We start from the raw sequence: 82644 nt of genomic DNA on the forward strand, positions 1-82644 counted from the left end.
GTCGGGGCGGTGATCGGTGGCGGCGACGAACCGCCGCCGGCGCGCATCGTGCTGTTCTCCGACGGCAAGGAGACCGTCCCGTCGAATCCGGACAACCCCAAGGGCGCCTTCACCGCGGCGCGGGCCGCCAAGGACCAGGGTGTGCCGATTTCCACGATCTCCTTCGGCACTCCCAACGGGTCGGTCGAGGTCAACAACGAGCGGGTTCCGGTGCCGGTCGACGACGAGGGCATGAAGAAGATCGCCGAGCTTTCCGGAGGCGACGCCTACACCGCCTCCAACCTCGACGAGCTGAACAAGGTGTACGAAACCCTCCAGGACCAGATCGGCTACGAGACCGTGCGCGGCGAGGCCACCAGCGGTTGGCTGCGGCTCGGCGCGCTGGTCGCTGCGGTCGCGGCGGTGGCGAGCCTGCTGATCAACCGTCGGTTGCCGCTCTGAAGACCGTCGAACTAAGGCGATTTCTTAGAAATGACGTCCAGACGATAGGTTGGCGGGCATGACAGTGACCGATGATTCGGCCGACACCGCCGGCCAAACGGCTGGTGGCCGTCCGCCTTTCGTCTCCCGCTCGGTGCTGGTGACCGGTGGCAACCGCGGTATCGGTCTGGCCATTGCTCAGCGGCTCGCCGCCGACGGCCACAAGGTCGCCGTCACCCACCGCGGTTCCGGAGCCCCGGAGGGGCTGTTCGGAGTGGTGTGCGACGTCACCGACAACGACGCCGTCGACCGCGCTTTCAAAGAGGTCGAGGAGCATCAGGGTCCGGTCGAGGTGCTGGTGTCCAATGCCGGGATCTCCAAGGATGCGTTCCTCATGCGGATGACCGAGGAGCGGTTCACCGAGGTCATCAACGCCAACCTCACCGGGGCGTTCCGGGTGGCCCAGCGGGCCTCGCGCAGCATGCAGCGCAAGCGCTTCGGCCGGATCATCTTCATCGGTTCGGTGTCGGGTATGTGGGGCATCGGCAACCAGGCCAACTATGCGGCCGCCAAGGCCGGCCTGATCGGCATGGCCCGCTCGATCTCCCGGGAGCTGTCGAAGGCAGGCGTCACCGCGAACGTCGTCGCCCCCGGCTACATCGACACCGAGATGACCCGCGCGCTCGATGAGCGGATCCAGGCGGGAGCCCTGGAGTTCATCCCGGCCAAGCGGGTCGGCACCGCCGAGGAGGTGGCCGGGGCGGTCAGCTTCCTGGCGTCCGAGGACGCGAGCTACATCGCCGGTGCGGTCATCCCGGTCGACGGCGGCATGGGCATGGGCCACTAGAAGGCCCACTAGGAGGATAAGGACAGACATGGCAGGGTTTCTGGAAGGCAAGCGCATCCTCGTCACGGGGATCATCACCGACTCCTCGATCGCGTTCCACATCGCGCGGGTGGCGCAGGAGGAGGGCGCCGAGCTGGTGCTGACGGGGTTCGATCGGCTGAAGCTGATCCAGCGGATCGCCGACCGGCTCCCGAAACCGGCTCCGCTGCTGGAGCTCGACGTGCAGAACTCCGAGCATCTCGACACGCTGGCCGACCGGGTGACCGAGGTGATCGGCGAGGGCAACAAGCTCGACGGCGTGGTGCACTCGATCGGTTACATGCCGCAGTCGGGGATGGGCATCAACCCGTTCTTCGACGCGCCCTACGAGGACGTGTCGAAGGGCATTCACATCTCGGCCTACTCATACGCTTCGTTGGCCAAGGCGCTGCTGCCGATCATGAATCGCGGCGGCGGGATCGTCGGCATGGACTTCGACCCCACCAGGGCGATGCCGGCCTACAACTGGATGACCGTGGCCAAGAGCGCGCTCGAGTCGGTCAACCGGTTCGTTGCCAGGGAGGCCGGTCCTTACGGGGTTCGCTCGAATCTCGTTGCCGCAGGCCCTATTCGGACGCTGGCGATGAGCGCGATCGTGGGCGGGGCGCTCGGCGACGACGCCGGCGATCAGATCAAGCTGCTCGAGGAGGGCTGGGACCAGCGCGCACCGCTGGGCTGGAACATGAAGGATCCGACGCCGGTGGCCAAGACCGTGCTCGCGCTGATCTCCGAATGGCTGCCGGCCACCACCGGCACCGTCGTCTACGCCGACGGCGGCGCCAGCACGCAGCTGTTGTAGGGAATGGAACGTTCCGCCGACCCGGACTGCTCGGCTTTCGATGCCGTGCTGCTGCTCTCGTTCGGCGGTCCGGAGCGCCCCGAGGACGTGATCCCGTTCCTGGAGAACGTCACCCGAGGCAGGGGGATCCCGCGGGAGCGGTTGGCCGCTGTGGCCGAGCACTATCTGCACTTCGGTGGGGTGTCGCCGATCAACGGCATCAACCGGGCGGTGATCGAGCGGTTGCGCTCCTACACCGACCTGCCCGTGTACTTCGGTAACCGCAACTGGACGCCCTACGTCGAGGACGCCGTCATCGCCATGCGCGACGACGGGGTGCGCCGCGCGGCGGTGTTCGCCACGTCGGCGTGGGGCGGCTACTCGAGTTGCACCCAGTACGTCGAGGACATCGCGAGGGGACGCCGGGCGGCGGGCGACTCGGCGCCCCAGCTGATCAAATTGCGTCAGTACTTCGACCATCCGCTGTTCGTGCGGATGTTCGCCGATGCGGTCACCGCGGCCGCGCAGACGGTGCCCGACGGCGCCCGCCTGGTGTTCACCGCCCACTCGATCCCGCTCGCAGCCCGGTCCCGTTGCGGCACAGACCTTTACGAGCGGCAAGTGGCCTATGCATCGAAGCTCGTCGCAGCCGCGGCCGGCTACCGGGAATATGACCAGGTGTGGCAGTCGCGTTCGGGGCCCCCGCAGGTCCCATGGCTGGAACCCGATGTGGCCGATCATCTGTCGGCGCTCGCGGCGGGCGGCACCACGGCCGTCGTCATCTGCCCGATCGGTTTCGTCGCCGACCACATCGAGGTGGTCTGGGACCTCGATCATGAACTGCGCCTGCAGGCCCAGCAAGCCGGCGTCGCGTTCGCCCGGGCCGCGACACCCAACGCCGACCTCGCGATGGTGGCCGCCGAGCTGCTCGCCGAATTACGGGACGGCCGCGCCCCGACAAGAGTGCCGGGCGCCGATCCGCCACCGCTGCAGGGTTACTCGGTGGACGGTGTGGTGTGCACGCCGGCCTGCACCGGCTAGCTGCGCCAGGGCGAGAGCAGGATCGCGTCGACGGCGGCGATCCGCGCGGAGCGCACCACCGTCGACAGCGGCCGCAGCGCGTCGCTGGCGATCTGCACCTCGGCGGAGCTGTGCAGCCCGATCGGGATCAGCCCGGAGCTGACCGAGATGATCGCGTCGACGTGCGCGGCGTTCTCGAGCACCCGCAGGGCCCGGCTCGGTGCATGGTCGGGAAACCGGTGCACGCGCGTGGATTCCAGCACCTGCTCGACGAGCCCGCGTGGATCCTCGACGTCGATGTCCGCCGCGCCGGCTCGCAAGGTGCCCAGCGCCTCGGCCGCCGACCGAACCGCCGAACGCAGGGCGTATTCCGCCTCGCCGAGGTCCAAATACTCCGGGGCCGTGGACGCGTCGGCCGGTACCGAGTACACGGTCCACGACAGCCCACACGGCTCGCGGTCGAATTCGTCGTCGACGTCGAGTTCGTCGTACTCGAAATCCGGTACCAGCCCGATCGACCCCGCGCCGGAAACGAGGATGGCCTCACCCGCCGTCACCGCATCGCGCTGAAACTGCGTCCCCGCGGGCAGCCCGCGCACGTCGCCGGGAACCGGCAGCGCCAACCTGACCGCCGGCGCCGTCGCGCCGGGACCCGCCGCGGTGCGCAAGGTCTGCAGGAGCGACATCGCGCCCGCGTCGAGCAGATCGGGCCACGGCAGCCCGGTCGCGCCCGCAGCGACGGAGTCGTACGCCGTGACCGAATGTTTTGGCGCCCACAGCGATAGCGCATCGAGGACATCGTCAGGAGCGGCCGCGCCCGCAAGCCAGGCATTGGCCCACACCGACAACGAAACACTGGGACACCACATGATGTTCGCAGTGTAGTTGTTAGGCCCGCATCAGGCCGGTCACGCGATAGGGTGACGTCATGCCTGCTGCGCTGATCTGGTTGATCGCCGCACTGGCGCTCGCCGGGGCCGAAGCCCTGACCGGCGACCTGTTTCTGCTCATGCTGGGCGGCGGGGCGCTGGCAGCGGCCGGATCGAGCCTGATCTTCGACGACCTGTGGGTCCACGGCGCCGTCTTCGCGGTGGTGTCCGTCCTGCTGCTGGTGCTGGTACGCCCGGCGCTGCGCAGGCACTTCCAGGCCGGCACCGGCCTGCCCGATCCGGCGAAGGCGCTGGAGGGCAAGAGTGCGCTGGTGCTCGATCGGGTCGCCCGCCACGAAGGACAGGTCAAGCTCGACGGCGAGATCTGGACCGCACGGCCCTACAACGAGAACGATGTCTACGAACCGGGCGACCACGTGACCGTCGTCCACATCGACGGCGCCACCGCTGTCGTGCAGAAGGTCGTATAGAGGATTCGCTGGGCAACCCGGACGAAGGGAAGGAACCCGTCATGGAAGGTGCCGTCGCAGGTTTGATCCTCGTCGGCGTGCTGGTGGTGTTCGCCGCCATCATCGTCGCGAAGTCGATCGCGCTGATACCTCAGGCAGAGGCCGCGGTCATCGAGCGGCTCGGCCGCTACAGCAAGACCGTGTCGGGTCAGCTGACGTTGCTGCTGCCGTTCATCGACAGGATCCGTGCGCGCGTCGACCTGCGGGAGCGGGTGGTGTCGTTCCCGCCGCAGCCGGTGATCACCGAGGACAACCTGACCGTCAACATCGACACCGTCGTCTATTTCCAGGTCACCAATCCGCAAGCGGCGGTGTACCAGATCAGCAACTACATCGTCGGCGTCGAACAGCTGACCACGACCACGCTGCGCAACGTCGTCGGCGGTATGACGTTGGAGCAGACGCTGACGTCACGGGATCAGATCAACGGCCAGCTGCGCGGCGTGCTCGACGAGGCTACCGGCCGGTGGGGTCTGCGCGTGGCCCGCGTGGAACTGCGCAGCATCGACCCGCCGCCGTCGATCCAGGATTCGATGGAAAAGCAGATGCGCGCCGACCGCGAGAAGCGCGCGATGATTCTCACCGCCGAGGGCTCGCGCGAAGCCGCGATCAAGCAGGCCGAGGGGCAGAAGCAGGCGCAGATCCTGGCGGCCGAGGGCGCCAAGCAGGCGGCGATCCTGGCCGCCGAGGCCGACCGGCAGTCGCGCATGCTGCGCGCGCAGGGTGAACGCGCCGCCGCCTACCTGCAGGCGCAGGGCCAGGCCAAGGCGATCGAGAAGACGTTCGCGGCGATCAAGGCCGGGAGGCCGACCCCGGAGATGCTGGCCTACCAGTACTTGCAGACCCTGCCGCAGATGGCCAAGGGCGAGGCGAACAAGGTGTGGCTGGTACCGAGCGACTTCGGTTCTGCCCTACAGGGTTTCACCAAGCTGCTCGGCGCACCCGGCGAGGACGGCGTGTTCCGCTACACCCCGTCTCCGGTCGACGACACCCCGCCGAAGACCGACGACGACGAGGTCGCCGACTGGTTCAACACCGAGACCGATCCGGAGATCGCGCGGGCGGTGGCCAAGGCCGAGGCCGATGCACGGACACCGGTGACCGGGCCGGGCCTGAACGCGGCGCCGCCACCACAGTCATTGGGATCCGCCAGGACCGAAGGTGGCGCACATTCGCTGTAGGGCGATCAGCTCGACAGGATAGTGTCGGCGCCGAACTGCCGGCGCAAGAGACCGGCGAAGGCGTCGCGCATCACACAGCGCATGACGACCCGCTGTGCCGCCAGGCCCGGCTTCGTCGCCGGCACCAGCCCGCGAGCGAACCATCGGGCGGTGCGCTGTCGGTGACGGACCTCGGGCCGCAGTCGTCTCTGGTACTCGGCGAAGGCGGTCTCGTGGTCGTTCGGATGCGACGACAGCGTCTCGGCAAGCAGATACCCGCCTGCCATGGCCATGGACGCGCCCTGTGCGGAGGCCGGCGTGGTTGCGCCGCAGGCGTCGCCGACCAGGACCACGCGGCGGTCGTACCAGCGGGGCATGGTGATCTGAGTGAGCGTGTCCATGAAAATGAAGTCGGGGAGCTGATCGAGCACTGACGCGGTGTGCCAACGCATTCCGCCGTAGACGTCACGCAGCAGTTGCGCACGGCATCGGGGATCGACGCGCGTGGTGATCTCCGAGCGGAACAGGTACAGCGCGATCAGTTCGCCGGGCTCGCCCGTGGGGTAGAGCACCAGTTGTCGTCCCGGTTCGGTGTAGTGCGTGCGAACATCGCCCAGCCCGAAGCGATCAGCGACCGGGTGGATGGCAACCAGGTAGCCCAGGTGGCGCTGGAACGCCGGATCACATCCGAAGATGAGTTCCCGGGTGAGGGAATGGACACCGTCTGCGCCCACGACGAGATTGAATGTGTCGCAATGCCCGTCGGCAAACGTGACCTCCACGCCAGCGGGCCGCTGATCTATCCCGACAATCCAGTGGCCATAACGGATCTCGACTCTTGGTGCGACGACCCCGGCGAGGACCTCCTCCAATGTCCCGTGCATCACACCAAGGTGTGGACCCCTCGAAATCCTGTCCACCAGCGCCCGGCTCAGCGAGGCGAACACATGGCCGTCCGCGTCGGTGAACTCGGCCGCGCTGACCGGTAGCTGGCGTGATGCCAGGCTCTCTGCGATTCCCATCCGGGCCGCGACGTCATATCCCGTGCCGCCGAAGTCGATGCCGTATCCGCCGGAGCGGGCCGACGAGCCACGCTCGACCACTATCGGACAGTGGCCGTTCTGGTGCAGCCAGTACGCCAACGTCATACCGGCGATGCCACCACCGCTGATGAGGATTCTCATGGCGTCGACTGTCTCTGCGCGGTGGGCAGGGCAAGAAGGTGAGCCAACAACAACTGGACTATCAGGACGGGGGCAAACCAGGACACGGCGGTCGGGATCTCTAGCACGCTCGCGGCCGCCAGACACAGCGCGGCGCACAGGAAGGCCACGGGTGGGCGTTGTGTCGGTGGGGAGAGGGTGATGGCCACGGCGGCGGTCAGCACGGCCGCGTAGATGACGACCGCCGCTGTCCAGCTGAAGCCGGGCACGACCAACGCCAGCACGAAGGGATGCACGTGCGCGGCGACGTAGGAGATCCGGAGTGCTCGGGTGCGTTTCGGTCTGTGGAACCAGCGTGTGTTGGAGGCGGTCGCGTTGACGACGACGCCACCGAAGCCGTCGGCGGCGACGACCGTGACCACCACCACGGCGAACGGCGACCATCCGGCATGCCACGCCAACGCCGCGGCCAGGACCGCGCCGGCTGCGGCGCCGGCCACACTGAGCGCGATCTCGTTTCGGGTCGCGCCCGGGGCGACGACACGGTCGAACACGCTCATGTGCGCGCCGTGTCCAACCGAAGTTCAACCAATGGCAGCGGGGTGTTCGTGTCTGTGATCGGTTCGCCGAGCGTCTGTTCCAGAACCGGCTTGAACTGTGCCCATGCCTTCGGCCGCTCGCTGCGGTAGGCGGCCATCACCCGGTCGCGTTCGTGTTGGTCGAGGATTCGGGCGGTGGCCGGCGCGGGCGGACGGCTGCCTACGTACACGCGCACCGCAGGGTTGGCCTCGATGTTGCGGAACCACTGGGCCCGGGTGCCGAACCCCGAAGCGACGACGAATGTTTCGGGCGTGGGATGGTCGACGACCTCGAGCACGACGTAGCGGCGCTGTCCGGATTTGCGGCCGATGTGTTCGAGCATCAGCACCCGCTGACCGAACATCGCCCCGAGGCGGGCCTTGTAGAGCCAGATCGGGGCGCGCATGAGGCGACGGTTGCGCAGAATGCTGGCGCCGGCATTGGCGAACACATTGGATGCTGACATCGTTTCCTCTCTTGATTCCTCGCCCGAGGCGCTCGGCTCATCCGGCCAGCCCGCCCCGGTAGATCCTGAAAACTTCGGCGGCCCAACGCTTCATGCCGGTGTCAGAGAGCGGGTCCACGCCGAGCACCTCGGTGAGCCGGTTGCGAAGCGTGAGCACCGCCAAGTCATTGGCCAGCAAGAAGGCAGCCCGCACAGCGGCATCCTCGCCAGGGCTCGCGGTACCCGCGGCCACCATCGAGTCGAGCACGCTGATGCTGATCTGGTGCAGTCGTTCGAAGAGCGCGGCGCCAACCGGTCCGCCGTCGAGGAGCAGGCGGCTCAGATACCCGGGGATCGGCGAGTCGGGCGGCAGATGGGTGGCGAGTCCGTCGAGCATGCTCGGCACCGCGGCCGGGCCCATGCCCACTTCGGCGGTTCGGGCCGTTACCGAGGTGAGCAGCGCCTCGAGGGTGCCGACGACGTGGTTGTCGACGGCATCGATCAGGCCGTCCTTGGAGCCGTAATGGCGCACCAACAGCGCCGGGGACACATCCGCCGCCGTGGCGATGTCACGCATCGTGACCCCGTCTGGACCGCGCTGGCTGAACAACCGCAGCGCCTCGTCACGGATTCGCGCCCGCGCCGTCCGATCGTCGGAAGGAGGTGAATGCATGTTTACTATTGTAAACAAATGTTTAGTCGGCGCAAGAGGGCAACGCCGCGCACGGAACACAGGCGCTGTAGCGGCACGCGAATTGCGCAGTCGCGACGCCGGGCTACCTCGTCACCCGCACGGGCTGATCGGCCTCCGCGATCCGGTCGCGGTGATGACGCCGGTGCACGCGGATCTCGTAGATCAGGCCCGCGACGCCCAAACTGGCGGTGCACAGCGAGATCAGCACCAGCAGCGGGCTGACGTTGCCGGTGAGCGCGTCGCCGAGGATCACCACCGCCGCGGTGCCGGGCAGCAGGCCCGCGAGCGTGGCCAGCGAGTACGGCAGCACACGCACCGATGATGCGCCCGCGGCGTAGTTGAGCACGGAGAACGGCACGGCGGGGATCAGCCGCATCGAAAGCACAGTCGGCCAGCCACGTTCACGCAGCCGCGCGTCCAGCGACTGGACCCGCGGGTGGCGCACCAACCGGTTCAGGTGCAGGCCGACGGCGCGCACCAGCAGCAGCGCCAGCACCGCGCTGACCGTCGCGGACGTCACGGCCAGCGGGATGCCGAGCAGGGGTCCGAACAACAGGCCCGCGGCAAGCGTGAAGGCGGTGCGCGGGAACGGGAACACCGTCACCACGATGTGGGCGGCCAGGAACGCCAACGGGAACCACGGCCCGACCGACGTCGCCCAGTCGCGCAACTCGACGGCGGTCGGCAGCGGCACCAGCAACGCGACTGCGACGAGAATCACAATGCCCACCAGAGACCCTGCCAGGCGCACGCGCGAGACGCCCGAAAGCGTCGCGACCACCGCGCCGCGGACCGCGCGCACGGTGCTGACGACGGTGTTCACGCCTACTAAGACTACGGAACGACGGCTGCGGTCACCTGTCGGCGAGCGCCTGAGTCGGCTGCCCGGCCAACGCCGGTGTGATGGCGATCATTTAGCCTGATGATCGTGCAGAAACCCACTGCGGTCGAGGCCGATCGAGAGCGTTGGCGCTCAGCGGTTGCCGGGGTGCTGGCAAAAAGCACCCGACGGGATCCCGCCGATCTGCCCGCCGAACCCGAGCGCCTACTGGATTCGCCGACCTACGACGGCTTCGCGATCCGTCCCCTCTACACCAGCCTGGACGCGCTGCCCGAACCGCCGCTGCCCGGCCAGTGGCCGTTCGTGCGTGGTGGTGACGCGCTGCGCGACGTCAAGACGGGGTGGAAGGTGGCAGAGGCGTTCCCGGCGAACGGTTCCGGCAGCCTGACCGAACACAACGGCGCCATATTGCTCGGTCTGACCGAAGGCGTCAGCGCGCTCGTCATCCGCGTCGGCGCTCCGGCGGGTGTGTCGGCGACCGAACTGGACCGGCTGTTCGACGGGGTCTACCTCGATCTCGTTCCGGTGCTCTTCGAGATCGCCGGGCCGGATTACATTTCCGCGGCCGATGCGGTGCTCGGCTTGCTGGGCGATCTCGACGCCGACCAGCGGTCCCGCCTGTCGGTCGACTTCGGCGCCGACCCGCTGACCGCCCCGTTGAGCGGGCAGCAGGCGGCCGACGTCGGCGACGTGGTGGCGACCGCGGCAAAGCTGGACGCCTTCGGCGGGCACGTTCGCGCCATCACCGTCGACGGTCCCGCATTCCACAATCTCGGCGCCAACGCGTCCTGGGAGCTGGCGGGCATGGTCGCCGCCGGGGTCAGCTACCTGCGGCTGCTGGGCCGAAGCGGCATGGCGGTCCCGGAAGCCCTGCGCCAGCTCAGCTTCCGTGTCGCCGCCGATGACGATCAGTTCATGACGATCGCGAAGCTACGGGCGGCGCGCCGGCTGTGGGCCCGGGTGGCCGAGGTGGTCGGGGCGCCGGAGCACGGGGCCGCGACTTTGCACGCCGTGACCTCGCTGCCGATGATGGCCAAACGCGATCCCTGGGTGAACATGCTGCGCACCACGCTGGCCGCCTTCTCGGCGGGCATCGGCGGCGCGGACACCGTCCAGGTGCACCCGTTCGACGTCGCGATCGCCGGTGGCTTCCCGGGCACCGCCCCGAGCTTCGCGCGCCGGATCGCCCGCAACACCCAGCTGCTGCTGCTCGAGGAGTCACATCTGGGCCGCGTGCTCGACCCCGCGGCGGGTTCCTGGCATGTCGAGGACCTCACCGAGCAGCTCGCCGTGCAGGCCTGGAAGCACTTCCAGGACATCGAGTCCCGCGGCGGTTTCGGTGACGCCGCCGACTACATCGCCGGCCAGATCGCCGACGTCGCGGCCAGGAGAGCCGACGACATAGCCCACCGGCGCACCTCGCTCACCGGCGTGAACGAGTTCCCCGATATCGCCGAACCTGCTCTTCCGCAAGGAGATCCGCTGGCGGGGGTGCAGCGCTACGCGGCCGGCTTCGAGGCGCTGCGGGACCGGTCGGACGCCTTCCTCGAAAAGACCGGCGCGAGGCCGAAGGTGCTGCTGCTGCCGCTCGGTCCGCTCGCCGAACACAACATCCGCACCACGTTCGCGACGAACCTGCTCGCGTCGGGAGGCATCGAGGCGGTGACCGAGACGGCCGACGGCACACCCGCGATCGCGGTGATCTGCGGCACCGACGCGCGCTACGCGACGGAAGCCTCCGCGGCCGTCGACGCCGCCCGTGCGGCCGGCGCCTCGCATGTTCTGCTTGCCGGACCGGAGAAGGCTGTGGCACAAGCGGATTCGAAACCAGACGGCTATCTGACCGCGAAAATCGATGCGGTCGGCACACTGTCGGACCTGCTCACCAGATTGGGGGCCTGAGGTGACCGCCACCGCGGGGATCGGAAAGGACATCGGCAGCTTCGCCGACGTCCCGTTGAATGGAGAGCGCACCGTCGAGGCGCCGACCGAGGCCGCCGTCGCCGCCCATGTCGAATCGGCAGCCGCCGCACACGGATACAGCGTAGGCCAGGTGGATTGGGTGACACCGGAGGGCATCGACGTCAAGCCGGTCTACATCGCCGCCGACCGGGACGCGGCGGTCGCGGCCGGCTATCCGCTCGACACCTTCCCGGGCGAACCGCCGTTCGTGCGGGGGCCGTACCCGACGATGTACGTCAACCAGCCGTGGACCATCCGACAGTACGCGGGCTTCTCCACCGCCGCGGAGTCCAACGCCTTTTACCGGCGCAACCTCGCCGCCGGCCAGAAGGGCCTCTCGGTGGCGTTCGACCTGGCCACCCATCGCGGCTACGACTCCGACCACCCGCGGGTCCAGGGTGACGTCGGAATGGCCGGGGTGGCAATCGATTCCATCCTCGACATGCGCCAGCTGTTCGACGGCATAGACCTGTCGACGGTGTCGGTTTCGATGACGATGAACGGTGCGGTGCTGCCGATCCTGGCGCTGTATGTGGTCGCCGCCGAGGAGCAGGGGGTGCCGCCGGAGAAGCTGGCCGGAACCATCCAGAACGACATCCTCAAAGAGTTCATGGTCCGCAACACCTACATCTACCCGCCGCAGGCGTCGATGCGGATCATCTCCGACATCTTCGGCTACACCAGCGCAAAGATGCCGAAGTTCAACTCCATTTCGATCTCCGGCTACCACATCCAGGAAGCCGGTGCCACAGCCGATCTCGAGCTGGCCTACACGCTCGCCGACGGTGTCGAGTACATCAAGGCGGGTCTGGACGCCGGGCTCGACGTCGACAAGTTCGCGCCGCGGCTGTCGTTCTTCTGGGGCATCGGCATGAATTTCTTCATGGAGGTCGCCAAGCTGCGGGCCGGCCGGCTGCTGTGGAGCGAGTTGGTCGCCGAGTTCAATCCGAAGAGCTCCAAATCCCTGTCGTTACGCACCCATTCGCAGACGTCGGGTTGGTCGCTGACTGCGCAGGACCCCTTCAACAACGTCGCGCGCACCTGCATCGAGGCGATGGCCGCGACGCAGGGGCACACGCAGTCACTGCACACCAACGCGCTCGACGAGGCGCTGGCGCTGCCGACCGACTTCTCGGCGCGGATCGCGCGCAACACCCAGTTGGTGCTGCAGCAGGAGTCGGGCACCACCCGGCCGATCGACCCGTGGGGTGGCTCGTACTACGTCGAATGGCTGACCCACCAACTGGCGACCGCGGCGCGGATGCACATCGGCGAGGTCGTCGAGCACGGCGGTATGGCCCAGGCGATTTCCGACGGCATCCCGAAGCTGCGCATCGAGGAGGCGGCGGCGCGCACGCAGGCCCGTATCGACTCAGGGCAACAGACCGTGATCGGCGTCAACAAGTACCAGGTGGACGAGGACCACGAGATCGAGGTGCTCAAGGTCGAGAACAGCCGGGTGCGCGCCGAGCAGCTCGCCAAACTCGAACAGCTGCGCGCCGACCGCGATCAGGCCGCTGTCGACGCGGCGCTCGCCGACCTGAGCCGGGCCGCGGGCACCCGCGAGCCCGCCGGTGTGGACGGGCTCGGCAACAACCTGCTGGCGCTGGCCATCAATGCCGCGCGGGCCAAAGCCACCGTCGGCGAGATCTCCGATGCGCTGGAGCGGGTTTACGGGCGCCACGTCGCGGAGATCCGTACGATCGCCGGCGTCTACCGCGACGAGATGGGGGGCAGAGGGGTCAGCAACATCACTCAAGCGACCGACCTCGTGCAGAAGTTCGCCGAGGCCGACGGCCGCCAGCCCCGCATCCTCATTGCGAAGATGGGCCAGGACGGTCACGACCGCGGGCAGAAGGTGATCGCGACCGCGTTCGCCGATATCGGCTTCGACGTCGATGTCGGCTCGCTGTTCTCCACGCCGGATGAGGTCGCGCGGCAGGCGGCCGACAACGACGTCCATGTCGTCGGTGTCTCATCGCTTGCGGCCGGGCATCTGACCCTGGTGCCCGCGCTGCGCGACGCGCTCGCGGAGGTCGGCAGGCCCGACATCATGATCGTGGTCGGCGGCGTCATCCCGCCGGGTGACTTCGACGAGCTCCACGCCGCGGGCGCGACCGCGATCTTCCCGCCCGGCACGGTGATCGCCGAAGCCGCAATCGGCCTGCTGCACAAGCTGGCCGAGCGACTCGGTTACCGCCTCGAATAGATGGCCGAGCCGATCGCCGACCTCGCGACCGCCGTGGCGGACGGTGACCGCGCCGCCCTGGCGAGGGCCATCACCCTGGTCGAGTCGACCCGCGTCGACCACCGCGAGCAGGCACAGGAACTGCTGCTGAAACTGACCGCCCATGCGGGCAAGGCGATGCGCGTCGGGATCACCGGGGTGCCGGGCGTGGGAAAGTCGACGACGATCGAAGCGCTCGGCATGTACCTGATCGACCAGGGGCACCGGGTCGCGGTCCTGGCGGTCGACCCGTCCTCGACCCGCACCCGCGGCTCGATCCTCGGTGACAAGACCCGGATGGCCCGACTGGCGGTGCATCCCGACGCCTACATCCGCCCGTCACCGACCTCGGGCACGCTGGGCGGCGTCGCCAAGGCCACCCGGGAGACGATCGTGCTGCTCGAAGCCGCGGGTTTCGACGTGGTCCTGGTCGAAACCGTCGGCGTCGGACAATCCGAGGTGACGGTGGCCAACATGGTCGACACCTTCGTGTTCCTCACGCTGGCGCGCACCGGTGACCAATTGCAGGGAATCAAGAAGGGCGTGCTCGAACTCGCTGACATCGTGGTGGTCAACAAAGCCGACGGTGAGCACGCGATCGAGGCCAAGAGGGCCGCCCGTGAGCTCGCCGGCGCCATCCGCCTCATCTATCCCCGTGAAACGCTTTGGCGCCCACCGGTTCTCACGATGAGCGCGCTGGAAGGGGCAGGCCTGGAGGAGTTGTGGGCGACCGTGCTCAGACATCGCGAGGTGCTGACCGAGGCAGGGGAGTTCGAAAGTCGCCGCCGCACTCAACAGGTCGAGTGGACATGGTCGATGGTGCGCGACGCGGTCCTTGACCGGGTGCTGTCCAACCCGAAGGTCAAGGAGGTCCGCGGCGAGATCGAACGGCAGGTCCGCGACGGCGAATTGACTCCCGCGCTTGCTGCCCAACGGCTGCTCGACGCCTCTGACATGGGCGAACCTAACGAATAGGTAACACGAGGTTTATTAGCCGGGGTTACGAGTAAATTCAATACATTGTGACGGGTGTCAAGAGCCGGGAGCTCAGCGCAGCGCTTCCGCACGGTGTCCAGGGCGCAGCTGATTCGAACTTCGGGTGCACCGTGCGCGGCTTCGCCCGGCTGTTTCCCGGCCGCCGCTACGGCGGCGGCGCGCTGTCGATATACCTGCACGGGGAACCCGTCGTCGACGTGTGGACCGGCTACTCGGATCGCCGCGGCACCCAGCACTGGAACGCCGACACCGGCGCGATGGTTTTCTCGGTCACCAAGGGTTTGGCGTCGACGGTCATCCACCGCCTGGCCGACCGCGGCCTGATCGACTACGACAGCCCGGTCGCCGAGTACTGGCCCGAGTTCGGCGTCAAGGGCAAGAGCCGGATCACGGTGCGCGACATGATGCAGCACCGGGCCGGGTTGTCTCATCTCAACGGCTGCACCAAGGCCGAGTTGCTCGACCACCGCGTGATGGAGCAACGAGTCGCGTCCGCTCCGGTCAACAAACTGCTGTTCGGCCATCAGGCCTACCATGCGCTCACCTACGGCTGGCTGATGTCCGGCCTCGGCCGCGCGGTCACCGGCAAAGGCATGCGCGACCTGATCCGCGAAGAACTCGCCGAACCGCTCGACACCGACGGACTGCACCTGGGCCGCCCGCCCGTCGACGCGCCGACCCGCGCGGCGCAGATCCTCGCGCCACAGGGCACGTTCGCCAATCCCGTTTTCAACTTCATCGCCCCGCGGGTGGCGGCGCTCGGCGTTTCCGGGATGTTCGGCTCGATGTACTTTCCCGGGATGAAGGCCGTCGTCCAGGGCGACACCCCGTTCCTGGACGCCGAGATCCCGGCGGCCAACGGGGTCGCGACCGCGCGCAGCCTGGCCAAGATGTACGGCGCAATCGCCAACGGCGGCCGTATTGCGGGCAAACAGTTCCTGTCCGAAGAGCGCGTCGCGGCGCTCACCGGCAGGCCGAGCTACTGGCCGGACCGAAACATCTTCGTGCCGATGAGTTTCAATCTCGGGTACCACTCGCTGCCGGTCCCGCCGGGATTCATGCCCGGCTTCGGCCATGCCGGCTTGGCCGGGTCGGTCGGCTGGGCCGATCCGACGAGCGGGTTGTCGTTCGGTTTCGTCCACAACCGGCTGTTGACGCGAATGGTGCTCGACCAGGCGGCGTTCGCGGGCTTGCAGGCGTTGATCCGGCGCGATGCGGCACGGGCGCGCAGGCGTGGCTACCAACCGGTGCCCGACCTGGGGGCGCCGTTCTGCGGGGTGTCGCGCTCGGTCGCCGGTTAGCTTTCGCATGGTTGGTCAAGTGTGATTTTGGGCGTGGTTGATCGTCCGGGCGGGATGCTCGGCTTTCGCGCGATGGTCAGTGCGTCACGTGGGGGCTGGGCCGTCGTGTTCCGGCAGGCTGATTAGTCGCCGTGTGCGGCAGGCGTTCGTGTGCGCCGTGATGGCGGCCCAGAGCGAGCGGGCGGCAAGCTAAGTTGCGCCGTCAATGCGGCGCAGTCACGGTCGTCGGTCTTGACCTGCCCGAACCCAGTTGCATCCGTGCCGATTTCGTCTCTGATGGAGCGAACAGTCGCACCAGGACGGCGGCGTTCCAGTTCGGCGACCCACGGTCGATGTAAGCTCCCCGTGGCCTCGATCGCAATCACAGGCGCGGCCGGGCGGTGCTTGTTCAGTGCCAGCTCAAGCTGGGCGATACCTTCACGAGAGACCGGCAACGACACCGGCTCAGCGAGCAGACCAGTTCCATTACTGATCCACACGCGATTGAAGGCCTTGCCTGGATCGACAGCGACGATCACCATCGACGGATCAAGGGCAACATCCAACACCGACATGAGCAGCCTCCTCCGAACCGGACCTTCATCGAGGATCCGTCCAGTGACTACTCATTGCCTATCAGCGGTCGGTCAGCGGGGCGCTGCTGAACCACCTGGTCTTCTGCCGCCAGGACTCCGCCGAGGTCAGCGCGAAGCCGGCGCCACACATGCACGCGAACACCCACACCAGGGTCGTTCCTCCGTCGAGCTGCTGCAGTGCGGGAATGTAGGCGGTGAGCAACCGGACGACGCATGCGGCGATGCCCGCGGCCGACGAGATCAGGTAGACGTTGGCGATCTTGCGTGACCGCGGATCCCTGCGCAGCACCAACAGGGCCCGGCTGCCGTAACCCAGGAGATAGATGAGGATGCCGCAGAGGACCAGCCAGTACATGTTGAGCCAGAAGTCGGTGGGCACCTGGAAGAAGTCCGGCTTGTAGATCCGCGCGCCGTTACCGAGGGAGAAGGTGACCAGCAGCAGCGGGATGCAGAGCGTGGCAGGCAACTCCACGTACTGCCGGAACGACCGCTGCAGCAAATGGTCGTCCTGCAGCCGACCCAGCGCGTTGTAGACGACAGCGGACGCGGCGACGATGTAGCAGTCGTGGCCGATGAAGTCCTCGACGTTCCATTTACCGGTCAGCGCGTGCAGCGCGACACCGAGCGTCTCCGACGCCCAGGGCGACATGAGCAGCACCGCCGTGCCTTGCAGTGCGATGTTGAGGGTAGCCGCGACCTCCCAGCGAGATGACCAGGTGACACGGCGAATCCACAGACTCCACGCGATACAGCAAAGCGTTATCGCGATGAGTGTCGCCAAAGCCATGGACGTTGCCTTCGGGCCGCTGTGGTACTCGGCAAATTGTACGGCTATAGGGGTGGAGCGTCACTGCGCGGCCTCAGCTCCGAGAGCTTCGGTGCGCGGGTGCGCGTCCGGATCGCCTCCCGCAGCGCGGTCGGCGAACTGCCCGACGCCGAAAGCGATTCGACGTAGCGCATGACTTCCTGCCTGGTCATCAGCCCGAACCGGACCTGGAGGTCGGGGTAGCTGAGGCCGAACCGATCGGCCACCCGGCGCAATTCCTCTGCATCGGGGTAGTCGGCTTCTTTGATGCGACGGTAGTAGGTGCTGCTCGATGTGCCGAGAGCGTCGTAGATGTCCTTCGCCTCGACATCTCCGTCGAGGAGATAGTCCAGCAGAGCTTTTAGCTGTCTGCCGTTCTCGTCGGTCCGTGGCATCCACTTACTCTAACGTAAGTTCCCGCGATGAGCGATGGCACCCGCAAATCGGCCAGTCGTGCCTTTATTGACACTGGCGTCACGGTTTTGGGATGCGTCTCCCAAATTTGGGACAGCTGAGCTATCTTTGTTTTCATGGTTGCCCCTTATCCGGCTGCGCCGACATCTGAGGTTCTCCACCCGTTCGGCGTATTTGCTCATGCAACGGTTCGCGTGACGGACCACCTCGCCGATACAACCCGATCGGCGACCATGGCGAAGCTGTCGACTCCGCCCAGTGCTGAGTTGACGGCAGAGCTCGATGGCGCAGGCGAATGGCTCGGCCTGCCGGCCGACGAGATCCTGTTGGCGGCCCTGACCAGGACGGTGGCGCGCACACTCGGCGACGGCGTGGTGCCGGTCGACATCGCCAGCGAGCGCGGCGCCCTGCTCGACGCGGTGCCCATGGTGTGCGCGACCCTGCAGCAGGCCAGCGCCACCGAGGTGCTGGCAACCGTGCACCACACGCTGGCCGCCGCCTCGGAGCACGTCGCCGCCGAGCCGTCCGACGTGTACTTCAACTACATCGGCCAGGCATCCGAGCAGACCCCGGTCCAAGAAACCCCGCCCGGTCTCGGCCATGCGCTCGAGGTGCGGGTGTACCGGGCCGACGGTGACGTGCACATCGACTGGTGGTTCGACACGAGCCGCTTCGAGACCTACACGGTCGAGGAGCTCAGCGAGCAGTTCCGCCTCGCGCTCATCGAGATGACCTCGGACGCGCTCCCGCTGCAGTAATCAATCGCGCCGTCGGCGCCGTCGTTTGCGGCCCTCGGTAGGATCGATCTCAACGGCACCGATCCGGCAATCACCGGGGAGCCTTCGGAAGAACCGCTCGACGTGATCCGTCGATGCTCAGTAGACCCGAACGGGTGGGCCCGTCATCGCCCGAACTAGAGCGGCGCACGTCTTCCCCGTGATGGCGTGCGCAAGCGGGGTGGTACCGCGGCGCCCGCGCAGCAGCGCGACGTCGTCCCCGTGCCGTGAGGATTGGCTTCCGAGGCCGGAGGCCTCAATTTGGCACAGGGAGACCATCAGTGACCGCTTATCCCAGGCCGGCGGCCGGCGCACCCAAGTTCCCCGCACTCGAGCTCGAGGTCTTGCGGTACTGGGACGCCGATGACACCTTCCACGCCAGCATCGCGCGCCGCGACGATGCCCCCGAGTACGTGTTCTACGACGGTCCGCCGTTCGCCAACGGCCTGCCGCACTACGGGCATCTGCTCACCGGTTACGTCAAGGACATCGTGCCGCGGTATCGCACCATGCGCGGTTACAAGGTGGAGCGCCGGTTCGGCTGGGACACCCATGGCCTGCCCGCCGAACTCGAGGTGCAGCGCCAGCTCGGCATCACCGACAAGGCGCAGATCGAGGAGATGGGCATCGAGAAGTTCAACGATGCCTGCCGCGCCTCGGTGCTCAGGTACACCAACGAGTGGCAGGCTTACGTGACTCGCCAAGCCCGCTGGGTCGACTTCGAAAACGACTACAAGACATTGGATCTCGGCTACATGGAGTCGGTGATCTGGGCGTTCAAGCAGCTCTGGGACAAGGGGCTGGCCTACGAGGGCAACCGGGTGTTGCCGTACTGCTGGAACGACGAGACGCCGCTGTCCAGCCATGAGCTGCGGATGGACGACGACGTCTACCAGAGCCGGCAGGACCCCGCGATCACCGTGGGCTTCACGGTCGCCGGCGGCCCCTTGGCGGGGGCTCACCTGCTGATCTGGACCACGACGCCGTGGACGTTGCCGTCGAACCAGGCCGTCGCGGTCAATCCCGACGTCACCTATGTCCAGGTGCGGGCGCCTGACGGGCGGCGCTATGTGCTTGCCGAGGCGCGGGTTCCTGCTTACGCGCGCGAGCTCGGTGAGGAGCCGGAGGTGCTCGGCACGTACTCCGGACGCGACCTGCTCGAGACGCGCTATCTTCCGCCGTTCCCGTATTTCATGGACGCCCCCAACTCATTTCGCGTGCTGTCCGCCGACTTCGTCAGCACCGAGGACGGAACCGGCATCGTGCACATGTCGCCCGCGTACGGCGAGGACGACATGCTCACCGCCCAGGCCGCGGGCATCGAGGCCGTCACGCCGGTCGACTCGAAGGGAAGGTTCGACGCGACCGTGCCCGACTACGCGGGACATCACGTCTTCGACGCCAACCCGCAGATCATCCGCGACCTGAAGAACGGCGCCGGCCCGGTGGCCGTCAACGGCGCGGTGCTGCTGCGCCACGAGACCTACGAGCACTCGTATCCGCACTGCTGGCGGTGCCGGAATCCGTTGATCTACCGGGCGGTGTCGTCGTGGTTCATCAAGGTGACGGAGTTCCGCGACCGCATGGTCGAGCTCAACCAGCAGATCACCTGGTACCCCGAGCACGTGAAGGACGGCCAGTTCGGCAAGTGGCTGGCCGGCGCCCGGGACTGGTCGATCTCCCGAAACCGGTACTGGGGCACCCCGATCCCGGTGTGGAAGTCCGACGACCCGGCGTATCCCCGCATCGACGTGTACGGCAGCCTCGACGAGCTGGAACGCGACTTCGGGGTCCGGCCCACGAACCTGCACCGGCCCTACATCGACGAGCTGACCCGGCCCAACCCCGACGACCCCACCGGAAAGTCGACGATGCGGCGCATCGAGGACGTGCTCGACGTGTGGTTCGACTCCGGTTCCATGCCGTACGCGCAGGTGCACTACCCGTTCGAGAACCAGAAGTGGTTCGACGGGGTGAGCGGCAGCGGAAGTGAGGCCGGCGAAGAGGCGCACTTCCCCGGTGACTTCATCGTGGAGTACATCGGTCAGACCCGCGGCTGGTTTTACACGCTGCACATCCTGGCCACCGCGCTGTTCGACAAGCCGGCGTTCAAAACCTGTGTGGCACATGGCATCGTGCTCGGTAACGACGGTCAGAAGATGAGCAAGTCGCTTCGCAATTATCCGGACGTCACCGAGGTGTTCGACCGCGACGGCTCAGACGCGATGCGCTGGTTCCTGATGGCCTCGCCGATCCTGCGCGGCGGCAACCTGATCGTCACCGAGCAGGGCATCCGCGAAGGGGTGCGGCAGGTGCTGCTGCCGCTGTGGAACACCTACACCTTCCTGGCGCTCTACGCACCGAAGAAGGGCACCTGGCGCACGGACTCGACCCATGTGCTGGACCGCTACATCTTGGCGAAGCTGGCCGCGCTGCGCGACGACCTGACCGCGTCGCTCGACGTGTGCGACATCGCCGGCGCATGCGACCAGCTGCGGCAGTTCACCGAGGCGCTGACCAATTGGTATGTGCGACGGTCCCGTTCGCGGTTCTGGGAGGAGGATCCCGACGCGATCGACACGTTGCACACGGTGCTGGAGGTGACGGGCAGGCTGGCCGCTCCACTGCTGCCGTTGATCACCGAGGTGATCTGGCGCGGTGTGACGGGGGAACGGTCCGTGCATCTGACCGACTGGCCCGAGGCCGACCTGCTGCCGAAGGACGCCGAATTGGTGGCCGACATGGACCTGGTGCGCGAGGTTGCCTCGACGGGCTCGTCGCTGCGCAAGGCCAAGAAGCTGCGGGTGCGGCTGCCGCTGCCGAAACTGACTGTGGCCGTGAACAGTCCACTGCGGCTCGATCCGTACCGCGACCTGATCGCCGACGAGCTCAACGTCAGGGCGGTCGAGCTGACCGACGACATCGCCGCCTACGGTCGCTTCGAGCTGACGGTCAACGCCAAAGTGGCGGGGCCGCGGCTCGGCAAGGACGTGCAGGCCGCGATCAAGGCCGTCAAGTCGGGGGAGGCCGTCGTCAACGACGACGGCACATTGACCGCGGGCCCCGCGGTACTGCAACCCGAGGAGTACAGCTCGCGGCTGGCGGCCGCCGATCCCGAGTGGACCGCGGCGCTGCCCGACGGGGCCGGCCTCGTGGTGCTCGACGGCACGGTGACCGAGGAGCTGGAAGCCGAGGGCTGGGCGCGCGATCTGATCCGCGAGCTTCAGGATCTGCGCAAGTCCACGGGTCTCGACGTGTCCGATCGGATCTCGGTGGTGATCTCGGTACCACGGGCGCGGGACGGGTGGGCCCGCGCGCACCGCGAGCTGATCGCCCGCGAGATCCTTGCCACGAATTTCGAATTCGGCGAGCCTGCCGACGGCACGGAGATCGGTGACGGTGTGCGGGTGGCGATCGCGAAGGTGTGACGGGCCCGCTTGCCTTCGCAGTACTCGACGCGGCGCTGCGGCGCGTCAGGTGACGACCCGGGCCCCACGGCCGGCGAACACCACGACATCGTCGGGGCGAAGCTGCCTGCCTCGTCGGCGTTCGACCTCGCCGTTGACGGTGACGAACCCGTCGGCGATCACCGACTTGGCGTCGGCACCGGAATCGATGAGGCCGGCCAACTTGAGGAACTGACCGAGCCGGATCGAGGCATCCCGGATCGGGACGTCGAGAGGTCCGGCGCTCGGGTCTGCCATGCAGGTCAGGCTAGCGTCCTAGCATCGGCAGCTGTGAACGCTCGTTGGGTGCTGCACCTCGACATGGACGCATTCTTCGCGTCGGTCGAGCAGCTCACCCGTCCGACGCTGCGCGGCCGTCCGGTGCTGGTCGGCGGGCTCGGCGGCCGTGGCGTGGTCGCGGGCGCCAGCTACGAGTCCCGGGTGTACGGCGCCAGGTCGGCGATGCCGATGCACCAGGCCCGCAGGCTGGTCGGAGCCGCGGCGGTGGTGCTTCCGCCGCGGGGAGTCGTCTACGGCGTCGCAAGCCGCCGCGTGTTCGAAACCGTTCGCGAGATGGTCCCGGTCCTCGAGCAGCTTTCGTACGACGAGGCCTTCGGCGAGCCCCCCGAGCTCGCGGGCGCGTCGGCGACCGACGTCGAGGACTTCTGCCGAATCCTGCGGTCGCGCGTGCTCGAGCAGACCGGGCTGGTCGCGTCCGTCGGAGCGGGCTCGGGGAAACAGCTCGCCAAGATCGCCTCGGGGCTGGCGAAGCCCGACGGCATGCGGGTCGTGGACCGCGATGAGGAACGCCCGTTGCTCGACGGCCTGCCGGTGCGGCGGCTGTGGGGCATCGGGCCCGTCGCCGGGGAGAAGCTGCACCGGCTCGGCATCGAGACCATCGGCGCCTTCGCCACGCTGAGCGAGGCCGAGGCCGCCGACATCCTCGGCGGCAGCGTCGGCCCGGCGCTGCACCGGCTGGCTCGCGGCATCGACGACCGGCCGGTCGCCGAGAACGCACCCGCCAAACAGATCAGCGCGGAGTCCACGTTTCCCGAGGACCTGACCACCCTCGACCAGCTGCGTGAAGCGATGGGACCGATCGGCGAGCACGCCCACCGGCGACTGGAGAAGGACGGCCGCGGCGCCCGCACCGTCACCGTGAAGATGAAGAAGTCCGATATGAACATCCTCACCCGGTCGGCGACGCTGCCGTACGCCACCACCGACGCGGCGACCCTGATCGCCACCGCGCGCCGGCTGCTTCTCGACCCCGTCGATGTAGGGCCGATTCGCCTTCTGGGCGTTGGCTTTTCGGGGCTCTCCGACGTCCGCCAGGAGTCGTTGTTCCCGGATCTGGAGCTGATGGCCTCCGACGACGTCACGCACACCGGGCTGCCGCCGACCGTCACGGACCTGACCGCGACCGCACCCGCCTGGCGCATCGGCGACGACGTCACGCATCCGGACTTCGGGCACGGCTGGATCCAGGGGGCCGGGCACGGGGTGATGACGGTCCGGTTCGAGACCCGCGCCACCGGACCGGGGCAGGCGCGGACGTTTCCCGATGACACGCCCGGAATCGACCGCGCGAACCCCGTCGACTCCCTCGATTGGCCGGAGTACGTCGCCGAGTTGGCGCGCTACCAGAGCACCCCGTAGACGCTGGAGATCGTGAATCCGTGACCGCCGTACGTCTTGCAGGTCACCGTGCCCTGATGTCCGACACCGCAACTCGCGCCCCAGTTCTCCAGCCGGTAGCCGGCGGGCAGGACGTCGACGCCCTCACGCGTGAACGACGGTGCCGCGGAATGACGGTACTCGGCGGGTGCGCCGCTGGTCAGAAACGTCTGGTTGGTTCCCGGTGGGGCGTCCAGGGGCACCCCGTCACAACCGATCGGACCGCCGTTGGGCCCGATGCCACAGAACAGTCCGTCCGGGGTGCGGAAGAACACGTGGTAGTTGGGTGGTGGGCCGGGTCGGTACTCGCCCACGGCGATCGGGTAGGCGTCGATCGCATCCGAGCCGGGCGGCGGTTCGGCATGGGCCACCGCCCCCGTGGCGAGGACCAGCGAGAACGCCGCGATCGTCGTGGCACCGAGTCGGATCAGTTCCCGAACTGCACACGTCCACGCTGTCACGCCCGTCAACCCCAGCGGGCCATGACGTCGGCGACAGATGATCGGCTCGCCAACGTCGCCATCAGCAGCACACGGGCCTGGGCTGGCCGCAATCGCGGCACCGGCACCGCGCCGGCGGCGACCAGGTCGTGGCCGGGCCCGTACGCGGGGCTGACATGGCCCCCGGGCACCCGGGTGGACACCGCGACCGCGATGCCTGCGCTGCAGAGTCGCCGCACCCCGTCGATCACCGCCGTCCCGGCGTTGCCGGCGCCCAACGCCTCCAACACGATTCCGCGCGCGCCCGCGGCCACGCAGGCGTCCATCGCCGCGGCGTCGGCGCCCGGATAGGCGGCGACGATGTCGACCCGCGGCGCGTCGATCGCAGACAGTGCGCCGAAGTACGGCCGGTCCTTCACCGCATGCGCGACGAACCCGGCGTCCGACACGGCGCCGATCGCCGTCCCGTCGAACCCACGCAGGTCGGCGGTCGCGACCTTCTGCAGGCCCAGCGGCTGCCAGACCACCCCGGCGAAGCTGACCACGACCCCGAGGTCTCGTGCGGCCAGACTGGCCGCGACTGTCAGCGCGTCACGAAGATTCGCCGGGCCGTCGGCGTCGGGTGCATCGGCGCTGCGCTGGGCTCCGGTCAACACCACCGGAGTGCTGCCGCGGTAGGTCAGGTCCAGCCAGAGAGCCGTCTCCTCCATGGTGTCGGTGCCGTGCGTGACGACGAGGCCGCGGGCGTTCGTCGTCGCGGTCTGCGAGATCACCGCACCGATGCGGTCCCAGTCGGCGGGGCTCAGTTGCGAGCTGTCGACGGCCATGAGGTCGACGACATCGACCTGCAGTCCTGACGTCAGGTCGGCGCCGCTGCGCGCCGGACGCTTGACGCCGTCGTCGTCGGTGCTCGTGGCGATCGTGCCGCCGGTGGTGACGACGACGAGGCGACCCATGGCGGGAATTCTCCCGCATTCCTGTTTTGGGATGATGGGGAAGTGACTGACGACCCGGGAGTGGCCGAACAGAGGACCGAGGAGAGCGTGCCGCCGAGGCGCCGGCTACGGCTGCTGCTCGTCATCGCGGGGGTGGTGCTGGTCACCGACATCGTCACCAAGGTCCTCGCGGTCAAGCTCCTCACCCCCGGCCAGCCGGTGTCGATCATCGGCGACACGGTGACCTGGACCCTCGTGCGCAACTCGGGTGCTGCGTTCTCGATGGCCACCGGCTACACCTGGGTGCTCACGCTGATCGCCACCGGCGTGGTGATCGGGATCTTCTGGATGGGCCGTCGCCTGGTGTCGCCGTGGTGGGCGGTTGGGCTGGGCATGATTCTCGGTGGTGCCCTCGGGAACCTCGTCGACCGGTTCTTCCGGTCACCGGGTCCGCTGCAGGGCCACGTCGTCGACTTCCTGTCGATCGGCTGGTGGCCGGTTTTCAACGTGGCCGATCCGTGCGTGGTGGGTGGGGCAATCCTGTTGGTCGCGCTGTCGCTGTTCGGCTTCGACTTCGACACCGTCGGACGGCGCCGGCCGGGCGACGGGGACGAGTAGATGGCCGATCGGTCGCTTGCGGTCCCGGAGGGGCTGGCGGGGATGCGGGTCGACGCGGGCATCGCGCGGCTGCTCGGGCTGTCGCGCACCGCGGCCGCCGCGCTGGCCGAAGAGGGTGGGGTCGACATCGACGGGGCGCCTGCGGGCAAGTCCGACAAGCTCACCGCGGGCGCGTGGCTGGAGGTGCGGTTACCGGAAGCGCCTGCGCCCGTGGAGAATACGCCGGTCGAGATCGAGGGGATGGCGATCCTGTACTCCGACGAGGACATCGTCGCCGTCGACAAGCCGCCCGGCGTCGCCGCGCATGCCACGGTCGGCTGGCACGGCCCGACGGTGTTGGGCGGCCTGGCTGCGGCGGGCTTTCGGATCAGCACCTCGGGTATTCACGAGCGCCAGGGCATCGTGCACCGTCTCGACGTCGGCACGTCGGGTGTCATGGTGGTGGCGCTGTCCGAGCGCGCGTACACGGTGCTCAAGAGGGCGTTCAAGCAGCGCACCGTCGACAAGCGCTATCACGCGTTGGTGCAAGGGCATCCGGATCCGTCGAGCGGGACGATCGACGCACCCATCGGACGTCACCGCGGCCACGACTGGAAGTTCGCGGTCACCGAGAACGGCAGGCACAGCATCACGCACTACGACACCCTCGAGGCGCACCGGGCCGCGAGCCTGCTCGACATCGAGCTGGAAACCGGTCGCACGCATCAGATCCGGGTGCATTTCGCCGCCCTGCACCATCCCTGCGTCGGTGATCTCACCTACGGCGCCGACCCCACATTGGCGAAGCGGCTCGGGTTGGAGCGGCAATGGCTGCACGCGCGGTCACTGGCCTTCGTGCACCCCGCCGACGGGCGACGCGTGGAGATCACCAGCCCCTATCCGGCCGATCTGCAACACGCCCTCGACGCCCTGCGCAACCACGAACTGTGAGCGGCGCCCGCAGCCCCGGATTGCTGCTCGGCGTCGGCGCCTACGTGTGTTGGGGCACGTTCCCCGCGTTCTTCCCGCTGCTGAAGCCCGCGTCCGCCGTCGAGGTGCTGGCACACCGGATCGTGTGGAACTTCCTGCTGATGGTCGTCGTCGTCGCGGTCGTCCGCCGAATCGGGGACCTCAAGGAGATCACCGGCCGCACCTGGGTGTTGCTCACCGCCGCTTCGGGGCTGATCTCGATCAACTGGGGTATCTACGTCTACGCCGTCAACAACGGGCACGTGGTGGACGCGGCGCTCGGGTATTTCATGAACCCGTTGGTGACGGTCGCGTTGGGGCTCGTCGTGTTCGGGGAGCGGCTGAACCGCGCGCAGTTCTGTGCGCTGGCCACCGCGGTGCTCGGGGTGGTGGTGCTGACGGTGGAGGTCGGCGCGCCGCCCTACATCGGGCTCGGATTGGCGTTTTCCTTCGGCCTCTACGGCGCGGTCAAGAAAGTGGTGCCGACCGATCCGCGTGTCAGCGTCGGCGTGGAAGCCGGATTGGCGACTCCGTTCGCCGCGGCCTACATCGTCGTGCTGCAGATCACCGGACACGGCACGTTCACCGAGCACGGCGCCGGCCACGTCGTATTGATGATCCTGTCCGGTGTGCTGACGGCGGTGCCGCTGCTGTTGTTCGCCGCCGCTGCGCAGCGGCTGCCGTTGGTGACGCTGGGCCTGCTCTTCTATCTGACTCCGGTCATGCAGCTGACCTGGGGTGTGCTCGTCGGCCGTGAGGCGATGCCGCCGGCCCGCTGGCTCGGGTTCGCGCTGATCTGGCTTGCGCTGCTGGTCTTCAGTGTCGACGCGATGCGACGGGCCCGGGCCGATCGGCGGCCTGCCGAGCCGTCCCATCGTTGATAAATCCTTTGCGGAGTGAAGGAAATTCACCAGTTGACCACCTGTTAGCAATGACTTAGCGTTTGCTCGTGGTGGGCATCACGCAGTCGCCTCGGGGCGGACGCGGTCGAGGACGCCCGGTGGGCGCCGACTCGGCGGTGACCCGGGCGGCGATCCTGCGGGCGGCCCGCGCGGTGATCAACGAACGCGGATACGAAGCGGCGACGTTTCAGGCGATCGCGACGCGCGCCGGGATCAGCCGGCCGACCATGCACTACTACTTCGCCACCAAGGAAGAGATCTACGACCGCCTCCACCGCGAGGCGTACTCGGTCGTCTCGGTGGCCATCGCAGCCGCGAAGCTCGAGGGAACCCTGATGGAACAGCTGGCCGCCTTCACAGCCGCGGCACGCGAACTGGATTGCCCGTACGGCTCGACGTTGCAGTTCCTCATCACCTCGCGGCTGGAACAGCACCGCCACCCCGGGCTGCGGCGCAGCGGCGCGCCGGTTGCCGAGGCGGTGACGGGCTTCTTCACGTGGATGGTCGGCGATGCAATCCGCCGGAACGAACTCAGGGAGGACGTGGACGGTCCGGCGGTGGCCAACATGCTGTCGGCGATGTTCTGGGGAGTGGGCCTGTTCGACGGCTTCCTGCGCGGTTCCGACGGGGCGTCCGGTATTGCCAAGCAACTGAACAGCCTGTTGAGCCGGGGTTTGCTCGAGCAGTCGCCGGTCCCGGTCGACGTGTCGGCGAACCGTCTCGCAATATAGGGAAACACCCGATTTCCTCGCGGGCGTGCGGGCAATAGCGTTTGACGCATGGTTGGCTTCTGGTTCGCGGTCATGGTTGCGGGCCTCGTCACGGTGGGCGTCCTCACCCAACTTGGCTGGCAACTGCCGACGGTCGCGGAGGCCACGCGAGGCCTGCAACGCGTGCGGTCACGCATCGAAAACGCCCGTCCGTTCTGTGAGCGGGTCGCCACGCAAAGAGTGGTCGAGGCACCCGACCTGCCGAAGTACTTGTAGCCGCGCAGCACCGGTGAAGACACGCATCCCGACACGCCGAGGACTGTCGGGGAGCGGTCATAGACTGGCCTCCCTATGAGCCCTTCGGATTCGCGGTCGTTCGTGCACCTGCATAACCACACCGAGTACTCGATGCTGGACGGTGCCGCGAAGGTCGGGCCGCTGCTCGCCGAGGCTCAGCGGCTGCAGATGCCCGCGATCGGCATGACCGACCACGGAAACATGTTCGGCGCCAGCGAGTTCTACAACGCCGCCACCGAGGTCGGGATCAAACCGATCATCGGCGTGGAGGCCTATATCGCGCCCGGTTCTCGATTCGATACCAAGCGCGTCCTGTGGGGCGACCCGGGCCAGAAGGGTGACGACGTCTCAGGCAGCGGCGCCTACACCCACATGACGATGGTCGCCGAGAACGCGACCGGGCTGCGTAACTTGTTCAAGCTGTCGTCGCTGGCATCGTTCGAGGGTCAGCTGGGCAAGTGGTCGCGCATGGACGCCGAGCTGATCGCCGAGCACGCCGAGGGCATCATCGCCACGACCGGGTGCCCGTCCGGGGAGGTCCAGACCCGGCTGCGGCTCGGCCACGACCGCGAGGCACTCGAGGCAGCCGCGAAGTGGCGCGAGATATTCGGGCCGCAGAATTTCTTCCTCGAGCTGATGGACCACGGGCTCGACATCGAGCGCCGGGTCCGTGAGGGGCTGCTCGAGATCGGGCGCAAGCTCGACATTCCGCCGCTGGCCACCAACGACTGCCACTACGTCACCCGCGACGCCGCACGCAATCACGAGGCGCTGCTGTGCGTGCAGACCGGCAAGACGCTGTCGGACCCGAACAGGTTCAAGTTCGACGGCGACGGCTATTTCGTCAAATCGGCCGCCGAGATGCGCGCGCTGTGGGACGGCCAGGTGCCCGGCGCCTGCGATTCCACGCTGTTGATCGCCGAGCGGGTGTCGTCGTACGAGGACGTGTGGACGACGCGTGACCGGATGCCGGTGTTTCCGGTGCCCGAGGGCCACACCCAGGAGTCATGGCTGCGCCACGAGGTCGCCGCGGGGCTGGCCGGCCGGTTCCCGTCGGCGCAGGTGCCGCAGGAGTACACCGACCGCGCCGACTACGAGATCAAGGTCATCTGCGACAAGGGGTATCCGTCCTACTTCCTCATCGTGGCCGACCTCATCAACTACGCACGCTCGGTGGACATCCGGGTCGGGCCGGGCCGCGGGTCGGCGGCGGGGTCGCTGGTCGCCTACGCGCTCGGCATCACCAACATCGACCCGATCCCGTACGGGCTGCTGTTCGAGCGGTTCCTCAACCCCGAGCGGGTATCGATGCCCGACATCGACATCGACTTCGACGACCGCCGCCGCGGCGAGATGCTGCGGTACGCCGCCAACAAGTGGGGCAGCGACCGGGTCGCTCAGGTCATCACGTTCGGCACCATCAAAACGAAAGCGGCGCTGAAGGATTCGGCTCGCGTGCACTACGGCCAGCCCGGCTTCGCGATCGCCGACCGGATCACCAAGGCGCTGCCGCCGCCGATCATGGCCAAGGACATTCCGCTCTCGGGCATCACCGACCCGGATCACGAGCGGTACAAAGAAGCCGCCGAGGTCCGCGGGCTGATCGACACGGACCCCGACGTGCGCACCATCTACGAGACCGCGCGCGGGCTGGAGGGCCTGGTGCGCAACGCCGGTGTGCACGCCTGCGCGGTGATCATGAGCTCCGAGCCGCTGATCGACGCGATTCCACTGTGGCGGCGCCCGCAGGACGGCGCGGTGATCACCGGCTGGGACTATCCGTCCTGCGAGGCCATCGGCCTGCTGAAGATGGACTTCCTCGGCCTGCGCAACCTGACGATCATCGGCGACGCGCTGGAGAACATCAAAGCCAACCGGGGCATCGAGCTCGATCTCGAGTCGGTTCCGCTCGACGACAAGGCCACCTACGATCTGCTGGGCCGTGGCGACACGCTGGGAGTGTTCCAGCTCGACGGCGGGCCGATGCGCGACCTGCTGCGGCGCATGCAGCCGACCGGGTTCGAGGACGTCGTCGCGGTGATCGCGCTGTACCGCCCCGGTCCGATGGGCATGAACGCCCACAACGACTACGCCGACCGCAAGAACAACCGGCAGGCGATCAAGCCGATCCACCCCGAACTCGAGGAGCCCCTGCGCGAGATTCTCGCCGAGACCTACGGGTTGATCGTCTACCAAGAGCAGATCATGCGGATCGCGCAGAAGGTGGCCGGCTACTCGCTGGCCCGAGCAGACATTCTGCGTAAGGCCATGGGCAAGAAGAAACGGGAAGTTCTCGAGAAGGAGTTCGAGGGTTTCTCCGACGGCATGAAATCCAACGGCTTCTCCGCCGGTGCCATCAAGGCGCTGTGGGACACCGTGCTGCCGTTCGCCGACTATGCGTTCAACAAATCGCACGCCGCGGGGTACGGCCTGGTGTCGTACTGGACCGCGTACCTGAAGGCGAACTTTCCCGCCGAATACATGGCCGGGTTGCTCACCTCGGTCGGTGACGACAAGGACAAGGCCGCGGTGTACCTGGCCGATTGCCGCAAGCTCGGCATCACGGTGCTACCGCCGGACGTCAACGAGTCGGGGCTGAACTTCGCCTCGGTGGGTGAGGACATCCGCTACGGCCTCGGGGCGGTTCGCAATGTCGGCGCCAATGTCGTTGCCTCGCTTATCAACACACGTACCGAGAAGGGGAAGTACATCGACTTCTCCGACTACCTGAACAAGATCGAGATCGGTGCCTGCAACAAGAAGGTCACCGAGTCGCTGATCAAGGCCGGCGCGTTCGACTCGCTGGGGCACCCGCGCAAGGGCCTGTTCCTGATCCACACCGACGCCGTCGATTCCGTTCTCGGCACCAAGAAGGCCGAGGCGATGGGGCAGTTCGACCTGTTCGGCGGCGCCGACACCGCCACCGACGCGGTGTTCACCATCAAGGTGCCCGACGAGGAATGGGAGGACAAGCACAAACTCGCGCTCGAACGCGAGATGCTCGGCCTCTACGTGTCCGGCCATCCGCTCAACGGCATCGCCCACCTGCTGGCCACCCAGGTCGACACCGCGATTCCGGCCATCCTCGACGGCGACGTTCCCAACGACACGCAGGTGCGGGTCGGCGGGATCCTGGCCTCGGTGAACCGACGGGTCAATAAAAACGGGTTGCCATGGGCCTCAGCGCAATTGGAGGACCTGACCGGCGGCATCGAGGTGTTGTTCTTCCCACAGACATACTCGACGTTCGGCGGTGAGATCGCCGACGATGCGGTGGTGCTGGTCGGCGCGAAGGTGGCGATCCGCGACGACCGGATCTCACTGATCGCCAACGACCTTGTGGTGCCGGACTTCTCGAGCGCCCAGCTGAACCGTCCGCTGGCCGTCAGCCTGCCGACGCGGCAGTGCACCGTGGACAAGGTCACCGCGCTCAAACAGGTGCTGGCCCGCCATCCCGGCACGTCCCAGGTGCACCTGCGGTTGATCAGCGGTGAGCGGATCACCACGCTGGAATTGGACGTGTCGCTGCGCGTGACACCGTCGTCGGCATTGATGGGTGACCTCAAGGCGCTGCTCGGACCCGGCTGCCTGGGCGGCTGACGTCACCCCAAAACGTTCACCGCCCTGGCGATCACCAGTCCCGCCGTCGACAGCGCCACCATTGCCTGCACGGTCATCATCATCTTCGCCCACCGCGCCAGCGGCATAGTGTCGGTCGGGGAGAACGCCATCACGTTGGTCACGCTGACGTAGAGGTAGTCCAGGAACGTCGGACGCCAATCCGGCCTCGTCACTTCGGGATTCGTCATCTGCGGAAAGAGGAAGTCGGGATACGGGCGCTCGCCGGCGTGCCGCGCGAACGGTCCGCCCCGGTCCAGTTCCCAGTACCAGATACCGAACACGATGACGTTCGTGATGAAGATCGCCGCGCCACTGCCGAGCAGAACGGCCGCATCGTTTCGGACGGCTCCAGTGAGGATGCTGATGTCGAGCAGGACCGCCGAGACGGTGTTGTCGACGGTGATCGCCGCCAGCAGTGCCCACGTCGCATACCTGCCGAACCGCGTTCGGCGCGACATCACCAGGGGATTGATCGCCAGCAGCGCGAGCAGCAGCAGCGCCTCCAAGGTCAGCAACGGCCAGCGAGGGACCAGGGTATAGCTCTTCGGGATGGCGACCTGCAGCGCCATGGCGGCGACCACGGCGAGCACCACGGGCATGGTGTTTTCCGGATCGCCGCGCCGCAGCCACGCAGGCAGGCGGTGCTGTTCCGGTGGCGAGTTCACCACACAATTGTGGTGCGCCACCATGAATCTATGGAGTCGCGACACGCTTCGGGTCAGGCGCGCGAGGCGCCACGACCCCGGGCAACACCACGGTGAATGTGGTTGAGCCGGGCGCAGACTGTACCGATACGGAGCCGTTGTGCGCCTGGGCGATTGACGCGACGATGGCAAGGCCCAGACCGAGGTTGCCGAACTCGCGGGAGCGGGACTTGTCCGCGCGGACGAACCGGTCGAACAGGTGCGGCAGTAGTTCACTGGGAATGCCGGGGCCGTCGTCGTGCACCACCAGCTCCACGCGCGCTGAGCCGGTGTCATCGACACGACGTGCGACGGTCGTCGTCACGGTGGTGCCGGGCGGGGTGTGGTCGACCGCATTGGTCAACAAGTTGCTGAGCAGCTGGTGCAGCCTCGCGCGGTCCGCGAGCACCCAGATCGGATCCTCGGGCAGCACCAGATGCCAATTGTGGTCGGGTGAGGAGACTGTGATGTCGCTGACGGCGTTGGTGGCCAGGTCACTGAGGTCGACGTCCTCGGTCAGCAGATCCTGCCGTTCATCGAGGCGGGACAACAGCAGTAGGTCGGCGACCAGCGCGGACATCCGGTTGGACTCGGCTTCGATTCGCGCCAGCGCATACTCCGTGGTCTCGGGCAGTTGGGCGCTGTCCTGCCGAGTCAGCTCGGCATAACCCCGGATTGCCGACAGCGGGGTGCGCAACTCGTGGCTGACGTCGGCGAGGAACCGGCGCATGTTCCGGTCGGACTCGGCGCGTTTGGCCAGCGCGGAGTCGACGTTGGCCAGCAACCGGTTCAGGGCCCGGCCGACTATGCCGACTTCGCTGTCCGGGTCGGTGTAGGCGTCGGCGACCCGGATGTCGATGCGGTTCTCCGGATTGGCCAGCGGCAGCTTCGCCACGCTCGCCGCGGTCGCCGCGACCCGGCGCAACGGACCCAGGGCGTAGCGGACGGTCAGCAGGGTGCCTACGGCAATGACCAGCAGCGCGGCGAGGACCAGGAGGACAGTACTGACGATTCCTCGAGCGACCGCCTGGTCGGTGGGCCGCAAGCTCACCGCAGCCACCAACCAGTCGGTGCTGTCTATGGCCATGCCCTGCAACCGGTAGCGGCCGAGTTCGCCGAGCTGCATGTCGAACGGCGAGCCGTCGTGATACCAGTCGATGCTTTCGATGGCAGAGATCGCGTCGGGCGGTGCGGGTTCTGGCTCGTCGTCGGTGAAGACCGCGGAGCCGGCGACCTTCCCGTTGCGAACGACCGCGATCAACGACCCCACCGGCTGGCCGGTGAAGCGGATCAGCGCATGGGGGCCTTCCGCGCCGAACAATTGCGGATGCGTCTCGGTGTAGGACAGTTTGGTGTACGAATGCCTCAGTGCTGCCAGCGAATTGGCCAGACGCTCGTCAGTGAGGTCGTAGGCGTAGTCGCGCAAGCTGATCAGGTGCAGCACACCCATCACCACCATCACGACGCCGACGACGCTGGAAAGGCCGAGAACAAGCCGCCGCCGCAGGGTCCGCGGGACCCACCATCGCGCTCGCCTGGTCGGTGTCACGACGAGGGTCGGAGCATGTAGCCGATGCCGCGCACGGTGTGAATCATCGGCTCCCGGCCACTGTCGATCTTCTTGCGCAGATACGAAATATAGAGATCGACGATGCTGGTTCTGCCGTCGAAGCCGTAGTTCCACACCTGATCGAGGATCTCCGCGCGGCCGATGGCACGACCCGGGTTGCGCATCAGGTAGCGCAGCAGTTCGAATTCTGTTGCGGTCAAATCGATTGCGGTTCCGTCGCGGGTGACGGTTCGGCTGGCGCCGTCCAGCGTCAGCTCGCCGACCGTGATCTCGTCCTGCGGGGCCGCGGCGGTGTACTGGGCACGCCGCAGCAGACCGCGGATGCGCGCCACAAGCTCCTCGAGGCTGAACGGCTTGGTCATGTAGTCGTCTGCGCCCGCCGTCAACCCCGCGACCCGATCGGCCACCGAATCACGGGCGGTGAGAAACAGTATCGGCGTGTAAGACTCCGATTCACGCACCCGCCGCAGAATCTGCATACCGTCGAGGTCGGGCAGCATGATGTCCAAGATCAGCACGTCAGGCGCGGACGCGTTGAACTTGGCAACGGCATCTTCGCCGTTGTGGGCGATGTCGACCTGCCAGCCCTCGTAATGCAGGGCCATCTTGACCAGGTTGGTCAGAGCCAGTTCATCGTCGACCAGGAGCACTCGGATGACCGAACCGTCGGCGCGATAGATTCGCGGCAGTTTCCCCAAGATCGCTTGGCGGTGTGGAGGCGGCCGGGTCGGTTGCGATGTCATGGTGATACTTCCCTTGATACAGACGGCATACGAGGGTGGCAACAAATTCATATCCCGCGCATATAAACGGTAATTCATCGCATCGCAACGCCGAGTTGGTTTAGCCCCCAACATATATGCGTTCGGTATGAAGGACGACGATCTGCTTGCCGGGGTCCGGAGACGTTTCTAGCGTGGTTCTTGGTGGACGACGGCGTCTACCCATCTGAACTTCGCATATCGCCTTCGGCCCCATGGAGATTCGTACGCCGCGGCCGGCCGATGGGCGCTCACTGAAACGACTTCGGAAACGATGGACGGGGATTGCCCATGAGTAATGGCCAGCAGGTGGATGTCGTGGACCGACCGGTCGGCGACGCGCCCGCGCGACCGGAGGCAACTAGCTGGCGGTCGGTGTTGCGGTACGACGTGCCGGCGTCGCTGGTGGTGTTCCTGGTCGCTCTGCCGTTGTCGCTCGGCATCGCGGTGGCCTCGGATGCGCCGGTGCTCGCCGGGTTGATCGCCGCGATCGTCGGCGGAATCGTGGCCGGGGCCCTCGGCGGATCGCCGTTGCAGGTGAGCGGGCCCGCCGCGGGGCTGACGGTTATCGTCGCCGGGCTGATCGGGCAATTCGGATGGGCAGTGACATGTGCGATCACGGTCTGCGCCGGCGTGCTCCAGGTGCTGTTCGGGCTGAGCCGCGTGGCGCGCGCGGCGCTGGCCATCTCACCGGTTGTGGTATACGCGATGCTGGCCGGGATCGGCGTCACCATCGCCTTGCAACAGGTACACGTGCTGCTCGGCGGCGAATCGAAGAGTTCGGCGTTGACGAGCATCACCGAGCTTCCAGCGCAGTTGTTGAACGTCGAAGGTGCCGGTCTGGCGCTTGGCCTCGCTGTCATCGCCGTGCTCGTGCTGTGGCCGCGCGTTCCCGGGCCCGTCGGCAAGGTGCCGGGACCGTTGGTCGCGATAGTCAGCGTCACCCTGGCTTCGGTGGTGCTTCCGCTCGACGCCCCGCGGATCACGATCGACGGCTCGCTCCTGGACGCGCTGCAATTGCCTGACCTGCCGGACGGAAACTGGGGCGCCTTCGCGGTCGGCGTGCTCACCGTGGCGCTGATCGCCAGCGTGGAGAGTCTGCTGTCGGCGGTGTCGGTGGACCGACTGCATGGCGGGACGCGAACGAACTTCGACCGGGAACTGCTCGGCCAAGGCAGCGCCAACATCGCGTCGGGCGCGATCGGCGGACTGCCGGTCACGGGCGTGATCGTGCGCAGTTCGACCAACGTCGCCGCTGGTGCCCGCACCCGTGCGTCAGCGATCTTGCACGGTGTGTGGTTGCTGGTGTTCGCGCTGCCCTTCGCCGGCCTCGTTCAGCAGATTCCGTCCGCGGCACTGGCCGGCCTGCTGATCGTGATCGGTCTCAAGCTCGTCAAGTGGCCGGAGATCAAGACGGCCCACCGCACCGGCGACTTGGCGATCTACCTGGTCACCATCTTGACTGTGGTGTTCGTCAACCTGCTCGCCGGCGTCCTGATCGGGCTGGCACTGGCCGTCTTGCTCGTGCTGTGGCGGGTGGTGCGGACGCGGATTCGCGTCGAGCAGACGGGTGGCGATCACTGGCACGTCGTCGTCACCGGCTCGCTGACGTTCCTTTCGCTGCCGCAACTGACGCGGAAGCTGGCGGCCATCCCGTCGAGCGCCACGGTGACGCTCGAGCTGTTCGTCGACTTCCTCGACCATCCGTGCCAGGAGTCGATTGCCCATTGGCAGCGCCAACACCAGGCCGGGGGAGGCACCGTGCACATCCACGAACTCGGACCCGTGGACATGGACAGCGCCCTGCACGGTCCCCCGGAGCGTGCACTCACTTCGCCGTCCGACCACCTGGCCGGCGTGCTGCCGTGGAGTTCATGGCAGCGCGACGGCGCTCCGAACCTCAACGGCGACGGAGCGAACGGGTCCAAGGGCAACGGAAGCACCGTCAACGGTCACGGAGCCGACGGAGCGCCGCCGTTGATTCTCGACGGGTTGGCCGAGTACCAGCGGCGCACCGCGCCGGTGATTCGGCCGCATCTGCGAGAACTGGCCCATGCTCAGCGGCCCGAGACCCTTTTCATCACCTGCGCCGACTCGCGCGTGGTACCGAATGTGATCACGTCCAGTGGACCGGGAGATCTGTTCACCTTCCGAAACGTCGGCAACCTGGTGCCGGCGGATCGCAGCGACGCCTCGGCGGAGGCGGCGATCACGTTCGCAGTCGAGCACCTCGCCGTCTCGTCGATCGTGGTGTGTGGGCACTCCAGCTGTGGAGCGATGACGGCGCTGTTGTCCGCACCCACGAACGGATCGGTGCATAAGGGTGGCGACGATCCGCTCAGCTCCTGGCTGCGACACGGTCGACACACCGTCAATGCATTCCGCGACGGCGACCATCCGGTGGCGTGGTCAGCGGCCGCTGCCGGGTTCTCTGCAGTGGATCAATTGAGCATGGTCAACGTGGCGGTCCAAATCGAGACGCTGCAACAGCATCCGATTGTCGAGAAGGCTTGCCGCGAAGCTGGCTTGCAGGTCTTCGGTCTGTTCTATGACATCGCCTCCGCAACCGTACTGAGGGTCTCAGCCACCGCTGTCGAGACATTGGCTTTCGAGAGCGTCTGAGTCTGAGCCGCCGGCCGCGAATTTCATTCCAATAATATGAGCGCACATATATGAGAATTCATATATGTGCGCTCATATATGCGCGACAAATGAATCCATGGCCATTCTTGCATACCGCCCGTAGACTTTAATTGTCGGTGAATTCTTGATTAAGTCGGAGGGCTGAAAGTGAACATCATTCGGATTTCGATTGCGTCGGCTGTCACGGCCGCCGGGATGGCAGCGGCATTGGCCGTGGGAAGCGGGTCGGCCGTCGCCGCGCCAACCGGGCCGTCGGCGAATGACACCATCGCCAGGCTGCAAGCCGAGGGCAACAGGGTCGTCGTCAACAAGGTTGGCGCCGGGCAAGATTGCTCCGTCACCTCTGTCCAGACGGTGCGTACGCCTCAGCCGCCGACGCCCCGGGGCAGGACGATGGGGGGCAACCCCCAGATTGGTAACCCCTTTCAACAGCACCCGCCCACTGTGCATGTCGGGGTGAAGTGCAGCTGACCGGATTCTTGTTTTGCCGTCGAGTGTGGGCTTGTTTCACGCCGAGGGAAGAAAAGTGTGCATTGATCCAACAGTCGGCGCATAATCGACCGTGAACATATGGAGTCGCGACACGTAAGTATTTGGATCAACGGCACGCCGGAAGCGGTCTACGAGTTCGCCGCGGACCCTCGGACGTGGCCGCGGTGGGCTGCGGGACTCGCAGAGGGCGGCCTTCGCCAGACGGCGCAGGGCTGGGTGGCCGACTCGCCGATGGGTGAGGTGACCGTGGAGTTCGCCCCGCCGAACGAGTTCGGCGTGCTCGACCACGTCGTACACCTGCCGACCGGGGAAGCGGTCTACAACCCGATGCGGGTGCAACCCGGCGGTGTCCCGACGGACGCGGACGGACCTCGCTGCGAGGTGGTGTTCACTGTGCGCCGCCGTCCGGGGATGACCGACGAGGAATTCGACGCCGACGTCTCGGCGGTGGCCGCAGATCTGGCGACGCTGAGGAAGTTGGTCGAAGATTAGAGCCGGCTGGAGCAGAGCGCGCTGAACACCAGCCAGGTGACCGTGCCGACCGCCGCGCCTGCGAGCACTGCGGTGGCCGCGGTAGTGGTCGCCACACCGACCACCAGCGCCACCGCCGCGCCCAGCACGAGGGCGATGAGTTTGTACGCCGGCCACGGCACTCCGGCAACGTTCACCTCGCTCCCGGCGCGGGCGGCCGTGGAGCGGAAGTCACCGGCGGTAGTCATGGAACCACGATAGCTCGTAATCAATGTTTCGGCCAACCGAAACACTGGATCAGGCCACCGGATTTTCAGCCGGTCTAAGCTGGTGAGATGCCGCTTTCCGGAGATTATGAACCGAGCCCGTGGGATTGGGTGCGCGACCACGCCGACACGATCATGGAGTCGGGCAGCACCGACGGCGTAGAGATGAAGGGCAAACCCATCATCCTGCTGACCACGATCGGGGCGAAGACGGGCAAGATCCGCAAGACGCCGTTGATGCGTGTCGAACACGACGGCCAGTACGCGGTGGTGGCGTCGCTGGGTGGTGCTCCGAAAAACCCGGTCTGGTACCACAACATCAAGGCTCATCCTCGCGTGGAGTTGCAGGACGGCGCGGTGACCAGGGAATACGAAGCGCGCGAGGTCACCGGTGACGAGAAGGCGCTCTGGTGGGAGCGTGCCGTCGACGCCTGGCCCGACTACGCCGAGTATCAGCAGAAGACCGAACGCCAGATTCCGGTGTTCGTGCTGACCCCGATTAACTGAAAACCGCAGGTTGGTGGCACCATTGACCGGTGTCCGCTGAACTGAGCCAGAGCCGGAGAATGTCGCCGCTGTCCGCGACCGACGTCGATGAGGCTGCTCAGCGAATTTCGGGCGTGGTGCTGCGCAGCCCACTGCAGATCAGCGACCGGCTCTCGGACGCCACCGGTGCGACCGTGTATCTGAAGCGCGAGGATCTGCAGCCGGTGCGGTCGTACAAGTTGCGCGGCGCGCACAACCTGTTGATGCAGTTGTCCGCCGATGAACTGGCCGCCGGCGTGGTGTGCTCGTCGGCTGGTAACCACGCGCAGGGCTTCGCGATGGCCTGTCGGTCCATGGCTGTCCGCGGCCGCGTGTATGTGCCCCGCAAGACGCCGAAGCAGAAGCTCGACCGCATTCGGTTCCACGGCCGCGAGTTCATCGAGTTGATCGTCGTCGGCAGGACGTACGACGAGGCCGCGGCCGCCGCGTTGGCGGACGTCGCCCGCACAGGTGCGACGTTGGTGCCGCCCTACGACGACGTGCGCACGATGGCCGGTCAGGGGACGATCGCCGCCGAGATCCTCGACCAACTCGACGGGGAGCCGGATCTGGTGGTCGTTCCGGTCGGCGGCGGCGGATGCATCTCGGGTATCACCGCTTATCTGGCCGAGCGGACGAGTCGCACCTCCGTGCTCGGCGTGGAACCGGCGGGCGCGGCGGCGATGATCGCGGCGCTGGCCGCCGGCGAACCCGTCACGTTGGATCATGTCGATCAGTTCGTCGACGGCGCGGCGGTGAACCGTGCCGGGGCGCTGCCGTACGCGGCGCTGGCGGCGGCGGGCGACATGGTCTCGATGACCACGGTTGACGAGGGCGCGGTGTGCACGGCAATGCTCGATCTGTACCAGAACGAGGGCATCATCGCCGAGCCCGCGGGCGCGTTGTCGGTGGCGGCGTTGATGGAGACCGACATCGAGCCGGATTCGACTGTGGTGTGCGTGATCTCGGGCGGCAACAACGACGTGTCGCGGTACGGCGAGGTGCTCGAACGCTCGCTGGTGCACCTCGGACTCAAGCACTACTTCCTCGTGGACTTCCCGCAGGAGCCCGGGGCGCTGCGCCGCTTCCTGGACCAGGTTCTCGGCCCGAACGACGACATCACATTGTTCGAGTACGTCAAGCGCAACAACCGCGAGACCGGAGAGGCGCTGGTCGGTATCGAGCTCGGGTCGGCTGCGGACTTCGAGGGGCTGCTCGAGCGGATGCACGCCTCGGAGATCCACGTCGAGGCGCTGGAGCCGGACTCGCCGGCCTACCGCTACCTGCTCTGAGTGGGGGGCGAGGCGACGGCGACGCCCAGTCGGCTGGCGGCGTCGGCCAGCCGCCGGTTGTAGGTGACGAGCGCGCGTAGTTCGGGTGTCGTCAGCGCGGCCGCGAGGTGGATCGCGTCGACAGTACGCGAAACACAGGTTTTGGGCTGATCAGTTATCCACAGGCGCCGCGGCTGTGGATGAGGACTTGACGACGGCGAACGAATGGCCCTCGAGCCGTGTGCTTTCGGCCTCGACCGCGGGATCACCCCAGGCCAACACCACCTCGCCGGTGACGGGAACGTCGACGGACCCGGCGCCCAGGTTGCAGGCAATGGCATGCGCGCCGCGGTGCATCACGATCCAGCGTGCGTCTTCGTCGTAGTCGACCCGCAGGTTCTCCAACCAGGGGTCGGCAAAATCGATCTCATTGTGCCGCAACGCGATCAGCTCGCGGTACACCCGCCGCAGCCGAGCGTGGTCACCGTCGTCGATTTCATCCCAATTCAGCTTCGAGCGCAGAAACGTTTCGGGGTCCTGCGGGTCGGGGATCTCGTCGGCATCCCAGCCGTGCTCGGCGAACTCGCGCTTGCGGCCTTCGGCGGTGGCCCGTGCCAGTTCCGGTTCCGGATGTGAGCTGAAGAACTGGAACGGCGACGACGAGCCCCACTCCTCGCCCATGAAAAGCATTGCTGTATAGGGTGATCCGAGTGCCAGCGCCGCCTTGACGGCCAATTGGCCGGACGTCAGGTTCTGCGAAGGGCGGTCGCCCGTCGCACGGTTGCCCACCTGGTCGTGGGTGAGGGTGTAGGCCAGCAGACGGGTGGCCGGAATCGTGGCGGTGTCCAGCGGTCGGCCGTGCCTGCGGTGCCGGAACGACGAGTACGTGCCCGCGTGGTAGTAGCCGTGTTTCAGCGTGGTGGCCAGCGCCTCCAGCGTGCCGAAATCGTGGTAGTAGCCCTGCCGTTCACCCGAGACCGCGGAGTGGATCGCGTGGTGGATGTCGTCGTCCCACTGCGCGGTCATTCCGAGGCCCCCTTGATCGCGCGGCGTGATGAGCCGCGGATCATTGAGGTCGCTCTCGGCGATCAGCGACAGCGGTCGGCCCAACTTTGCTGCGAGAGCATCGGTTTCGGCCGACAGCTCTTCGAGGATGTGAATCGCCGTCGTGTCCACGAGCGCGTGCACCGCGTCCAGACGCAGGCCGTCGGCGTGGAAGTCGCGCATCCAACGCAGCGCGCAGTCGATGATGTAACGCCGCACCTCGTCGGCGCCGGCGTCGGCGATGTTGATGGATTCTCCCCACGGATTGCTGCCCGAGGACAGGTACGGCCCAAACCGCGGCAGATAGTTGCCCGACGGGCCCAGGTGGTTGAACACCGCGTCGATCAGAACGCCAAGCCCGCGCCGATGGCAGGCGTTGACCAGCCGTACCAGTGCGTCGGGCCCGCCGTAGGGTTCGTGCACCGCATACCAGAGCACCCCGTCGTAACCCCAGCCGTGGGTGCCGCCGAACGCGTTCACCGGCATCAGCTCGACGAAGTCGACGCCGAGATCGACCAGGTAGTCCAGCTTTTCGATCGCGGAGTCGAACGTTCCCTCCGGCGTGAAGGTGCCGATGTGTAGTTCGTAGATCACCTGGCCCTCGATCGAGCGGCCCGGCCACTCGTCGTCGGTCCACGCGTCGGGCGCCGGCTGCCACAGTTGGGATCGGGCGTGCACGCCGTCGGGCTGGCGCGGCGAGCGGGGATCGGGAAGCACGGTCGGGTCCTGGACATCAAGCTGGTCGAGCACGAAGCCGTAGCGCGCGTCGGGCTTGGCGTCGACCGCGGCGCGCCACCACCCGCCGCCGGAGCGGGCCATGTCGTGCAGTGTTCCATCGACGTCCAGCCGTACCCGCTGCGGCAGCGGCGCCCACACACTGAACTCAGCCATCGGCGCGCTCCAGCAGTGCGACCGGTAGCTCGATGAACAACTCCGCGGCCTGTACTCGGCCGCTGTGCCGACGGCCGCTGATCCGGTCGGTCCACTCACCCGGCGGCAAGGCCAACGAGGTGTCGCTCCAACCGGTTTCGGACAGCCGAACCGAATGCCGGGTGACCGCGGTCAGCACCTCATCACCGCGCCGGAACGCCAAGAGATGCTCGGCCGCGGCGCCGTCGGCCAGCATCGGGGTGTAGCCGCCACCGCAGAAGGTGGTCGGCCGGTCCCGTCGCACCGCAAGCGCCGCCGCAACGACCCGCAGCTTCGGATGGCGCATCGCGCTCAGCGCATCACGGCGTGCCGCGTAGTCGACGGGCCGGCGGTTGTCCGGATCGACGAGGCTGTCCTCCCACAGTTCGGTGCCCTGATAGATGTCGGGAACACCGGGCACGGTGAGCGCCAGCAGCTTCTGGCCGAGCGCGTCACTACGGGCATGCAGGTCCAGCCGGGCCACCAGCGACGTCATCTCGGCGGCGACGGGGCCGTCGAGCACGGCGTCGAGCCATGCATGCACCGCTGTCTCGAAGTCGTCGTCCGGGTCGTTCCAGGTGGTGTGCACCGCGGCCTCACGGATCGCCTTCTCGGCGTACGCATGTATCCGCCGGCGTAGCTCGTCGGTGATTTCACCATCGACGGGCCACACGCCGAAAATGTTCTGCCACAGGAAAAGCCCGGTGCCCGCGTCCGGCGGCGGGGCGGTCAAGGTCCACTTGCCGATGAGCTCCGCCCACAGCGACGGCACCTGCGAGAGCAGCCCGATGCGCGCGCGCACGTCCTCGCCGCGCTTGGTGTCGTGGGTGGTCAGCGCGACCATGGCGGTCGGCCACATCCGGGCGCGCACCGCGGCTCGCTGGTGGAACTCCGCGACGCTGACGCCGAAGCGGTGCGGTTCGGCACCCACCTCGTTGAGCGAGACGAGCCGCGCGTCACGGTAGAACAGGCAGTCCTCCATCGATTTCGCCGTCCCCGCGCCGCACAGCTGCTGCAAACGCACCTCGGTTTCCGCGCTCACCGCCAGCGCAGCCGCGATCACCGCCAGCGGCCGTGCCAGATCCGGTTCCGCCGAAGCCGTTTCGGCGAGCGCACAGGGCAGCACACCGGACAACGACCGGTAGTCGGATCGGTAGACCGCGATGCGGCTGAGCAGTGCCGCAATCGCGGTCGGCAGATCGTCGTGGTCGGTGTCGGTGGCGCCGACGATGGTGCGGCGCAGCCGGGCCAGCTCACTGCGCAGGGTGTCGGTCACCGCATGGGCCTTGAGGGTTCGCGCCAGGTCCGGCATCGCGCGGTACGACACACCGGTGGAGTCGAACAGGTCGGTCAGGGCTTGCTCGCCCGCAGGATCGACGAACACTCCGCCGATCTCCCGCATCGCGTCATATCCGGTGGTGCCGTCGACGGGAAGGGTCGGTTCCAGCGGCTCGTCGGCGGCGAGGATCTTCTCGATCACGATCCAGGCATCCGGCCCGGTGAGCTCACGCAGCCACGCGAGATAGCCGGCCGGGTTCGACAGGCCGTCGGGGTGGTCGATGCGGATCCCGTCGACCAGCCCCTCGTCGAGCCAGCGCTTCACCTCGGCGTGGGTGGCGTCGAAGACGGCACGGTCCTCCTGGCGCAGGCCGGCCAGCGATGTGATCGAGAAGAACCGGCGGTAGCCGCAGATCCCGGACAATCCCCCCGTCGCTTCGCTCGCCCCGGCGCGCCAGCCGACCAGGTGGTAATGCTGGCGGTCGTGCACCTGCGGGCCGGTGCCGCCACCGGTGCCCGGGGCGATCGGATAGACGAGGTCGCCGAGGCGCAGCACCGGTTCGTCGCCGCTGTCGTCGACCACGAGATCGCTTGCGTCGTCGTCGGAGCCCAGCACAGGCAGTACGACGCGCCCACCATCGAGATCCCAGTCGATGTCGAAGAAGGAGGAGAACGACGAATCCCGGCCGTGCTTGAGCACGTCCCACCACCACGGGTTCTGTCGCGGTTTCTCCACCCCCACGTGGTTGGGCACGATGTCAATGATCAAGCCGATGTCTCGATCCCGAGCCGCTCGCGACAACCGCGAAAACCCTTCTGCGCCACCGAGTTCGGCGGACACCGTGGTCGGGTCGGTGACGTCGTAGCCGTGCGTGGAGCCCGTTGCGGCGGTGAGGATCGGCGACAGGTACAGGTGCGACACTCCCAGCGCCGAAAAGTAGTCGAGCAAGTTCTCGGCGTCGGCGAAAGTAAAGGCGTCACCGCGCATTTGGAGGCGGTATGTCGACGTTACCGGCATGATCGAGAAACTCACGCCGTCTTACGCATCACCAGCAGCGAGCGCGGGGGCAGCGCGATCTTCTCGCCGGCCTTCGCGACCAAGTCGGTGAATCCCGTGTCGTCGGCGGTGTCCAGCGCCGCGGTCCACTCGTTGGCGTAGCTGCTCGTCGGGGTGATGAAGTCCTGCGGCTGGTCGTGGGCGTTGAAGCACAACAGGAACGAGTCGTCGACGACCCGTTCACCGCGTTCGTTCGGGGCCGAGATGGCGTCGCCGTTCAAGAACACCGCGACACACTTGCCCAGACCGGTGCCCCAGTCCTCGAGCGTCATCTCCTCGCCGGCCGGGGTCAGCCAGGCGATGTCGCGGACCTGGTCACCGCTGCGGATCGGTTTACCCTCGAAGAACCGTCGCCTGCGGAACACCGGATGTTCCCTGCGCAACTTGGTGACCTTGCGGGTGAACTCGAGCAGGTCGGCGTTCGTCTCGCACAAGGACCAGTCCACCCAGGAGATCTCGGAGTCCTGGCAGTAGACGTTGTTGTTACCCCGCTGGCTGCGGCCGATCTCGTCGCCGTGCGAGATCATCGGCGTGCCCTGCGACACCATCAGGGTGCCCATGATGTTGCGCATCTGCTTGCCGCGCAGCGCGAGAATGTCCGGATCGTCGGTGGGCCCCTCGACACCGCAGTTCCACGACCGGTTGTGGCTCTCGCCGTCGCGGTTGTCCTCGCCGTTGGCCTCGTTGTGCTTCTCGTTGTAGGACACCAGGTCATTCAGCGTGAAGCCGTCGTGGCATGTGACGAAGTTGATGCTCGCCGATGGCCGGCGACCCGTCGCTTCGTAGAGGTCGGAGGAACCGGTCAGCCGCGATGCGAACTCGCCCAGGGTTGCGGGCTCTCCCCGCCAGTAGTCACGCACAGTGTCGCGGTACTTCCCGTTCCACTCCGTCCACAAACCTGGGAAGTTGCCGACCTGGTAACCGCCTTCGCCGACGTCCCACGGTTCGGCGATCAGCTTCACCTGGCTGACGACTGGATCCTGTTGCACCAGGTCGAAAAACGCACTCAAGCGGTCGACGTCGTAGAACTCGCGGGCCAGCGTGGCCGCCAAATCGAAGCGGAACCCGTCGACGTGCATCTCGGTCACCCAGTAACGCAGCGAGTCCATGATGAGTTGCAGGGTGTGCGGGTGGCGGGCGTTGAGGCTGTTGCCGGTGCCGGTGAAGTCCTTGTACAGGCGTAGGTCGCCGTCCAGCAGCCGGTAGTACGCGGCGTTGTCGATGCCGCGGAAATTCAGCGTCGGGCCGAGGTGGTTGCCCTCGGCGGTGTGGTTGTAGACCACGTCGAGGATGACCTCGATCCCGGCCTCGTGGAACGACCTGACCATGGTCTTGAACTCGGCGACCGCACCACCCGCGTTCTTGGTGGCCGCGTATTCGTAGTGCGGCGCGAAGAAGCCGAAAGTGTTGTAGCCCCAGTAATTTCGCAGTCCGAGGTCGACCAACCGGTGATCGTGCAGAAACTGGTGCACCGGCATCAACTCGATCGCCGTCACGTTCAACGACTTGAGGTGGTCGATGATCGCCGGGTGTCCGAGTCCCGCGTAGGTGCCGCGCAGCTCCTCGGGAATGCCCGGGTGCCGCTGTGTCATGCCTTTGACGTGGGCCTCGTAGATGACCGTCTCGTGGTACGGCGTACGCGGCGGGCGGTCGGACGCCCAGTCGAAGTACGGATTGATGACGACGCTGGTCATGGTGTGGCCCAGCGAGTCGATGCGTGGTGGGGTGCCGCCCGAGGCGAGATCGTCGGCGTTCAGGTCGTAGGAGAACAGCGCCTGGGAGAAATCGAAGTCGCCGTGGAATGACTTGCCGTACGGGTCGAGCAGCAGCTTGCTCGAATCGCATCGGTGACCGGCCGCCGGGTGCCATGGGCCGTGCACGCGAAAGCCGTAGCGTTGGCCGGGCGTGACCGTCGGCAGATAGCAGTGCCAGACGTAGCCGTCGACCTCCTCGAGGTTGACCCGCTCCTCGCGGCCGTCCTTACCGATGAGGCACAGCTCCACCCGGTCGGCGACCTCGGAGAAGAGCGAGAAGTTGGTGCCCGCGCCGTCGTAGGTGGCGCCGAGGGGATAGGAGGTTCCCGGCCAGACGGTAGGCACCGAACCCCCTCGTGCTCCTCGTCGGCGGGACGCCGGCTCGCCGGAGGTCATCAGCCAGCCCACCAACCGGTGACGGCGGCGATCTGGCGGCCCAGCTCCGGGGCCATTGTGCGCATGTACGTCTTCGAGATGTGGTGAGCGTCGTGGTACAGCAACACGTTTCCCTCCACCGCCCGGCAGATGTCCTTGCGGCACACCGCATTACTCATGTCGAGTGGCTTGAGCAACGGGAACCGCTCGACGAAATCGAGTGTGGGATTGTGCTCCGACAGTACGTCGGATCGTTTTGTTCCGCAGGAGATGGCGTCGCCACCGTCGGCAAGACAGTCGGCGGCGAAGAACGGCTCGCCGTTGCGAACCAGCCACGGCGTGTCGCGCATGGCGAGGATCGGAATGTTGTTGTCGGACAACTCCTGCCAGATGCCGATATACGTGCCCGGCATCACATCGCCGGCTCTGATGTTCCACGGCCGTGTCGAGGTGGTGAAGACGTAGTCGGGCCGGTCGGCGACCAGCTCGGCCATCACGCGCTCGTTCCACTCATGGCACTTGGGGTAGGGACGGTTGTCGCCCATCACCAGCGGAACCTTCTCCGTCGTCAGCGGGCACCCCATCTTCAGATAGGTGACCACCTTGAAGTGATGCCTCTTGCCCAGGAGGTCCAGCGCGGTGATCCAGTGCTCGGCGTGCGAACCGCCCGCCAGTGCAATTGTGCGCCTGGCGTTCTTGTCGCCGTATGCGCAGTTGATCACGTTTACGTTGTCGAAGTCGCTGATGCAACCGTCTTCGGTGGTCTGCGGCAGGTCGTTCTTGGCCTCGAGCACCGTCGGGCGCATCGGCAGTTTCGGCACCTTCGCCTTCGCCAGCAGCGCCGCGGCGCCCGGATAATCCTCTGCCGAAAGGCCAAGGAGCTCTTCGCCGTTCGTGCGCTGGATGAGCACATGCTCGCGCCAGCTGAACGATGTCACGGTCAGCGCCACACCCAACAACGCGACCACGGAGCCCAGCACCACCGTCGGCCTGCGACGCCGGCTCCTCGACTGCGCAACGGCGGGTGAAGCTGCCGTGGACCGGTATCGCAGCGGGTTCTCGACGTACTTGGTGGTGAGCCACGCCAACATTCCGGAAACCAGCAGCACCACCGCGCCCTCGACGAAGGTCGCGCGGCTGTGTCCGCTGTAGGACAGCCAGAAGATCAGCAGCGGCCAGTGCCAGAGGTACAGCGAGTACGCCATCGCGCCCAGCGACACGAACGGCGCCGTCGCCAGCAGGCGGTTGGGTAGCGGCATCCGCCCCGCGGTGTGCGGATCGGCCACCCGGTTCGCCGCGGACAGGATGAACAGCATGGTGGCGCCGACCGGAACCAGCGTCCACGGGCCGGGGAACTCCTTGACGCCGTCGATCAACGCGCCGCACGCCAGGATCGCCGCCAGCGCGACGACCGCGGCCGTCGTCCGCAGCCACATCGGCCAGCGCAGGTGCGATACGAGCGCGCCGACCAGGGCGCCGAGCAGCAACTCCCAGGCTCTGGCGAAGCTGTTGTAGTACGCGGTGGCCTGGTCGGCGTTGTGCGCGAAGATCGCGTAGACGAACGACGCCACGGTCAGCACGCCGAGCAACGTCAGGAATGCCGGCCGCATGTGCCGACGAAAGACCCGCCGAAACAGCAAGGCGGACAGGAAGATCAGGGCGAGAAATGCGATGTAGAACTGGCCCTGCACCGACATCGACCAGATGTGCTGCAGCGGGCTGACCGCCTCACCTGCCCGCAGATAATTCGATGCGGAGTTGGCCAGCTCCCAGTTTTGGAAGTAGCCGAGGCTGGCCAGGCTCTGATCCGCGAACGTCTCCCAGCGGGTCTGCGGCTGGATCAGGATGGTCAGCACCGCCGAAGCCGCCAGCACCACCACCAACGCGGGCAACAGCCGGCGGATCAGCCGGGTCACCTCCGGGACGGGCCACAGCGAGGCGCCCGGCGTCATCGCGGTGCGCAGCAGTCGCCCCCCGAAGAAGAACCCCGACAGCGCAAGGAACACATCGACTCCGCCGGAAACGCGGCCGAACCACACGTGGAAGACGGCGACGAGCGCGATCGCGATGCCGCGCAGCCCGTCGAGATCGTGCCGGTATGCCGACGATGCGCGGGCACCGCTCGAAGCTTTCCCGGCACGCGACGAGGGGCCCGGGTAAGCGACGGGCGCCGGCCGGGGAGGGGCGAGGGTCATCATGGTCGACGGATAATCTACCGAAGGTGCCAGCCATGACGCCCGCCGAGATCAGCGCGGTCGACGCCGCCCACGTCTGGCATCCCTACAGCACGATCGGCGCAGAAGCGCTGGCTCCGGTGGTCGCGGTGGGTGCTCGCGGGGCATGGCTGACACTGCACCACGACGGTCGCGAGCTGCAGGTTCTCGACGCGATGGCGTCGTGGTGGACCGCGATACACGGGCACGGCCATCCCGTGCTCGACGCGGCGATCACGGGTCAAGTCGAAACCATGAATCACGTCATGTTCGGCGGGTTGACGCACGAACCGGCCGCGCGGCTCGCGCAGTTGCTCGTCGAGGTCACCCCCGAGGGGCTGGACACCGTGTTCTTCAGCGATTCGGGCTCGGTCTCGGTGGAAGTGGCCGTCAAGATGGCGCTGCAGTACTGGCGCAGCCTGGGCAGGGGCGGCAAGCACCGGCTGATGACGTGGCGCGGCGGCTACCACGGCGACACATTCACCCCGATGAGCGTGTGCGACCCGGACGGCGGGATGCATGAGCTGTGGACCAAGGAACCTTCAGTGCTGGCCCGCCAGGTGTTCGCACCGCCGGTGCCGCGCGATTACGACGCCGCCTATGTTTCGGCGTTCGAGAACCAGTTGGCCGACCACGCCGACGAACTGGCCGCGGTGATCGTCGAGCCGGTGGTGCAGGGCGCGGGCGGGATGCGGTTCCACGACCCGCGTTACCTCGCCGATCTGCGCGACATCTGCTCCCGCCACGACGTACTGCTGATCTTCGACGAGATCGCGACCGGGTTCGGCCGCACCGGCGAACTCTTCGCCGCCGACCACGCAGCCGTCAGCCCGGACATCATGTGCGTCGGCAAGGCGCTCACCGGCGGCTACATCACGCTGGCCGCGACCCTGTGCTCGCGCGAGATCGCCGACACCATCAGCACACACGAGCCCGGCGCGCTGATGCACGGACCGACGTTCATGGCCAACGCGCTGGCGTGCGCGGTCGGCGTGGCCTCGGTCGAGGTGCTGCTCGGGCAGGACTGGCGGTCGTCGGTGCGGCGAATTTCGCAAGGTCTTCGTGACGGGCTGTCGGGTGCCGCGGCGCTGCCGGGCGTGGCCGATGTGCGGGTGCTCGGCGCGATCGGGGTGATCGAGATGGAGCGCCCGGTGGACCTGCGGGTGGCCACGCCCGCGGCGCTCGAGCACGGCATCTGGCTGCGGCCGTTCCGCAATCTCGTCTACGCGATGCCGCCGTATATCTGCACACCCGCCGAGATCGACCAGATCAGCTCTGGCATGGTCGCGGTCGCCCGTGCCTTGACGGGTTGATCGCACGCGCGGGTGGTGGATGTGATCAACCCGTTGAAGGGCTGAGTGCCGCAACCGCATTTGTGCAGGCGCGCGGCGGTGTCTTAACCTGAACACCGTTCAAGTCCGTGAGGAGCTCCGGTGACGCGCGCAGGTCTTTCGCCGTTGGCGTGGCTCGACGACGTCGAACACCAGCGGCGGACGGCGGGTCTGCGCCGGTTCCTGCGTGCGCGCCCACCCGTCGGCGCAGAACTCGATCTAGCGTCCAACGACTACCTGGGCCTGTCGCAGCACCCGGCGGTGATCGACGGTGGTGTCGGCGCACTGCGTACCTGGGGCGCCGGGTCGACGGGAAGTCGGCTCGTCACCGGCAACACCGAACTTCACGAGGGCTTCGAGCGGGCGTTGGCGGACTTCGTCGGCGCCGAGTCGGCACTGGTGTTCTCGTCGGGCTACACCGCGAACCTGGGCGCGGTGGTGGCGCTTTCGGGCCCCGGCTCGCTGCTGGTGTCGGACGCACTCACCCACGCCTCCCTGGTCGATGCGTGTCGGCTGTCGCGGGCCCGCGTCGCGGTGACCCCGCACCGCGACGTCGCGGCGGTGGAGGCAGCGCTGGCCGGTCGGGATGAAAAGCGCGCCGTCGTGCTGACGGATTCTGTGTTCTCCGCCGACGGCGACCTGGCCCCGCTGCGCGCGCTGCACGACGCCTGCCGACGGCACGGCGCGCTGCTGCTCGTCGACGAGGCCCACGGTCTCGGCGTGCGGGGCGCCGGCGGCCGCGGCCTGCTGCACGAACTGGGTCTGGCCGGGGCGCCCGACATCGTGATGACCACGACCCTGTCCAAGGCGCTGGGCAGCCAGGGCGGCGTGGTGCTGGGTCCCGCGGCCGTGCGCGATCATTTGATCGATGCTGCACGGCCGTTCATCTTCGACACCGGCCTGGCGCCCGCCGCGGTCGGAGCGGCGTGGGCGGCGTTGGATGTGCTGATCGCCGAGCCGTGGCGCGCGCAGGCGGTGCTCGACCATGCCGCCGAGCTGGCCTCGATCTGCTCGGTTCCCGAGCGGCCGGAGTCGGCCGTCGTGTCGGTGATCCTCGGCGAGCCGGAGGTGGCCTTCGGCGCGGCGGTGGGCTGCCTGGAGCGTGGTGTGCGCGTTGGGTGTTTTCGGCCGCCGACCGTGCCACCGGGCACGTCGAGGCTGCGGCTGACGGCGCGGGCATCGCTGACCGACGACGAAATGCGCGTGGCGAGTGAGGTGCTCGGTGACGTGCTGGCGACCGCGCGCCGGTGAGCACGCTCTTCGTCACGGGCACCGACACCGGCGTCGGTAAGACGGTCGCCACCGCCGCGCTGGCGTGCTGTGCACGGCTGGCCGGCATCGACGTCGCGGTGTGCAAACCGGTGCAGACCGGAAGCCCGCGCGACGACGACCTCGCCGACGTCGGCCGGTTGTCGGGCGTCTCGGACCTGCGCGGTGGGTGGCGCTATCCCGAAGCCCTGGCCCCGCGGGCGGCCGCCGAACGGGCGGGACTCGCGTTACCCACGCGCGCCGAACTGGTGGCGTCGGTGCGGACGGTGAACGCGCCGCTGACGTTGGTCGAGGGTGCCGGCGGGCTGCTCGTCGAGATCGGCGAGGCAGTGACGCTGCGCGACCTCGCCGTCGAGTTGGCCGCGCCGGTGCTGGTGGTCGTGGCGGCGGGCCTGGGCACGCTGAACCACACCGCCTTGACGCTGGAAGCGCTTGACGCGCAGGGACTTTCATGCGCCGGCGTGGTGATCGGTTCATGGCCGTCGGATCCGGGTGTCGCCGAGCAGGGCAACCGCGACGCGTTGGCCGGATTGGCGCCGGTGCGCGCGGTGCTGCCCGCAGGTGCGGGGACGATGACGGCCGCGGAGTTCGCGGCGATGAGCGCTTCGGCGTTCGACCCCGACTGGATCGCAAGCCTGGTGTAGCCGAATGGTGCATTCCGTCGAGCTGGTCTTCGACCCGGACACCGAGGCGGCGATCCGTCACATCTGGGACGAGCTGCGCGAGAACGGTATTCCGAGTCAAGCGCCGGCGAGCCGCCCGCACGTCACGTTGACCGTCGCGCAGCGGATCGACCCCGAGGTGGACGGGTTGCTTTCGTCGGTGACGGATCGGTTTCCGATGCCGTGCCGGATCGGCGCACCGCTGTTCTTCGGCCGCGCAAAGGCCGTGCTCGCGCGCCTCGTGGTACCGACGGGTGCGTTGCTGGAGGTGCATGCGGAGGTGCACAAGCTCTGTCTGCCGCACATGCATCCCGAACCGATGGCCAACGCGGCGCCGGACGGCTGGACGGCACACGTGACGTTGGCGCGCCGGGTGGTGCCCGCGCAGATGGGCCGGGCGGTGCGGATCGCGGGAAAGCCCGCCGAGATCAAGGGCTCCATCGTCGGGTTGCGCCGCTGGGACGGCGAAACGAAGCAGGAGCATCCGATCGCGTGACGTTCGAGGAGCTTGTCGCCGAAGCCGCAGCGGCGCCGGTGTCCGGCTGGGATTTCTCCTGGCTTGACGGGCGGGCGACTGAACAACGGCCGTCGTGGGGATATCAGCGCCTGATGAGTCGTCGGCTGGCCAAGTCGAACGCTGCGCTCGACATCCAGACCGGCGGCGGCGAGCTGCTCGCCGAGGCGGCCGTCCTGCCGCAGACCATGGCCGCCACCGAGTCATGGCCGCCGAATGTCGCCAAAGCGACCAGGCTGCTTCATCCGCGTGGCGTGGTGGTCGTCGCGACGCGCGACGAGCCGCCGCTGCCGTTCGCCTCCGACTCGTTCGATCTGGTGACGAGTCGACATCCAGCCACCGTGTGGTGGACAGAGGTCGCTCGTGTGCTGGTGCCCGGGGGCGTCTATTTCGCGCAGCACGTCGGTCCCGCGAGCGCGTTCGAACTCATCGAGTACTTCCTCGGCCCCCAACCGGAAGCGGCGAAGAAACGTCATCCCGATGTCGAAGCCGCCGAAGCGGCGGCCGCGGGTCTGGAGGTTGTGGACCTCCAAACGGAGCGGCTACGGATGGAGTTCTTCGATATCGGGGCGGTCGTGTACTTCCTACGCAAGGTGATCTGGATGGTGCCGGACTTCACCGTCGAGCGGTACCGCGACCGGCTCCGCGAACTCCATCGGCAGATCGAGCAGGACGGTCCCTTTGTCGCGCACTCCTCACGGACGCTTATCGAGGCCCGCAAGCGTCCCACTTGAGACAACCTCGGCGACGCGAATGCCGTTGACGAGTAACGCGACGCCGAAGCCGAACCGGGCGGTCGCGTCGTCGGTCAGCGCCGATTGCTCGTCGGGCAGCTCGGCGCCTGCGGCGTCCCACTGCAGGCGCGACTGCTCGTCGACGGTGAAGCCCAAGACGTAGTAGACGACGGTGCGGGCGGCCAACTCGGCATGCTCCCGATCAACGCCGGCGTCGATCGCCGCATCGGTCAGTCGCGCCAGGACGCGTGCCATCGCAGCGGACTGTCCGGCGGCGAAGCTGGCCGACACCAACTCGGCGCCGTCGGTGTGCGAAAGCAGCGCATCCCTGAGCCGATTGCACACGTCGACGATCCCCGCCGCGGACGCCACACCGTTCAGAATGCGGTCGGCGACCGCACCGAGCAATTCCTGCTTGTTGGCGAAATGCCAGTACAGCGCGCCGGGGGAGACCTCGAGCTCGCGCGCGAGCCGTCGCATGGTCAGATCGGCGAGGCCGTAACTGTCCAGCAGGGCGGTCGCCGCGTCGACCACGTCGCGTTTGTGAAGCTGCACGCCAGTACCCTAACCTGAACACCGTTCAAGTGACGAGAGGACGACCAGGTGAGCGACATTCTGGCGGTGGCGCGCGAGCAGGTGCTCGAACGCGGTGAAGGTCTCGACCAGGATCAGACGCTGCAGGTGCTGCAGTTGCCCGATGACCGCCTCGACGAGCTGCTGGAACTCGCGCACGACGTCCGGATGAAGTGGTGCGGACCCGACGTCGAGGTCGAAGGCATCATCAGCCTCAAGACCGGCGGCTGCCCCGAGGACTGCCACTTCTGTTCACAGTCAGGGCTTTTCACGTCTCCGGTGCGCAGCGCCTGGCTGGACATCCCGAGCCTGGTGGAGGCTGCCAAGCAGACCGCGAAGACCGGCGCCACCGAGTTCTGCATCGTCGCCGCCGTGCGCGGACCCGACGAGCGACTGCTGTCCCAGGTCGCCGCCGGCATCGAGGCGATCCGCAACGAGGTCGACATCCAGATCGCGTGCTCGCTCGGCATGTTGACCCAAGAACAGGTCGAGCGGCTCTCGGACATGGGCGTGCACCGCTACAACCACAACCTCGAGACCGCACGGTCGTTCTTCACCAACGTCGTCACCACCCACACCTGGGAGGAACGCTGGGACACCCTGCGGATGGTCCGCGAGGCCGGTATGGAGGTGTGCTGCGGCGGCATCCTCGGCATGGGCGAGACGCTTGAGCAACGCGCGGAGTTCGCCGCCAACCTCGCCGAACTCGACCCGCACGAGGTGCCGCTGAACTTCCTCAACCCGCGGCCCGGCACCCCGTTCGGCGACCTGGAGGTCCTGCCCGCGGCCGATGCGCTCAGGGCCGTGGCCGCGTTCCGGCTGGCGCTGCCGCGCACGATGCTGCGCTTTGCGGGCGGGCGGGAGATCACCCTGGGCGACCTCGGGGCGAAGAAGGGCATCCTCGGCGGGATCAACGCGGTGATCGTCGGCAATTACCTGACCACGCTCGGGCGACCGGCCGAGGCGGACCTCGAACTGCTCGACGATCTGCAGATGCCGATCAAGGCGCTCAACGCCACTCTCTGAGCCGGTCTGTAAAAACCCATGCCGTTCAACGTCTACACCGGCGAACCGGACGGCACCGCTGTGCCCACCGCCGCCAGCATGGGCCTGGAACCGCCACGCTACTGCGCCGAGTGCGGTCGGCGGATGATCGTTCAGGTGCGGCCCGACGGCTGGTCCGCCAGCTGCTCGCGACACGGGGTGACCGACTCGAAGGATCTGGAACAACGATGAATGATGTTGCCGCTCCGCGTATTTCGCGGGTCCGCGCGGCGCTGACCGTGATGGCGGCGCTGGCGGTGGCCGGTGCACTGGTCGGGGCGCTGTGGTCGTGGCTGGCACCGCCGATCCACGGTGTGGTGGCGCTGACGCGCGGCGGTGATCGCGTCCGCGCCTACCTGGGCAACGAGGGTGACCACTTCTTCGTCGCGGCATTCCTGCTGGTCGGCATGCTCTGCGTCATGGCCGTCGTCGCCGCGGTGCTGGTGTGGCAGTGGCGGGCGCACCGCGGGCCGGTGACGCTTGCGGCGCTGGCGACCGGCTGCATGCTGGCCGCGGGAACGGCCGCCGGCCTGGGCGCGCTGCTCGTGCACCTGCGCTACGGGACGATCGACGTGGCCGCCGCGCCCGTGACGCCCGAACACCGCGTGCACTACGTCGTCGAGGCGCCGCCGGTGTTCTTCGGGCACACCCCGGTGCAGGCGGCGTTGACGATCCTGTTCCCTGCCGCGGCCGCCGCGCTCGTCTACGCGTTGACCGCGGTCTCCACGGCGCGCGACGATCTGGGCGCCTGGCCGCCGGTCGAGGTACCGGCGTTCGTCCCGCCGGTCACAGCGGAGAGCGCTCCACCTTCCGGCCCGTCATCACCTTGAGCGCTATCTTGACCAGCCGCGTCATTCCGAGGTAGGTCATCGGGTTCAGCAGCGTCGGCCAGGTCGTGCGGACCAGATGCTCGGACACCGGCTTGCCGTCGAACCGGTCGATCAGCCAGCGCAGCGCCATCGGCGCCGACATCGGGTGCAGCAGCATGTGCTCGCTGAACAGGTCGCGGTGGTAGGTGACCGACGCGCCGCCGGAGCGGTAGATCTCGCTGAGCTCGTCGATGTCGTCGACGGAGACGATCTTGTCGTGGACGGCCTGCACGATCAGCACGGGCGGGGTCGGCACCGCGGTGCCCAACTTGGTGCTGTCGAAGATGTGCTTGACCTCGGGCATGTCCAGAATCTCGTTGAGCGGCCGGTCGACGAGCTTGCCCATGTCCATACCGGCGAACCGCAATACCGCGTGCGCGGTCGTCATGTTCTCGATCCGCAGCAGCATGGCCTTGCCCGCCTCGGTCGCGTGTTTCTGGATGACCCGGTCGAGTTCCGGATAGACGTGGGTCAACGCCGCGACCACCATCGCGGGCAGCCCTGAGTACAAACTGCCGTTGAGCCGGCGGTAGGCCTGGCCGAGGTCGGCGACGGGGGAACCGAGGACCGCCCCGACGATGTCGAGTTCGGGGGCGTACTGGTTGTGCATCTCGGCCGCCCAAGCCGAGGCCAGCCCGCCGCCGGAATACCCCCAGAGCCCGATCGGTGCAGATTCGTCGAGTCCGAGGCGCTCGCAGCTGACGGCCGCGCGCAGGCCGTCGAGGATCCGGTAGCCGGGCTCGTACGGGGTGCCCCACGAACCGAGCGGACCCTCGTGGTCGGGCACCGAGACCGCCCAGCCCTCGGCGAGGGCAGCGGCGATCAGGAGGAACTCGAACTGTGCGAGCGCACCGGGGGCGACCGCCTTGCGGCGCAGCGCATAGGACGGGAAGCAGCGCGAGGTCACCGCGTCGATCGCGCACTGGTAGGAGATGACCGGGATCACGTCACGGTTGGTGCGCTCGGTCGGCACGATCACCGTGGTGACGGTGGCTTCCGGCGCTCCGTTCATGTCCGTGGTGCGGTAGAGCAGCTGCGTGGCGGTGAACTTCTGCGGGACGAGCCCGAGAAAAGCCAGCTCGACGTCGCGGCTGCGCAGGATCGTGCCTGGTTCGGCGTGCTGGAAACCGCTAGGTGGTTCGTAGAACGGGTCGTCGGCGGGCAGTTGCGGGCGGACGCCGCGGGACAGGTCTTCGTGGGGTACGTAGCCGATCCACTCGGCGCCCGATGCTGGTGCGGCATTGCCCAGAGACATTCGGCCATTCTTGCTTAAGAGAGCGTTAAGAATCCAGTCGACTCACCCGGGCGGGCGCAGTGCGGCGAATTCGTCGGTCACGCGGTAGCGCGCCTCGGTGAACCGGTACAACGCCGCCGGGCGGCCCCCGCTGCGACCGGACCGCGCGGTGGTGCCCGTGCGAGTGATGACGTGTCGGCGTTCGAGCACGCGTTGCAGATTTGTCGCGTCGACGTGGTGGCCGAGCGCGGCACTGTAGATGTCTCTCAATGCCGACAGCGCGAATTCCGTTGGCGCCAACGCAAATCCGATATTGGTGTAAGAGAGCTTGGCGACGAGCCTGGTGCGGGCGTGTTCGACCATGGTGCCGTGGTCGAACGCCATCGGCGGCAGGTCGCTCACCGGATGCCAACGGGTGTCCGGCGGCAGCTCGGGGGTCGCGGGGGAGGGCACCAGCCCCAGAAAGGTCGACGCGATCGTCCGAACACCGGGGACCCGCTTCGGATCGGAGAAGATTGCGAGCTGTTCGAGGTGAGCAAGCTCACGAAGATCCACCTTCTCGGCCAGCTGGCGGCGCACGGAGCTGGTCAGGTCCTCGTCGGCGCCGAGTCGTCCACCGGGCAGCGACCACTTCCCGCGCTGCGGTTCGAGTGCCCGCTGCCACAACAGCACGTGAAGTGCCGGTTTGCCGTTGGCGGCCTCCCGAACCTGGAACACCGCGGCGAGCACCTCATGCGCGGTGCTAATATGATCCATGTTTTCGATTGTAAGTCGAAAACTCGATTCTGACGAAGGAGGCGGCCATGACGGTTCTCGACCGGATGCCCGCAGACCATCTGTCGAGCCGGATCGTCGATGGTCCGACCGGCTTTTCCGGCGTCGACGGCGATGAGCAGTGGGCCGCCGAGGTGCGCCGCCTCGCCGACCTGCGAGGCGCGACGCTGTTGGCGCACAACTACCAGCTACCCGCGATTCAGGATGTAGCCGATCACGTCGGTGACTCGCTGGCGCTGTCGCGAATCGCGGCCGATGTGCCCGAGGACACCATCGTGTTCTGCGGCGTGCACTTCATGGCCGAGACGGCCAAGATCCTGTCCCCGGACAAAACCGTGTTGATCCCGGACCAGCGGGCAGGCTGCTCGCTCGCCGACTCCATCACCGCCGACGAGCTGCGGGCGTGGAAGGTCGAGCATCCCGGAGCCGTCGTGGTCTCCTACGTGAACACCACCGCGGCGGTGAAGGCCGAGACCGACATCTGCTGCACCTCGTCGAACGCCGTCGAGGTGGTGGCGTCCATCCCCGAGGACCGCGAGGTGCTGTTCTGCCCGGACCAGTTCCTCGGCGCACATGTCCGGCGCGTCACCGGCCGCAAGAACCTGCACGTGTGGGCCGGCGAATGCCACGTGCACGCCGGTATCAACGGCGACGAGCTGGCCGACCAGGCCCGTACCCACCCCGACGCCGAATTGTTCGTCCATCCTGAATGCGGTTGCGCCACATCGGCGTTGTACCTCGCCGGCGAGGGCGCTTTCCCCGAGGACCGGGTCAAGATCCTGTCCACCGGCGGGATGCTCGACGCCGCGCGCGAGACCGGGGCGCGACAGGTGCTGGTGGCCACCGAGGTCGGCATGCTGCATCAATTACGCCGTGCCGCACCGGGCGTCGAGTTCATGGCGGTCAATGACCGTGCCTCGTGCAAGTTCATGAAGATGATCACCCCCGCCGCGCTGCTGCGGTGTCTGGTGGAGGGCAGGGACGAGGTCGACGTCGACCCCGAGACCGCACGCCTGGCCCGGGCCAGCGTGCAGCGCATGATCGCGATCGGTCAGCCCGGCGGCGGAGAATGACGCGCCCCCTCGCCTGCGGTTCCGGACGGTGGTCCGGTCAATGGCAGCAGCGGGCCGACGTCGTGGTGATCGGTACCGGTGTGGCGGGCCTGGTAGCCGCGCTCGCGGCGCACCGCCGCGGCCGAAAAGTCATGGTGCTCAGCAAGACCGGTGACACCGCAACGTTCTACGCCCAGGGCGGGATCGCCGTGGTGCTGCCGGACACTCTGCGGGAGGACGGCGACTCGATCGAGGCGCACGTGGCCGACACGCTGGCCGCCGGCGCGGGGTTGTGTGATCCCGAGGCGGTGCGCTCGATCGTGGCCGACGGTTATCGCGCGGTCCTCGACCTGGTGGCCGACGGGGCGAGCTTCGACGAGGCGGCGCCGGGGTCTTGGGCGCTGACCCGCGAGGGCGGCCATTCGCGACGCCGGATCATTCACGCGGGTGGCGACGCAACCGGCGCGGAGGTGCAGCGAGCCCTCAACACCGCGGCCGCCACACTGGACATCCGCCACAACCACGTCGCGGTCGAGATACTGCACGAGGCCGGGGCCGTCTCCGGAGTGCTGGTGCTCAACGAGGACGGTCTCGGGGTGGTGCACGCGCCGTCGGTGATTCTCGCGACCGGGGGACTGGGCCATCTCTACTCGGCCACCACGAACCCCGTCGGGTCGACGGGAGACGGTGTCGCGCTGGCGATGTGGGCCGGCCTGCCGGTCAGCGACATCGAGTTCATCCAGTTCCATCCGACCATGTTGTTCGACGGTCGCAACGCCGGTAGGCGGCCGCTCATCACCGAGGCCGTCCGCGGCGAGGGCGCGATACTCGTTGACTCACAGGGCCGTTCGGTCACCGACGGCATCCATCCGATGGGCGACCTGGCGCCGCGGGACGTGGTGGCCGCGGCGATCCACGCCCGCCTCGAGGAGACCGGCGCGCCGTGTGTGTTCCTCGACGCCCGGCGGATCGAGGATTTCGCGAAGCGGTTCCCGACGGTGACCGCGGCATGCGCAGCGGCGGGCATCGATCCCACCGTCGAGGCGATTCCCGTGCTGCCCGGCGCGCACTACAGCTGCGGCGGCGTCGTCACCGATGTGCACGGACGTACCGACATCGCGGGGCTGTTCGCCGCGGGGGAGGTCGCGCGCACGGGGATGCACGGCGCGAACCGGTTGGCATCCAACAGCCTGCTCGAAGGGCTCGTCGTCGGTGGCCGGGCCGGAAAGGCTGCGGCGGCATACGCTTTGGCCGCCGGACCGGTGACGGCACGGCCACCGGAGCCAGCCGTGCGGCGAGCCCTGCCGCGGACCGGTCTGCAGCGGGCGATGACCGGGAACGCCGGTGTGGTGCGCGACGGCGACGGCCTGCTCGCACTGGCCGCGGAACTGGACGCCGCGCCGCCACGGGTGATCGGCTCACGGGCCGACTTCGAGGACGTGGCGTTGACGACCGCTGCGGGAGCGGTCGCGGCGGCCGCGCTGGCCCGGACCGAATCCCGCGGTTGCCACCACCGGCGCGACTACCCCGGCACCGATCCCGCGATGTCGCGCAACCTCGTCGAGGCCGGGGCGTGCTGCTGATGGAGCTGACCGCCGACGAACTCGCCGAGGCTCGCAGGGTGATCGCGCGCGGGCTGGAAGAAGATCTGCGCTACGGGCCTGACGTCACCACGCTCGCGACGGTGCCACCGGACGCGCGGACAACGGCGTCGATGGTGGCCCGCGAGGCCGGGGTGATCGCCGGCGTGGACATCGCACTGCTGGCCCTCGACGAGGTGCTCGGCCCCGACGGTTATCTGATCAAGCATCGCGTCGACGACGGCGCGCGGCTCGAACCGGGCGGCACCGTGCTGACCGTCGAAGCGCCCACTGCGGGACTGCTGACGGCCGAGCGCACGACCCTGAACCTGGTCTGTCATCTCTCGGGTATCGCGACCGCGACCGCGGCGTGGGTGGAGGCGGTCTCCGGGACGGCGACGAAGATTCGCGATACCCGCAAGACGCTGCCCGGCCTGCGGGCGCTGCAGAAGTACGCGGTGCGCGTCGGCGGCGGCGTCAACCACCGGATGGGGCTGGGCGACGCGGCGCTGATCAAGGACAACCACGTCGCGGCCGCAGGTTCGGTGGTGGCGGCGCTGCGTGCGGTGCGCGCCGCCGCGCCGGACATCGACTGCGAAGTCGAGGTGGACTCACTTGAGCAACTCGACGAAGTACTGGCCGAAAATCTGGGGCCGGGGGCACTCGTGCTGCTGGACAACTTTCCGGTGTGGCAGACGCAGATAGCGGTGCAGCGCCGCGATTCCCGGTCGCCGGGGACGAAGTTGGAATCGTCGGGCGGCCTCTCACTCGACAGCGCGGCCGAGTACGCGGGCACCGGTGTGGACTACCTGGCGGTCGGCGCGCTCACCCACTCGGTGCGGGTGCTCGACATCGGGCTCGACCTGTAGCGACCACTACCATCGGTCGCGTGGATGAGGATTCGTCGCGCCGTCTCATGTTGCTGACCATCGTCAGCCTGGTCATCGCCGTCGCTGCCTTGGCCGTCTCGGGGTGGACGCTGTACGAGACGAACCGCTCCGAGGAGTACGACGCCGCCCAGATCGCCGATGCCAAGGCCACGGTGTGCGCGGCGGCCGACGTCGTCCGAAAAGGCGTTTCTCTCAACACGAACCTGCGACCCGAAGGCGGGGCGCAGGACGTCACCGGCGCCCAGGCGGTCGCCGCCAATGCGCGAATCTCGCTGTACGACGGCGGTCAGTACCTGCTGCAGCGGCTGGACCCCGCCACCCCACCGGAGCTCGCCGACAAGGTTCTCCAGTTCGCGAACAGCCTGATGGACATCGGCGCCCACGCCACCGCGGGGGTGCCGAACGACGATCCGGCGCAAGCGAAGCGGCTGGCCGACGCCGACGCCGAGAACAAAGCCATCACCGCGCTCTGCAAGTAGCTATCGGTCCAGCAACGTCCGGGCCGCGACTTTGGCGGCGTCGAGTGCGGCCGTGTCACCCGCGATCCGGGCGAGGATCAACGCGCCTTCGATGAGCGCGATCAGGGCCAGTGCGGTGCGCTCGGCGTCGGGCGGTGGCCATCCCTCGGCACGCAGCCGGTCCGCGATGGCCGTGCGCCAGCCGGCGAACACCGTGGCCGACGCTTCGCGGACCTGTGCACTGGCGTTGACCGATTCGGTGGCGATCGGCTCGATGGGACACCCGTCGCGCTGGTCGCAGATCAGCCCGGCGGCCATCTGATCGATCCAGCCGTCGATGAGGTCCGGCACCGGAGAACCCGCGCCGAGCAGTGCGCGAAGTTGTTCTTCGACGTCGGCGCCGACCCGCTGGACCACCGCGGCCGCCAACTGTTGCTTGCCCTCCGGAAAGTGGTGATACAGCGACCCCGGCTTGACGTCGGCGACCTCGAGAATCTGGTTGACCCCGGTCGCGGCGTACCCCTGCCTGCGGAACAGCAGGGCCGCACTGTCGATCAGCGCGGTTCGGCTGTGGTCGGGGCGAGGCATCCCGCAAGAATAGTAGAAAGGTCGCTCAAGAATCAGGCGACATGCGCGACGAAGAACGCCACCCGGCCGAGCTGCAGCCGAGCCATCCTGGGCAACCCCTCGGCGCTGCCACCCGCGGGGATGATCCTGGGGTTGACGAGGTGCAGGTCGCGACGCCCCAGCCTGAGCTCCGCTTCGCCCGCGGCCAGCACGTTCTTCACCCAATTCGTTTTCCCGTGTGCGAGCGCGATAGCGACGAGATCGTCCTTGCGGTAGGCCGTGACGATGGTCTCGTACGGCTTACCGGACGTGCGGCCGCGGTGCTTGATCGTCGACAATCCCGGCGTGAACCGGGAGAACGGCCTGATCATCCGGTTCAAGTACTTGACCTGGAAGTTCTCGAACCAGGGTGGAAAGAGCATGGGCACCCCCGGCGCGTTGTTGGGGTGCTCGCTGGCTCTCATGGCGCCTCCATAACCGATTTGGACTGCTCTGGGAGAATGGACAGCGTGAATCTATCGCCGGGGCCGATCGCCCGCATCGACTTGCGCGGCGCGCCACTGTCCGCCGCACGGTTGCGGGCCGCCCTGCCGCGTGGCGGGGTCGACGTGGACGCGGTGGTTCCCCGGGTGCGCCCGATCGTCGACGCGGTCGCCGAGCGCGGCGCGCACGCAGCGCTGGAATACACCGAAACGTTCGACGGGGTGCGCCCTGTGCAGGTCCGCGTGCCGCCTGATCGCCTGGCCGCGGCGCTGACGGCCCTGGGCGCCGACATCCGTGCCGCGTTGGAGGTCGCGATCGAGCGGGCCCGCGCCGTGCACGCCGACCAGCGCCGCCTCGACAGCACGACGACGCTGGCGCCCGGAGCGACGGTCACCGAGCGCTGGGTGCCGGTGGAGCGGGTCGGGCTGTATGTGCCCGGCGGTAACGCGGTCTACCCGTCGAGCGTGGTGATGAACGTGGTGCCCGCCCAGACCGCGGGGGTGGACTCGCTGGTGATCGCCAGCCCGCCGCAGGCCGACTTCGGCGGGCTGCCTCATCCGACGATTCTTGCCGCCGCAGCGCTGCTGGGCGTCGACGAGGTGTGGGCGGTCGGCGGGGCGCAGTCCATCGCGCTGCTGGCGTACGGCGGCACTGACACCGACGGCGCCGAGCTCGCGCCCGTCGACATGATCACCGGGCCGGGCAACATCTACGTGACCGCCGCGAAGCGGATCTGCCGGTCGCAGGTGGGCATCGACGCCGAGGCCGGCCCCACCGAGATCGCGATCCTGGCCGACCACACCGCCGACCCCGTCCATGTCGCGGCCGACCTGATCAGCCAGGCCGAACACGACGAGATGGCCGCCAGCGTGTTGGTCACGCCGAGTGTCGAGTTGGCCGACGCGACCGACCGTGAGCTGGCCAAACAGCTGCAGACCACGGTGCACCGCGAGCGGGTGACCGCGGCGCTGAGCGGAAGACAATCGGCGACGGTGCTCGTCGACGACCTCGAGGCGGGCATTCGCACGGTCAACGCATACGCCGCCGAACATCTCGAGATCCAAACCGTCGATGCGCGCGAAGTCGCCGGCCAGATCCGCTCGGCGGGGGCGATTTTCGTCGGCCCGTACGCGCCGGTCAGCCTCGGCGACTACTGCGCGGGGTCCAACCACGTGCTGCCGACGGCGGGCTGTGCCCGGCACTCGAGCGGGTTGTCGGTGCAGACCTTCCTGCGCGGCATCCACGTCGTCGACTACGACGAGGCCGCGCTCAAAGACGTGTCCGGTTACGTCATCACACTGGCCGAGGCCGAGAACCTGCCCGCCCACGGCGAAGCGGTGCGGCGGAGGTTCGAACGGTGACGCCCACTGACGTGCCCGGTGCCGGCGTGACGCTCGACGATCTTCCGTTGCGTGCGGACTTGCGTGGCAAATCGCCCTACGGTGCACCGCAATTGGATGTCCCGGTTCGGTTGAACACCAACGAGAACCCGCACCCGCCGACGCAGGCGCTCATCGACGACGTGACGGCGTCGGTCGCTGCGGTCGCCGGCGACCTGCACCGCTACCCGGATCGTGACGCGGTGGCGCTGCGCACCGACCTGGCAACCTACCTGTCGACGCAGACCCGAACCCGTCTTGGCGTCGAGAATGTCTGGGCGGCAAACGGTTCCAATGAAATACTGCAGCAACTCCTGCAGGCCTTCGGTGGGCCCGGCCGCAGCGCGATCGGGTTCGTGCCCTCCTACTCGATGCATCCGATCATCGCCGACGGCACCCAGACCGCATGGCTGGTGGCCAACCGGGCCGGCGACTTCAGCATCGACATCGACGTCGCCGTCGCGGCCGTCACCGAGCGCAGCCCGGACATCGTGTTCGTCGCAAGCCCGAACAATCCGTCGGGACAGAGCGTTCCGCTCGACGACCTGCGTCGGCTGCTCGAGGCGATGAGCACCGGCATCCTCATCCTCGACGAGGCGTATGGCGAGTTCTCGTCGCAGCCAAGCGCGGCGCACCTCATCGACCAGTACCCGACCAAGCTCGTCGTCACCCGCACGATGAGCAAGGCGTTCGCATTCGCCGGTGGCCGGCTGGGTTATCTGATCGCCGCGCCCGCGGTCATCGAGGCGATGCTGCTGGTCCGGTTGCCCTACCACCTGTCGTCGGTGACCCAGGCCGCCGCGCGTGCCGCGCTGCGGCACGCCGATGACACGCTCGGCAGCGTCGCCACCCTCATCGCCGAACGCAACCGCGTCTCAGCGGAGTTGTCCGACATGGGGTTTCGGGTGATCGACAGCGACGCAAACTTCGTGCTGTTCGGCGAATTCGCCGACGCGCCCGCCACGTGGAAACGCTACCTCGAGGCGGGCATTCTGATCCGCGACGTCGGTATTCCCGGTTATCTGCGCGCCACCACCGGTTTGGCAGAAGAGAACGACGCGCTGCTGGCCGCCAGCGCCCGCCTGGCCGCTACCGAACTGACCCCTGTAGGAGCATCGTGACCGAACCGCGCCGCGCGACGATCGAGCGCAAGACCAAGGAGTCCGACATCGTCGTCGAACTCGACCTCGACGGCACCGGTCGGGTGCAGGTCGACACCGGTGTTCCGTTCTTCGACCACATGCTCACCGCGCTGGGCAGTCACGCGAGCTTCGACCTGACGGTGCGCGCCAAGGGTGACCTCGAGATCGAGGGCCACCACACGATCGAGGACACCGCGATCGTGCTGGGGCAGGCGTTGGGGCAGGCGCTGGGCGACAAGAAGGGCATCCGCCGGTTCGGCGACGCGTGGATCCCGATGGACGAGACGCTCGCGCACGCCGCGGTCGACGTGTCGGGCCGGCCGTACTGCGTGCACAGCGGCGAACCGGACCACATGCTGCGCTTCACGATCGCCGGCTCGCAGGCGCCGTACCACACCGTCGTCAACCGGCACGTGTTCGAGACGCTGGCGATGAACGCGCGCATCGCCCTGCACGTGCGCACTCTCTACGGTCGCGACCCGCACCACATCACCGAAGCTCAGTACAAGGCCGTCGCCCGCGCACTGCGGCAGGCCGTCGAGTACGACCCGCGAGTCAGCGGCGTGCCGTCGACCAAGGGCACGCTGTGACCGGGATTTCGCCGAAAGTCGTCATCCTGGACTACGGCTCGGGGAACCTGAGGTCCGCCCAACGCGCGCTGGAACGGGTCGGCGCCGACGTCACCGTGACCGACGACGCCGATGCCGCGATGACCGCCGACGGCCTCGTGGTCCCCGGGGTCGGCGCGTTCGAGGCGTGCATGGCGGGTCTGCGCAAGATCGACGGTGCGAAGCTGATCGCCGACCGGGTGGCCGCGGGCCGTCCGGTGCTCGGCGTCTGCGTCGGCATGCAGATCCTGTTCGCCCGCGGCGTGGAGTTCGGTGTGGAGTCCACCGGTTGCGGTCAGTGGCCGGGCGCCGTGGTGCGACTCGATGCGCCGGTGATCCCGCACATGGGCTGGAATGTCGTCGACGCGCCCCAAGGCAGCATGCTCTTCGCCGGAATGGACCCGGGCACGCGGTTCTACTTCGTGCATTCGTATGCCGCCCAGCAGTGGGAAGGGGACCCGGCGGCGAAGTTGACGTGGGCGACCCATCATGTGCCGTTTCTGGCCGCAGTCGAGGACGGGCCGCTGTCGGCGACGCAGTTCCACCCGGAGAAGAGCGGCGACGCGGGTGCCGCGTTGCTCGCCAACTGGGTGAAGGCATTAGGTTGACCGACGTGCCGCAGCGATTGATTCTTCTTCCCGCCGTCGACGTGGTCGAGGGCCGCGCTGTGCGTCTGGTGCAAGGCCGGGCGGGCAGCGAGACCGAGTACGGCTCGGCGCTGGAGGCCGCGCTGACCTGGCAGCGCGACGGCGCCGAGTGGATCCACCTCGTCGACCTCGACGCTGCGTTCGGCCGGGGCAGCAACCGCGAGCTGCTCGCCGAGGTGGTCGGCAAATTGGACGTGGCCGTCGAGTTGTCCGGCGGCATCCGCGATGACGACTCGCTGTCGGCGGCGCTGGCGACCGGCTGCGCGCGGGTGAACCTCGGCACCGCGGCGCTGGAAAACCCCGACTGGTGCGCCAGGGCGATCGCCGAGCACGGCGAGAAGGTGGCCGTCGGGCTGGACGTGAAGATCATCGACGGCGACCACCGGCTGCGCGGCCGCGGATGGGAGACAGACGGAGGCGATCTGTGGGAGGTGCTGGAACGGCTTGACCGACAAGGTTGTTCGCGTTTCGTCGTCACCGATGTAACCAAGGATGGCACCCTCAACGGGCCGAACCTCGAACTGCTCTCGAAGGTGAGCGAACGTACGGACGCCCCGGTCATCGCGTCCGGTGGGGTGTCGAGCCTCGACGACCTGCGGGCGATCGCCACGCTGACCGACCGCGGTGTCGAGGGTGCGATCGTCGGAAAAGCATTGTACGCCGGACGATTCACGCTGCCGGAAGCGCTGGCCGCGGTGGAGCGGTAGATGGCGCTGGACGTGGCCGATCTCGACGCACTGGTCGCCGAGGCTGCGCAGATCCTCGAAGACGCCGCCAAACCGTTCATCGAGGGGCACCGCGCCGATTCGGCCGTGCAGAAGAAGGGCAACGACTTCGCCACTGAGGTGGACCTCGCGATCGAACGCCAGGTGGTCGAGGCGCTCACCAGTAGAACAGGAGTCGAGGTCCACGGTGAGGAGTTCGGCGGCGCGGACCTGAATTCGCCGCTGGTGTGGGTGCTCGACCCGATCGACGGCACATTCAACTACGCTGCGGGCTCGCCGATGGCCGCGATACTGCTCGGGCTGTTGCGCGACGGGGAACCGGTCGCCGGGTTGACGTGGGTGCCGTTCACCGGTGAGCGGTTCACCGGTGTCGTCGGTGGGCCGTTGCGCAGCAACGGTGTCGAGCAATCCGCGTTGAAACCCGCGGACCTGTCGGACTCCGTCGTCGGGGTCAGCACGTTCAATGTCGACTCCCGCGGCAGGGTGCCCGGGCGCTACCGATTGGCCGTGATCGAAAGCCTGAGCCGCGAGTGCTCGCGGATGCGCATGCACGGTGCCACCGGCATCGACCTCGCGTACACGGCGGCTGGAATTCTCGGCGGGGCAATCAGTTTCGGTGGCCACGTGTGGGACCACGCCGCGGGTGTGGCGTTGATCCGCGCGGCCGGTGGCGTCGTGACCGACCTCGCCGGCGCCGACTGGACCGTGGACTCGCCATCGGTGCTTGCCGGTGTGCCCGGCGTGCACGGCCAGCTGCTGGATCTGCTGCGCGCGGTCGGCGATCCCGGGGACTTCTGATGGAAGCGAAGGATCTGGCCGTGCGGATCATCCCGTGCCTGGACGTCGACGACGGCCGGGTGGTCAAGGGCGTCAACTTCGAAAACCTCCGCGACGCAGGCGATCCGGTGGAGTTGGCGGCGGCCTACGACACCGAGGGCGCCGACGAACTGACGTTCCTCGACGTCACCGCGTCCTCCTCGGGGCGGGCCACCATGCTGGAGGTCGTGAAGCGGACCGCCGAGCAGGTGTTCATCCCGTTGACGGTAGGCGGCGGGGTGCGCTCGGTCGCCGATGTCGACGTGCTGCTGCGCGCGGGTGCGGACAAAGTCGCCGTCAACACCGCGGCGATCGCCCGACCCGAACTGCTCGCCGAGTTGGCGCGCCAGTTCGGATCCCAGTGCATCGTGCTGTCGGTCGACGCCCGCACCGTGCCACAGGATCAGGAGCCGACACCGTCGGGGTGGGAGGTCACCACACACGGCGGGCGGCGCGGCACCGGAATCGACGCCGTCGAGTGGGCCACCCGCGGAGCCGAACTCGGTGTCGGCGAGATCCTGCTGAACTCCATGGACTTCGACGGCACCAAGGCGGGTTTCGATCTGCCGATGATCGAGGCGGTGCGCGGGGCCGTCAACGTCCCGGTGATCGCCAGCGGAGGCGCCGGTGCGCCCGAACATTTCGCGCCCGCCGTCGTCGCCGGAGCCGATGCCGTGCTGGCCGCCAGCGTGTTCCACTTCCGCGAGCTCACCATCGGCCAGGTGAAGGCGGCCATGGCCGCGAAAGGGATAACCGTTCGATGACTCTCGACGCCGGCATCGCGTCGCGACTCAAACGCGACGCCAACGGATTGATCACCGCCGTCGTGCAGGAGCGGGGCACCGGACAGGTGCTGATGGTGGCGTGGATGGACGACATCGCGTTGGCCCGCACACTGGAAACTCGTCGGGCGACCTACTATTCGCGGTCGCGGCAACAGCACTGGGTGAAAGGCGAGACGTCGGGCCACACCCAGTACGTGCACTCGGTCCGGCTGGACTGCGACGGCGACACCGTGCTGCTGGAGGTCGATCAGGTCGGCGCGGCCTGTCACACGGGCGACCACACCTGCTTCGAGGCCGACCTGTTGATGGGGCCCGCGTGACCGAAGCAGACCGTGCCGTCGCCGTCGAACTAGAGGGATCGGGCATCGAGCCGCCCGTCGACCCGCGTGTCCGCCGGGCGTTCTGGTGGCTGGAGCGCTTCGCGCCCGGCATCGGGTCGCGGTGGGCGGTCGAACTGTGGTGCACCCCGCCGGTCATGGAGTCGAACCTGCGCATGCCGCCCGGCGTCACGCCAGGCGAGCCGATCGAAGCGCGCTGGAATGGTTACCGGGTCGTGGGTGAATCGTGGGGCGAGGGGCCCCCGGTATATCTGGTGCACGGCTGGGGCGGGCGGCGCCCACACCTGGGCATGTTCGTCAAACCGCTCATCGAATCCGGTCACCGGGTGATCGCGTTCGACCTGCCCAGCCACAACGAGTCCGAAGCGGGCGCACTCAAGCCCGGGCGCACCACGGCCATCGAATGCGCACACGCGGTCGGGGCCATGATCCGCGAACACGGGCCGGCCCGCGCGGTCGTCGCCCACTCCCTCGGCGCGAACGCAACGACGTTCGCGATCGCCTATGGCGCGAAAGTCGAGCGGCTGGTGTACCTCGCGCCGATGGGCGAATTCCCGCTCTATCTCGACTATTTCGCCAAACGCCACGGCTTCGGCCCCCGTATCCGCGCCGGACTGCACCGCGGCCTCGAGCGCCGCATCGAGATGCCGCTGTACGAAACCAACATGACCGTCGTCGGCGCCCGCACCGGTTACCCGCCGCTGCTGCTCATCCATGATCCGGATGACCCGGATACGCCCTACGAGACGAGCCAGCGCGTCGTCGCGTCTTGGCCGGGCGCGCGGTTGATGACCACCAAGGGCCTCGGCCGGCTGGCGCACTACCGAATTCTTCGGCATCGCCCGGCGATCCGCGCGGGCGTCGAGTTCATCGGTCCCTCAACACTCTAGGCGCAGACGGCGACGAAGGCCTTCAGCTCGCGGGCGACATTCGGGCCGCTCGGCGTGTAAATCACTTCCCGCACAACGTTTTCGCCGAGCCAGGCCAGTTGATCGGTGAGGTGCGTGACGTGTCCCTCGTACGTCAGCAGATGACGCTCACCGGGTGGGGCGAGCCGCTCGAGGGCTTCTCGCCAGGCCTGCCCGCCCGGCATCGCGTCCACGGCTTCAGGCACCCGGTCGCTGTCGGCATCCTCGCCGGGCTCCAGGACCGTGCCCGCCATCAGCGTCGCGACGGGTAACGGGTGCGGCGTCGGCGCGCCGATGATTCCATCCGCGATATTGCCGGCGAGTTGTATTCCGCGCGGGCCGAACACACTCAGCCGGATCTCGACCTCGACGGGTCGTGTCGCCGTCATACCGTCGACGTGAAGCATCCGAGCCGGCTTACCGTCGATGGTGACCGTGGCGCCGGCGAGCAGACCCCGGACGGCGGTCACATAGCTCTCGAGGACGCGCAGCGTCATCGGTCGCTGCCCCATGGTGCGTCGCGCGGTGGCGCCGGTGCCGAAACACGCGCGGAAGCGGCCGTCTGAAAGGCGGTCGACCGCCGCGATCGCGGACGCCATCGCCATCGCGGATCGTTCGGTCGGAATCAGCACAGCGGTACCCAGACCGACGCGCGACGTCCGCTGTGCGGCCAGCGCCAGGTGGACGAACGGGTCCTCCCACAGCGGCGTGGAGTCGAAGATCCACACCCGCGAACAGCCCAGTGTTTCGGCCAGAATCGCCATGTCGCAGAAATCGGGACCTCGTGGCCGGCCGCAGGAAAGCTCGACCGTCATGGCTGCACAGTGGGCGATGTTTGATGGGTACCGGCGGGCGTCAATCCACTGGTATGGCCGAGTTGCTCGGCGACCTCGAAGTCCCGCCGAACGCGAACGGTCTTGTCGTCTTCGCGCACGGGACCGGCAGTTCGCGGTTCAGCCCGCGCAACCGATTGGTTGCACAGGTGCTGCGGGACAAGGGGTTCGCCACGCTGCTGATCGACCTGCTGACCGAGGAGGAAGAGCAGACCGACCTGCGCACCCGCGAACTGCGGTTCGATATCGGGCTGCTGGCCGACCGTGTGCTGTCGGCTCTCGACCGCATGCGCGCGCACGACGCAGTGCGAGGCCTCCCGGTAGGCCTGTTCGGCGCCAGCACCGGTGCCGCGGCCGCGCTCATCGCCGCCGCCGGCGACGAATCGGTGCGTGCGGTGGTGTCCCGGGGCGGCCGCCCGGATCTGGCCGGCGACGCGCTGCGCGACGTGACGGCGCCGACGCTGATGATCGTCGGCGGCCGTGATCCCCGAATTCTCGAGGCCAACGAAATCGCCAGCCGCGACCTGGCGGCGCCCCACCGCATCGAGGTGATCCCCGGCGCCACCCATTTGTTCGAGGAACCGGGGGCGCTGGAGCGCGTGGCCGCCCTTGCCGGCGACTGGTTCGCCGAACACCTGACGACCTAGACGTCGATGATGCGGATGGCCCCCGAATTTTTGGCTCGGGCCGTCCAGCGGCCGTCCTCGTAGCCGACGGTCACCGGATGTGCGAATGCCTCGGTGACGTTGTCGGTTGTCACCGTCTCGCGGGCCCGGCCGCTGGCCACCGTGCGACCCTCGGCGATCAGCAGCGCATGCGTCGTCGTGGTGGGCAGTTCCTCGAGGTGGTGGGTCACCAGGATCGACGCCACCTCAGGGTGGGTGTCGTCGAGCGAATCCATCGTCTCGAGCAGTTGTTCGCGCGCGGCGACGTCGAGTCCGGTGCTCGGCTCGTCGAGCAACAGCAGCCGAGGATCCGAAATCAGGGCCCTCGCAATCAAAGTCCTGCCCCGCTCGCCCTGTGACAGGGTCGGCCACACGGCGTCAGCCTTGTGCGAAAGGCCCACCGCCGCCAGCATCGCGTCGGCGCGGTGCCGCTCCTCATCGGTGGGTGTCCAGCGCATCGGCAGGTCGATCGTCGCGGTGATACCGGTCAGCACCACCTCGCGGACAGTGAGGGAGTACTGCAGCCGGTGGCGTGGATTCACGTGGCCGATGGAATGCCGCAGTTGCGCGAGGTCGACACGGCCCATCTGCCGCCCGAGGATCCGCACGGTGCCGGTCGTCGGGAACTGCACTGCGGCGCAGAATCCCAGCAGCGTGCTCTTGCCCGCGCCGTTGGGACCCAGCAACGCCCAGTGCTCGCCGGCCTGCACCCTCAGCGAGATGCCATCGATGATCTGCTTGCCGTCGCGACGGAACGTCACATCGGCAAGCTCCAGAACCGGGGTCACGCCGACTGTCGTTGCCGCAACACGTCTAGGGCCTTGTCGGCGTGGCTGTCCATGCTGATCTCCGAGGCGATCACGGCCAGCACGGTGCGGTCGGTGTCGATGACGAAGGTGGTCCGCTTCACCGGCATGAACTTGCCCAACAGGCCCCGCTTGACCCCGAACTGCGTCGCGACCGCGCCGTCGGCGTCGGACAGCAGCGGATAGTCGAACCGCTCCTTGTCGGCGAACTTCGCCTGCTTGTCGACCGCGTCGGTGCTGATGCCGACCCGGCTCGCGCCGACCGCCGCGAATTCGGCCGCCAGATCGCGGAAGTGACACGCCTCCTTGGTGCATCCCGGTGTCATGGCGGCGGGGTAGAAGAACAGCACGATCGGCCCGTCGGCGAGCAACTCCGTGAGGCTTCGCAGCTTGCCCGTCTGGTCGGGCAGTTCGAACTCGGCAACTCGGTCACCCGTTTTCATGGGCGCCACGCTACGCCGCGGCCCGTACGATCGAGCGACCGCGCCGCGCCGCGCGATCGCCCAGACCGACGTTTTGGCTGGTTTCGGGCCATCGGATCGACCATTGCGTCGGTTTCGAGGACGAAAATCGTTGGTGTCAGACGCGCTTACCGTGAGAGCCTCGCGCCGATGGTGGATCTCGGCGCGTTTCTCTGCGATGGCTATGTGAAGCTCGAACGAGCAGCCCCCCGCGGTGTCGCCGATGCGGCGCGGGCCGCGCTGTGGGAACAGCTGGGGCTGTCGCCCGACGAGCCCGACAACTGGGCCGAGCCGGTCTACTGGGCCGGCGACATGACCGGCGCGGGTCCCTTCGGCGTCTTGGCACGAAGCCCGAAACTGGCTGCGGCGCTGGATCGCATCTGCGGTGCCGGCGGATGGTCGCCGCGCGGATCGCTCGGCAACATTCCGGTCCGGTTTCCGGTCTCTCCACCCGGGGAGGACCGCGGTTGGCACATCGACGCCAACACGCCAAAGCCCGACGGCACATGGACCGTCACCGGACGCCCGCACACTGTCCTGGTGCTCACGCTGCTGTCCGACGTGGGCCCGGACGACGCGCCGACGCGGATCAGAGTGGGCTCACATCGGGACGTGGCGCACGCGCTCGGCCCGGAACCCGTCGAGCTCGCCGAGATGGGCCGCATCGTCGACGCAGCGAGTGCGGCTCGGTCGGTGATCCGCGCGACGGGTGAGCCGGGCGACATGTACGTTCTGCACCCGTTCACCGTGCACGCCGCCGACGAGCATCGGGGCACGAAGCCGCGGTTCATGGCGCAGTCGCCGGTGGTACTGACCAGCCCACTGACGCCTGCGTCGTCCTCCGCACTGGCGCGCGTCTGGGACACTTGACCCGTGCAGACCACCGCCAGCCTCGCTGTGACGACTTCGCGCGAGGACTTCCGGGCACTGGCCGCCGGGCACCGCGTGGTGCCGGTGACCCGCAAGGTGCTTGCCGACAGTGAGACCCCGCTGTCGGCGTATCGCAAGCTGGCCGCCAATCGGCCCGGGACGTTCCTGCTGGAGTCGGCGGAGAACGGGCGCTCGTGGTCGCGTTGGTCGTTCATCGGCGCGGGAGCGCCCTCCGCGTTGACGGTGCGCGACGGCGAGGCCGTCTGGTTGGGCACCACGCCGAAGGATGCGCCGCAGGGCGGTGACCCGCTGCAGGCGCTGCGCGCGACGCTGGAACTGCTGAAAACCGAGCCGCTTCCCGGCCTGCCGCCGTTGTCGAGCGGGCTGGTCGGGTTCTTCGCCTACGACATGGTCCGGCGGCTGGAGAAGCTCCCGTCGCTGACCGTCGACGACCTCGGCCTGCCGGACATGCTGCTGCTGCTGGCCACCGACGTCGCCGCCGTCGACCACCACGAGGGCACCATCACCCTGATCGCCAACGCCGTGAACTGGAACGGCACCGACGAACGCGTCGACTGGGCCTACGACGACGCCGTGGCCCGGCTCGACGTGATGACCGCGGCGCTCGGCGAGCACCTCCCGTCGTCGGTCGCGACGTTCACCAGGCCCGAGCCATTGCATCGCGCCCAGCGCACACTGGATGAGTACGGCGCCATCGTCGACAAGTTGGTGCGCGACATCGAAGCCGGCGAGGCCTTCCAGGTGGTGCCGTCGCAACGTTTCGAGATGGACACCGACGCCGATCCGCTCGACGTGTACCGGATGCTGCGGGTGTCCAATCCCAGCCCATACATGTACTTGCTCAATGTGCCCAATGCGGCTGGCGGACTGGACTTCTCGATCGTCGGGTCCAGCCCCGAAGCGCTGGTGACGGTCAAGGACGGGCGTGCGTCGACGCATCCGATCGCGGGCACCCGCTGGCGCGGCCAGACCGAAGAGGAGGACCTGCTGCTGGAGAAGGAGCTGCTGCACGACGAGAAAGAGCGGGCCGAACATCTGATGCTCGTCGATCTCGGCCGCAACGATCTGGGGCGGGTCTGCCGACCCGGGACGGTGCGGGTCGAGGACTACAGCCACATCGAGCGGTACAGCCACGTGATGCACATCGTGTCGACCGTTCACGGCGACCTGGCCGACGACAAGACCGCGCTGGACGCGGTGACCGCCTGCTTCCCCGCGGGCACGCTGTCGGGCGCGCCGAAGGTGCGGGCGATGCAGCTGATCGAGGAGGTCGAGAAGACCCGTCGCGGGCTCTACGGAGGCGTGCTCGGCTATCTGGACTTCGCGGGCAACGCCGATTTCGCGATCGCCATCCGCACCGCGCTGATGCGCAACGGCACCGCGTACGTGCAGGCGGGCGGCGGCGTCGTCGCGGACTCCAACGGCCCCTACGAGTACACCGAGGCGGCCAACAAGGCCCGTGCTGTGCTCAACGCGATCGCGGCCGCCGAAACCCTGACCGAGCCGTGATCAGGGCCGCCCAGCTCGGTCTGGTTCTCGCCGCTGCGGGCCTGTGGGTGGCGTCGCGATTGACCTGGGTGGAGGTGACGTCGTTCGACGGTCTCGGACAGCCGAGAACCGTCGCGCTGTCCGGCGGCACGTGGTCGACGGCGCTGGTGCCGCTGGCGGTGCTCCTACTGGCCGCTGCGATCGCCGCATTGGCGGTGCGGGGGTGGCCGCTGCGGGTGTTGGCCGTGCTGGTCGCGGCGGCCAGCGCCGGGGCCGCCTACCTCGCGATCAGCCTGTGGGTGGTCGCCGACGTCGCCGTGCGGGCCTCGCACATCGCGGAGGCACCCGTTGCGGATTTGGTCGACACTCAGCGCCACTACGACGGGGCGATGGTCACGGTGGTCGCGGCGGTGCTGGCGCTCGCGTGCGCGGTGCTGTTGATGCGGTCTGCCGGCCGCGAGCGCACCGGTGCCGCCCGGTACGCGCGACGCGTCGAACAACCCGAGGAATCCGCTGACGAGATGTCCGAACGCGCGATCTGGGACGCGCTCGACGAGGGTTCCGATCCGACCCGTGACCCGGCCGATCCGGACAACAAGGGCCGGTGATCGCCGATGGTGCGGTGGCGGCTACCCTTCGTGGTTGAAGATCGTTCGGCGTTGTCGGGGGAAGGGAAGCGGCACTCATGAGTTCGGCAACCGTGCTCGACTCGATCATCGAGGGAGTCCGCGCCGACGTCGCCGCCCGTGAAGCCGCCATCCCGCTCGCCGAAATCAAGGCCAAGGCCAAGGATGCAGCGCCGCCGCTCGACGTGATGGCGGCACTGCGCGCGCCGGGCATCGCGGTGATCGCCGAAGTGAAGCGTGCCAGCCCGTCGCGTGGCGCGCTGGCGCCGATCTCGGATCCCGCTGAGCTGGCCGGCGCCTACGAGAGCGGAGGGGCGCGCATCATCAGCGTGCTGACCGAACAGCGTCGGTTCAACGGCTCGCTTGACGATCTCGACGCGGTGCGAGCTGCGGTGTCAATACCGGTGCTGCGCAAGGATTTCATCATCCGGCCGTACCAGATCCACGAAGCACGGGCGCACGGCGCCGACATGCTGCTGTTGATCGTCGCGGCGCTGGAGCAACCGGTGCTCGAATCGCTGCTCGAGCGGACCGAGTCGCTGGGGATGACCGCGTTGGTCGAGGTCCACACCGAGGAGGAGGCCGACCGCGCACTGTCGGCCGGTGCCACCGTGATCGGTGTGAACGCCCGCGATCTCAAGACGTTGAACGTCGACCGGGATTGCTTTGCGCGCATTGCGCCGGGGCTGCCGACCGACGTCATCCGCATCGCGGAGTCAGGAGTCCGCGGCACCGCCGATCTGCTGGCGTACGCCGGCGCGGGCGCCGACGCTGTGCTCGTCGGCGAGGGGCTGGTCACCAGCGGTGATCCGCGCAGCGTCGTCGCCGATCTGGTCACCGCAGGCACCCACCCGTCGTGCCCGAAACCAGCGCGTTGAGAAGTGGCCGATCTCGCCGGGCCTGAGCTGCCTCGTTCCAGCGCGGCCATAGCAGAGCCGACCGCCCACGATCCGGACGAGCGCGGCCACTTCGGGGTCTACGGTGGCAGATTCGTTGCCGAGGCGCTGATGGCGGTGATCGAGGAGGTCACCGCGGCATACGAAAAGGCACGCGGCGATCAGACCTTTCTCGACGAATTGGACCGGCTGCAGCGCCATTACAGCGGCCGTCCCTCACCGTTGTACGAAGCCGAACGGCTGTCGGAGCATGCCGGTGGCGCTCGTATCTTCCTGAAGCGAGAAGACCTCAACCACACGGGATCTCACAAGATCAACAACGTGCTCGGCCAGGCCTTGTTGGCCAGGCAGATGGGCAAGACTCGGGTGATCGCCGAGACGGGGGCCGGCCAGCACGGCGTGGCCACCGCGACCGCGTGTGCGCTGCTCGGCCTGGAATGCATCATCTACATGGGCGCCGTCGACACCGCTCGCCAGGCACTGAACGTAGCGCGGATGCGGTTGCTCGGCGCGACGGTGGTATCGGTCGAGGCGGGCTCGAAGACCTTGAAGGACGCGATCAACGAGGCGTTCCGTGACTGGGTAACCAACGCCGACAACACCTACTACTGCTTCGGCACCGCCGCCGGACCTCACCCGTTTCCGACGATGGTGCGTGACTTCCAGAGAGTGATCGGGCTGGAGGCCCGCGCGCAGATCCAGGCGCAAGCGGGTCGGCTGCCCGACGCGGTGACCGCCTGTGTCGGCGGCGGATCGAATGCGATCGGGATCTTCCATGCGTTCATCGACGACCCCCACGTGCGACTGGTGGGCTACGAAGCCGCCGGTGACGGCGTCGAAACCGGCCGTCACGCAGCGACTTTCACCGGCGGTTCACCGGGTGCGTTCCAGGGTTCGTTCTCATACCTGTTGCAGGACGAAGACGGGCAGACCATCGAATCGCATTCAATCTCAGCGGGTTTGGATTACCCGGGCGTCGGACCTGAGCACGCTTTCCTCAAGGACATCGGGCGCGCAGAGTATCGGCCGATCACTGACACCGAGGCGATGGATGCGTTCTCGCTGCTCTGCCGCATGGAGGGCATCATCCCCGCGATCGAGTCCGCGCACGGGCTGGCCGGCGCTCTTCAACTGGGCCGGGAACTCGGTCCCGGATCGATCGTGTTGGTGAACCTGTCCGGACGCGGCGACAAGGACGTCGAGACCGCGGCGAAGTGGTTCGGCTTGCTGGACGGTGTGCGGTGAGTCGGCTCGCTTCGTTGTTCGATGCCTGCCGAAGCGAGGGGCGTAGCGCGCTGATCGGCTACCTGCCGACCGGATTTCCCGATGTGCCGACTTCGATCTCGGCAATGACGACGCTGGTCGAAAATGGGTGCGACCTCGTCGAGGTCGGCGTCCCGTACTCGGACCCCGGGATGGATGGTCCGACGATCGCGGCGGCCACCGAAGCCGCATTGCACGGCGGGGTGCGCGTGCGTGATTCACTGGCGGCGGTGGAGGCGATCAGCAACGCCGGAGGGCGGGCGGTGCTGATGACGTACTGGAACCCAGTCCTGCACTGGGGGATCGACGCTTTCGCCAGAGATCTGGCATCGGCCGGCGGGCTCGGGATGATCACCCCGGACCTGATTCCGGACGAAGCCGCCGAATGGTTGGAGGCGTCGGAGGCACACGACCTGGACCGCATCTTTCTGGTGGCGCCGTTGTCAACGCCCGAACGGCTGGCGATGACGGTTCGCGCGTCGCGCGGATTCGTCTATGCCGCATCGACGATGGGGGTGACCGGTGCGCGGGATGCGGTGTCGACCGCCGCGCCTGAATTGGTGCGCCGGGTGAAGGCCGTCTCCGATATCCCGGTGGGCGTCGGCCTGGGGGTTCGGTCGGGGCCGCAGGCCGCCGAGATCGGCGCTTATGCAGACGGGGTGATCGTGGGATCGGCGTTGGTGTCGGCGTTGCAGAACGGGGTCGACGCGTTGGGATCGCTGACCGCCGAGCTCGCGGACGGTGTCAGGCAGAGGATTACTGCGTGACGACGACATTCCTAGCCGCAATTCCAAGCCCCCCACAGGGCGTCTGGCAGATCGGCCCGCTGCCCATCCGGGCGTATGCCTTGTTCATCATCGCCGGCATCGTGGCGGCGCTCATCATCGGGGACCGACGCTGGGAAGCCCGCGGCGGCGAGCGTGGAGTGATCTACGACATTGCCTTGTGGGCGGTGCCATTCGGGTTGATCGGCGGCCGGCTCTACCACGTGATCACCGACTGGTGGCGCTACTTCGGCGACAACGGCGCCGGCCTGGTCGGTGTGTTCCGGATCTGGGACGGCGGTCTCGGAATCTGGGGTGCGGTCGCCCTCGGCGGTGTAGGCGCGTGGATCGCCTGCCGTCGGCGAGGCATTCCGCTGCCGGCGTTCGGAGATGCGATCGCGCCGGGAATCATTCTGGCGCAGGGCATAGGCCGAATCGGTAACTACTTCAATCAGGAGTTGTGGGGCAGCGAGACCACCCTGCCCTGGGCGCTCAAGATTTACGAGCGCCGAGACTCAGCGGGCATGGTGGACAACCTCAACGGTGTCTCGACGGGCGAAGTCGTCCACCTCGTCCATCCGACGTTCCTGTACGAATTGCTCTGGAACCTGCTGGTTTTCGCGGTTCTCATCTATGTCGACCGGCGGTTCAAGTTCGGCCACGGCCGCCTGTTCGCGTTGTACGTGGCCGGATACTGCGTCGGCCGGTTCTGGATCGAGTTGCTGCGCGTCGATGACGCCACGATGATCGAAGGCGTCAGAATCAACTCGTTCACGGCGACGTTCGTGTTCATCGGTGCCGTCGTTTACATCATGGCCGCTCCGAAAGGGCGAGAGGACCCGGCGACGCTCAAAGGCAAAGCCCGCGAGGGCTGGTCGCCGGTCGAGGAAGTCACCGAGGATCTGGCCGCTGTCGCCGCGACGTCGGGTGTGGTGGCAGCCGCCAAGGCCGCGGCCGCCGATAAAGACGACGACGAAAAGGGTTCGATCAAGGACATCTCGGCGGAGGAACTCGGCGCCGATGTCGCCGGTGTGCCCGCCGACGACCTCGAAGACGCCGAAGAATTCGCCGTGGAAGGCGACGACTCGGAGACGGCGGAGGCTGTCCTCGAAGCTGAAGCCTTGACTGCCGATGTGGCCGACGCCCCGGCCGAGGACATTCTCGAGGCGGAGGAGTTCGCCGAGGCCGGTGAGGGTGCCGAGGTAGGCGGTGTCGGTGCCGTCGAGGGGGAGGAAGCTAGCGACGCGCTTGCCGATGCTTCGGAGGCGCACGATGCAGCGGTCGAGGGTGAGGCCGAGGCCGAAGAACTGGTCGACGAAGTTGAGGCTGAAGAGGCTGTCGCGAAGAGGCCGAAGTCTTGGCTGAGAATGTGGCCGAAGCGCCGGCGAAAGACAGTGCCGAGCCCCGAGGCGGGCGTCGACGAAGCGCTTGTTCGCAGACCGGACGAGGGCGGGGACGCTCAGGCTGTCGCGGAGACTGAAGCCTTGACGGCGGATGTGGCCGACGCGCCAGCGAAAGACATTGCCGAGGCCTCTGAGGGCGCTGACGTTGGTGGTGTCGGTGCCGTCGAGGGGGAGGAAGCCGGCGACGCCCTTGCCGACGCTTCGGAGGCTCATGACGTCGCGGTCGAGGGTGAGGCAGAAGCCGAAGAACTGGTCGACGAGGTTGAGGCCGAAGATAAGCCGGAGGCCGAAGTCCCGGCGGCGCAAGACACCGCCGAGGCGGAGGAGTTCGCCGAGGCCGGTGAGGGCGCTGACGTCGGTGGTGTCGGTGCCGTCGAGGGGGAGGAAGCCGGCGACGCCCTTGCCGACGCTTCGGAGGCTCATGACGTCGCGGTCGAGGGTGAGGCGGAAGCCGAAGAACTGGTCGATGAGGTTGAGGCCGAAGATAAGCCGGAGGCCGAAGTCCCGGCGGCGCAAGACACCGCCGAGGCGGAGGAGTTCGCCGAGGCCGGTGAGGGCGCTGACGTCGGTGGTGTCGGTGCCGTCGAGGGGGAGGAAGCCGGCGACGCCCTTGCCGACGCTTCGGAGGCTCATGACGTCGCGGTCGAGGGTGAGGCGGAAGCCGAAGAACTGGTCGATGAGGTTGAGGCCGAAGATAAGCCGGAGGCCGAAGTCCCGGCGGCGGAAGACACCGCCGAGGCGGAGGAGTTCGCCGAGGCCGGTGAGGGCGCTGACGTCGGTGGTGTCGGTGCCGTCGAGGGGGAGGAAGCCAGCGACGCCCTTGCCGACGCTTCGGAGGCGCACGACGTCGCGGTCGAGGGTGAGGCGGAAGCCGAAGAACTCGTCGATGAGGTTGAGGCTGAAGAGGAGCCGGAGGCCGTCGCTGAGGCTGACGCCTTGACTGCGGATATGGCCGACGCGCCGCCGGAAGACAGTGCCGAGGCGGAGGCCGGTGAGGGCGCTGACGTCGGTGGTGTCGGTGCCGTCGAGGGGGAGGAAGCCAGCGACGCCCTTGCCGACGCTTCGGAGGCGCACGACGTCGCGGTCGAGGGTGAGGCGGAAGCCGAAGAACTCGTCGATGAGGTTGAGGCTGAAGAGGAGCCGGAGGCCGTCGCTGAGGCTGACGCCTTGACTGCGGATATGGCCGACGCGCCGCCGGAAGACAGTGCCGAGGCGGAGGCCGGTGAGGGCGCTGACGTCGGTGGTGTCGGTGCCGTCGAGGGGGAGGAAGCCAGCGACGCCCTTGCCGACGCTTCGGAGGCGCACGACGTCGCGGTCGAGGGTGAGGCGGAAGCCGAAGAACTCGTCGATGAGGTTGAGGCTGAAGAGGAGCCGGAGGCCGTCGCTGAGGCTGACGCCTTGACTGCGGATATGGCCGACGCGCCGCCGGAAGACAGTGCCGAGGCGGAGGCCGGTGAGGGCGCTGACGTCGGTGGTGTCGGTGCCGTCGAGGGGGAGGAAGCCAGCGACGCCCTTGCCGACGCTTCGGAGGCGCACGACGTCGCGGTCGAGGGTGAGGCGGAAGCCGAAGAACTCGTCGATGAGGTTGAGGTTCATGAGGGGCGTGAGCCCGAGCTTGAGGAGTCAACCGCCGCGCCGACGGAGAAAGCCGGCGGGCGGATGCGTCGCTGGCTGCGTAGTCGCCGCAACCGCTGATCCGGTCGGGTTTTCCCGGCATTTCGAGACACCTGTCAGACGGTCCGTGTCTTGAGTCAAGAAATTGGCAGGTTTTCGTGGGTAATGGCGTGGAGGTAGGCCTGCCGTGGGGTGCGGTCGTCAA

General features: G+C 67.8%; 80 protein-coding genes. 52 read left to right on the top strand and 28 right to left on the bottom strand.

Features of this window, described 5'->3' with window-relative positions; translation table 11 throughout:
- The 4 genes from AU188_RS08925 to AU188_RS08940 form a co-directional block, all read left to right on the top strand.
- A partial coding sequence (locus tag AU188_RS08925; protein ID WP_156426615.1) for a vWA domain-containing protein occupies window positions 1–441 on the top strand: 441 nt, incomplete at its 5' end.
- Window positions 442–499: 58 nt separating this feature from the next.
- On the top strand, window positions 500–1267 hold the full coding sequence (fabG1, locus tag AU188_RS08930) for a 3-oxoacyl-ACP reductase FabG1 (protein WP_059163384.1): 768 nt from the start codon (window positions 500–502) through the stop codon (window positions 1265–1267).
- Window positions 1268–1295: 28 nt separating this feature from the next.
- Window positions 1296–2105 (top strand): NADH-dependent enoyl-ACP reductase InhA, encoded by an 810-nt coding sequence (gene inhA / locus AU188_RS08935; protein WP_059163385.1) that lies wholly within the window; start codon window positions 1296–1298, stop codon window positions 2103–2105.
- Window positions 2106–2108: 3 nt separating this feature from the next.
- Window positions 2109–3125 carry a ferrochelatase gene (locus tag AU188_RS08940; protein ID WP_059163386.1) on the top strand — a complete coding sequence of 339 codons (1017 nt, stop codon included), beginning with the start codon at window positions 2109–2111 and terminating at the stop codon, window positions 3123–3125.
- On the opposite strand, the gene AU188_RS08945 is transcribed toward AU188_RS08940, so the two are convergent.
- Window positions 3122–3973, bottom strand: coding sequence for an Rv1486c family protein (locus tag AU188_RS08945; RefSeq protein ID WP_059163387.1), 852 nt, complete (start codon window positions 3971–3973; stop codon window positions 3122–3124). The two genes, AU188_RS08940 and AU188_RS08945, sit on opposite strands and share 4 nt — an antisense overlap.
- A 59-nt stretch (window positions 3974–4032) precedes the next feature.
- Between AU188_RS08945 and AU188_RS08950 the strand changes: the two genes are divergently transcribed.
- Window positions 4033–4464, top strand: a complete 432-nt coding sequence (locus tag AU188_RS08950; RefSeq protein ID WP_059100018.1) for an NfeD family protein — start codon at window positions 4033–4035, stop codon at window positions 4462–4464.
- Window positions 4465–4505: 41 nt separating this feature from the next.
- Window positions 4506–5684 (top strand): SPFH domain-containing protein, encoded by a 1179-nt coding sequence (locus AU188_RS08955; protein WP_059163388.1) that lies wholly within the window; start codon window positions 4506–4508, stop codon window positions 5682–5684.
- 5 nt (window positions 5685–5689) lie between these two features.
- Here the strand turns inward: AU188_RS08955 and AU188_RS08960 are convergent, their stop codons facing one another.
- The 5 genes from AU188_RS08960 to AU188_RS08980 form a co-directional block, all read right to left on the bottom strand.
- Entirely contained in the window at window positions 5690–6847 is a 1158-nt protein-coding gene (locus AU188_RS08960; RefSeq protein WP_059163389.1) for an FAD-dependent monooxygenase, read from the bottom strand.
- Complete coding sequence (locus AU188_RS08965; RefSeq protein ID WP_059163390.1) at window positions 6844–7386, bottom strand: hypothetical protein; 543 nt, start codon at window positions 7384–7386, stop codon at window positions 6844–6846. Before AU188_RS08965 ends, AU188_RS08960 begins: the two co-directional genes overlap by 4 nt.
- Window positions 7383–7871 (bottom strand): nitroreductase family deazaflavin-dependent oxidoreductase, encoded by a 489-nt coding sequence (locus tag AU188_RS08970; RefSeq protein ID WP_059163391.1) that lies wholly within the window; start codon window positions 7869–7871, stop codon window positions 7383–7385. The genes AU188_RS08965 and AU188_RS08970 overlap by 4 nt, the downstream gene beginning before the upstream one ends.
- 37 nt (window positions 7872–7908) lie before the next feature.
- The gene (locus tag AU188_RS08975; protein ID WP_059163392.1) at window positions 7909–8523 is read right to left on the bottom strand and encodes a TetR/AcrR family transcriptional regulator; all 615 of its coding nucleotides are present in this window, start codon (window positions 8521–8523) and stop codon (window positions 7909–7911) included.
- Between the two features lie 103 nt (window positions 8524–8626).
- Window positions 8627–9367: a TVP38/TMEM64 family protein gene (locus AU188_RS08980; RefSeq protein WP_059163393.1), complete on the bottom strand. Its 741-nt coding sequence runs from the start codon at window positions 9365–9367 to the stop codon at window positions 8627–8629.
- A 99-nt stretch (window positions 9368–9466) separates the two neighbouring features.
- Between AU188_RS08980 and mutA the strand changes: the two genes are divergently transcribed.
- From mutA to lipL, 4 genes are read left to right on the top strand one after another with little or no spacing between them, the layout of a single operon-like run.
- Window positions 9467–11287 (top strand): methylmalonyl-CoA mutase small subunit, encoded by a 1821-nt coding sequence (gene mutA / locus AU188_RS08985; protein WP_059163394.1) that lies wholly within the window; start codon window positions 9467–9469, stop codon window positions 11285–11287.
- A gap of 1 nt (window position 11288) precedes the next feature.
- Window positions 11289–13556, top strand: coding sequence for a methylmalonyl-CoA mutase (scpA, locus tag AU188_RS08990; RefSeq protein WP_059163395.1), 2268 nt, complete (start codon window positions 11289–11291; stop codon window positions 13554–13556).
- Window positions 13557–14549: a methylmalonyl Co-A mutase-associated GTPase MeaB gene (meaB, locus tag AU188_RS08995; protein ID WP_059163396.1), complete on the top strand. Its 993-nt coding sequence runs from the start codon at window positions 13557–13559 to the stop codon at window positions 14547–14549.
- Between the two features lie 47 nt (window positions 14550–14596).
- Window positions 14597–15871 (top strand): esterase/beta-lactamase LipL, encoded by a 1275-nt coding sequence (gene lipL, locus AU188_RS09000; protein ID WP_059163397.1) that lies wholly within the window; start codon window positions 14597–14599, stop codon window positions 15869–15871.
- A gap of 122 nt (window positions 15872–15993) precedes the next feature.
- Here the strand turns inward: lipL and AU188_RS25275 are convergent, their stop codons facing one another.
- From AU188_RS25275 to AU188_RS09010, 3 genes are all read right to left on the bottom strand, one after another.
- The gene (locus AU188_RS25275; RefSeq protein ID WP_156426617.1) at window positions 15994–16425 is read right to left on the bottom strand and encodes a hypothetical protein; all 432 of its coding nucleotides are present in this window, start codon (window positions 16423–16425) and stop codon (window positions 15994–15996) included.
- 61 nt (window positions 16426–16486) lie between these two features.
- On the bottom strand, window positions 16487–17233 hold the full coding sequence (locus AU188_RS09005; protein WP_059163398.1) for a hypothetical protein: 747 nt from the start codon (window positions 17231–17233) through the stop codon (window positions 16487–16489).
- Between the two features lie 44 nt (window positions 17234–17277).
- Window positions 17278–17646: a hypothetical protein gene (locus tag AU188_RS09010; protein WP_059100030.1), complete on the bottom strand. Its 369-nt coding sequence runs from the start codon at window positions 17644–17646 to the stop codon at window positions 17278–17280.
- 213 nt (window positions 17647–17859) lie between these two features.
- On the opposite strand from AU188_RS09010, the gene AU188_RS09015 reads away from it, so the two are divergent.
- Window positions 17860–18423 carry a hypothetical protein gene (locus AU188_RS09015; RefSeq protein WP_286137366.1) on the top strand — a complete coding sequence of 188 codons (564 nt, stop codon included), beginning with the start codon at window positions 17860–17862 and terminating at the stop codon, window positions 18421–18423.
- Between the two features lie 251 nt (window positions 18424–18674).
- Window positions 18675–21869, top strand: a complete 3195-nt coding sequence (gene ileS, locus AU188_RS09020) for an isoleucine--tRNA ligase (protein ID WP_502687598.1) — start codon at window positions 18675–18677, stop codon at window positions 21867–21869.
- Window positions 21870–21914: 45 nt separating this feature from the next.
- On the opposite strand, the gene AU188_RS09025 is transcribed toward ileS, so the two are convergent.
- Window positions 21915–22145: an RNA-binding S4 domain-containing protein gene (locus tag AU188_RS09025; protein WP_059163401.1), complete on the bottom strand. Its 231-nt coding sequence runs from the start codon at window positions 22143–22145 to the stop codon at window positions 21915–21917.
- 33 nt (window positions 22146–22178) lie between these two features.
- Here AU188_RS09025 and AU188_RS09030 point away from each other — a divergent pair, with 33 nt between their 5' ends.
- On the top strand, window positions 22179–23546 hold the full coding sequence (locus AU188_RS09030; protein ID WP_082686555.1) for a DNA polymerase IV: 1368 nt from the start codon (window positions 22179–22181) through the stop codon (window positions 23544–23546).
- Here AU188_RS09030 and AU188_RS09035 read toward each other — a convergent pair.
- Window positions 23528–24025: a hypothetical protein gene (locus tag AU188_RS09035; RefSeq protein WP_502687596.1), complete on the bottom strand. Its 498-nt coding sequence runs from the start codon at window positions 24023–24025 to the stop codon at window positions 23528–23530. The genes AU188_RS09030 and AU188_RS09035 overlap by 19 nt on opposite strands.
- A 5-nt stretch (window positions 24026–24030) precedes the next feature.
- The gene (locus tag AU188_RS09040) at window positions 24031–24960 is read right to left on the bottom strand and encodes an asparaginase (protein ID WP_059163402.1); all 930 of its coding nucleotides are present in this window, start codon (window positions 24958–24960) and stop codon (window positions 24031–24033) included.
- Window positions 24961–25002: 42 nt separating this feature from the next.
- On the opposite strand from AU188_RS09040, the gene lspA reads away from it, so the two are divergent.
- The 6 genes from lspA (at window position 25003) to dnaE (ending at window position 32014) form a co-directional block, all read left to right on the top strand.
- Window positions 25003–25557 carry a signal peptidase II gene (gene lspA, locus AU188_RS09045; protein ID WP_156426618.1) on the top strand — a complete coding sequence of 185 codons (555 nt, stop codon included), beginning with the start codon at window positions 25003–25005 and terminating at the stop codon, window positions 25555–25557.
- The gene (locus tag AU188_RS09050; RefSeq protein WP_059163404.1) at window positions 25558–26487 is read left to right on the top strand and encodes an RluA family pseudouridine synthase; all 930 of its coding nucleotides are present in this window, start codon (window positions 25558–25560) and stop codon (window positions 26485–26487) included.
- Window positions 26484–27386: an EamA family transporter RarD gene (gene rarD / locus AU188_RS09055; RefSeq protein WP_059163405.1), complete on the top strand. Its 903-nt coding sequence runs from the start codon at window positions 26484–26486 to the stop codon at window positions 27384–27386. Before AU188_RS09050 ends, rarD begins: the two co-directional genes overlap by 4 nt.
- A 119-nt stretch (window positions 27387–27505) precedes the next feature.
- A complete protein-coding gene (locus AU188_RS09060) occupies window positions 27506–28138 on the top strand; it encodes a TetR/AcrR family transcriptional regulator (protein ID WP_172799445.1) in 633 nt (210 codons plus the stop codon).
- Window positions 28139–28186: 48 nt separating this feature from the next.
- Entirely contained in the window at window positions 28187–28393 is a 207-nt protein-coding gene (locus AU188_RS09065) for a hypothetical protein (protein ID WP_059163406.1), read from the top strand.
- 75 nt (window positions 28394–28468) lie between these two features.
- Window positions 28469–32014 carry a DNA polymerase III subunit alpha gene (dnaE, locus tag AU188_RS09070; RefSeq protein WP_059163407.1) on the top strand — a complete coding sequence of 1182 codons (3546 nt, stop codon included), beginning with the start codon at window positions 28469–28471 and terminating at the stop codon, window positions 32012–32014.
- A gap of 2 nt (window positions 32015–32016) precedes the next feature.
- Here dnaE and AU188_RS09075 read toward each other — a convergent pair whose 3' ends face one another.
- The 3 genes from AU188_RS09075 to AU188_RS09085 are packed head-to-tail and all read right to left on the bottom strand — an operon-like array spanning window position 32017 to window position 35037.
- Window positions 32017–32724, bottom strand: coding sequence for a hypothetical protein (locus tag AU188_RS09075; RefSeq protein WP_059163408.1), 708 nt, complete (start codon window positions 32722–32724; stop codon window positions 32017–32019).
- Window positions 32725–32728: 4 nt separating this feature from the next.
- Window positions 32729–34267: a sensor histidine kinase gene (locus AU188_RS09080; RefSeq protein WP_502687597.1), complete on the bottom strand. Its 1539-nt coding sequence runs from the start codon at window positions 34265–34267 to the stop codon at window positions 32729–32731.
- Window positions 34264–35037 carry a response regulator transcription factor gene (locus AU188_RS09085; protein ID WP_502687599.1) on the bottom strand — a complete coding sequence of 258 codons (774 nt, stop codon included), beginning with the start codon at window positions 35035–35037 and terminating at the stop codon, window positions 34264–34266. Before AU188_RS09085 ends, AU188_RS09080 begins: the two co-directional genes overlap by 4 nt.
- A 303-nt stretch (window positions 35038–35340) precedes the next feature.
- Between AU188_RS09085 and AU188_RS09090 the strand changes: the two genes are divergently transcribed.
- Both AU188_RS09090 and AU188_RS09095 read left to right on the top strand, forming a co-directional pair.
- Window positions 35341–37671 (top strand): SulP family inorganic anion transporter, encoded by a 2331-nt coding sequence (locus AU188_RS09090; RefSeq protein WP_059163409.1) that lies wholly within the window; start codon window positions 35341–35343, stop codon window positions 37669–37671.
- A 591-nt stretch (window positions 37672–38262) separates the two neighbouring features.
- Window positions 38263–38676 (top strand): SRPBCC family protein, encoded by a 414-nt coding sequence (locus AU188_RS09095; protein ID WP_059163410.1) that lies wholly within the window; start codon window positions 38263–38265, stop codon window positions 38674–38676.
- On the opposite strand, the gene AU188_RS09100 is transcribed toward AU188_RS09095, so the two are convergent.
- The gene (locus AU188_RS09100; protein WP_059163411.1) at window positions 38673–38903 is read right to left on the bottom strand and encodes a hypothetical protein; all 231 of its coding nucleotides are present in this window, start codon (window positions 38901–38903) and stop codon (window positions 38673–38675) included. The two genes, AU188_RS09095 and AU188_RS09100, sit on opposite strands and share 4 nt — an antisense overlap.
- A gap of 87 nt (window positions 38904–38990) precedes the next feature.
- Between AU188_RS09100 and AU188_RS09105 the strand changes: the two genes are divergently transcribed.
- Together AU188_RS09105 and ilvA are read left to right on the top strand one after the other, a co-directional pair.
- Window positions 38991–39428 carry a nitroreductase family deazaflavin-dependent oxidoreductase gene (locus tag AU188_RS09105; protein WP_059163412.1) on the top strand — a complete coding sequence of 146 codons (438 nt, stop codon included), beginning with the start codon at window positions 38991–38993 and terminating at the stop codon, window positions 39426–39428.
- A gap of 29 nt (window positions 39429–39457) precedes the next feature.
- A complete protein-coding gene (gene ilvA / locus AU188_RS09110; protein ID WP_059163413.1) occupies window positions 39458–40738 on the top strand; it encodes a threonine ammonia-lyase IlvA in 1281 nt (426 codons plus the stop codon).
- Between the two features lie 150 nt (window positions 40739–40888).
- Here ilvA and treZ read toward each other — a convergent pair whose 3' ends face one another.
- Genes treZ through sucT form a run of 4 tightly spaced genes read right to left on the bottom strand, consistent with a single transcriptional unit; the run spans window position 40889 to window position 49332 of the window.
- Window positions 40889–42652 (bottom strand): malto-oligosyltrehalose trehalohydrolase, encoded by a 1764-nt coding sequence (gene treZ / locus AU188_RS09115; RefSeq protein ID WP_059163414.1) that lies wholly within the window; start codon window positions 42650–42652, stop codon window positions 40889–40891.
- Entirely contained in the window at window positions 42645–44966 is a 2322-nt protein-coding gene (gene treY, locus AU188_RS09120) for a malto-oligosyltrehalose synthase (protein ID WP_059163451.1), read from the bottom strand. The genes treZ and treY overlap by 8 nt, the downstream gene beginning before the upstream one ends.
- Before the next feature lie 11 nt (window positions 44967–44977).
- Complete coding sequence (gene glgX / locus AU188_RS09125) at window positions 44978–47155, bottom strand: glycogen debranching protein GlgX (protein WP_059163452.1); 2178 nt, start codon at window positions 47153–47155, stop codon at window positions 44978–44980.
- Complete coding sequence (gene sucT, locus AU188_RS09130; protein ID WP_059163415.1) at window positions 47155–49332, bottom strand: acetyltransferase SucT; 2178 nt, start codon at window positions 49330–49332, stop codon at window positions 47155–47157. Before sucT ends, glgX begins: the two co-directional genes overlap by 1 nt.
- A 32-nt stretch (window positions 49333–49364) precedes the next feature.
- Here sucT and AU188_RS09135 point away from each other — a divergent pair, with 32 nt between their 5' ends.
- The 5 genes from AU188_RS09135 (at window position 49365) to AU188_RS09155 (ending at window position 53857) form a co-directional block, all read left to right on the top strand.
- On the top strand, window positions 49365–50660 hold the full coding sequence (locus AU188_RS09135) for an adenosylmethionine--8-amino-7-oxononanoate transaminase (RefSeq protein ID WP_172799446.1): 1296 nt from the start codon (window positions 49365–49367) through the stop codon (window positions 50658–50660).
- Between the two features lie 120 nt (window positions 50661–50780).
- Entirely contained in the window at window positions 50781–51929 is a 1149-nt protein-coding gene (locus AU188_RS09140) for an 8-amino-7-oxononanoate synthase (RefSeq protein WP_059163417.1), read from the top strand.
- Entirely contained in the window at window positions 51926–52591 is a 666-nt protein-coding gene (gene bioD / locus AU188_RS09145; protein WP_059163418.1) for a dethiobiotin synthase, read from the top strand. The genes AU188_RS09140 and bioD overlap by 4 nt, the downstream gene beginning before the upstream one ends.
- 4 nt (window positions 52592–52595) lie before the next feature.
- Window positions 52596–53105, top strand: coding sequence for a 2'-5' RNA ligase family protein (locus tag AU188_RS09150; RefSeq protein ID WP_059163419.1), 510 nt, complete (start codon window positions 52596–52598; stop codon window positions 53103–53105).
- Entirely contained in the window at window positions 53102–53857 is a 756-nt protein-coding gene (locus tag AU188_RS09155) for a methyltransferase domain-containing protein (RefSeq protein WP_059163420.1), read from the top strand. Before AU188_RS09150 ends, AU188_RS09155 begins: the two co-directional genes overlap by 4 nt.
- On the opposite strand, the gene AU188_RS09160 is transcribed toward AU188_RS09155, so the two are convergent.
- Window positions 53819–54412 (bottom strand): TetR family transcriptional regulator, encoded by a 594-nt coding sequence (locus AU188_RS09160; RefSeq protein WP_059163421.1) that lies wholly within the window; start codon window positions 54410–54412, stop codon window positions 53819–53821. The genes AU188_RS09155 and AU188_RS09160 overlap by 39 nt on opposite strands.
- Window positions 54413–54460: 48 nt before the next feature.
- Between AU188_RS09160 and bioB the strand changes: the two genes are divergently transcribed.
- Genes bioB through AU188_RS09175 form a run of 3 tightly spaced genes read left to right on the top strand, consistent with a single transcriptional unit; the run spans window position 54461 to window position 56304 of the window.
- Window positions 54461–55456, top strand: a complete 996-nt coding sequence (gene bioB / locus AU188_RS09165; protein WP_059163422.1) for a biotin synthase BioB — start codon at window positions 54461–54463, stop codon at window positions 55454–55456.
- A gap of 18 nt (window positions 55457–55474) precedes the next feature.
- Window positions 55475–55666 (top strand): biotin synthase auxiliary protein BsaP, encoded by a 192-nt coding sequence (gene bsaP, locus AU188_RS09170; protein WP_059163423.1) that lies wholly within the window; start codon window positions 55475–55477, stop codon window positions 55664–55666.
- Window positions 55663–56304 carry a DUF2567 domain-containing protein gene (locus tag AU188_RS09175; RefSeq protein ID WP_059163424.1) on the top strand — a complete coding sequence of 214 codons (642 nt, stop codon included), beginning with the start codon at window positions 55663–55665 and terminating at the stop codon, window positions 56302–56304. Before bsaP ends, AU188_RS09175 begins: the two co-directional genes overlap by 4 nt.
- On the opposite strand, the gene AU188_RS09180 is transcribed toward AU188_RS09175, so the two are convergent.
- Together AU188_RS09180 and AU188_RS09185 are read right to left on the bottom strand one after the other, a co-directional pair.
- Complete coding sequence (locus tag AU188_RS09180; RefSeq protein WP_059163425.1) at window positions 56261–57598, bottom strand: lipase family protein; 1338 nt, start codon at window positions 57596–57598, stop codon at window positions 56261–56263. The genes AU188_RS09175 and AU188_RS09180 overlap by 44 nt on opposite strands.
- Window positions 57599–57640: 42 nt before the next feature.
- The gene (locus AU188_RS09185) at window positions 57641–58333 is read right to left on the bottom strand and encodes an NUDIX hydrolase (protein ID WP_059163426.1); all 693 of its coding nucleotides are present in this window, start codon (window positions 58331–58333) and stop codon (window positions 57641–57643) included.
- A 47-nt stretch (window positions 58334–58380) separates the two neighbouring features.
- Between AU188_RS09185 and nadA the strand changes: the two genes are divergently transcribed.
- Genes nadA through AU188_RS09205 form a run of 4 tightly spaced genes read left to right on the top strand, consistent with a single transcriptional unit; the run spans window position 58381 to window position 62352 of the window.
- Window positions 58381–59424: a quinolinate synthase NadA gene (nadA, locus tag AU188_RS09190; protein ID WP_059163427.1), complete on the top strand. Its 1044-nt coding sequence runs from the start codon at window positions 58381–58383 to the stop codon at window positions 59422–59424.
- Window positions 59421–60986: an L-aspartate oxidase gene (locus tag AU188_RS09195; RefSeq protein WP_059163428.1), complete on the top strand. Its 1566-nt coding sequence runs from the start codon at window positions 59421–59423 to the stop codon at window positions 60984–60986. The genes nadA and AU188_RS09195 overlap by 4 nt, the downstream gene beginning before the upstream one ends.
- On the top strand, window positions 60986–61852 hold the full coding sequence (gene nadC / locus AU188_RS09200) for a carboxylating nicotinate-nucleotide diphosphorylase (RefSeq protein ID WP_059163453.1): 867 nt from the start codon (window positions 60986–60988) through the stop codon (window positions 61850–61852). Before AU188_RS09195 ends, nadC begins: the two co-directional genes overlap by 1 nt.
- 47 nt (window positions 61853–61899) lie before the next feature.
- Window positions 61900–62352, top strand: coding sequence for a hypothetical protein (locus AU188_RS09205; RefSeq protein ID WP_059163454.1), 453 nt, complete (start codon window positions 61900–61902; stop codon window positions 62350–62352).
- Here the strand turns inward: AU188_RS09205 and AU188_RS09210 are convergent, their stop codons facing one another.
- Together AU188_RS09210 and AU188_RS09215 are read right to left on the bottom strand one after the other, a co-directional pair.
- Window positions 62353–62919, bottom strand: a complete 567-nt coding sequence (locus tag AU188_RS09210; RefSeq protein ID WP_059163429.1) for a TetR/AcrR family transcriptional regulator — start codon at window positions 62917–62919, stop codon at window positions 62353–62355.
- A gap of 32 nt (window positions 62920–62951) precedes the next feature.
- A complete protein-coding gene (locus tag AU188_RS09215) occupies window positions 62952–63362 on the bottom strand; it encodes a nitroreductase family deazaflavin-dependent oxidoreductase (RefSeq protein WP_059163430.1) in 411 nt (136 codons plus the stop codon).
- Window positions 63363–63398: 36 nt separating this feature from the next.
- On the opposite strand from AU188_RS09215, the gene hisD reads away from it, so the two are divergent.
- From hisD to AU188_RS09260, 9 genes are read left to right on the top strand one after another with little or no spacing between them, the layout of a single operon-like run.
- A complete protein-coding gene (gene hisD, locus AU188_RS09220; RefSeq protein WP_059163431.1) occupies window positions 63399–64742 on the top strand; it encodes a histidinol dehydrogenase in 1344 nt (447 codons plus the stop codon).
- An 11-nt stretch (window positions 64743–64753) separates the two neighbouring features.
- Window positions 64754–65881: a histidinol-phosphate transaminase gene (locus tag AU188_RS09225; protein ID WP_059163455.1), complete on the top strand. Its 1128-nt coding sequence runs from the start codon at window positions 64754–64756 to the stop codon at window positions 65879–65881.
- Complete coding sequence (gene hisB / locus AU188_RS09230) at window positions 65878–66492, top strand: imidazoleglycerol-phosphate dehydratase HisB (RefSeq protein WP_059163432.1); 615 nt, start codon at window positions 65878–65880, stop codon at window positions 66490–66492. The genes AU188_RS09225 and hisB overlap by 4 nt, the downstream gene beginning before the upstream one ends.
- Before the next feature lie 5 nt (window positions 66493–66497).
- Complete coding sequence (gene hisH / locus AU188_RS09235; RefSeq protein ID WP_059163456.1) at window positions 66498–67118, top strand: imidazole glycerol phosphate synthase subunit HisH; 621 nt, start codon at window positions 66498–66500, stop codon at window positions 67116–67118.
- A 17-nt stretch (window positions 67119–67135) separates the two neighbouring features.
- Window positions 67136–67864, top strand: coding sequence for a bifunctional 1-(5-phosphoribosyl)-5-((5-phosphoribosylamino)methylideneamino)imidazole-4-carboxamide isomerase/phosphoribosylanthranilate isomerase PriA (gene priA, locus AU188_RS09240; protein ID WP_059163457.1), 729 nt, complete (start codon window positions 67136–67138; stop codon window positions 67862–67864).
- On the top strand, window positions 67865–68680 hold the full coding sequence (locus AU188_RS09245; RefSeq protein WP_059163433.1) for an inositol monophosphatase family protein: 816 nt from the start codon (window positions 67865–67867) through the stop codon (window positions 68678–68680). It begins immediately after the preceding gene.
- Window positions 68680–69462: an imidazole glycerol phosphate synthase subunit HisF gene (hisF, locus tag AU188_RS09250; protein WP_059163434.1), complete on the top strand. Its 783-nt coding sequence runs from the start codon at window positions 68680–68682 to the stop codon at window positions 69460–69462. Before AU188_RS09245 ends, hisF begins: the two co-directional genes overlap by 1 nt.
- The gene (gene hisI / locus AU188_RS09255; RefSeq protein ID WP_059163435.1) at window positions 69459–69803 is read left to right on the top strand and encodes a phosphoribosyl-AMP cyclohydrolase; all 345 of its coding nucleotides are present in this window, start codon (window positions 69459–69461) and stop codon (window positions 69801–69803) included. The genes hisF and hisI overlap by 4 nt, the downstream gene beginning before the upstream one ends.
- Window positions 69800–70711 (top strand): alpha/beta fold hydrolase, encoded by a 912-nt coding sequence (locus AU188_RS09260; RefSeq protein WP_059163436.1) that lies wholly within the window; start codon window positions 69800–69802, stop codon window positions 70709–70711. Before hisI ends, AU188_RS09260 begins: the two co-directional genes overlap by 4 nt.
- Here AU188_RS09260 and AU188_RS09265 read toward each other — a convergent pair.
- Window positions 70708–71544 carry an LLM class flavin-dependent oxidoreductase gene (locus tag AU188_RS09265; protein ID WP_059163437.1) on the bottom strand — a complete coding sequence of 279 codons (837 nt, stop codon included), beginning with the start codon at window positions 71542–71544 and terminating at the stop codon, window positions 70708–70710. The two genes, AU188_RS09260 and AU188_RS09265, sit on opposite strands and share 4 nt — an antisense overlap.
- Before the next feature lie 53 nt (window positions 71545–71597).
- Here AU188_RS09265 and AU188_RS09270 point away from each other — a divergent pair, with 53 nt between their 5' ends.
- Window positions 71598–72209, top strand: coding sequence for a dienelactone hydrolase family protein (locus AU188_RS09270; protein ID WP_286137367.1), 612 nt, complete (start codon window positions 71598–71600; stop codon window positions 72207–72209).
- Here AU188_RS09270 and AU188_RS09275 read toward each other — a convergent pair.
- On the bottom strand, window positions 72206–73015 hold the full coding sequence (locus AU188_RS09275; RefSeq protein ID WP_059163439.1) for an ABC transporter ATP-binding protein: 810 nt from the start codon (window positions 73013–73015) through the stop codon (window positions 72206–72208). The genes AU188_RS09270 and AU188_RS09275 overlap by 4 nt on opposite strands.
- Complete coding sequence (locus AU188_RS09280; protein ID WP_059163440.1) at window positions 73012–73476, bottom strand: peroxiredoxin; 465 nt, start codon at window positions 73474–73476, stop codon at window positions 73012–73014. The genes AU188_RS09275 and AU188_RS09280 overlap by 4 nt, the downstream gene beginning before the upstream one ends.
- A 168-nt stretch (window positions 73477–73644) precedes the next feature.
- Between AU188_RS09280 and AU188_RS09285 the strand changes: the two genes are divergently transcribed.
- From AU188_RS09285 to lgt, 7 genes are all read left to right on the top strand, one after another.
- Entirely contained in the window at window positions 73645–74364 is a 720-nt protein-coding gene (locus AU188_RS09285) for a phytanoyl-CoA dioxygenase family protein (protein WP_059163441.1), read from the top strand.
- Between the two features lie 3 nt (window positions 74365–74367).
- Window positions 74368–75894, top strand: coding sequence for an anthranilate synthase component I (locus AU188_RS09290; RefSeq protein ID WP_059163442.1), 1527 nt, complete (start codon window positions 74368–74370; stop codon window positions 75892–75894).
- Entirely contained in the window at window positions 75891–76481 is a 591-nt protein-coding gene (locus AU188_RS09295; RefSeq protein ID WP_059163443.1) for a TIGR02234 family membrane protein, read from the top strand. The genes AU188_RS09290 and AU188_RS09295 overlap by 4 nt, the downstream gene beginning before the upstream one ends.
- 77 nt (window positions 76482–76558) lie before the next feature.
- Window positions 76559–77377, top strand: coding sequence for an indole-3-glycerol phosphate synthase TrpC (gene trpC, locus AU188_RS09300; RefSeq protein ID WP_059163444.1), 819 nt, complete (start codon window positions 76559–76561; stop codon window positions 77375–77377).
- Window positions 77378–77380: 3 nt separating this feature from the next.
- Entirely contained in the window at window positions 77381–78640 is a 1260-nt protein-coding gene (trpB, locus tag AU188_RS09305) for a tryptophan synthase subunit beta (protein WP_059163445.1), read from the top strand.
- Complete coding sequence (gene trpA, locus AU188_RS09310) at window positions 78637–79425, top strand: tryptophan synthase subunit alpha (protein ID WP_059163446.1); 789 nt, start codon at window positions 78637–78639, stop codon at window positions 79423–79425. Before trpB ends, trpA begins: the two co-directional genes overlap by 4 nt.
- The gene (lgt, locus tag AU188_RS24920; protein WP_082686557.1) at window positions 79422–82520 is read left to right on the top strand and encodes a prolipoprotein diacylglyceryl transferase; all 3099 of its coding nucleotides are present in this window, start codon (window positions 79422–79424) and stop codon (window positions 82518–82520) included. Before trpA ends, lgt begins: the two co-directional genes overlap by 4 nt.
- Window positions 82521–82644 lie beyond the last annotated feature (124 nt).

The organism is Mycobacterium sp. IS-3022 (assembly GCF_001500065.1).
Lineage (GTDB): Bacteria > Actinomycetota > Actinomycetes > Mycobacteriales > Mycobacteriaceae > Mycobacterium.

Coding starts and splice junctions, on each gene's coding strand:
- treZ (WP_059163414.1), bottom strand. CDS start 42,652: ATGGCTGAGTTCAGTGTGTGGGCGCCGCTGCCGCAGCGGGTACGGCTG.
- AU188_RS09180 (WP_059163425.1), bottom strand. CDS start 57,598: ATGTCTCTGGGCAATGCCGCACCAGCATCGGGCGCCGAGTGGATCGGC.
- AU188_RS09195 (WP_059163428.1), top strand. CDS start 59,421: ATGACGCGCCCCCTCGCCTGCGGTTCCGGACGGTGGTCCGGTCAATGG.
- AU188_RS09005 (WP_059163398.1), bottom strand. CDS start 17,233: ATGGCTTTGGCGACACTCATCGCGATAACGCTTTGCTGTATCGCGTGG.
- AU188_RS09205 (WP_059163454.1), top strand. CDS start 61,900: ATGTTGCTGACCATCGTCAGCCTGGTCATCGCCGTCGCTGCCTTGGCC.
- AU188_RS09090 (WP_059163409.1), top strand. CDS start 35,341: ATGAGTAATGGCCAGCAGGTGGATGTCGTGGACCGACCGGTCGGCGAC.
- meaB (WP_059163396.1), top strand. CDS start 13,557: ATGGCCGAGCCGATCGCCGACCTCGCGACCGCCGTGGCGGACGGTGAC.
- AU188_RS08945 (WP_059163387.1), bottom strand. CDS start 3,973: ATGTGGTGTCCCAGTGTTTCGTTGTCGGTGTGGGCCAATGCCTGGCTT.
- AU188_RS09050 (WP_059163404.1), top strand. CDS start 25,558: ATGGCCGATCGGTCGCTTGCGGTCCCGGAGGGGCTGGCGGGGATGCGG.
- AU188_RS09150 (WP_059163419.1), top strand. CDS start 52,596: ATGGTGCATTCCGTCGAGCTGGTCTTCGACCCGGACACCGAGGCGGCG.
- AU188_RS09095 (WP_059163410.1), top strand. CDS start 38,263: ATGGAGTCGCGACACGTAAGTATTTGGATCAACGGCACGCCGGAAGCG.
- hisI (WP_059163435.1), top strand. CDS start 69,459: ATGACTCTCGACGCCGGCATCGCGTCGCGACTCAAACGCGACGCCAAC.
- AU188_RS09245 (WP_059163433.1), top strand. CDS start 67,865: ATGGCGCTGGACGTGGCCGATCTCGACGCACTGGTCGCCGAGGCTGCG.
- sucT (WP_059163415.1), bottom strand. CDS start 49,332: ATGATGACCCTCGCCCCTCCCCGGCCGGCGCCCGTCGCTTACCCGGGC.
- AU188_RS25275 (WP_156426617.1), bottom strand. CDS start 16,425: ATGTCGGTGTTGGATGTTGCCCTTGATCCGTCGATGGTGATCGTCGCT.
- AU188_RS09265 (WP_059163437.1), bottom strand. CDS start 71,544: ATGACGGTCGAGCTTTCCTGCGGCCGGCCACGAGGTCCCGATTTCTGC.
- AU188_RS09285 (WP_059163441.1), top strand. CDS start 73,645: ATGGTGGATCTCGGCGCGTTTCTCTGCGATGGCTATGTGAAGCTCGAA.
- AU188_RS09105 (WP_059163412.1), top strand. CDS start 38,991: ATGCCGCTTTCCGGAGATTATGAACCGAGCCCGTGGGATTGGGTGCGC.
- AU188_RS08955 (WP_059163388.1), top strand. CDS start 4,506: ATGGAAGGTGCCGTCGCAGGTTTGATCCTCGTCGGCGTGCTGGTGGTG.
- hisD (WP_059163431.1), top strand. CDS start 63,399: ATGGACAGCGTGAATCTATCGCCGGGGCCGATCGCCCGCATCGACTTG.
- fabG1 (WP_059163384.1), top strand. CDS start 500: ATGACAGTGACCGATGATTCGGCCGACACCGCCGGCCAAACGGCTGGT.
- AU188_RS09100 (WP_059163411.1), bottom strand. CDS start 38,903: ATGACTACCGCCGGTGACTTCCGCTCCACGGCCGCCCGCGCCGGGAGC.
- AU188_RS08975 (WP_059163392.1), bottom strand. CDS start 8,523: ATGCATTCACCTCCTTCCGACGATCGGACGGCGCGGGCGCGAATCCGT.
- AU188_RS09135 (WP_172799446.1), top strand. CDS start 49,365: ATGACGCCCGCCGAGATCAGCGCGGTCGACGCCGCCCACGTCTGGCAT.
- AU188_RS08970 (WP_059163391.1), bottom strand. CDS start 7,871: ATGTCAGCATCCAATGTGTTCGCCAATGCCGGCGCCAGCATTCTGCGC.
- trpC (WP_059163444.1), top strand. CDS start 76,559: ATGAGTTCGGCAACCGTGCTCGACTCGATCATCGAGGGAGTCCGCGCC.
- mutA (WP_059163394.1), top strand. CDS start 9,467: ATGATCGTGCAGAAACCCACTGCGGTCGAGGCCGATCGAGAGCGTTGG.
- AU188_RS08965 (WP_059163390.1), bottom strand. CDS start 7,386: ATGAGCGTGTTCGACCGTGTCGTCGCCCCGGGCGCGACCCGAAACGAG.
- AU188_RS09210 (WP_059163429.1), bottom strand. CDS start 62,919: ATGCCTCGCCCCGACCACAGCCGAACCGCGCTGATCGACAGTGCGGCC.
- bsaP (WP_059163423.1), top strand. CDS start 55,475: ATGCCGTTCAACGTCTACACCGGCGAACCGGACGGCACCGCTGTGCCC.
- AU188_RS09065 (WP_059163406.1), top strand. CDS start 28,187: ATGGTTGGCTTCTGGTTCGCGGTCATGGTTGCGGGCCTCGTCACGGTG.
- AU188_RS08960 (WP_059163389.1), bottom strand. CDS start 6,847: ATGAGAATCCTCATCAGCGGTGGTGGCATCGCCGGTATGACGTTGGCG.
- hisF (WP_059163434.1), top strand. CDS start 68,680: ATGGAAGCGAAGGATCTGGCCGTGCGGATCATCCCGTGCCTGGACGTC.
- AU188_RS09280 (WP_059163440.1), bottom strand. CDS start 73,476: ATGAAAACGGGTGACCGAGTTGCCGAGTTCGAACTGCCCGACCAGACG.
- AU188_RS09025 (WP_059163401.1), bottom strand. CDS start 22,145: ATGGCAGACCCGAGCGCCGGACCTCTCGACGTCCCGATCCGGGATGCC.
- AU188_RS08940 (WP_059163386.1), top strand. CDS start 2,109: ATGGAACGTTCCGCCGACCCGGACTGCTCGGCTTTCGATGCCGTGCTG.
- AU188_RS08950 (WP_059100018.1), top strand. CDS start 4,033: ATGCCTGCTGCGCTGATCTGGTTGATCGCCGCACTGGCGCTCGCCGGG.
- AU188_RS09270 (WP_286137367.1), top strand. CDS start 71,598: ATGGCCGAGTTGCTCGGCGACCTCGAAGTCCCGCCGAACGCGAACGGT.
- AU188_RS09185 (WP_059163426.1), bottom strand. CDS start 58,333: ATGGATCATATTAGCACCGCGCATGAGGTGCTCGCCGCGGTGTTCCAG.
- dnaE (WP_059163407.1), top strand. CDS start 28,469: ATGAGCCCTTCGGATTCGCGGTCGTTCGTGCACCTGCATAACCACACC.
- AU188_RS09010 (WP_059100030.1), bottom strand. CDS start 17,646: ATGCCACGGACCGACGAGAACGGCAGACAGCTAAAAGCTCTGCTGGAC.
- treY (WP_059163451.1), bottom strand. CDS start 44,966: ATGCCGGTAACGTCGACATACCGCCTCCAAATGCGCGGTGACGCCTTT.
- AU188_RS09075 (WP_059163408.1), bottom strand. CDS start 32,724: ATGGTGGCGCACCACAATTGTGTGGTGAACTCGCCACCGGAACAGCAC.
- glgX (WP_059163452.1), bottom strand. CDS start 47,155: ATGACCTCCGGCGAGCCGGCGTCCCGCCGACGAGGAGCACGAGGGGGT.
- AU188_RS09175 (WP_059163424.1), top strand. CDS start 55,663: ATGAATGATGTTGCCGCTCCGCGTATTTCGCGGGTCCGCGCGGCGCTG.
- inhA (WP_059163385.1), top strand. CDS start 1,296: ATGGCAGGGTTTCTGGAAGGCAAGCGCATCCTCGTCACGGGGATCATC.
- nadA (WP_059163427.1), top strand. CDS start 58,381: ATGACGGTTCTCGACCGGATGCCCGCAGACCATCTGTCGAGCCGGATC.
- AU188_RS09040 (WP_059163402.1), bottom strand. CDS start 24,960: ATGGGTCGCCTCGTCGTCGTCACCACCGGCGGCACGATCGCCACGAGC.
- AU188_RS09215 (WP_059163430.1), bottom strand. CDS start 63,362: ATGAGAGCCAGCGAGCACCCCAACAACGCGCCGGGGGTGCCCATGCTC.
- nadC (WP_059163453.1), top strand. CDS start 60,986: ATGGAGCTGACCGCCGACGAACTCGCCGAGGCTCGCAGGGTGATCGCG.